General features: G+C 60.9%; 105 protein-coding genes, 4 tRNA genes, 2 rRNA genes and 1 other RNA gene (1 of these 112 only partly in view). 44 read left to right on the top strand and 68 right to left on the bottom strand.

What is annotated here, in order from left to right; translation table 11 throughout:
* Positions 1 to 233, top strand: partial view of a PTS sugar transporter subunit IIC gene (locus ABNP46_RS02520; RefSeq protein WP_349920855.1) — the 3' portion only. It extends 1063 nt beyond the left edge of the window; the window shows 233 of its 1296 coding nt (coding positions 1064-1296); its start codon lies beyond the left edge, outside the window; it ends in the stop codon at positions 231 to 233.
* 93 nt (positions 234 to 326) lie between these two features.
* Here the strand turns inward: ABNP46_RS02520 and ABNP46_RS02515 are convergent, their stop codons facing one another.
* Positions 327 to 1277, bottom strand: coding sequence for an AEC family transporter (locus tag ABNP46_RS02515; RefSeq protein WP_349920854.1), 951 nt, complete (start codon positions 1275 to 1277; stop codon positions 327 to 329).
* A 134-nt stretch (positions 1278 to 1411) separates the two neighbouring features.
* On the opposite strand from ABNP46_RS02515, the gene treR reads away from it, so the two are divergent.
* The 4 genes from treR (at position 1412) to ABNP46_RS02495 (ending at position 6357) form a co-directional block, all read left to right on the top strand.
* On the top strand, positions 1412 to 2359 hold the full coding sequence (gene treR, locus ABNP46_RS02510) for a trehalose operon repressor TreR (protein WP_349920853.1): 948 nt from the start codon (positions 1412 to 1414) through the stop codon (positions 2357 to 2359).
* A gap of 191 nt (positions 2360 to 2550) precedes the next feature.
* A complete protein-coding gene (treB, locus tag ABNP46_RS02505; RefSeq protein WP_349920852.1) occupies positions 2551 to 3981 on the top strand; it encodes a PTS trehalose transporter subunit IIBC in 1431 nt (476 codons plus the stop codon).
* 72 nt (positions 3982 to 4053) lie between these two features.
* On the top strand, positions 4054 to 5715 hold the full coding sequence (gene treC, locus ABNP46_RS02500; RefSeq protein ID WP_349920851.1) for an alpha,alpha-phosphotrehalase: 1662 nt from the start codon (positions 4054 to 4056) through the stop codon (positions 5713 to 5715).
* A gap of 12 nt (positions 5716 to 5727) precedes the next feature.
* A complete protein-coding gene (locus tag ABNP46_RS02495; RefSeq protein ID WP_349920850.1) occupies positions 5728 to 6357 on the top strand; it encodes a sugar O-acetyltransferase in 630 nt (209 codons plus the stop codon).
* 95 nt (positions 6358 to 6452) lie between these two features.
* Here ABNP46_RS02495 and ABNP46_RS02490 read toward each other — a convergent pair whose 3' ends face one another.
* Entirely contained in the window at positions 6453 to 6911 is a 459-nt protein-coding gene (locus tag ABNP46_RS02490) for an Lrp/AsnC family transcriptional regulator (protein ID WP_349920849.1), read from the bottom strand.
* A 105-nt stretch (positions 6912 to 7016) separates the two neighbouring features.
* Between ABNP46_RS02490 and ABNP46_RS02485 the strand changes: the two genes are divergently transcribed.
* A complete protein-coding gene (locus ABNP46_RS02485; protein ID WP_349920848.1) occupies positions 7017 to 7895 on the top strand; it encodes an EamA family transporter in 879 nt (292 codons plus the stop codon).
* A gap of 54 nt (positions 7896 to 7949) precedes the next feature.
* Here the strand turns inward: ABNP46_RS02485 and ABNP46_RS02480 are convergent, their stop codons facing one another.
* The 9 genes from ABNP46_RS02480 to plsY form a co-directional block, all read right to left on the bottom strand.
* On the bottom strand, positions 7950 to 8549 hold the full coding sequence (locus tag ABNP46_RS02480) for a Yip1 family protein (protein WP_349920847.1): 600 nt from the start codon (positions 8547 to 8549) through the stop codon (positions 7950 to 7952).
* A gap of 267 nt (positions 8550 to 8816) precedes the next feature.
* Positions 8817 to 10160 carry a potassium channel family protein gene (locus ABNP46_RS02475; RefSeq protein ID WP_349920846.1) on the bottom strand — a complete coding sequence of 448 codons (1344 nt, stop codon included), beginning with the start codon at positions 10158 to 10160 and terminating at the stop codon, positions 8817 to 8819.
* Between the two features lie 320 nt (positions 10161 to 10480).
* Positions 10481 to 11488, bottom strand: coding sequence for an OmpA family protein (locus ABNP46_RS02470; RefSeq protein WP_349920845.1), 1008 nt, complete (start codon positions 11486 to 11488; stop codon positions 10481 to 10483).
* Between the two features lie 268 nt (positions 11489 to 11756).
* Positions 11757 to 12089: a YegP family protein gene (locus ABNP46_RS02465; RefSeq protein ID WP_349920844.1), complete on the bottom strand. Its 333-nt coding sequence runs from the start codon at positions 12087 to 12089 to the stop codon at positions 11757 to 11759.
* Between the two features lie 121 nt (positions 12090 to 12210).
* Positions 12211 to 12286, bottom strand: a tRNA-Asn gene (locus tag ABNP46_RS02460).
* Positions 12287 to 12330: 44 nt separating this feature from the next.
* A tRNA-Phe gene (locus ABNP46_RS02455) sits at positions 12331 to 12406 on the bottom strand.
* A 3-nt stretch (positions 12407 to 12409) separates the two neighbouring features.
* A tRNA-Thr gene (locus ABNP46_RS02450) sits at positions 12410 to 12485 on the bottom strand.
* A 52-nt stretch (positions 12486 to 12537) separates the two neighbouring features.
* Positions 12538 to 12613 (bottom strand) — tRNA-Phe (locus ABNP46_RS02445).
* A 47-nt stretch (positions 12614 to 12660) separates the two neighbouring features.
* Positions 12661 to 13323, bottom strand: coding sequence for a glycerol-3-phosphate 1-O-acyltransferase PlsY (plsY, locus tag ABNP46_RS02440; RefSeq protein WP_349920843.1), 663 nt, complete (start codon positions 13321 to 13323; stop codon positions 12661 to 12663).
* Between the two features lie 159 nt (positions 13324 to 13482).
* Here plsY and folB point away from each other — a divergent pair, with 159 nt between their 5' ends.
* The 3 genes from folB (at position 13483) to ABNP46_RS02425 (ending at position 14997) form a co-directional block, all read left to right on the top strand.
* Positions 13483 to 13854 carry a dihydroneopterin aldolase gene (gene folB, locus ABNP46_RS02435; RefSeq protein WP_349920842.1) on the top strand — a complete coding sequence of 124 codons (372 nt, stop codon included), beginning with the start codon at positions 13483 to 13485 and terminating at the stop codon, positions 13852 to 13854.
* 25 nt (positions 13855 to 13879) lie between these two features.
* On the top strand, positions 13880 to 14389 hold the full coding sequence (gene folK, locus ABNP46_RS02430; RefSeq protein WP_349920841.1) for a 2-amino-4-hydroxy-6-hydroxymethyldihydropteridine diphosphokinase: 510 nt from the start codon (positions 13880 to 13882) through the stop codon (positions 14387 to 14389).
* A 119-nt stretch (positions 14390 to 14508) separates the two neighbouring features.
* Entirely contained in the window at positions 14509 to 14997 is a 489-nt protein-coding gene (locus ABNP46_RS02425) for a YbaK/EbsC family protein (RefSeq protein WP_349920840.1), read from the top strand.
* A 77-nt stretch (positions 14998 to 15074) separates the two neighbouring features.
* Here ABNP46_RS02425 and mdtD read toward each other — a convergent pair whose 3' ends face one another.
* From mdtD to ABNP46_RS02390, 7 genes are all read right to left on the bottom strand, one after another.
* On the bottom strand, positions 15075 to 16475 hold the full coding sequence (gene mdtD, locus ABNP46_RS02420; protein ID WP_349920839.1) for a multidrug transporter subunit MdtD: 1401 nt from the start codon (positions 16473 to 16475) through the stop codon (positions 15075 to 15077).
* 103 nt (positions 16476 to 16578) lie between these two features.
* Complete coding sequence (locus tag ABNP46_RS02415; RefSeq protein ID WP_349920838.1) at positions 16579 to 17706, bottom strand: CobW family GTP-binding protein; 1128 nt, start codon at positions 17704 to 17706, stop codon at positions 16579 to 16581.
* A gap of 123 nt (positions 17707 to 17829) precedes the next feature.
* A complete protein-coding gene (locus ABNP46_RS02410) occupies positions 17830 to 19224 on the bottom strand; it encodes a D-arabinono-1,4-lactone oxidase (RefSeq protein ID WP_349920837.1) in 1395 nt (464 codons plus the stop codon).
* Positions 19225 to 19336: 112 nt separating this feature from the next.
* A complete protein-coding gene (locus ABNP46_RS02405; RefSeq protein WP_349920836.1) occupies positions 19337 to 20911 on the bottom strand; it encodes an EAL domain-containing protein in 1575 nt (524 codons plus the stop codon).
* Positions 20912 to 20989: 78 nt separating this feature from the next.
* The gene (locus tag ABNP46_RS02400) at positions 20990 to 22540 is read right to left on the bottom strand and encodes an EAL domain-containing protein (RefSeq protein WP_349920835.1); all 1551 of its coding nucleotides are present in this window, start codon (positions 22538 to 22540) and stop codon (positions 20990 to 20992) included.
* 228 nt (positions 22541 to 22768) lie between these two features.
* Complete coding sequence (gene acnB, locus ABNP46_RS02395; RefSeq protein ID WP_349920834.1) at positions 22769 to 25366, bottom strand: bifunctional aconitate hydratase 2/2-methylisocitrate dehydratase; 2598 nt, start codon at positions 25364 to 25366, stop codon at positions 22769 to 22771.
* 230 nt (positions 25367 to 25596) lie between these two features.
* Positions 25597 to 27894: a patatin-like phospholipase family protein gene (locus tag ABNP46_RS02390; protein WP_349920833.1), complete on the bottom strand. Its 2298-nt coding sequence runs from the start codon at positions 27892 to 27894 to the stop codon at positions 25597 to 25599.
* A 260-nt stretch (positions 27895 to 28154) separates the two neighbouring features.
* Here ABNP46_RS02390 and ABNP46_RS02385 point away from each other — a divergent pair, with 260 nt between their 5' ends.
* Together ABNP46_RS02385 and ABNP46_RS02380 are read left to right on the top strand one after the other, a co-directional pair.
* Positions 28155 to 30065, top strand: coding sequence for a methyl-accepting chemotaxis protein (locus ABNP46_RS02385; protein WP_349920832.1), 1911 nt, complete (start codon positions 28155 to 28157; stop codon positions 30063 to 30065).
* Positions 30066 to 30188: 123 nt separating this feature from the next.
* Positions 30189 to 31835 carry a methyl-accepting chemotaxis protein gene (locus tag ABNP46_RS02380; RefSeq protein ID WP_349920831.1) on the top strand — a complete coding sequence of 549 codons (1647 nt, stop codon included), beginning with the start codon at positions 30189 to 30191 and terminating at the stop codon, positions 31833 to 31835.
* Positions 31836 to 31910: 75 nt separating this feature from the next.
* Here ABNP46_RS02380 and ABNP46_RS02375 read toward each other — a convergent pair whose 3' ends face one another.
* The 6 genes from ABNP46_RS02375 to ampD form a co-directional block, all read right to left on the bottom strand.
* The gene (locus ABNP46_RS02375; protein WP_349922342.1) at positions 31911 to 32867 is read right to left on the bottom strand and encodes a GGDEF domain-containing protein; all 957 of its coding nucleotides are present in this window, start codon (positions 32865 to 32867) and stop codon (positions 31911 to 31913) included.
* Between the two features lie 122 nt (positions 32868 to 32989).
* Positions 32990 to 34417, bottom strand: a complete 1428-nt coding sequence (lpdA, locus tag ABNP46_RS02370; RefSeq protein WP_349920830.1) for a dihydrolipoyl dehydrogenase — start codon at positions 34415 to 34417, stop codon at positions 32990 to 32992.
* Between the two features lie 148 nt (positions 34418 to 34565).
* Positions 34566 to 36470 carry a pyruvate dehydrogenase complex dihydrolipoyllysine-residue acetyltransferase gene (aceF, locus tag ABNP46_RS02365; RefSeq protein ID WP_349920829.1) on the bottom strand — a complete coding sequence of 635 codons (1905 nt, stop codon included), beginning with the start codon at positions 36468 to 36470 and terminating at the stop codon, positions 34566 to 34568.
* Between the two features lie 156 nt (positions 36471 to 36626).
* Positions 36627 to 39287 carry a pyruvate dehydrogenase (acetyl-transferring), homodimeric type gene (aceE, locus tag ABNP46_RS02360; protein ID WP_349920828.1) on the bottom strand — a complete coding sequence of 887 codons (2661 nt, stop codon included), beginning with the start codon at positions 39285 to 39287 and terminating at the stop codon, positions 36627 to 36629.
* A 78-nt stretch (positions 39288 to 39365) separates the two neighbouring features.
* Positions 39366 to 40130: a pyruvate dehydrogenase complex transcriptional repressor PdhR gene (gene pdhR / locus ABNP46_RS02355; protein ID WP_349920827.1), complete on the bottom strand. Its 765-nt coding sequence runs from the start codon at positions 40128 to 40130 to the stop codon at positions 39366 to 39368.
* Between the two features lie 272 nt (positions 40131 to 40402).
* The gene (gene ampD, locus ABNP46_RS02350) at positions 40403 to 40978 is read right to left on the bottom strand and encodes a 1,6-anhydro-N-acetylmuramyl-L-alanine amidase AmpD (protein WP_349920826.1); all 576 of its coding nucleotides are present in this window, start codon (positions 40976 to 40978) and stop codon (positions 40403 to 40405) included.
* A gap of 136 nt (positions 40979 to 41114) precedes the next feature.
* On the opposite strand from ampD, the gene ABNP46_RS02345 reads away from it, so the two are divergent.
* From ABNP46_RS02345 to yacG, 9 genes are all read left to right on the top strand, one after another.
* Complete coding sequence (locus ABNP46_RS02345; protein WP_349920825.1) at positions 41115 to 41585, top strand: retropepsin-like aspartic protease family protein; 471 nt, start codon at positions 41115 to 41117, stop codon at positions 41583 to 41585.
* Between the two features lie 3 nt (positions 41586 to 41588).
* Positions 41589 to 42446, top strand: coding sequence for a carboxylating nicotinate-nucleotide diphosphorylase (gene nadC / locus ABNP46_RS02340; RefSeq protein ID WP_349920824.1), 858 nt, complete (start codon positions 41589 to 41591; stop codon positions 42444 to 42446).
* 317 nt (positions 42447 to 42763) lie between these two features.
* On the top strand, positions 42764 to 43216 hold the full coding sequence (locus tag ABNP46_RS02335; protein ID WP_434476170.1) for a pilin: 453 nt from the start codon (positions 42764 to 42766) through the stop codon (positions 43214 to 43216).
* A 3-nt stretch (positions 43217 to 43219) separates the two neighbouring features.
* The gene (tapB, locus tag ABNP46_RS02330; protein ID WP_349920823.1) at positions 43220 to 44926 is read left to right on the top strand and encodes a PilB family type IVa pilus assembly ATPase TapB; all 1707 of its coding nucleotides are present in this window, start codon (positions 43220 to 43222) and stop codon (positions 44924 to 44926) included.
* Positions 44927 to 45048: 122 nt separating this feature from the next.
* Positions 45049 to 46290: a type II secretion system F family protein gene (locus ABNP46_RS02325; protein ID WP_349920822.1), complete on the top strand. Its 1242-nt coding sequence runs from the start codon at positions 45049 to 45051 to the stop codon at positions 46288 to 46290.
* Between the two features lie 82 nt (positions 46291 to 46372).
* Positions 46373 to 47245, top strand: coding sequence for a prepilin peptidase (locus ABNP46_RS02320; RefSeq protein ID WP_349920821.1), 873 nt, complete (start codon positions 46373 to 46375; stop codon positions 47243 to 47245).
* 18 nt (positions 47246 to 47263) lie between these two features.
* Entirely contained in the window at positions 47264 to 47878 is a 615-nt protein-coding gene (coaE, locus tag ABNP46_RS02315) for a dephospho-CoA kinase (protein WP_349920820.1), read from the top strand.
* Between the two features lie 37 nt (positions 47879 to 47915).
* The gene (zapD, locus tag ABNP46_RS02310) at positions 47916 to 48638 is read left to right on the top strand and encodes a cell division protein ZapD (RefSeq protein ID WP_349920819.1); all 723 of its coding nucleotides are present in this window, start codon (positions 47916 to 47918) and stop codon (positions 48636 to 48638) included.
* A gap of 12 nt (positions 48639 to 48650) precedes the next feature.
* Positions 48651 to 48845 (top strand): DNA gyrase inhibitor YacG, encoded by a 195-nt coding sequence (yacG, locus tag ABNP46_RS02305; RefSeq protein ID WP_349920818.1) that lies wholly within the window; start codon positions 48651 to 48653, stop codon positions 48843 to 48845.
* Between the two features lie 82 nt (positions 48846 to 48927).
* Here yacG and mutT read toward each other — a convergent pair whose 3' ends face one another.
* The 21 genes from mutT to rsmI form a co-directional block, all read right to left on the bottom strand.
* Positions 48928 to 49335 (bottom strand): 8-oxo-dGTP diphosphatase MutT, encoded by a 408-nt coding sequence (mutT, locus tag ABNP46_RS02300; protein ID WP_349920817.1) that lies wholly within the window; start codon positions 49333 to 49335, stop codon positions 48928 to 48930.
* Between the two features lie 8 nt (positions 49336 to 49343).
* Positions 49344 to 50528, bottom strand: coding sequence for a tetratricopeptide repeat protein (locus ABNP46_RS02295; protein WP_349920816.1), 1185 nt, complete (start codon positions 50526 to 50528; stop codon positions 49344 to 49346).
* A 72-nt stretch (positions 50529 to 50600) separates the two neighbouring features.
* On the bottom strand, positions 50601 to 53321 hold the full coding sequence (gene secA / locus ABNP46_RS02290) for a preprotein translocase subunit SecA (protein ID WP_349920815.1): 2721 nt from the start codon (positions 53319 to 53321) through the stop codon (positions 50601 to 50603).
* 57 nt (positions 53322 to 53378) lie between these two features.
* The gene (locus tag ABNP46_RS02285; protein ID WP_349920814.1) at positions 53379 to 54284 is read right to left on the bottom strand and encodes a M23 family metallopeptidase; all 906 of its coding nucleotides are present in this window, start codon (positions 54282 to 54284) and stop codon (positions 53379 to 53381) included.
* A gap of 140 nt (positions 54285 to 54424) precedes the next feature.
* Positions 54425 to 55348, bottom strand: coding sequence for a UDP-3-O-acyl-N-acetylglucosamine deacetylase (gene lpxC / locus ABNP46_RS02280; protein WP_349920813.1), 924 nt, complete (start codon positions 55346 to 55348; stop codon positions 54425 to 54427).
* 101 nt (positions 55349 to 55449) lie between these two features.
* A complete protein-coding gene (gene ftsZ / locus ABNP46_RS02275; protein WP_349920812.1) occupies positions 55450 to 56601 on the bottom strand; it encodes a cell division protein FtsZ in 1152 nt (383 codons plus the stop codon).
* Between the two features lie 40 nt (positions 56602 to 56641).
* Entirely contained in the window at positions 56642 to 57901 is a 1260-nt protein-coding gene (gene ftsA, locus ABNP46_RS02270) for a cell division protein FtsA (RefSeq protein WP_349920811.1), read from the bottom strand.
* Complete coding sequence (locus ABNP46_RS02265) at positions 57882 to 58634, bottom strand: cell division protein FtsQ/DivIB (RefSeq protein ID WP_349920810.1); 753 nt, start codon at positions 58632 to 58634, stop codon at positions 57882 to 57884. The genes ftsA and ABNP46_RS02265 overlap by 20 nt, the downstream gene beginning before the upstream one ends.
* Before the next feature lie 97 nt (positions 58635 to 58731).
* Positions 58732 to 60186, bottom strand: coding sequence for a UDP-N-acetylmuramate--L-alanine ligase (gene murC, locus ABNP46_RS02260; RefSeq protein WP_349920809.1), 1455 nt, complete (start codon positions 60184 to 60186; stop codon positions 58732 to 58734).
* Positions 60187 to 60278: 92 nt separating this feature from the next.
* The gene (gene murG, locus ABNP46_RS02255) at positions 60279 to 61349 is read right to left on the bottom strand and encodes an undecaprenyldiphospho-muramoylpentapeptide beta-N-acetylglucosaminyltransferase (RefSeq protein WP_349920808.1); all 1071 of its coding nucleotides are present in this window, start codon (positions 61347 to 61349) and stop codon (positions 60279 to 60281) included.
* A complete protein-coding gene (gene ftsW / locus ABNP46_RS02250) occupies positions 61346 to 62530 on the bottom strand; it encodes a cell division protein FtsW (RefSeq protein WP_349920807.1) in 1185 nt (394 codons plus the stop codon). The genes murG and ftsW overlap by 4 nt, the downstream gene beginning before the upstream one ends.
* Positions 62527 to 63810: a UDP-N-acetylmuramoyl-L-alanine--D-glutamate ligase gene (gene murD, locus ABNP46_RS02245; protein WP_349920806.1), complete on the bottom strand. Its 1284-nt coding sequence runs from the start codon at positions 63808 to 63810 to the stop codon at positions 62527 to 62529. Before murD ends, ftsW begins: the two co-directional genes overlap by 4 nt.
* A gap of 3 nt (positions 63811 to 63813) precedes the next feature.
* A complete protein-coding gene (mraY, locus tag ABNP46_RS02240; protein WP_349920805.1) occupies positions 63814 to 64896 on the bottom strand; it encodes a phospho-N-acetylmuramoyl-pentapeptide-transferase in 1083 nt (360 codons plus the stop codon).
* Positions 64890 to 66245: a UDP-N-acetylmuramoyl-tripeptide--D-alanyl-D-alanine ligase gene (locus ABNP46_RS02235; protein ID WP_349920804.1), complete on the bottom strand. Its 1356-nt coding sequence runs from the start codon at positions 66243 to 66245 to the stop codon at positions 64890 to 64892. Before ABNP46_RS02235 ends, mraY begins: the two co-directional genes overlap by 7 nt.
* Entirely contained in the window at positions 66242 to 67726 is a 1485-nt protein-coding gene (gene murE / locus ABNP46_RS02230) for a UDP-N-acetylmuramoyl-L-alanyl-D-glutamate--2,6-diaminopimelate ligase (RefSeq protein ID WP_349920803.1), read from the bottom strand. The genes ABNP46_RS02235 and murE overlap by 4 nt, the downstream gene beginning before the upstream one ends.
* Positions 67707 to 69473, bottom strand: a complete 1767-nt coding sequence (locus ABNP46_RS02225; RefSeq protein ID WP_349920802.1) for a penicillin-binding transpeptidase domain-containing protein — start codon at positions 69471 to 69473, stop codon at positions 67707 to 67709. Before ABNP46_RS02225 ends, murE begins: the two co-directional genes overlap by 20 nt.
* Entirely contained in the window at positions 69470 to 69784 is a 315-nt protein-coding gene (gene ftsL, locus ABNP46_RS02220; protein WP_349920801.1) for a cell division protein FtsL, read from the bottom strand. The genes ABNP46_RS02225 and ftsL overlap by 4 nt, the downstream gene beginning before the upstream one ends.
* A gap of 3 nt (positions 69785 to 69787) precedes the next feature.
* Positions 69788 to 70726 carry a 16S rRNA (cytosine(1402)-N(4))-methyltransferase RsmH gene (rsmH, locus tag ABNP46_RS02215; protein ID WP_349920800.1) on the bottom strand — a complete coding sequence of 313 codons (939 nt, stop codon included), beginning with the start codon at positions 70724 to 70726 and terminating at the stop codon, positions 69788 to 69790.
* Complete coding sequence (gene mraZ, locus ABNP46_RS02210) at positions 70727 to 71185, bottom strand: division/cell wall cluster transcriptional repressor MraZ (RefSeq protein ID WP_349920799.1); 459 nt, start codon at positions 71183 to 71185, stop codon at positions 70727 to 70729.
* Between the two features lie 461 nt (positions 71186 to 71646).
* Positions 71647 to 72032: RNase P RNA component class A (gene rnpB / locus ABNP46_RS02205), an RNA gene on the bottom strand.
* 165 nt (positions 72033 to 72197) lie between these two features.
* Entirely contained in the window at positions 72198 to 73031 is an 834-nt protein-coding gene (gene rsmI / locus ABNP46_RS02200) for a 16S rRNA (cytidine(1402)-2'-O)-methyltransferase (RefSeq protein WP_349920798.1), read from the bottom strand.
* A 79-nt stretch (positions 73032 to 73110) separates the two neighbouring features.
* Between rsmI and ABNP46_RS02195 the strand changes: the two genes are divergently transcribed.
* Genes ABNP46_RS02195 through dolP form a run of 4 tightly spaced genes read left to right on the top strand, consistent with a single transcriptional unit; the run spans position 73111 to position 76514 of the window.
* Entirely contained in the window at positions 73111 to 75018 is a 1908-nt protein-coding gene (locus ABNP46_RS02195; protein ID WP_349920797.1) for a penicillin-binding protein activator, read from the top strand.
* On the top strand, positions 74939 to 75331 hold the full coding sequence (locus tag ABNP46_RS02190; protein WP_349920796.1) for a YraN family protein: 393 nt from the start codon (positions 74939 to 74941) through the stop codon (positions 75329 to 75331). The genes ABNP46_RS02195 and ABNP46_RS02190 overlap by 80 nt, the downstream gene beginning before the upstream one ends.
* Positions 75332 to 75340: 9 nt before the next feature.
* Positions 75341 to 75931, top strand: a complete 591-nt coding sequence (locus ABNP46_RS02185) for a D-sedoheptulose-7-phosphate isomerase (protein ID WP_349920795.1) — start codon at positions 75341 to 75343, stop codon at positions 75929 to 75931.
* A gap of 4 nt (positions 75932 to 75935) precedes the next feature.
* Entirely contained in the window at positions 75936 to 76514 is a 579-nt protein-coding gene (dolP, locus tag ABNP46_RS02180; RefSeq protein WP_349920794.1) for a division/outer membrane stress-associated lipid-binding lipoprotein, read from the top strand.
* 49 nt (positions 76515 to 76563) lie between these two features.
* On the opposite strand, the gene ABNP46_RS02175 is transcribed toward dolP, so the two are convergent.
* From ABNP46_RS02175 to zapE, 8 genes are all read right to left on the bottom strand, one after another.
* On the bottom strand, positions 76564 to 76989 hold the full coding sequence (locus ABNP46_RS02175; RefSeq protein WP_349920793.1) for a ClpXP protease specificity-enhancing factor: 426 nt from the start codon (positions 76987 to 76989) through the stop codon (positions 76564 to 76566).
* Complete coding sequence (sspA, locus tag ABNP46_RS02170; RefSeq protein ID WP_349920792.1) at positions 76986 to 77615, bottom strand: stringent starvation protein SspA; 630 nt, start codon at positions 77613 to 77615, stop codon at positions 76986 to 76988. The genes ABNP46_RS02175 and sspA overlap by 4 nt, the downstream gene beginning before the upstream one ends.
* 87 nt (positions 77616 to 77702) lie before the next feature.
* Positions 77703 to 78437 carry a cytochrome c1 gene (locus ABNP46_RS02165; RefSeq protein WP_349920791.1) on the bottom strand — a complete coding sequence of 245 codons (735 nt, stop codon included), beginning with the start codon at positions 78435 to 78437 and terminating at the stop codon, positions 77703 to 77705.
* Complete coding sequence (locus ABNP46_RS02160; protein WP_349920790.1) at positions 78434 to 79651, bottom strand: cytochrome b; 1218 nt, start codon at positions 79649 to 79651, stop codon at positions 78434 to 78436. Before ABNP46_RS02160 ends, ABNP46_RS02165 begins: the two co-directional genes overlap by 4 nt.
* A 2-nt stretch (positions 79652 to 79653) precedes the next feature.
* Positions 79654 to 80244, bottom strand: a complete 591-nt coding sequence (gene petA / locus ABNP46_RS02155) for a ubiquinol-cytochrome c reductase iron-sulfur subunit (RefSeq protein ID WP_349920789.1) — start codon at positions 80242 to 80244, stop codon at positions 79654 to 79656.
* A gap of 300 nt (positions 80245 to 80544) precedes the next feature.
* Positions 80545 to 80937: a 30S ribosomal protein S9 gene (rpsI, locus tag ABNP46_RS02150; protein ID WP_005336286.1), complete on the bottom strand. Its 393-nt coding sequence runs from the start codon at positions 80935 to 80937 to the stop codon at positions 80545 to 80547.
* Positions 80938 to 80951: 14 nt separating this feature from the next.
* Complete coding sequence (gene rplM / locus ABNP46_RS02145; RefSeq protein WP_005336289.1) at positions 80952 to 81380, bottom strand: 50S ribosomal protein L13; 429 nt, start codon at positions 81378 to 81380, stop codon at positions 80952 to 80954.
* Positions 81381 to 81646: 266 nt separating this feature from the next.
* Positions 81647 to 82741, bottom strand: coding sequence for a cell division protein ZapE (gene zapE, locus ABNP46_RS02140; protein WP_349920788.1), 1095 nt, complete (start codon positions 82739 to 82741; stop codon positions 81647 to 81649).
* A 139-nt stretch (positions 82742 to 82880) separates the two neighbouring features.
* On the opposite strand from zapE, the gene ABNP46_RS02135 reads away from it, so the two are divergent.
* The 12 genes from ABNP46_RS02135 (at position 82881) to ABNP46_RS02080 (ending at position 93738) form a co-directional block, all read left to right on the top strand.
* Positions 82881 to 83261: a YhcB family protein gene (locus tag ABNP46_RS02135; protein ID WP_349920787.1), complete on the top strand. Its 381-nt coding sequence runs from the start codon at positions 82881 to 82883 to the stop codon at positions 83259 to 83261.
* Positions 83262 to 83342: 81 nt separating this feature from the next.
* On the top strand, positions 83343 to 84701 hold the full coding sequence (locus ABNP46_RS02130; RefSeq protein WP_349920786.1) for a Do family serine endopeptidase: 1359 nt from the start codon (positions 83343 to 83345) through the stop codon (positions 84699 to 84701).
* A gap of 89 nt (positions 84702 to 84790) precedes the next feature.
* Positions 84791 to 85912 carry an outer membrane-stress sensor serine endopeptidase DegS gene (gene degS, locus ABNP46_RS02125; protein ID WP_349920785.1) on the top strand — a complete coding sequence of 374 codons (1122 nt, stop codon included), beginning with the start codon at positions 84791 to 84793 and terminating at the stop codon, positions 85910 to 85912.
* Positions 85913 to 86219: 307 nt separating this feature from the next.
* Positions 86220 to 86576: a transcriptional regulator gene (locus ABNP46_RS02120; RefSeq protein ID WP_349920784.1), complete on the top strand. Its 357-nt coding sequence runs from the start codon at positions 86220 to 86222 to the stop codon at positions 86574 to 86576.
* A gap of 16 nt (positions 86577 to 86592) precedes the next feature.
* Complete coding sequence (locus ABNP46_RS02115) at positions 86593 to 86958, top strand: SFCGS family glycine-rich protein (RefSeq protein WP_349920783.1); 366 nt, start codon at positions 86593 to 86595, stop codon at positions 86956 to 86958.
* Positions 86958 to 87254 (top strand): DUF4312 family protein, encoded by a 297-nt coding sequence (locus tag ABNP46_RS02110; protein ID WP_349920782.1) that lies wholly within the window; start codon positions 86958 to 86960, stop codon positions 87252 to 87254. Before ABNP46_RS02115 ends, ABNP46_RS02110 begins: the two co-directional genes overlap by 1 nt.
* 21 nt (positions 87255 to 87275) lie before the next feature.
* Positions 87276 to 88052, top strand: a complete 777-nt coding sequence (locus tag ABNP46_RS02105) for a DUF4311 domain-containing protein (RefSeq protein ID WP_349920781.1) — start codon at positions 87276 to 87278, stop codon at positions 88050 to 88052.
* Positions 88053 to 88062: 10 nt separating this feature from the next.
* Positions 88063 to 88713 carry a DUF4310 family protein gene (locus ABNP46_RS02100; RefSeq protein WP_349920780.1) on the top strand — a complete coding sequence of 217 codons (651 nt, stop codon included), beginning with the start codon at positions 88063 to 88065 and terminating at the stop codon, positions 88711 to 88713.
* Positions 88714 to 88755: 42 nt separating this feature from the next.
* Positions 88756 to 89895 carry an amidohydrolase/deacetylase family metallohydrolase gene (locus tag ABNP46_RS02095; RefSeq protein ID WP_349920779.1) on the top strand — a complete coding sequence of 380 codons (1140 nt, stop codon included), beginning with the start codon at positions 88756 to 88758 and terminating at the stop codon, positions 89893 to 89895.
* Entirely contained in the window at positions 89879 to 90994 is a 1116-nt protein-coding gene (locus ABNP46_RS02090) for a DgaE family pyridoxal phosphate-dependent ammonia lyase (protein ID WP_349920778.1), read from the top strand. The genes ABNP46_RS02095 and ABNP46_RS02090 overlap by 17 nt, the downstream gene beginning before the upstream one ends.
* Positions 90994 to 91731 (top strand): 2-dehydro-3-deoxy-phosphogluconate aldolase, encoded by a 738-nt coding sequence (gene dagF / locus ABNP46_RS02085; protein ID WP_349920777.1) that lies wholly within the window; start codon positions 90994 to 90996, stop codon positions 91729 to 91731. The genes ABNP46_RS02090 and dagF overlap by 1 nt, the downstream gene beginning before the upstream one ends.
* A gap of 102 nt (positions 91732 to 91833) precedes the next feature.
* Complete coding sequence (locus ABNP46_RS02080; RefSeq protein WP_349920776.1) at positions 91834 to 93738, top strand: BglG family transcription antiterminator; 1905 nt, start codon at positions 91834 to 91836, stop codon at positions 93736 to 93738.
* An 11-nt stretch (positions 93739 to 93749) separates the two neighbouring features.
* On the opposite strand, the gene npr is transcribed toward ABNP46_RS02080, so the two are convergent.
* The 10 genes from npr to ABNP46_RS02030 form a co-directional block, all read right to left on the bottom strand.
* Positions 93750 to 94022 carry a PTS phosphocarrier protein NPr gene (gene npr, locus ABNP46_RS02075; RefSeq protein WP_349920775.1) on the bottom strand — a complete coding sequence of 91 codons (273 nt, stop codon included), beginning with the start codon at positions 94020 to 94022 and terminating at the stop codon, positions 93750 to 93752.
* Between the two features lie 20 nt (positions 94023 to 94042).
* A complete protein-coding gene (gene rapZ / locus ABNP46_RS02070) occupies positions 94043 to 94909 on the bottom strand; it encodes an RNase adapter RapZ (protein WP_349920774.1) in 867 nt (288 codons plus the stop codon).
* A 40-nt stretch (positions 94910 to 94949) separates the two neighbouring features.
* Positions 94950 to 95396, bottom strand: coding sequence for a PTS IIA-like nitrogen regulatory protein PtsN (gene ptsN, locus ABNP46_RS02065; protein ID WP_349920773.1), 447 nt, complete (start codon positions 95394 to 95396; stop codon positions 94950 to 94952).
* 2 nt (positions 95397 to 95398) lie between these two features.
* Positions 95399 to 95686 carry a ribosome hibernation promoting factor gene (gene hpf / locus ABNP46_RS02060; protein WP_042001473.1) on the bottom strand — a complete coding sequence of 96 codons (288 nt, stop codon included), beginning with the start codon at positions 95684 to 95686 and terminating at the stop codon, positions 95399 to 95401.
* A gap of 20 nt (positions 95687 to 95706) precedes the next feature.
* Positions 95707 to 97146: an RNA polymerase factor sigma-54 gene (locus ABNP46_RS02055; protein ID WP_349920772.1), complete on the bottom strand. Its 1440-nt coding sequence runs from the start codon at positions 97144 to 97146 to the stop codon at positions 95707 to 95709.
* Positions 97147 to 97212: 66 nt separating this feature from the next.
* Positions 97213 to 97938: an LPS export ABC transporter ATP-binding protein gene (lptB, locus tag ABNP46_RS02050; RefSeq protein ID WP_033132290.1), complete on the bottom strand. Its 726-nt coding sequence runs from the start codon at positions 97936 to 97938 to the stop codon at positions 97213 to 97215.
* A gap of 12 nt (positions 97939 to 97950) precedes the next feature.
* Positions 97951 to 98469 carry a lipopolysaccharide transport periplasmic protein LptA gene (lptA, locus tag ABNP46_RS02045; RefSeq protein ID WP_349922338.1) on the bottom strand — a complete coding sequence of 173 codons (519 nt, stop codon included), beginning with the start codon at positions 98467 to 98469 and terminating at the stop codon, positions 97951 to 97953.
* Positions 98456 to 99013 carry an LPS export ABC transporter periplasmic protein LptC gene (lptC, locus tag ABNP46_RS02040; protein WP_349920771.1) on the bottom strand — a complete coding sequence of 186 codons (558 nt, stop codon included), beginning with the start codon at positions 99011 to 99013 and terminating at the stop codon, positions 98456 to 98458. The genes lptA and lptC overlap by 14 nt, the downstream gene beginning before the upstream one ends.
* A complete protein-coding gene (kdsC, locus tag ABNP46_RS02035; RefSeq protein ID WP_349920770.1) occupies positions 99010 to 99564 on the bottom strand; it encodes a 3-deoxy-manno-octulosonate-8-phosphatase KdsC in 555 nt (184 codons plus the stop codon). Before kdsC ends, lptC begins: the two co-directional genes overlap by 4 nt.
* Positions 99564 to 100559, bottom strand: coding sequence for a KpsF/GutQ family sugar-phosphate isomerase (locus tag ABNP46_RS02030; protein WP_349920769.1), 996 nt, complete (start codon positions 100557 to 100559; stop codon positions 99564 to 99566). Before ABNP46_RS02030 ends, kdsC begins: the two co-directional genes overlap by 1 nt.
* A gap of 206 nt (positions 100560 to 100765) precedes the next feature.
* Between ABNP46_RS02030 and mlaF the strand changes: the two genes are divergently transcribed.
* Genes mlaF through murA form a run of 7 tightly spaced genes read left to right on the top strand, consistent with a single transcriptional unit; the run spans position 100766 to position 105295 of the window.
* Positions 100766 to 101566: a phospholipid ABC transporter ATP-binding protein MlaF gene (gene mlaF / locus ABNP46_RS02025; protein WP_349920768.1), complete on the top strand. Its 801-nt coding sequence runs from the start codon at positions 100766 to 100768 to the stop codon at positions 101564 to 101566.
* Positions 101566 to 102345 carry a lipid asymmetry maintenance ABC transporter permease subunit MlaE gene (mlaE, locus tag ABNP46_RS02020; protein ID WP_349920767.1) on the top strand — a complete coding sequence of 260 codons (780 nt, stop codon included), beginning with the start codon at positions 101566 to 101568 and terminating at the stop codon, positions 102343 to 102345. Before mlaF ends, mlaE begins: the two co-directional genes overlap by 1 nt.
* A gap of 7 nt (positions 102346 to 102352) precedes the next feature.
* A complete protein-coding gene (mlaD, locus tag ABNP46_RS02015) occupies positions 102353 to 102853 on the top strand; it encodes an outer membrane lipid asymmetry maintenance protein MlaD (protein WP_349920766.1) in 501 nt (166 codons plus the stop codon).
* 2 nt (positions 102854 to 102855) lie between these two features.
* Positions 102856 to 103494 (top strand): phospholipid-binding protein MlaC, encoded by a 639-nt coding sequence (gene mlaC / locus ABNP46_RS02010; RefSeq protein WP_349920765.1) that lies wholly within the window; start codon positions 102856 to 102858, stop codon positions 103492 to 103494.
* Positions 103491 to 103763 carry an STAS domain-containing protein gene (locus ABNP46_RS02005; protein ID WP_349920764.1) on the top strand — a complete coding sequence of 91 codons (273 nt, stop codon included), beginning with the start codon at positions 103491 to 103493 and terminating at the stop codon, positions 103761 to 103763. Before mlaC ends, ABNP46_RS02005 begins: the two co-directional genes overlap by 4 nt.
* The gene (gene ibaG, locus ABNP46_RS02000; protein WP_005306001.1) at positions 103763 to 104020 is read left to right on the top strand and encodes a BolA family iron metabolism protein IbaG; all 258 of its coding nucleotides are present in this window, start codon (positions 103763 to 103765) and stop codon (positions 104018 to 104020) included. The genes ABNP46_RS02005 and ibaG overlap by 1 nt, the downstream gene beginning before the upstream one ends.
* A gap of 18 nt (positions 104021 to 104038) precedes the next feature.
* Complete coding sequence (murA, locus tag ABNP46_RS01995) at positions 104039 to 105295, top strand: UDP-N-acetylglucosamine 1-carboxyvinyltransferase (protein ID WP_349920763.1); 1257 nt, start codon at positions 104039 to 104041, stop codon at positions 105293 to 105295.
* An 86-nt stretch (positions 105296 to 105381) separates the two neighbouring features.
* Here the strand turns inward: murA and pmbA are convergent, their stop codons facing one another.
* Positions 105382 to 106725 (bottom strand): metalloprotease PmbA, encoded by a 1344-nt coding sequence (gene pmbA / locus ABNP46_RS01990; RefSeq protein ID WP_349920762.1) that lies wholly within the window; start codon positions 106723 to 106725, stop codon positions 105382 to 105384.
* A 112-nt stretch (positions 106726 to 106837) separates the two neighbouring features.
* Here pmbA and yjgA point away from each other — a divergent pair, with 112 nt between their 5' ends.
* Positions 106838 to 107362, top strand: coding sequence for a ribosome biogenesis factor YjgA (gene yjgA / locus ABNP46_RS01985; RefSeq protein WP_349920761.1), 525 nt, complete (start codon positions 106838 to 106840; stop codon positions 107360 to 107362).
* 92 nt (positions 107363 to 107454) lie between these two features.
* Here the strand turns inward: yjgA and ABNP46_RS01980 are convergent, their stop codons facing one another.
* From ABNP46_RS01980 to ABNP46_RS01965, 4 genes are all read right to left on the bottom strand, one after another.
* Positions 107455 to 110538: a transglycosylase domain-containing protein gene (locus tag ABNP46_RS01980; RefSeq protein ID WP_349920760.1), complete on the bottom strand. Its 3084-nt coding sequence runs from the start codon at positions 110536 to 110538 to the stop codon at positions 107455 to 107457.
* A gap of 213 nt (positions 110539 to 110751) precedes the next feature.
* Positions 110752 to 111069: a PTS system regulator TmaR gene (gene tmaR / locus ABNP46_RS01975; protein ID WP_349920759.1), complete on the bottom strand. Its 318-nt coding sequence runs from the start codon at positions 111067 to 111069 to the stop codon at positions 110752 to 110754.
* A gap of 271 nt (positions 111070 to 111340) precedes the next feature.
* A 5S ribosomal RNA gene (rrf, locus tag ABNP46_RS01970) occupies positions 111341 to 111455 on the bottom strand.
* 119 nt (positions 111456 to 111574) lie between these two features.
* Positions 111575 to 114463 (bottom strand): 23S ribosomal RNA (locus ABNP46_RS01965).
* Positions 114464 to 114484 lie beyond the last annotated feature (21 nt).

Below are 114484 nucleotides of genomic sequence, written 5' to 3'. Positions count from 1 at the left end.
TCAACGCCGTGATCGCCTGGCAGCTGACCCAGTGGGGTTTCCTCGACAGGTTCATCGCCCTGCTGCCCTGGTCCATGCCCTCTCCCCTCGGCGCCGCCTGGGCGGCCAACGGCAGCTGGAACAACGGCCTGATGAGCCTGGTCTGCATCCTCAACAGTTATGTGCTCTACCGCCCCTTCTTCCTGGCCCACGAGAAGATGGTGCTGGAGCAGGAGCGCGAGCGGCTGGGATAAGAGGGTTGCCCGGTATATCAACGCAATCTCTGGCAAGGGCCGCCAAAGAGATCGGGGAATCAGAGCGAGCAATATGGGCGACCAGCTCGCCCCTTATCCCATCAATCCCAGGTAGTTCATCAGTGCCGCCCCCAGGCTGGTGCTGACCAGGGAGCCCAGGGTGGTGGTGGCAATGATGTTGGCGGCGAGTACGCTGTCGCCTCCCATGGCGCGGGTCATCACATAGCTGGCGGCCGCCGTCGGGGTGGAGCTGATGAGGAACAGGATGCCGAGGGCCTGGGGGCTGAAGCCGAGCGCCCAGGCCCCCAGCACCAGCAGCACGGGGATGCAGAACAGCCGGTTGGCGGTGGCCCAGCCGGTCAGGCCGGCCCCGCCACGCAGGGCTTTGAGATTGAGGCTGGCGCCAGTGCAGAGCAGGGCCAGCGGCAAGGTCATGTTGGCAAAATAGTTGCCGGTGCTGATCACCAGCTGGGGCAACTCGATGCCGAGCAGGCCGAAGGGCAGCGCCGAAACGATGGCGATGATCAGCGGGTTTTTGACTATCCCCTTGAGGATGGGCTTGATCCCCCGCCCGCCCCCCAGGCTGCGGGTGAGGGTGATGACGGCCAAAATGTTGTAGAGCACGGTCACCGCCCCCACCAGCAGGGCCGCGGCCCCTATCCCCTCCGGGCCGTAGGCGTTTTGCACATAGGCCAGCCCCATGATCCCCATGTTGCCGCGAAAACTGCCCTGCACGAAGATGCCTCTGAGCTTCTGCTCGCTGATGAAGCGGGACGCCAGCAGTTCGAGGATCAGGAAACCGGCGAGGGTTCCCAGCAGACCGTAAAGGATGAGCCAGGGGCTCGGCATGGTGGAGAAATCCGTGCGCACCATGCTGAGAAACAGCAGAGCAGGCAAGGTGACCTGAAACACCAGACGGGAGGCGGACTCGACGAAGCTGTCTGGCAGTAGTCCCAGGCGCTTGAGCCAGATGCCGAGTACCAGCACCATACAGATGGGGCCCGTGATGGAGAGGGAGAAGTGCAGACTTGCCAACAGATCCATGATGCGCGTCCTGTGCGTAGCGAGCGGCAGGCCGTCGCCGAAATGGAGAGGGGAGCGGCCATTCTAACGCCATGGGCTTGTATTCACAGGGGTTTGTCACAACAATACGGACAATTCCCTCCCGAGCACCCGATATGGAAAAGAAACTGACCATCCTCGACATCGCCCGCCTGTCGGGTGTCGGCAAGTCGACCGTCTCCCGAGTGCTCAATCAGGATCCCAAGGTGAAACCCCAGACCCGGGAGAAGGTGGAGCAGATCATCGCCCAGCACGGCTTCGTGCCGAGCAAATCGGCGCGCGCCATGCGCAGCCAGAGCCAGCAGGTGGTGGGCATCATTGTCTCCCGTCTCGATTCGAGCTCCGAGAATCAGGCGGTGCGCGGCATGCTGGAGACCCTCTACGCCCGTGGCTACGACGCCGTGTTGATGGAGAGCAAGTTCTCCCCTGACAAGGTGAGCGAACACCTGGCGGTGCTGGCGCGGCGCGGGGTGGACGGCATCATCCTGTTTGCCTTCAACGATCTCGACTACGACGCCATGACCCCGTACCGGGAGAAGCTGGTGCTGGTAGCGAGGGAATTTACAGGATTTTCCTCTGTCTGCTTCGACGATGCCGGCGCGGTGCGTACCATGCTGGCCCAGCTGACCCGGCGTGGCGCCCGCGACATCGCCTATCTCGGGGTGGACGTGTCGGATCTCACCACCGGCCAGCGCCGACTCGACGCCTATCTCGCCCACTGCCAGGAGCAGGGGTTGATGCCCCGCCATGCCCTCGGGGATCTCAGCCTGCAGAGCGGCTATCGGCTGGCGGCCGAGCTGCTCACTCCCAGCACCCAGGCCCTGGTCTGCGCCAGCGACACCCTCGCCATGGGGGCGGCCAAATACCTGCAGGAGCAGGGTCGGGGCGAGGTGCTGGTCACCGGCCTTGGCAACAACCCCCTGCTTGGTTTTCTGTTCCCCAACGCCCTCAGCCTGGATCTCGGCTACAAGGGAGCCGGCGAGCAGGCGGCCCGTCAACTGCTCGGCCAGATAGAGCAGGACCTGCCCCCCCAGGCCAGCATCGCCCCCAGCCGGTTGCCGTGACCCCCATCACGACCCATTGAGTGAAAATCACCCGTTTTGTGAGATCACCCACGAAATGGGAACGTTCCCATTTCTGCGAAAAGAAATTGGTAGCATGCTAAATAGGAACTATACCAAGAACGCTCGGGCCGGCAGATTGGCCCTACAGGGTGATGCATACCAAACTCAATGGAGTCACAGAGGGAAGACTCATGTCCAAGATCAACGCACAACATCTGGCCCAGCTCATCGACAAGATCGGCGGCAAGGAGAACATCGCCACCGTCAGCCATTGCCTGACCCGGCTGCGCTTCGTGCTCAATGACCCGGCCAAGGCCGATTCCAAGGCCATCGAGACCATACCGGCAGTGAAGGGCAGCTTCACCCAGGGTGGCCAGTTCCAGGTGGTCATCGGCAACGAGGTGGAGCAGTGGTACAAGGCGCTCACCGAGGAGATCGGCGTGAGCGGCGGCAGCAAAGACGCCGCCAAGCTGGCGGCACGCCAGAACATGAATCCGCTGGAGCGCGGCATCTCCCATCTGGCGGAGATCTTCGTCCCCCTCTTGCCCGCCATCATCACCGGCGGTCTGATCCTGGGCTTTCGCAACGTCATCGGCGACATCAAGATGTTCGATGACGGCACCCACACCCTCACCGAGATCAGCCAGTTCTGGGCCCAGGTCCACGCCTTCCTCTGGCTGCTGGGCGAGGCCATCTTCCACTTCCTGCCGGTCGGCGTCTGCTGGTCTGCAGTCAAGAAGATGGGCGGCTCCGAGATCCTCGGGATCGTGCTGGGGATCACCCTCGTCTCACCCCAACTGATGAACGCCTACGGCATCGGCCAGCAGACCCCGGAAGTGTGGGACTTCGGCCTCTTCGTCATCCAGAAGGTCGGCTACCAGGCCCAGGTCATCCCGGCCCTGCTGGCAGGGGTCTTCCTCGCCTGGGTTGAGACCAGCCTCAAGCGCATCATCCCGGCCTATCTCTATCTGGTCATCGTGCCCTTCATCTCCCTGCTGCTGGCGGTGATCGTCGCACATGCCCTGATCGGCCCCTTCGGTCGCTGGATTGGTGAAGGCGTCGGCTTCGCCGCCAAGGCCGCCATGACGGGCTCCTTCGCCCCCATCGGCGCGGCCCTGTTCGGCTTCCTCTATGCGCCCCTGGTCATCACAGGTATCCACCACACCACCAACGCGGTGGATCTGCAGCTGATGCAGAGCATGGGCGGTACCCCGATCTGGCCGCTGATCGCCCTCTCCAACATCGCCCAGGCTTCTGCGGTCGTCGGTATCATCCTGATCAGCCGCAAGGAGAACGAGCGCGAGATCTCGGTGCCTGCCGCCATCTCCGCCTACCTCGGGGTGACGGAACCAGCCATGTACGGCATCAACCTGAAATACAAGTTCCCCATGCTGTGCGCCATGGTGGGATCGAGCGCGGCCGCTCTCATCTGCGGCTTCGCCGGGGTGATGGCCAACGGCATCGGGGTCGGTGGCCTGCCGGGCATCCTCTCCATCCAGCCGCAATACTGGGGCATCTACGCCATCGCCATGCTGGTGGCCATCGTGGTCCCCGCCGTGCTGACCCTGCTGGTCTACAAGCGCCAACAGGCTGCTGGCAAGCTGGAACTGGCCGCAGCCTGATCCCAAATAGCAAAATACGAGGCGCAGCCCGGTGCAGCGCCTCGTCATACCAAGCAACACGAGAACCTGACCATGAGCCAGACACCCTGGTGGCAGAGCGCCACGATTTACCAGATCTACCCCAAGAGTTTTCAGGACAGCTGTGCCCGTGGCACCGGTGACCTCAAGGGGATCATGGCCCGCCTCGATTACCTCAAGACCCTCGGCGTCGACGCTCTCTGGCTAACCCCTGTCTACGTCTCCCCCCAGGTAGACAACGGCTACGACATCGCCGACTACCTCAATATCGATCCCGCCTACGGCACCATGGCGGACTTCGAAGCCCTGCTGGCGGCGGCCCACGAGCGCGACATCCGCATCGTCATGGACATCGTCGTCAACCACACCTCCACCGAGCACGCCTGGTTCAAGTCGGCACTGGGAAACAAGCAGAGCCCCTATCGCGACTACTACATCTGGAAAGATCCGGTGGGCGGCGGCGTACCGAACAACTGGATTTCCAAATTTGGCGGCAGCGCCTGGGAGCTTGATAGCGCCACCGGCCAGTACTACCTGCACCTGTTTGCCCGCGAGCAGGCGGACCTCAACTGGGAAAACCCGGCGGTGCGGGCTGAAGTGAAGAAGATCATCCACTTCTGGGCCGACAAAGGCATAGACGGCTTTCGCCTTGACGTCATCAACCTCATCTCCAAGGATCTGCGCTTCCCGAACGATGAACACGGCGATGGCCGCCGCTTCTACACCGACGGGCCGCGCATCCACGAATTCCTGCAGGATGTGAGCCGCGACGTGTTCGCCCCCGTGGGCGCCATGACGGTGGGGGAGATGTCCTCCACCTCCCTGGAGCACTGCCAGCGCTACGGCGCGCTGGATGGCTCCGAGCTCTCCATGGTGTTCAACTTCCACCACCTGAAAGTCGATTACCCGAACGGGGACAAGTGGACCAAGGCACCGTTCGATTTCCTCGAGCTCAAGCGCATCTTCAACCACTGGCAAAGCGGCATGCACGGCAAGGCCTGGTCGGCGCTGTTCTGGTGCAACCACGATCAGCCGCGCATCGTCTCCCGCTTCGGCGACGAAGGGGAGCATCGCGTGGTGGCCGCCAAGATGCTGGCCACCACCCTGCACGGCCTGCAAGGCACCCCCTACATCTATCAGGGGGAGGAGATCGGCATGACCAATCCGGGTTATGGCAGCATCGACGACTACCAGGATGTGGAGAGCCGCAACATCTTCGCCATCAAGCAGGCCGAGGGCATGAGCGAAGCCGAGATCCTCGCCATCCTGGGGGCCAAGTCGCGGGATAACGCCCGCACGCCCATGCAGTGGAGCGATGCCCCCAACGCCGGTTTCACCCAGGGCACGCCCTGGCTCAAGCCCGCCGCCAACTACCCGGCAATCAACGCAGAGGCCGCCCTGGCGGACGCCGATTCGGTGTTCTGGCACTACCGGGATCTCATCGCCCTGCGCAAGGCCCACCCCATCTTCACCCTGGGAGATTATCAGGAGCTGCTGCCGGGCCACCCGCGCCTCTGGGCCTACGCCCGTCACTGGCAAGGCAAGGCACTGCTGGTCGTGAGCAACTTCTATGGCGAAGCGGTCGACTTTGCCCTCCCCGGCGGCCTGCCGACCGGCAATGGGCAACGGCTCCTTGGCAACTACCCGGACAGCCCGGCACAGCCGCAATCCTGCACGCTGCGCCCCTATGAGTCAGTTATCTGGCTGATGGAATGATTGATGGAACATATGAATTCAAAAATCGCATTTGAGCCAAATAAAACACCACAAAAACGGAATCCAGAATGGCTGAAGATGGTGGCCGGCGAGGACTATGACGCTGCCGACCCCGATCTCAAGGCGGCGCGAGAGCGCTGCCGCAGCCTCTACCACAGGTTCAACACCCTCTGGCAGGAGAAGCCCGAGCAGGATGCCCTGCTCTGGGCCCTGCTCGGTGGTCGTGGCAAGGCGTGTGCCATCAACCCGCCCTTCTTCTGCGACTATGGCGCCAACATCTTCGTCGGCGAAAACTTCTACGCCAACGTCAATTGCACCATCCTGGATGTGTGCGAGGTGCATATCGGCGACAACGTGCTGCTGGCGCCCGGGGTGCAGATCTACACCGCCGCCCACCCCATTGCCGTCGTTCCCCGGGTGGCCGGGGTCGAGTTCGGCAAACCGGTGCGCATCGGCAACAACGTCTGGATAGGTGGCAGCACCGTCATCTGCCCCGGCGTCACCATAGGGGACAACAGCGTGATTGGCGCGGGTTCCGTGGTGACCAAGGACATTCCGGCGGGCGTGGTCGCGGTGGGCAACCCTTGCAAGGTGCTGCGTCCCATGACGGCGGAGGAGCTGGCGGGCGGGCAGCCCGGCTGAAAAAGAAGGGGCAGCTAGTACCTGCCCCTTCTTGTTTGCCTGCCGACCCCTTCGCGCGCCTTTGATTCCCTCAAGGCAACAACCCCCCCCCTTTCTCAGCCGGGCAGCAAGGCGCCGCAACGCTTGTGCTGCCCCATGACGACCAGGGTCTTGAAGCTGCGCACCTGCTCTCTGGCATGGAGCACCCGCCGGGTGAACTGCTCGTAACTCTGCATGTCCCGCGCGGCGACCTGCAGCACGAAGTCCTGTTCACCCGTCACGTACCAGAGATCCATCACCTCGGGTTCCCGCTGCAGGCTGGCGATCATCTCATCGACGATGCGGCCGTGATCCCGCTCCAGGGTCACCAGCACCAGCATGGTGATAGGCCAGCCCATGGTGGCCGGGGCCACCAGTGCCACCTCCCGTTCGATGAGGCCAGTCTCCCGCAGCTCCCGGACACGGCGGTAACAGGCAGGGGCGGAAAGACCGACCCTGTGGGCCAGCTCGGGAATGGGCAGACGGGCATCCTGCTGCAGCTCGGACAGGATGAGCAGATCAAATTTGTCGGTCACGGGGCTCAAGAGATAAAAATTATCATGTAAGGCCAGTATTAGACCGAAATTACGGCAGCCTCCAGATATATTTTCTTGCTTATACCCTACTCAGGTTTGAACAAGATGCAGCCAAACAGCCCCGCCCTCTCCTCCCTGCTGGCCGTCCTGCTCGCCATGCTGTCAATCACCCTGGGCGCCTCCCTGGCCAAGTCGCTGTTTCCCCTGCTGGGGGCCGCCGGCACCACATTATTCCGGCTGGGGTGTGCCGCCCTCCTTCTGTCTCTGGTGTTTCGTATCTGGCAAGCGCCCCTCGAGAGGCGCACCCTGCTGATGGCCATCCCTTACGGACTCTCGCTTGGGGCCATGAACCTGCTCTTCTACCTGGCCATTGAGCGCATCCCCCTCGGCGTGGCGCTGGCCATCGAGTTCATCGGCCCGTTGACGGTGGCGCTGCTCAACTCCCGCCACCGGGAAGACTTCATCTGGCTGGCACTGGCCATCGCCGGACTGCTGCTGCTCCTGCCCCTGCGGGCGGCCGAACAGGCCATCGATCCCCTGGGGGCCGCCCTGGCCCTCGGTGCCGGCGTGTTCTGGGGACTCTATATGCTGACCGGCAAGCGGGCAGGTGCCTTGCTGGGGCCCCAGGCGCCGGCTCTTGGCATGTGGGTGGGCACCCTGCTGGTGCTGCCCTTCGGCCTCGGCGGGGCGAGCGAGGCCAGCTTCACCCTCCCCCTGGTGTTGACCATAGCGGGGGTGGGGCTGCTCTCGAGTGCCATCCCCTACTCCCTCGAGATGTTCGCCCTGCGCCGGTTGCCGCTCAAGAGCTACGGCATCCTGACCAGTGGCGAACCAGCCATGGGCGCCCTGATGGGATTGTTGCTACTGGGGGAGCAACTGCCTCCGTCCCAGTGGCTGGGAATAGCCGCCATCATAGCCGCGTCGATGGGCACCACCTGGCATGGGGGACGACGACGCGCCAACCCGGTCAGAAAGGGTGAGTGATCCCCATGGAAAAGGCGCCATCAGGCGCCTTTTTTACGGTGATGCACACCTTGGCTAATGCATGAAGACGGGTCCGAAACCGGATCCCCAGAGGATGGCGGTGCTCGCCAGCACGCAGACCAGCAACACCAGCCCCACGGTGACCACAGAGCTCGCATAGATGAAGCCCTGCTCCTTGGTGATGTGCATCAGGATGGGAACCCCGATATAGAGCAGATAGACGGAGTAACTGAGGCCGATGAGACCGATGATCATCACGAACCAGAGATGGGGGAAGAAGGCGGAGAAGCCGACCATGAACAGGGGCGTCGAGGTATAGGCCGCAAGTTCGAGGGAGGTGGTGTAACTGGGATCGGCCCCGAAGGTGTGACCCATCCAGTGCACCAGGTAGGAGAGGGCGAAGACGCCGACGATGAGGGCGAGATACATGGCCACCGACAGCACGAAGGCGCTGTCCGCGGTCAGCCGGATGGGTTCGCCGACCCCGATGCTCCAGCCGATGTGGACGGCGGAATAGTAAGCGCAGACTGATGGGATAAGGGCCACGAGCAGGATGTGGGTCAGGCTGTTTCTGAAGCTGTCGTGCCGCTCGTCTATGGTATGCCATTCGGTGTGAGGATGGGCATACAATCCCCATAAGTGATTCAATATCATAGCGTTGTTCCTTATCTGCAGTGATGGTTGACTGATCCGTGCCGATCCTGCTCCTCTGTCTTGTTGTCGCTTGCATCCCCATTCGGCCAAGGCTGACCCCGGCCACGCACCTTAAATAAAGTCGCTCCCCATCCCCCCCGTCAAGCCAGCCACCGCCCCCAGAAACGACGAAGCCCGGCACTCAGGCCGGGCTGGACAATTAGGGGGGCGGGTTTCATCCCCGGGGCGTGGCAAAGAGCGCAGACCCGGGCATCCCCGACATGAGCCTCAATATTGCTTGGTTTTCGACGCGAAGCCCGCGAGGAAGAGACCGGTCAGGAACATGCCGCTGAACGCCTCTATGGCCGACAGCAGCTGGAGTGGCGACGAAGTCTGGGAGATGTCCCCGTAACCCAGGGTCACGAAGGTGACGATGCTGAAATAGAGCGAACGACCGAGGTGGCCGTGGGTGACGGACTCCGGCGCCAGGAAGTAGGTCAGGGTCGCCAGCAGGATCACCCCCATGGACATCAGCAGGCTGCGGATGGGCCGTTCCCCAAAACCCCAGGTGATGAAGCTGATGAACTTGGAGGCACATTTCAGATAGCAGAGCAGGGAGAGCATCCCTTTCTTAAGCGGGCCGCTGCGCAGCCAGCTGTCCTTGTAGAGCTCCTTCGGGCTCGCCAGGGATCGCATCTCGTGCAGCTTCTCCTGGTAGTAGCACTCTCCGGCATCGACCGTATCCCCCACGCTGGAGAAGAGCCGCTTGGCATTGCGGTACAGCTTGCTCGCCTCGCTGTGGTCGATCCGGCCATTCTCGTTGTAGCTGACCTGCACCTTGTCCAGATTGGTGTGCTCCATGGTGGCATCGAAGTTCTTGGCGCTGACGTTGAAGTTCTTCAGCACGGCCCGGGACGAGTGGAAACGGATCTCCTCGCACTCGATGGTAAAGTCCTGAAACACCCCGTCCTCCAGCGCCAGCTCCCGCTTCTTGGCCCAGGCCCTGTGGTCCCACAGCAGGGAATCGAACAGATCCAACCCTATGATGCCGCCGTTGACCCTGACCCCCTTGGCCGAGCAGTGCCACAGATAGACCTTGGAGTTGTTGACCGCACCATCCAGAGAGAGCTCGTCGAGACAGGTGAAGTCGAGCAGCCGTCCCGAGATGATGGGACTCTGCAGGGTGACGCCTCCGATATTGAGTAGACGATGCTCGCCAAGCACCTGCGCCTCCCCCTTGTTGTTCTCGGAGACCGACAGCAGGCTCTGCACCCGCTTCGCCTGATCCTTGCCATGCTTGCCGGCCAGCCACATGAGGTAGGGTTCGAAACGGGATTCGGAGCGGATGAGCCCGCTCTTGCGCAGGGACTCCAGCGCACTGGAGGCGGTCTCGTACAGACGGATCTTGTCGTCACTCATGTAGACGCAGAGGCTCTGTACACAGCGGGAGCTGATGAAGCGGGCAATGCCGATCTGGAAGATGACCGCCTTGTCTATCTTCTGCTCGCTCATCCAATCGTCAAAATGGGGCAACGAGGCCGTCAGCAGTTCCCAGATCAGGGGATAGTCATTCTCCCGGCGCCATTCGTTGAACTGCTCGGGAGAGAGCTGCCAAAGCTCGGTTGCGTTCATAGATTACCTCGATAGCAAATAGGGTCTGCCAGGCATTATCCGGAAGAGAGGGACAGGTACTGAAAGCCCTGGCCTACGTGACCGGCCTGATGCAAGGGGCGCCGTGGTCAACGTCCGTCTGGCCACCATACTAGGTGAGGAGCAAGAGGCAAGTCACTGATAGGAAATAAATAAGGGGCAGATGGCGACGACGTGCCGCCTTGGGCTGGCACTGAGCACCGCAGCCTCGAGCCAGGCGGTGCCAGATCGTCACCGTCGCGCAGACAAGCAAGAGGGGATGCCATGGCATCCCCTCTTCATATCACCCGGGCAGGATCAGCTTACTGCTGGACTTCCTGCACGCCGGAGACGCGCACTTCCACGCGGCGATCCGGGGAGAGGCAGGCGATCAGCTCATTGCCCTTGACGCCGTCACACTGGGTGCCGGTCACGGGGTCGGCTTCGCCATGGCCCTCGACGGAGATCTTGCTGGCCGGCAAGCCCTTGCTCACCAGGAAGTCGGCCACGCTGCGGGCGCGCTCTTCGGACAGCTTCTGGTTATACGCCTCGGAACCGACGCGATCGGAGTAACCCACGACGATGGCGCTGCCATCCTTGGGCTGGGATGCCGTGATCTGCTGATACAGACCGTTCAGGGCATCCACCCCTTCCGGTTTCAGATCTGCCTTGCCGAAGGCAAACAGCACATCAGAGCTCAGGGTGAAGTTCTTCTCGACGACTTCGGGGGCCGCGGCCTCTGCAACCACAGGAGCGGCCACCGGTGCGACATAGGAAGTACGGAACGGATGGTAGACGGCTTCCAGGGTCGTCACGCTCTGGTTGGACTTGTACTGCTCGCCAGTGTGGGTGGTCAGGTCTGCCACATCCCACATGTAGCGGTAGCGCGCCTGCAGATCCAGTGCATCGTTGACCTTGTAGGTCAGACCGGCACCGGCCAGCGGAGAGACGCGGGTATCGCTGGTGCCCAGACCGTCGGTATGGCCCCAGTAGGCGCCCGCTTCACCGAACAGGGAGAAGTTCTCGCCAAGGGGCAGACGCGCAATACCGGACAAGGTGGCACCTTGGCTCTCGTAACGGTTGCCATCGGTGTTGCCGCGGCCGGTGTACTGGTAGCCCAGCTCGGATCCGAAGTATTCGTTGAAGTTGTAACCGGCAAAGACGTTGGCCGCCGCGGCATCTTCTTCGCCCGTGTTGACGCCTTCAATCTTGTTCAGGCCGTTGAAGTGGGTCGCACCCACGCCGGCACCGAAATAGAAGTCATCGCTTGCGTGTGCAGTCGTCGCCGCCAGTGCCAATGCAATCCATACAGGTTTCAGTCTCAAAGTCATCACAACCTCATCTATCTTGGGTTACGGGCTTGTCACCCTTATTCTTACTGAGTGCCAATTGTACCGGCTGAACCTTGTACAGAAGCTTAAGCGGCGGGACGCTTTGCCAGATACGGCTTGCTAGTCATTCACATAACTCTTTTGTTTTCAGTCCATTGCATCAGCAAAACGGCGCCGGACTATCAGGATGTAAAAACAACGCTTTTCCGGCGAGCCAAACGAAAAAGAGCGCCGCAGCGCTCCTGGTTCACATCGAAAGGTGTCCGGATCAGAGGGTCAGATCCTTGATGGTCTGGGTCGGGCCATTGGTCTGGACCGACTGGATGCCATTTTGTGCCGACGCCTTGCTGGCATACATCTGGCTGGAGCCGATGACCTGATGGTTTTTGGCTTTCAGCGTGAAGTGATACTGACCATTGGCCGCCTCTTTCAGATCATATTGCCCCGCCTCCTGGGCATTGGTCTGGACCGAGGCGATACCGTTCTGGGCCGCCGCCTTGCTGGTATACATCTCGCTATTGAGGATCACCTGATCATTCCCCGCCTTGAGCACAAAGTAGAACTGGTCGTTCTTGGCCAGCTTCAGTTCATAGCTTCCCATCGTCTTCTCCTCGCCATCAGTGGGTGCGCCTATCAGGCTAGTCCGCTTTTCAGCGATGCTGATGACGGTGAGCGAAAAACATAAAAAAAGACCCTTGTCTTGCGACAAGGGTCTTTTGAATTGGCTCCTCCTACTGGACTTGAACCAGTGACATACGGATTAACAGTCCGCCGTTCTACCGACTGAACTAAGGAGGAATTGTACTTTGGAGCCCAGACATTGCTATCTCAGCGTCCTAACGTGGTGCCCAGAGACGGAATCGAACCGCCGACACGGGGATTTTCAATCCCCTGCTCTACCGACTGAGCTATCTGGGCAAATGGTGCCGGCTACCGGAATCGAACTGGTGACCTACTGATTACAAGTCAGTTGCTCTACCTACTGAGCTAAGCCGGCACACTTTAAACCATTGTGCATGAACAAATTTTTATTTCATGGCACCAAAATTTGGTGCCCAGAGACGGAATCGAACCGCCGACACGGGGATTTTCAATCCCCTGCTCTACCGACTGAGCTATCTGGGCGTGGGCGCTATTAAACGGATTTTACGGCAGGTGGTCAACGGGAAATTTCACTTTTTGTCTCGTTCGTCTCTTTTTTGCGCAGCATCATCCATTTCTGTCACTTCCGTAGCAGAAGCCGCCCTGCGGCGCCCCCAGAGGCGAGACTCCTCCCCTCTCAGCAAGCGGGTGATGTTCTCGTGATGGCGGATGAGAATGAGGCAGGAGAGCAGGGAGACCGGCAGGGTGTACTCGGGTTTGAGCAGGTAGGTAAAGAGCGGCGTCAGCAGCACGGTCACGATGGAGGCCAGGGAGGAATAGCCGCTCACCACCAGCACCAGCAACCAGGTCGCGATGGCCGCGCCCCCCATGGCAAAGCCGATGGGCAGCATGGTGCCGAGCGCGGTGGCGACCCCCTTGCCGCCGCGAAAATGGAAGAAGAGGGGATACATGTGGCCAAGGCAGGCCGCCACCCCGATGAAGCCGAGGTAGACCGGCTTTATTTCCAGATACCAGGCGAGGTAGACGGGGGCCATCCCCTTGAGTACATCCAGCAGCAGAACGATCAATGCTGCCAACCGACCACCGAGGCGCAGCACATTGGTTGCCCCCGGATTGTGGGAGCCGTGATCCCGGGGATCCGGCAATCCGGTGAAGCGGGAAACCAGCACGGCACTGGACAGTGAACCACCCAGGTAGGCCAGAATAATCATTAAAATCGTCAGGGCCGTCATCTTGGTCGTTTTTACCACGATATGAATGGGGTATGATGCGGGCCACATTCTCTGGCCTGGGCGCGTCGCCCAAACCGACCGTCAGCGGCAATCTGCTTGCCAGGCCAGCATCCCAGCGCTGTCTTCACAGCCCATCAAGAGTAAAGAAGAAGTACTGTCATGGACAAGGTGTTTATTCGCGGACTCGAGGTTTTGACCACCATAGGGGTCTATGAGTGGGAGAAGGGCATTCGCCAGAAGCTCAGCTTCGATCTCGAGATGGGGTTCGACAACCGCCCCGCCGCCGCAACCGACGATATCAAGCTGGCACTGGACTACGCCACCCTCTCCCGCAAGATCTGTGATCACGCCGCCAACACCGTCGTCGAACTGGTGGAGACCATGGCCGAACAGGTCGCCGCGCTGGTACTGGCCGACGCGCGCGTACAATGGGTCAAGGTCACCCTGACCAAGCCGACCGCCGTGCCCAATGCCGCCGGCGTCGGTGTCGAGATCCTGCGTCACCGCACGCCGGCCGCGAGTGCCCAGTGAGTCAGCCCGTCGGGAGGAAGCATCCATGACCCGCATCTTCATCAGTCTGGGCTCCAACATAGAGCGGGAGCGCCACATCCGGGCCGGGCTCGATGCCCTGCATGCCGAGTTTGGCGAACTCCAGGTCTCCCGGGTCTTTGAGAGTGCGGCGGTGGGCTTCAACGGCCGCCCCTTCTACAACCTGGTGGTGGGAGCCGAAACGGATCTCCCGCTGACAACCCTGTGCCAGCGACTGCGGGCCATGGAGTTTGCCCACGGCCGCGAGCCGGATGCCAAGAAGTTCGCCCCCCGCACCCTGGATCTCGATCTGTTGCTCTACGGGAGCCTGGTGTGTGAAGGGCCGGTCGAGCTGCCCCGCGCCGAGATCCTCACCAACGCCTTCGTGCTCTGGCCGCTGGCCGAGCTGGCCCCCGAGCTGCGCCATCCCCGTGATGGCCGCACCCTCGGTGAGCTGTGGCACGCCTACGACAAGGCCTCCCAGCAGCTCTGCCCCATCCCCTTCCAGTGGGAAGCCAGCGAGTTGCAACCCCATTGATCGACGAGGGCACCCAGGGTGCCCTCGTTGTTTATCCGTCCTCCCTTATCCGTCATAAGAAAGGATGATTGGGCTCGGGCCAGACCGGCTGGCACTATGACCCCAGACAGGAGACCCCCATGCCACTCGATACCATTCACGACTTCAACAGCCAGCTGCTGGCAGACCTTCCCCACCAGCGCTACCAGCACGAACCCATCCTGGACTACGCCACCGACGAGCGGGTCAAGGCCCGCCTCGGCTGGCAGGCCGAATTCAGCAAGACCCTGTTTCTCAAGTTCAAGGATGGCCGCTTCGCCCTGCTGCTGACCCACAGGGACGGACGGCTCGACAACAAGGCGGTTAAGGCTAGTCTGGGAGCCAAGCCCTCCATCTGTACGGCCGAGGAGATGCAGGCCGAGATCGGCTGCCTGCCGGGGGCGGTCTGCCCCTTCCTGCCCCGTGCCGACATCCCCCTGCTGGTTGACCCACTCCTGCTGACCCACGAGGCCTTCACCTGGACCCCGGGCCATCCGGAGCAGACCTTCCTGCTGGCCACCGAACATCTGGCCGAGATGCTGGCCCGGCTGCCCTGCCCGGTCAGCTATCTGTCCACCTCACAGGCCTGAGCCGCGCCGCTCTCCCCACCCGGATCAAGCACGGCAATGACCCTTTCTCCCCCGTCATCAGGGAGAAAGGCGTCGGCTCAGCCCCTTCTCTCCTGCTTGCCCAGCTGGGCGAAGATCAGCGCCGCCAGCATGGACATCAGGCCGATGCACAGATAGGTGAGGTGGAAGCCACCGAGCCAGAATTCGCTGTCCCCCGCCGGCCTGCCGGCAGAGAAGAGGCCGAGCAGGCTGGCGGCAATGGCCACCCCCAGGCTCATGGAGAGCTGCATCACCACCGACAGCAGGCCGTTGCCGCTGCTGGCATGTTCCGGACTCAGATCCTGCAGGGTGAGGGTGTTCATGGCGGAAAACTGCAACGAGTTGATGGCACCGAACACCGCCAGCCAGACCAGCAGTACCCCATGGGGCACCTGGTTGTCGATGAAGTAGAAGCTGGCGATCATCACCCCCAGCGCCAGGGTATTGCCGATCAGGATGCGGCGGTAACCGATGCGGGGAATGAGCTTGTTGACCAGCGTCTTGGTCAGGATGGCGCCGATCACGGTCGGGATCATGGTCATCCCCGCCTTGCTCGGCGAGAAGCCCAGCCCCAGTTGCAGGAAGAGCGGGGTGAGGAAGGGCATGGCACCGCTGCCGAGGCGGGCGAACAGGTTGCCCCAGATGCCGATGGCGAAGGTCGAGGTCTTGAACAGCGCCAGGCTGAACAGCGGCTGCTCGGCATTGGCGGCATAGAGCCAGTAGCTCGCCATGGCGGCGAGGCCGAACAAGACGGCAAACAGCGCCCAGCCGGTCGATATACTGTGCTCCCCTAGCCCTTGCAAACCGACAGATACCAACACCATACCGACGCTGAACAGCACAAACCCCTGCCAGTCAAACCTGGCCGTCTGCTGTTTCAGCTCCGGCATGAAGCTCCAGCTGGCGATGAAGCCGACCAGGCCCACCGGCAGGTTGATGAGGAACACCCAGTGCCAGCTCGCCACCTCCACCAGCCAGCCCCCCAGCGCCGGACCGATGAGGGGCCCGAGCAGACCGGGGATGGTGACAAACGACATCACTCGCAGCAGCTCGTGCTTGCTGTAGACCCGCAGCACGGCGAGCCGCCCGATGGGCATCAGCAACGCCCCGCCCACCCCTTGCAGCACCCTTGCTGCCACCAGCAGCGGCAGGGTGTTGGCCACGGCACAAGCCAGGGATCCCAGAGTAAACAGCAGGATGGCCGCCAGATAGACCCGGCGGGTACCGAAACGGTCGGCCAGCCAGCCGGAGGCGGGAATGAGCAGGGCCACCGTCAGCATGTAGGCGATGATCACCGACTGCATCTGCAGCGGGCTCTCTCCCAGAGCCGCCGCCATGCTGGGCAAGGCGGTATTGAGAATGGTGCCGTCCAGCGTCTGCATGAAAAAGCCGACCGCCGTCAGCAGGGGCAGCCACTTGCGTTGTGCCGGGGTAACCAGGTGCGAGTTGTCGTCGGGCATGGAGTCACCTCTTGTGGACCTGAACATCGTTGAACCGAAAATGGTTGGCCTGAAAATACGTTGCCTAAAAATAGACCCGCACGGCGGCGGGTCATATCAAAAACTACTGGTCGGGTGTCCCCAACATGGTTCTGAGCTGCTCTTCCAGGCTGGGCTCGGGGGCCTTGAGGGTATCGAGGAACAACTGCTCTATCCCGCCCTTGTCCCGGCTCTTGACGATGAACACCAAGCGGGACTGGGCCCGTCCCTCCGGCCACTCTCCCAGGCTCTGCAACGGATAGAGCTGGCCGTGCACGCCGTGGATCACCACGGGCTGGCTCTCTCCCTCCAGCAGCAATATGCCCTTGAGCCGCAGCAGGGCATCGCCATACTGCGCCTGTATCGCGTCGATGGCCGCCAGCAGGCGGGCAGGCTTCAAGGGCTCGCCGATGCGCAGGGAGAAACTCTCGATGTCACCATGGTCGAAATGGGTCGGTGCGGCCGTGCCCACTTTGGCGGCGAAGGGCTTCATTCTGGGCTGCATCGGGGAGGCCAGCCCCTGTTTCGGGGATTCGGTACGCAGCCAGGCGAGCAACTGGCGCACATCGCGCCCCGCCGCCTCGTTGTAGGCACCGAGCGTCTCCAGCACCCGCGGCGAGAGCACGCCGTTGCTGACCCGCTCGATGGGGGCTGCCGGATTGAGGGTCGCCAGCTGGGCTTCCACCCTGTCCAGCGTCTCGGCATCCACCAGATCCCCCTTGCTCACCACCAGCAAGTCCGCCAGCGCCACCTGCTTGACCGCCTCGTACTGGGCCGCCAACTGCTGCTCGATGTGGCCGGCATCCACCACGGTCACGGTGCCGTCGAAACGGTAACGCTGGGCGATGAAGCCCTCTTCCCTCAGGGTGAACAGCACGGGGGCCGGATCGGCAAGCCCTGTGGTCTCGATGATGAGCCGCTTGAAGGGTTTGATCTTGCGCTGAATGGCCTTCATAAAGAGCCCCTGCAGCGCCTCCACCAGGGAGCCCTGCACCGAGCAGCAGATGCAACCGGAATCGAGCAGCACCACCTGCTCGTCCACCTGTTGCACCAGATGATGATCCAGCCCCACGGAGCCGAATTCGTTGATAAGCACGGCGCACTCACCAAGCTCGGGCTGCTTCACCCAGTGATTGAGCAAGGTGGTCTTGCCGCTGCCAAGAAATCCGGTCAGCAGGGTGACGGGGATACGAGTGTCTTGCGGGTCAGTCATGTCAAATCCTTAAAACCTGTCGTCATGGGGCCTGAAAGGGTTATTGTTTCCCCTCATCCCCAACCCTTCTCCCGCCAGGGGAGAAGGGAGCAAAAATGCCTCTCCCTATCGAAGAGGCCGCCCTCAGCGGTTGGCAAACAGATCGCTGAGCCAGCGGTTCTCGAAGCGGCCATGGGGATCCAGTTCGGCCTTGAGGGCCAGGAAGTCGTGCCAGCGTGGCAGCAGGGCCGGAAAGTCGTAGAGATCCATCGCCAGATGCTTGCCAAAGTGCGGTGTTCCGCCGAGCGGCACCAGCAGTTGCTGCAGTTCGCGCATCTGCTCCATGGAGCCCCCGACAAAGGTGCCGTCCGCCGCCAGATAGACCAGGAACCCTATCCAGCACACCGACTTGCCATAGGCGGCGCTGAGCCAGGCCTCGGAGGGGCCGGTGCAGCGCAGGATGAAGGGATAGTGCAGCACGCCGGGGTTGGCCTCCTGCCAGGCCTGCAACAGGGTCAGCGCCTCCCCCATCCGCGCGAGGGGCACCGCCACCTCGCAGTTGATCTGGGGCGCCGGTATCCCCTTGCAGAGGATCTGGTAGACGTTGCCCACCAGATCCGAGGCATCCTTGAAGCGGCGCACCGTCTCGAAGTGCTCCCCGGCCCTGGCCTCGTCCTTGGTGTCCTTGGCCATCTTCTGCAAGGTGGCGTCGATGGTCGCGTTCATGCGCCCGTCCACATCCCCTTCCAGCAGCAGGGGCTCGCAGCCCCCGGCGCGGTAGCGGGCCACCTCCTCCTCGGAGGCGGGATCCACCAGCCAGATGTGGCTCTCGCCAGTCCAGGCGAACCACCAGCTCTTCACGAAGCTGTGTTCACGGTTGAGCCGCTCGTTGTGCTCCAGCAGGAAGGGGTAGTCGGTGGTGAACTTGGTGCAACGCATGATGCGGTTCGGCACCGTGTAGAGGGTCACATCCAGCAGGATGCCGAGCATCCCCATGCCCATGACGAAGGCGCCGAAGCGGGGATCGGTGCGATCCACCCGGATGATGTCGCCGCTCGCCAGCATGATGGTCAGGGCCGCCACCGCATCGCACAGGGCAGACTGGTGCAACCCCTGGCCGTGGGTGCCGGTGCTGAGCGCCCCGCCCAGGGTCTGGATGCCGATGACCCCCGGGGAGGCCGGCAGCATCCGCTCCATGGCGATGAGATCGGCATAGACGGTATCAAGCGGCGTGCCCGCCTGGTAGGTGACGGTATCCGCCGTGCTAGCGAGCTGGCCGCGCAGGTGGTACAGGTCCACCAGCAGCGCCTGCTTGCCCTCGGCATAGACGCTGTGGATGGGTTCAAACGACAGGCCGGAGCCGATCAGCCGCAGCTTGCGCTCCGGGTGCTCCCGCAGCAGCGCTTGCAGCTCGTCCCGGCTCTTGGGGCGCCACACCTGATCCAGGGCGCCAAGGGGGTTGGTCCTGGACCAGTTGAACAGCACCTCCCGATTGCCAATCGCCTTGATGCTGTGAAATGCCTGGAACCTGACCGTCATACCGCGCCTCATCTGACTTCGAAGTGAGCAGCAATTCTACCGAAAAGTGCTCGCCAAGGCATGAAAAACAAGCCCCTACAGTCGTGGATGAGAAAGGGTTGGCGCCAACGACTCAGGCCAGCAGCGGCGCGGAGGCGGACTCCACAACAGTGGCGGCCTGGCGCAGCTCCCCCTGAAACTGCGGCAACGGCACCGGCTGACCAAACAGATAACCCTGCAAGAAGGTCACCTTGCCCCTGAGGTAGTCCGCCTGCTGGCGGGTCTCGACGCCCTCCGCCACCAGCGACAGGCCGAGCCGCCGCCCCAGATCGATCACGTTGTCGACGATGTGCTTGGAGAGAGACTCCGTGCCTATCCTGCCAATGAACGACTTGTCGATCTTGAGGTAATCCACGTTGAACTGCTGCAGATAGACCAGGCTGGAGTGGCCGGTACCGAAGTCATCGATGGAGAGCCTGACCCCCATCTCGTTGAGTTGTCCAAACAGCGACAGGGTCTGGGGATCCGCCACCAGCAACTCCCGCTCGGTCAGCTCCAGCACCAGCACCACCTGACCCGGGGCGAAGTGGGCAAGAAAACGGCGGCACTCATCGAGCAGCGCCATGTCCCGGCAGTGGGCGGCACTGATGTTGAAACTGATATGAAAACCCTGGGGGAGCAGCGCCCGTTCGCTCCCCAGCACCCTGGCGACCTCTTCCATCAAGAGCGTCGTCATGGGCACGATCAGGCCGCTCACCTCCGCCTGGGGAATGAAGAGATCCGGGCGGATCAGGCCTGCCTCGGGGTGGCGCCAGCGCATCAGCACCTCGGCCCCCACGATGGCCTCGCTGTCCGTGGCGACCAGCGGCTGCAGGAAGGGTTCGAACTCCCGGGCCTTCAGGGCACGCGCCAACTCGTTGGCCGGTGAGCGGGGCCGCCCCAGCAGCCACCAGACACTCAGGGCGAAGGTGAGGCTGAGCCCGACCAGCAACCAGAGCCCGAACCAGTGCTGCTGTACCATGTCTCGCCAGCTGGGGGGCTGATTGTGCCCCGCGTAAATGGAGAAGGGATAAACCTCGGATCCCAGGATGACCTCCATCCGATCCGGCAGACCCGGGGCATGCCGGAAGAAGTGGCCCTGACGGTCGAGCCAGTGGGGCCCGACCCTGAGCATGATGGTCATGGTGGGATCGTTGAGTCCCAGCATGAAGTTGAGGTAATCCCCATCGATGACGCTCAGCACCGAGTGCTGGCCCGACTCGGCCCGCACCATCAGATAGGGGTGCCCCTGCCGCACCGGACTCACGTTGTTGAGCAGCAGAGTCCCGCTGGCAAACTCCCCCATCGAGTAGGATGAGCGATAAGGACCAAAGCGCGAGGAGCAATAGATGTCATCCCGCTTGGCCAGGTTGACCGAGCGCACGAAGGGCACCAGGGCGACCTGCTCTCGCAGGGCTGCCTGAACCGGACCGCAAGGCTTGCCCAGCAGCGGCAACACCTGCCGATTGGCGGCCTCTGCGTTATTTAGCATCGTTTCAAGCAGATTGACGGTATGAGACGCTGCCTCCACGGCTTTCTTTCGCAGATTGCTCTGGTAGTGGCAATACCCCCCCCAGCTGCCAAGCAGCATGGGCGTGGAGAAGACCAGCATGGCGAAGAGCAGACGCAGCCAAGGATGGGACGCATTGATTCTGGGACGATAAGGCATAGAAGGTCCAGTGCAAAATGGCCGACCAGTTTATCCCCCGACCCTGAACTCAGCCCTAACCGCGCAAAAAACGACCAGTCAGGCGACCTTCACCCTGGCCGGCAAGCTTTCACAAAACTGCTGCAGCGGCATGGGCATGCCAAACAGATAGCCCTGCAGATAGTCGACCCCTTTCCTGCGCAGATAATCGGCCTGCTCCAGGGTCTCCACCCCTTCCGCCACCAGCGACAGCCCCAGCCGGGAGCCGAGATCGATGACGTTGTCGACGATGTGCTCGGAAAGCGACTCAGTGCCGATCCGGCCGATGAAGGAGCGATCGATCTTGAGATAGTCCACCCGGAACTCTTGCAGGTATCGCAGGCTGGAGTGGCCAGTACCGAAGTCATCGATGGCGAGCCGGACTCCCATGTCATCCAGCTCCGTGAACAGGGCCAGCGTCTGGTCGTTGGCCACCAGCAGCTCCCGCTCGGTCAGTTCCAGCACCAGCACCACCCGGCCCGGGGAGAAGTGATCGAGAAAGGCGCGGCACTCCCTCACCAGGGTGCGATCCCGGCAATGGACGGCACTGATGTTGATGCCGATATGAAAGTCATCCGGCATCTCCCGTTGCCAGGCGCTCAGCTGCTCCGCGACCTGCTGCATCAGTTGCCGGGTCATGGGTACTATCATGCCGCTCTCCTCCGCCTGGGGGATGAAGAGGTCCGGGCGGATCAGACCCGAGACCGGATGCTGCCAGCGCATCAACACCTCGGCCCCCTTCAGGCGGCCATCGCCGCAACTCACCAGCGGCTGCAGGTAGGGCACGAACTCCCTGGCGCGCAGTGCACGCTTGAGATCCCCTTCCATCGAACCTGGCCGCCCCAGCAGCCACCATACCAGCAAGGCGATGGAGAAAGAGAAGCAGAGCAGCAGGCTGATAGTCAGATAACGAACCTGCCAGAGGCCGCGCCACACCGACGCGATATCCATGCCGGCATACATGGAGATGGGGTAGCGGCTGGAGGTGATGTCGGACGCCGCCAGGGTTGGCAATCTGGGGCTCCCCTCCATCAGGTCGCCCCTGTGGTTGAGCCACTCATCCCCCACCCGCAGCAAGATCTCTCCTTGCGACGGGGCGCTCAGGGTCAGCATGATCCTCAGATATTCCCGATCTATGGTGCTGAGCACATCCCCTTGGGTGGCCTGGCTGCGCACCGCCAACACCGGGTGCCTCGGCAGGATGCCATTGCCCGGCAGCAACCGCAGCACACCGTCACTGTAGCCACTGGCGTCATCCTGCCAACTGACGCTCCCCAGCAGGGAATTGCAGTAGATGTTGCCATCGGCGATGAGATTGGTGGTGCGCACGAAGGGAGCCAGCACCACCAGCTTGCGCATGGCGAACAGGGCCGTTTCGCAGGGGTGGTTGAGCAAGGGCAGCATGTTGCGATTGTGCTCCTCGGCATGATCCAGCATGACCTCCATCAGCTTCATCGCCCTGCTGGCCGCAAACTCTGACTGCTTGCTCAAGGTATTCAAATAGTTGGCATGTAGCTCCCAGAGCCCGAGCGTCACGGGCAGGGTGAAAACCAACAGGGCGCAGAGCAGGCGCCAGCAGGGCCGGGAGGCATCGAATCCAAACAGCTGCATAGATGAGGGTACCCATAAGAGAAACAGCAAACCCCGTCCCGATGAAAAACATGTGAGGGGCATCGATAAAAGGCTCCGCATCATATAGCGCCCTTCACGCGCCCCCTTGGCGCGAGATCATTTTTTGATCAGATGAAAGTAAAATGAAGCGCCGCCCACGGGACATAAAAAAACCCCGGCATGGGCCGGGGTTCTCATCTGATGACTCGCGCCCGTTGGCGCCAGCCCTTATACCGCTTGCTGCAGGATCACTTCATCGGCCTTCTTGGTGTAGGAGGCGATCTCGTTGAAGTTCAGGTAGCGATAGGTGTCCGCCGCGGTGGCGTCCAGGGACTTGGCGTACTGCAGGTACTCGTCCACGCTCGGGATCTTGCCGGTGATGGCGGCAACGGCAGCCAGCTCGGCAGAGGCCAGATAGACGTTGGCGCCCTTGCCCAGACGGTTCGGGAAGTTACGGGTGGAGGTGGAGACCACCGAGGCCCCTTCCGCAACCCGCGCCTGGTTGCCCATGCACAGGGAGCAGCCCGGGATCTCGATGCGGGCACCAACCCGGCCGAAGATGCCGTAATAACCCTCTTCGGTCAGCTGATCCTTGTCCATCTTGGTAGGCGGCGCTATCCACATGCGGGTCGGTAGCTCGCCCTGGTATTTCTCCAGCAGCTTGCCAGCGGCACGGAAGTGGCCGATGTTGGTCATGCAGGAACCGATGAACACCTCATCGATCTTGTCACCGGCGACCGTGCTCAGCAGACGGGCATCGTCCGGATCGTTCGGCGCACACAGGATGGGCTCCTTGATGGTGGCGAGATCGATCTCGATGATTTCGGCGTACTCGGCATCCTTGTCCGCTTCCATCAATACCGGGTTCGCCAGCCACTCTTCCATCCCCTTGATACGGCGGGTGATGGTGCGCACGTCGCCATAGCCTTCAGACAGCATCCATTTGAGCATCACGATGTTGGACTTCAGATACTCGATGATCGGCTCTTTATCCAGCTTGATGGTGCAACCGGCGGCGGAGCGCTCGGCGCTGGCATCGGCCAGTTCGAATGCCTGCTCCACCTTCAGGGTCGGCAGACCTTCGATCTCGAGGATGCGGCCGGAGAAGATGTTCTTCTTGCCCGCTTTCTCGACGGTCAGCAGACCGCGCTGGATGGCGGCGTAGGGAATGGCATGGACCAGATCCCGCAGGGTGATGCCAGGTTGCAGCTCACCCTTGAAACGCACCAGCACGGATTCCGGCATGTCCAGCGGCATCACGCCGGTGGCGGCGGCGAAGGCCACCAGGCCAGAACCCGCCGGGAAGGAGATCCCGATGGGGAAACGGGTGTGGGAGTCACCACCGGTACCCACGGTATCCGGCAGCAGCATGCGGTTCAGCCAGGAGTGGATGACGCCGTCACCCGGACGCAGGGAGACGCCGCCGCGGTTCATGATGAAGTCCGGCAGGGTGTGGTGGGTCTGCACGTCGATGGGCTTGGGATAGGCCGCGGTGTGGCAGAAGGACTGCATGGTCAGATCGGCGGAGAAGCCGAGGCAGGCCAGGTCTTTCAACTCATCGCGGGTCATCGGGCCCGTGGTGTCCTGGGAGCCGACCGTGGTCATCTTGGGCTCGCAGTAGGTGCCCGGACGGATGCCCTGCACGCCACACGCCTTGCCGACCATCTTCTGGGCCAGGGTGAAGCCCTTGCCGGTATCGGCCACCGGCTGCGGGCGACGGAACACGGTGGAGAACGGCAGACTCAGCGCTTCACGCGCCTTGTCGGTCAGGCCGCGGCCGATGATGAGCGGAATACGGCCACCGGCGCGCACTTCGTCGATCAGCACTTCGGTTTTCAGTTCGAACTGGGCCAGCACCTCGTCGGTGCCGTGACGCTTGATCTTGCCCTCATAGGGGAAGATGTCGATCACGTCGCCCATCTCCAGTTTGGAGACATCCACCTCGATGGGCAGGGCGCCGGCATCTTCCATGGTGTTGAAGAAGATGGGGGCGATCTTGCCGCCGAGGCAGACGCCACCGGCGCGCTTGTTCGGCACATGGGGGATGTCGTCACCCATGAACCAGAGCACGGAGTTGGTGGCGGACTTGCGGGAAGAACCCGTGCCGACCACGTCACCGACATAGGCCAGGGGGAAGCCGCTCTGCTTGAGTTCTTCGATGGCCTTGATGGGGCCGATGACGCCGTCCTTGTCCGGGGTGATGCCGGGGCGGGCGTTCTTCAACATGGCCAGGGCGTGCAGTGGAATGTCGGGACGGGACCAGGCATCCGGTGCCGGTGACAGGTCGTCGGTGTTGGTCTCGCCGGTCACCTTGAACACGGTGACGGTGATCTTCTCGGCCAGGGCCGGGCGATTGAGGAACCACTCGGCATCGGCCCAGGATTGCAGCACCTGCTTGGCGTGGGCGTTGCCCGCCTTGGCCTTCTCTTCCACGTCGTGGAAGGAGTCGAACATCAGCAGGGTGTGGGAGAGGCCCTTGGCAGCAAGAGGAGCCAGTGTGGCATCGTCCAGCAGATCGATCAGCGGCTGGATGTTGTAGCCGCCCTGCATGGTACCGAGCAGTTCGACCGCTTCGGCGGCGGTCAGGATCGGGGAGTGGGCCTCACCCTTGGCAATGGCGGTGAGGAAGCCGGCTTTCACATAGGCCGCTTCATCCACGCCCGGGGGAATGCGGGAGGCCAACAGCTCTTTCAGGAAATCTTGTTCACCGGCGGGCGGGTTCTTGAGAAGCTCAACCAGGGCGGCGACTTGCTCTGCATCCAGAGGCTTGGCGACTACGCCCTCGGCGGCACGTTCTGCGACGTGTTTACGGTATGTTTCAAGCACGACTAATTCCTCTTTGGTCTTTTTTTTGGGGCTCGCCCACGCTCGCGGCGATCGTCCTTGCGGGACACCCGTAGGGTGCCCCCCACTATATAAGTTTTAACGACTAATTAAAATCCAAAGCCTGTACGGTTATTCACCGGATCTACATAACCAACTAATGCCGTTCAATTTTTTTAAACACACAAAGCGTGCAGGCATGAAAATGTTAACAAAAAGGCATCATTACCCGTTTAATCGAAGGTAGTGCCCAATTGCAGGTAGAACATGTCATGCCCCCCCTCCGCCATGCCGTAACCGAGGAAGATGGGGCCGAGGAAGCTCTCCACCCCCACGTAGATGGAGCCAGCGGTGTAGGAGTTCTCTAGGCTGATCTTCTCGCCGCTATCCCAGACGTTACCTTGCTCGATGGATCCCCCGAGGAACAGCGGTGCCTTGAAGGCGCCGAAGTCGTTGTCCGACACCCGGTAGATATAGCGCAGACCCCCAAGCAGGCTGTAGCGCCCGCTCAGTTGGTAATGCTGGAAGCCGGACAACCGGAACAAGCCTCCCAGATCCTGCACATAAAGGGGCACCTCCTCCTTCGAGGTGGAACCGCCGCCTTCCAGCAACAGGTTGAGGCTGTGGCGGCCCCAGGACCAGGGTTTGATCAGCGCCAGATGGTAGTTGAGCCCCTCACCATGTTCAGTATCCTCACCGGTCTGCTCCAGCCGGACGTTGGTATATCCCCCCTTGAGATCCCAATAGATCCCCTCGTAGGGGAAGTAACGGCTGTCGAGGGTATCGTGTTCGAAACGCACATAGGGTCCCCAGGAGAGGGCATCGATGTCCGCATCCGCCAGGTTCTGGATATCGACGCCCCCAACCTGGCCCTCAAGGCCAAACGACAGCCGGCTCCAGGGTTGACGGTTCCAGCCGAGTGCCAGATCTACGCTGGTGAAGCTGTACTCCGAATCCAGATAGCGCAGCCCATATACATCCAAATCCTTCTGCTCGGTGAAGAAGACCCGCCGCGGGGTCTTGTCATAGGCCAGGCTCGCCTCGCCGTAGTAGGTCTGGGAGGGTTCCAGCGGTGTATAGAAGTCGGTCTTGAAGTGCTTGGCGGTGCCAAGAGACGCTTCCGTCAGCCACTCCCCACCCCAGTCATTGACGTTGGTGAGGGTGTAGGACATGCCGACGTTGTAGTTGGAATTGCTCTCGAAGTCATCGGAGAAACCGAGCTGGAAGTTGAGATATCCCGGCCCCCAGTTCTTCTCGCTGGCGTTGACCACCAGCACGTTCTCGCCACCCCGTTCTTCCACCTCATAGGTGATGCGATCGAAGGATTCCAGCGCGTAGAGACGGCGGATGCCGGCCTCCAGGCTGTCATAGGTCTGCACCTTGTCCGGCCGTACCTTCAACATGGCACGCACCGTATCGTCCGAGAGGCGGGACTTGTTGATGATCTCCACCTTGTCGATGTAGTAGGCCGGCTGGCCGCTGCGCTCGGCACGGCGACTCAGCTTCTGGTTGCGATACTCGGCATAGGCATCAGGGGAGAGAGAGAGCGTGTCCAGCTGACTGGAAGATTGCATCGCCACCGTCTCCCCAATCTTGATTCCCTCCGGCATACGGGCAAAATCGGCGATACCTATGTCGCCAAACTCCGGGCTCAGCAGCACATCCTTCGGTCCCAGCAGGGCTTTCTGCTTCTCTGTACCGACCTGGGTCATGTAGGTCGTGAGCTGGTCAATGATGGCCAGCCCGGATTTCAGCGATTCCCGGGTGCGCAGCTTGGCCCCGATATCCACCGCGATCACCACGTCGGCCCCCATGGCCTTGGCCACGTCCACCGGCATGTTGTTGACGGTACCGCCATCGGTCAGGATCCGACCTTCCCAATCCACGGGTTTGAGGGCGCCAGGGATGGACATGGAGGCCTGCATGGCCTTGGCCAGACTGCCGTGATCCAGCACGAAGGGGGTCACCGTCTCCATGTCGGTGGCCATGGCGCGATAGGGAATGGGCAGATTGTCGAAGCTCTTCTGCACCGGCAGGTTGGAGGTGGCGTGGCGCAACAGGCTGGCCATGGACTGGCCCTGGAAGAAGCCGTCGGGCAGCTGGGTCTGATCCCCGTTGATGCCGATGTCGGTGCGCAGCTGGTATTTCTCGCTCTGCTGCTTCTTGCGCAATGAGAGTTCGTTGCGGCCGACCTTGTCCTGATAGCCCTTGTTCCAGTCGATGGCGAGGGTCATTCGCTCCACCTCTTCGGCGCTGAGCCCCATGGCATACATGCCCGCCACATAGGCCCCCATGCTGGTCCCCACCACGATGTCGACCGGGATCCGCTTCTCCTCCAGCACCTTGAGCACCCCGATATGGGCCGCCCCCTTGGCACCGCCGCCACTGAGCACCAGCGCCACCTTTGGCCTCTCCCCCCTGGCGCCGCCATGTTGCTTGGCCGGGTCAGGGCTCTGGGCTGCCACCATGAGAGGGGCGGCAGTCAGCAAGAGCATTAGCAGGTGGGTCCATCCCAGAGGAAAGATGCGCATATGAGTGTCCATGGTTCCAGAGCGAGCCGAGTGAGCCGCTGGCTCACCGTCAGATGAGGAACTGTAACCGTAACTGACTGTGCTGGCGAGATTTCATCTGGCTGCGGTCGGTGGCAAACAGGCAAACCTGGCGCCAAACCAGTCCCGACCTGCTGTGAGCGCAAACGTTAATCGGCAATAAACGCCATCGACGACTCAAGGGGAGGTATTACCGGCCGCTAATATGTACTCACCCCAGATCCACACTCCCGAGTCACCCTATGTTTGCAAGCCTGACACTCAAGCAGAAAATTCTGGCCACCGTCATCCTGGCCGTGGCGCTCTCCTGTCTCCTGGTTGGCTATTTCAGCCAGCGCTCTGCCCAGCAGCTGATCGAGACCCGCATGTTCGAGCAGGAACTGCCGAACCTGACCCAGCGTATCGGCAAGGAGATCGAGAAAGATCTGACCTCGGTCGCCGGGGCCGCCAAGCAGCTGGCCAACGATCGCTTCGTGCTGGACTGGGTGGAGCGCGGCATGCCCAAGGAGCAGGAGCCCATCCTCATCGCGCAGTTGAAAGACATGACGGCACAATACGGCCTGGTCACCGCCTCTTTCGCCGACCGGCAGAGCGCCGCCTACTACAACCAGGATGGTTTCCTGCGCGTGCTGAACCATGAGCAGGACAACTGGTTCTACGACTACACCAAGAGCCCGCAGGATCTGATGCTCAGCATCTTCCGCGAGGCCAACGGCGAGGTGAAACTGTTCGTCAACTTCCAGCAACTGAACGGTCGCGGCCTGGCGGGGCTCGCCAAGTCCCTCGACAGCATGGTGAGCATGCTCGCCAACTTCCGCATCGGTGACAGCGGCTTCGTCTTCATGACCGACGGCAGCGGCAAGGTGAAACTGCACCCTGACGCGGCCCGCATCGATCGCGACAGCCTGACCCAGCTGGCCGGTCCCGATGCTGGCAGCCTGCTGACCAAGCAGCCCTTCTCCGCCACGCACGCCGAGGTGGATGGTCAGGCCGTGGTGCTCGCCACCAGCTATATCCCGCTGCTCGACTGGTATCTGGTGGCTCAGGTACCGGAGGCGGAAGTCTATGCCGAGCTGAACGAGGCGCGCCTGCACATCCTGCTGGTGAGCCTGGTCATCGCCGTCGGCATGGGGCTGCTCGGGGTGCTGCTGGCAGGCTCCGTCAGCCGTCCGCTCAACGAGCTGGCACGCCTGTTCCGGGCGCTCGGCAGCGGTGACGGCGATCTGACCCAGCGCCTCAAGGTGGAAGGTCGCGACGAGCTCGCCCAGGTCGCCACCGGTTTCAACAACTTCGTGGCCAAGATCCACGGCTCCATCGAACAGGTCGCCAACAACTCCCGCCAGCTGGCCCTCACCGCCAACGAAGTGGCCGCCAAGGCCCAGCTGACCCAGCACAACTGCACCGCCCAGCGGGATCGTACCGTACAGGTCGCCACCGCCATCCACGAGATGGGGGCAACCGTGGGCGAGATCGCCGGCAATGCCTCGCTGGCTGCCGACGTGGCCAAGCAGGCCAACGAACAGGCCGATGCGGGCGCCGTGGTAGTCGCCCAGGCCCGTCATGGCATCGTCGGATTGTCGGACGAGATCGAGCAGGTCGCCGGTGTCATCGAGTCTCTGGCCAGCCAGACCGACTCCATCGGCAGCATTCTCGACACCATTCGCAGCATCTCGGAGCAGACCAACCTGCTGGCCCTCAACGCCGCCATCGAGGCCGCCCGGGCCGGTGAGCAGGGCCGTGGTTTCGCCGTGGTCGCCGACGAGGTGCGCAATCTCGCCAGCCGCTCCGCCGCCTCCACCGCCGAGATCCAGACCATGATCAACAGCCTGCAGGAGCAGAGCGCCCGCGCCGTCAGCGCCATGGCCCAGGGCCGCAACCAGAGCCAGGCCGTGGTCAACCAGGCCGATGAGGCCAATGCGGCACTCGGCCAGATCACCGGTCACATCACCCAGATCAGCGACATGAACATCCAGGTCGCCACCGCCACCGAGGAGCAGTCCAGCGTGGTGGGCGAGATCAACCGCAACGTGGAGGACATCAACCAGCTGACCATGGAGACCGCCGACATCGCCCACCAGCTGACGGCGTCCAGCCGCAGCCTGCAGCAACTCTCCGGCGAGCTCGACAAGCTGGTCGGCAACTTCAGGTTGTGATCACCAAGGGCGCTGCGGCGCCCTTGTTTTACCGGGTCGGCATGGAGTGCCGGCCCGTTCATGACAACGATTGTCATGACAAGCCGCTAGATTAGCGACACAACAACGAACCAAGGAGTCAACATGCTGGCTGGCAAACTCACCATCAAAAACCAACTCATCCTGGCGGTCACCGTGCCTTGCCTCGCCCTGCTGCTGGTTGGCGCGGCCAGCCTGCGCAGCATGGGACACATCAAGCAACAGGCCGACGAGTTGTTCCAGAATACCGCGACCCCCATGCGGGCCATGGCGGAAGTGGCCTCCCGCATTCCACGCATGCGAGTCGGCATCGACATGATGCTGCTGCAAGACACCTCGCTGCGGGATGAGAAGGGAGTGCTGACCCGGGTCAAGGAGACCCGAGAGGAAGATATTCCCGAGATGCGTCAAGCCATGGAGCAGGCGGTCAATGCCCAGGTAGATCCCGCCGCCCGCGCCGAGGCGCAGACCCTGCTCGATCAGTTCACCGCCATGGAGCGCGACGAGCTGACCCCCATGCTGCAAGCGTTGTCGGACAACCGGATGGATGAGGCCCGCGCCCTCTATCGGGATCGCTACAGCCTGAGCTATGGGGTCATGCGCAAGGGGGCCAATGCCCTGCTCGACGGCCTGATCCAGCAGGCCCAGCAACGCAACGAGCTGAGCGAGCGCAGCTATGGCAGCGGTCGCAACCAGATGATCGCCATCATAGTCGCCGCCCTCGCCATCTCCCTGCTCGTCTCGGTCCTCATTCTGATCGGGCTGCGCAACCGTGTCTCCTTCTTGCAGCAGCATATCGGGGATGTGGCCCGCCACCTGGCACTGGACAGCAGCGCCAGCCTCAGCGGCAAGGACGAGCTGGCCGAGATAGGCCGCAGCTTCAACCAGTTTGTGGCCCGCATCCACGGTGCCATTGAACAGGTCGCCAACAACTCCCGCGAGGTCGCCGCCACCGCCAACGACCTCGCCGCCAAGGCCCAGCTGACCCAGCACAACTGCACCGCCCAGCGGGATCGTACCGTGCAGGTCGCCACCGCCATCCACGAGATGGGAGCCACGGTGACCGAGATCGCCGGTAACGCCTCGCTGGCCGCCGACGTGGCCAAGCAGGCCAACGAGCAGGCCGATGCGGGCGCCCTGGTGGTGGCTCAGGCCCGTCACGGCGTCGTCGGCCTCTCCACCGAGATCGAGCAGGTTGCCGGCGTCATCGAGTCCCTGGCCAGCCAGACCGACTCCATCGGCAGCATTCTCGACACCATTCGCAGCATCTCGGAGCAGACCAACCTGCTGGCTCTCAACGCCGCCATCGAGGCCGCCCGGGCCGGCGAGCAGGGCCGCGGCTTCGCCGTGGTCGCCGACGAGGTTCGCAACCTCGCCAGCCGCTCCGCCGCCTCCACCGCCGAGATCCAGACCATGATCAACAGCCTGCAGGAGCAGAGCGCCCGCGCCGTCAGCGCCATGGCCCAGGGCCGCAACCAGAGCCAGGCCGTGGTCAGCCAGGCCGACGAGGCCAATGCGGCGCTCGGCCAGATCACCGGTCACATCACCCAGATCAGCGACATGAACATCCAGGTCGCCACCGCCACCGAGGAGCAGTCCAGCGTGGTGGGTGAGCTCAATCGCAACGTGGAGGACATCAACCAGCTGACCATGGAGACCGCCGACATCGCCCACCAGCTGACGGCGTCCAGCCGCAGCCTGCAGCAGCTCGCCGGCGAGCTCGACAAGCTGGTCGGCAATTTCCGGCTGTAAGCTCGAGTGAAATGCAACAAGGGGACGCGATGCGTCCCCTTGTTGTTTGGCGGCAATCCAGAGGGCAGCGGCTCGTCAGCCCCCCTTCTTGCGGTCATACATCTGCTTGTCCGCCCGCTGCAACAGTGACTCGAGATCCGCCGGCTGGGCGGGATCATAATGGGCAACCCCGGTGGAACATTGCAGCCGGTAGGGCTTTCCAGCCTCCCGGTTGAACGTCGCCAGCGCCGCCTCGAAACGGGTCAATACCCGGGTCACCAGCTCGGGGCCTATGCCCGGCAGCAAGACCACGAACTCGTCCCCGCCGAGGCGGGCGAAGATATCCGCGTTGCGAAACACCCGGGAGAGCAGGAGCGCCATCTCGCGCAGGGCGTCGTCCCCCACCTCGTGCCCCAGGTTGTCGTTGATCTCCTTGAAACGATTGAGATCGAGAAACAAGAGGCTCGCCTCCCGTCCCTGTCGATGGGAGAGTTGCAGGCACTTCTGCCCCAGCATGATGAAGCCACGGCGATTGGTGATGCCGGTCAGCTCATCCAGAATAGCCAGCTGGATGGCGGCGAGTTCGTGCTCCACCATGCCGGCCAGATCGGTCAACAGCGACAGCTGACGCTCATCCAGCTGACGTGGCGTGCGATCGATGAGACAGAGGGTCCCCACCTTGTAGCCACCGGCGATATGCAGGGGACAACCGGCATAGAAACGGATATGGGGCGCCCCCAGCACCAGGGGGTTGTCGGCAAAACGCTCGTCCAGCGCCGCATCTTCCACGACGAAGACCCCCTCCCCCAGGATGGCATGACCACAGAAGGAGATATCCCGCTGGGTCTCCCGCGCCTCCAGGCCGCAACGGGACTTGAACCACTGCCGCTCCTCATCCACCAGGGAGATAAGCGAGATGGGCACCTCGAACATGTTGCGAGCCATTCGAGTAATGCGATCGAACCTCTCCTCGGCGGAAGTATCGAGAATGGCGAGGCGGCGCAGGCCATCAAGGCGTTGGCGTTCGTGTTCCGGGATGGGCGGGATCTGCATGGCGTTGTCGGTGGTTGATAGGCGAGGCCTCAGCATAGCAAATAGCCTCAAACAAATCTCTTTCAACCTTGAAAAACAAAAAAGCCGCTCCTGGGAGCGGCTCTTGTCGGGCAGGAAGAAGCTTATTTCTTCTTCTTGGCCTTGGCGTTCGGCAGGTCGGTGATGGAGCCTTCGAACACTTCGGCGGCCAGACCCACGGACTCGTGCAGAGTCGGGTGAGCGTGGATGGTCAGCGCGATGTCTTCGGCGTCGGCGCCCATCTCGATGGCCAGACCAATTTCACCCAGCAGTTCACCACCGTTGGTGCCCACGATGGCACCACCAATGACGCGGCCGCTCTCCTTGTCGAAGATCAGCTTGGTCATGCCGTCGGCGCAGTCGGAAGCGATGGCACGGCCGGAAGCAGCCCAGGGGAAGGTGGCGACTTCGAAGTTCAGGCCCTGTTGCTTGGCTTCCTTCTCGGTCAGACCGACCCAGGCCATCTCTGGCTCGGTGTAGGCAATGGACGGGATCACTTTCGGGTCGAAATAGTGCTTCTTGCCGGCGATGACTTCGGCCGCCACGTGGCCTTCGTGCACACCCTTGTGAGCCAGCATCGGCTGGCCGACGATGTCACCGATGGCGTGGATGTGAGCCACGTTGGTACGCAGCTGCTTGTCCACCTCGATGAAACCGCGCTCGGTCACGGTGACGCCAGCCTTCTCGGCATCCAGCATCTTGCCGTTCGGCACACGGCCCACGGCGACCAGCACGTTGTCGTAACGTACCGGCTCGGCCGGCGCGTGCTTGCCTTCGTAGGAGACGTACAGGCCGTCTTCACGGGCTTCAACGGCGGTGACCTTGGTCTCCAGCATGATGTTGAATTTCTTGGCAACGCGCTTGGTGTAGATCTTGACGATGTCTTTGTCCGCAGCCGGTACCAGCTGATCGGCAAACTCCACCACGTCGATCTCGGAACCCAGGGAGGAGTACACGGTACCCATCTCCAGGCCGATGATGCCGCCACCGATGACCAGCAGCTTGCCCGGTACGGTAGTCAGTTCCAGCGCATCGGTAGAGTCCCATACGCGCGGATCTTCATGGGGGATGAAGGGCAGCTTCACCGGGCGGGAACCCGCAGCGATGATGGCGTTGTCGAAGGTCACGGTCGTCTTGCCGTCGGCACCTTCCACTTCCAGGGTATTCGGGCCGGTGAACTTGCCGAAGCCGTTCACAACCTGCACCTTACGCATCTTGGCCATGCCGGCCAGACCGCCGGTCAGCTGGTTGATGACCTTCTCTTTCCACAGACGCACCTTGTCGATGTCGGTCTGCGGGGCACCAAAGACGATGCCGTGCTCGGCCAGCGCCTTGGCTTCTTCGATCACTTTGGCAACGTGCAGCAGCGCCTTGGACGGGATGCAGCCCACGTTCAGGCAGACGCCACCCAGGGTGGAGTAACGCTCGACGATAATGGTATCCAGACCCAGATCGGCGGCGCGGAAAGCAGCGGAATAACCGGCAGGGCCAGCACCCAGTACTACGACCTGGGTTTTGATTTCTTTACTCATCATGACCTCTTTGTCGTTCTTATATCCCCGGACAGCACAGTCTTATGCCAGACAAGGCGGCTGCAGCCGTGAAAAAAACGGGGCAAGTTTACAATCCTGTTAATGAAATGAGAAGCAGAAAGGGTGGGCTTTGGGCCCACCCTCTCACTTACAGGACCAGTCGACGAATGTCGGACAGCACACCACTCAGGGTGGTGATGAAGCGCGCACCGTCGGCACCGTCGATGACACGGTGGTCATAGCTCAGGGCCAGCGGCAACATCAGGCGCGGTTCAAACTCCTTGCCGTTCCACTTCGGTTTGAAGTCGGACTTGGAGACGCCCAGGATGGCCACTTCCGGCGCATTGACGATCGGGGTAAAGCTGGTACCACCGATGCCGCCAAGGCTGGAGATGGTGAAGCAACCACCCTGCATGTCGGCGGCGGTCAGCTTGCCGGCACGCGCCTTCTTGGAGATCTCCGCCAGATCGCGGGACAACTCGAAGATACCCTTCTTGTTGACGTCGCGAACCACCGGCACCACCAGGCCCCCCGGAGTGTCTACCGCCACACCGATGTGGATGTACTTCTTCATGATGAGCTTGGTGCCGTCTTCGGACAGGGCGCTGCAGAAGCGTGGATGCGCTTCCAGGGCCTTGGCGGCAGCCTTCAGGATGAACACCAGCGGGGTGATCTTCACGTCCAGCTTCTGCTTCTCGGCCAGGATGTTCTGCTCTTTGCGGAACGCTTCCAGCTCGGTGGTATCGGCTTCGTCGAACTGGGTGACGTGCGGGATCATGGCCCAGTTGCGATGCAGGGCAGGACCGGAGATCTTCTGGATCCGGGTCAGTTCCAGCTCTTCGACCGGACCGAACTTGCTGAAGTCCACCTTCGGCCACGGCAGAACGCTCATGCCGTTGCCAGTGCCTTGACCTGCAGCCGGTGCGGACTCGGCGCGCTTGACCGCATCCTTCACATAGGCCTGCACGTCTTCTTTGACGATGCGACCCTTGCGACCGGAGGCTTTCACCTTGGCCAGGTTGACGCCGAACTCACGGGCCAGACGGCGCACGGCCGGAGAGGCGTGGACGTAGGCATCGTTGGCAACGAAGTCAGAAGCGGCAGCAGGCGCGGCGGCCTGGGCAACCGGGGCAGCAGCCACAGGAGCGGCGGCAGCCGGTGCAGGAGCGGCAGCCTGGGCAACCGGCGCGGCAGCAGCAGGAGCGGCGCCAGCCACTTCGAATACCATGATCAGGGAACCGGTGGAGACCTTGTCACCCGCCTTCACCTTGATCTCTTTGACCACACCGGCGAACGGCGCAGGCACTTCCATGGAAGCCTTGTCACCTTCCACGGCGATCAGGGACTGGTCGGCTTCGACCTTGTCACCCACGGCGACCATGATCTCGGTGACTTCCACTTCGTCACCACCGATGTCCGGTACGTTGACCTCTTTGGCGGCGGCAACGGCAGGGGCAGCAGCCACGGGGGCGGCGGCCTGAACCGGTGCAGCGACGGCGGCAGGCGCGGCGCCAGCCACTTCGAATACCATCACCAGGGAACCGGTGGAGACCTTGGCGCCAGCGGCAACCTTGATCTCGACCACGCGGCCCGCGAACGGTGCCGGCACTTCCATGGAGGCCTTGTCACCTTCCACGGCGATGATGGACTGGTCGGCTTCGACCATGTCGCCCACGGCGACCATGATTTCAGTCACGTCCACTTCGTCGTCACCGATGTCCGGCACGTGCACGTCTTTGCGGGCAGCGGCAGCGGGTGCAGCGGCCGGGGCGGCGGCCGCAACCGGGGCAGCAGCCGGAGCCGGGGCAGCCGCGGCGGCGCCTTCGGCTTCGAAGATCATGATCTGGGAACCGGTGGCAACCTTGTCGCCCACCTTGATCAGGATCTCTTTGACGATACCGGCGGCAGGGGCCGGTACTTCCATGGAGGCTTTGTCACCTTCCACGGCGATCAGGGACTGGTCCAGTTCGACCTTGTCACCCACGGCGACCATGATTTCGGTCACTTCCACTTCATCGGCACCGATATCCGGCACCATAATCTGTTTGGACATTGTGCTTTATCCTCTTACGCGTCTGTCGCGTTAACCTATGCAAGGGCCCATTTGGCCTATAAACCACTACCAAACCGGGTAATTGCCATTGCTTCTACTGTCACCAAAACTGGCAAGAAGCCGCCCGGCGCAATGCCGGACGGCTCCTCCGTTCTCTTAGGCGTGCAGCGGGTTAACCTTGTCGGCATCGATGCCGTATTTCTTGATCGCGTCGGCCACGACCTGCTTGTCGATCTCGCCACGCTTGGCCAGTTCGGTCAGGGCAGCCACCACTACGTAGAACTCGTTCACTTCGAAGTGACGACGCAGGTTGGCACGGCTGTCGGAACGACCGTAACCATCGGTACCCAGTACACGGTAGTTCTCGGTCGGTACGAAGGCACGCACCTGATCGGCGAAGGACTTCATGTAGTCGGTCGCGGCGATGGTGGCGTCGGTGCCCAGCACCTGTGCGATGTAAGGTACACGCGCTTCGGCAGTCGGGTGCAGCATGTTCCAGCGATCCGCGTCCTGACCGTCACGGGCCAGTTCGTTGAAGGAGGTGACGCTGAACACGTCGGAACCCACGCCGTACTCGGTGGCCAGGATCTGGGCGGCGGTGCGCACGTGACCCAGGATGGAGCCACAACCCAGCAGCTGTACCTTGGCCTTGTTGCCGGCCACGGTTTCCAGCTTGTAGATACCCTTGCGGATGCCTTCCTCGGCGCCTTCCGGCATGGCCGGCATGGCATAGTTCTCGTTCAGGGTGGTGATGTAGTAGAAGACGTTCTCCGGCTTCTCACCGTACATGCGACGCAGACCGTCCTGCATGATCACTGCGACTTCATAGGCGTAGGACGGATCGTAGGAGATGCAGTTCGGGATGGTACCGGCCAGGATGTGGCTGTGACCATCTTCGTGCTGCAGACCTTCGCCGTTCAGGGTAGTACGACCGGAGGTCGCGCCCAGCAGGAAGCCACGGGCTTGCTGGTCACCGGCTGCCCACGCCATGTCGCCGATCCGCTGGAAGCCGAACATGGAGTAGTAGATGTAGAACGGGATCATCGGGCAGTCGTTGGTGCTGTAAGAGGTCGCAGCAGCCAGCCAGGAGGACATGGCGCCCAGCTCGTTGATGCCGTCTTGCAGAACCTGACCCTGCTTGTCTTCCTTGTAGTAGGAGACGATGTCACGGTCTTGCGGGGTGTACTGCTGACCATGCGGGCTGTAGATGCCGATCTGGCGGAACAGACCTTCCATCCCGAAGGTACGGGCTTCGTCAGCCAGGATCGGAACGATACGCTTGCCGATGGACTTGTCTTTGAGCAGCACGTTCAGGGAACGCACGAACGCCATGGTGGTGGAGATCTCGCGCGCCTGTTCACCCAGCAGCGGGCCGAAAGCGTCCAGTGCAGGGATGTCCAGCTTGGTGGTGCTCTCGCGCAGACGGGTCGGTACGTAGCCCTTCAGGGCGGTGCGACGGGCGTGCAGGTACTTGTGCTCTTCGGTACCCTCTTCGATCTTCAGGTACGGCAGCTTTTCCAGTTGCTCGTCGGTGACCGGCAGGTTGAAGCGATCACGCAGGTGACGAACGGAGCCCAGATCCATCTTCTTGACCTGGTGAGCGATGTTCTTGCCTTCGGCCGCTTCGCCCATGCCATAGCCCTTGATGGTCTTGGCCAGGATGACGGTCGGCTTGCCCTTGGTCGCTGCGGCCTTGGAGAAGGCGGCGAACAGTTTACGGGGGTCGTGACCACCGCGGTTCAGGGCGAAGATCTCCTCGTCAGTCATGTCTTTGACCAGCGCGGCGGTTTCCGGGTAACGGTTGAAGAAGTGCTCACGGACGTAAGCGCCATCGCGGGACTTCATGGTCTGATAGTCGCCGTCCACGGTCTCGTTCATCAGCTGGATCAGCTTGCCGGACGTGTCTTTCTTCAGCAGCTCATCCCACTTGCGACCCCAGATGACCTTGGTGACATCCCAGCCAGCGCCGGAGAACAGGCCTTCCAGCTCGTTGATGACCTTGCCGTTACCGACAACAGGGCCGTCCAGACGCTGCAGGTTGCAGTTGACCACGAATACCAGGTTGTCGAGCTTTTCGCGCACGGCAACGGTCAGGGCACCCTTGGCTTCCGGCTCGTCCATCTCACCGTCACCCAGGAAGGCGTAAACGGTCTGCTCGGAGCAATCCTTGATGCCACGGTCGGTCAGGTACTTCAGGAAGCGAGCCTGATAGATGGCGGCGATGGGGCCCAGACCCATGGAAACGGTCGGGAACTGCCAGAAGTCCGGCATCAGTTTCGGGTGCGGATAGGAAGGGATACCCTTGCCGTCCACTTCCTGACGGAAGTTGTCCAGCTGCTCTTCGGTCAGACGACCTTCGGCAAATGCACGGGCGTAGATGCCCGGGGAGATGTGACCCTGGAAGTAGACCAGATCGCCACCGTCCTTCTCGCTGCGAGCGCGGAAGAAGTGGTTGTAGCAGACTTCGTAGATGGTCGCGGAAGAGGCGAAGGAAGACATGTGACCACCGAGGTCCAGGTCTTTCTTGGAGGCACGCAGCACGATCATCATGGCATTCCAGCGGATGATGGCGCGGATGCGGCGTTCCATCTCCAGGTCGCCCGGGTAAGCCGGTTCGTCGCTGGCAGGAATGGTGTTGATGTAGTCGCGATTTGCCTTTTCAGCCACGTCCACACCGCTGATGCGGGCTTTCTCGGCCAGTTGTTCAAGGATGAACTGAGCGCGTTGCGGACCCTCTTCACGCAGCAGGGATTCCAGAGAGGCAAGCCACTCCAGCGTTTCTATCGGGTCCACATCGTTCTTCAGGATATCAGACATGGCTGGTTCCTATTTGTTGTGATTGCACGGCATTGCACGGCGAAGAGCGCAAGCATTCGACAATAAAGCCTTGTGGGATTAGTTTTCCTGCTGACGGATCCGACGCATGGATCGCTGGATCCGGCTGTCTTCCCTCTGCATATCCAACAAGGTGTCCTCGATAAAGGCCAGGTGCTCATGACAAGCAGCCCTGGCCCGCTCCGGAGCCCCCGACAGGATAGCCTCGATCAGTGACGCACGATGGCGACGGATCTTGGCGACCACTCCCGGACGGCGATTCAAAATCTCATTATTTCGTAAAATGTTCTGTTCGAGCATGGGGCCCATGGCCCGCAACAGGTGCAGCAGCACCACGTTGTGGGAGGCCTCGGCCACCGCCAGATAGAACTGGGTAACGGCAGCTGATTCAGCCACCAGCGACCCTTGCTGGCCCGCATCGATGATGGCGGCTTGCGCCAGGCGAATGCGTTCGAAATCGGCATCAGTTCCCCGCAACGCAGCATAGTAGGCACAGATGCCTTCCAGTGCGTGACGAAACTCCAGCAGGTCGTACTGGGCTTCCGGGTGCGTGCTGAGCAACTCGAACAGGGGATCGGCGATCCCCTTGCTCAAGGCATTCTGCACATAGGTGCCGCCCCCCTGGCGCCGATACAAGAGCCCTCTCGCTTCCAAACGCTGGATGGCTTCGCGCAGCGATGGGCGCGAAACCTGAAACTGGATGGCGAGTTCACGCTCGGGTGGCAATTTTTGCCCCGGCTGCAAACTGCCTTCCAGAATCATGCTTTCCAGCTCGGCGACGATGGCGTCGGCCAGTTTGGGCTGAGTAATCTTGATATAGGGCATGAGGCTACTTTGTTAAATTGGTATTACCAATTCTATGAATGGGGCGAAAATTAGCAGAGGGCTTGGGAAAAGTCCACCCGAAATATGATCTGCATCAAGATCTAAAGGCACCACTTTAGGGGTAAAGAAGAGGAATTATGACCTAGCTCAAAGAAAATGGTCAGACCAATATTTTCGGGGGGACTTGCAGATAACATTTAACCAACAGCATGAAAAATGGCTCACCTTGGTGGCAAGCCATTGATTTTAAAAACACAAACTAATGTTGCAAATCACTGTTCAAAATTGAGAAGTGACTTGTAACGATCCCATTCGAAACTCTCACCGGGATCGCTCTTGCGCCCTGGCGCGATGTCGCAATGACCCACGATCCGTTCAGCGGTAATTGACGGATAGTGCCGTGATATGGCCCTACTGAGTCCTGCCAGCACCTCGTACTGGGCATCGCTATAGGGAGCCTCGTCCGTCCCTTCCAGCTCGATGCCGATGGAAAAATCGTTGCAGGCCTCCCTCCCCTCCCAGCTCGACACCCCGGCGTGCCAGGCACGCGCACCAAACGGCACATACTGCACCAACTCGCCGTCACGCCGGATCAGGCAGTGGGCGGAGACCTTCAACTGATGGATATCGGCAAAATAGGGGTGAGCATCGGGATCCAGCTGGCCGAGGAAGAGATCGTCGATCCAGGGGCCCCCAAACTGCCCGGGGGGTAGGCTGATGCCATGCACCACCAGCAGGGAGATGTCATCCGGGCTGGCCCGCTCGTTGTGATGGGGTGAGGGCACCCGACGGGCCTGCTCGCACCAACCGTCGGCATCGATAGAGAAAAGGGCTTTGGGCTGCGTCATCGTCGGCTCATTCTGACTGAGAAAAGAGATCCCATGGCAACCCGCTCCCGTCGCCTGAAACGAGAAACAAGCCTCTGAATCCATGGATGAAATTGTGTTAGGCTCAGGCATCAACTCGCGCGATACCGGATCCTATATGCACCCGATGGCACGCCGGCTCTGGCTGCTGGCCTGGCTCTCCCTGCTGGGATTGCTGACCCTCTACTTCTACTCCAGCGCCAAGCCCACGGTGACCGCCAGCGGAGACCTGCTGCTCAAGGCCGATGCCAGCGGCCATTATCGTCTGGAGGGTGCCATCAACGGTCAGCCGGTGCAACTGCTGCTGGACACCGGTGCCACCCTGGTGACGATCCCGAGCCAGGTGGCCGAGCGCCTCGGCCTCATTCCCACCGGGCACAGCCGGGTCAAGACGGCCGCCGGTGAGATCCAGGTCCAGACTAGCCGGATCGAAAGCCTGGCGATGGGGCCGCTGACCTTGTACGATCTGACCGTCTTTATCAATCCGGCCACCGACGGGGAAGAGATCCTGGTGGGCATGAATGCCCTCGGCCGGCTGGAATTACGCCAAAAGGAGAGGCAGTTGCTTCTCAGACCCCTGCAGGAATAAGGCATGCTACAACAGGACATCAGCCGCGCCGTGCGCGCCGCGCTACTCGAAGACTTGGGCGATGCCCTCACCGCACTGGATCAACCGGATGCCAGCGCCGATATCACGGCCCAGCTGATCCCGACCGATCGCCTCTCCACCGCCCGGGTCATCACCCGTGAAGCCGGTGTCTTCTGCGGCCAGCCCTGGGTTGACGAGGTATTTGCCCAGCTCGGCGGCGAGGTCAGGGTGGAGTGGCTGGTGCAGGATGGCGAGAAGCTCTCCCCCAATCAGGAGCTGTTCCGCCTCCATGGCCCCGCCCGGATACTGCTGACCGGCGAGCGCAATGCGCTGAACTTCGTGCAGACCCTGAGTGGCGTCGCCACCCTCACCGCCCGCTATGTGGCCGAGCTGGAAGGCACCGATTGCCGCCTGCTCGATACCCGCAAGACGCTGCCGGGCCTGCGCAGTGCACAGAAATATGCCGTCACCTGCGGCGGTGGCAAGAACCATCGCATCGGGCTGTTCGATGCCTATCTCATCAAGGAGAACCACATCCTGGCCTGCGGGGGTATTCAGGAAGCCATCGCCCAGGCGCGTCACCTCAACCCGGGCAAACCGGTCGAAGTGGAGGTCGAATCGCTGGCCGAACTGGAGCTGGCTCTGGCGGCCCTGGCCGACATCGTGATGCTGGACAACTTCGACATCCCCATGATGAAAGCAGCGGTGACCCTGAACCAGGGCCGCGCCAAACTGGAGGTGTCCGGCAACGTCACTCTGGAGACCCTGGCCAGCTATGCCGCCACCGGCGTCGATTTCATCTCGGTCGGCGCCCTGACCAAGCATGTGAGAGCACTGGATCTCTCGATGCGCTTTGTCTGATCTCACCGGCAAAAACGCCATCTGACTGTACTGCCAGATATTACAGGACTCGAAACTTGCAAAAGGCGCCACAGGCGCCTTTTCTTTATGCAGGATCCCACGACATAAGGAGTGTGACATGGGCCCCCCCTGCCATTGAAAGAGTCATTAGAGGCTTTTTAATCTTTGATTTTTCTATATTTTTCACTAAACAGCAGGAAAATGGTTAACAAGGTGACAACCTCTGTTGCCAACTTTAAGCGCTCGGATAAGATACTGGCGTGTGGACAGAATTCCACCGGCACTTCTCAGGAACCATGGAAAAAAGGATATTTGACATGAACAGAGACATGAAGAAACAGTCGGGCTTCACCCTTATTGAATTGATGATAGTGGTCGCGATCGTCGCCATCCTGGCCGCTATCGCCCTGCCGGCGTATCAGACCTATACCAAGAAGGCGAAGTTCTCCGAAGTAGTCTCAGCAACAGGTGCTTTTAAAACTGCTGTCGAAGTATGTGCGCAAAGAGATGGGAGCTTAGCTAGCTGCTTCACTGCAGGTTCCAACGGTATCCCGGCAGCAGTTAGTGGATCATCCTCTGCAGATAGCTATGTCTCTGCCGTGAGTATTGGTGGTAGCAGTGCGGCTGTAAATATTACAGCTACGGGTAAAACCTCTACCTTTGCCTCCACAGAGAATACCTATATTCTGCAAGGAAGCTTCAACAATGGCCAAGTTATCTGGGCCCAAGCCGCTAGCGGCAGTACCTGCACCAGCACCGGTATTTGCTAACGCATGACCTCTAGCCCCAATAGCGGCCTGGCCACCAGCCTGGCCGCTTCTTCCCTCCTCAGTGAGCCAGACTCACAACGCTATCTGAGCCAGGCCAGGGCGCAGCGCAAACCCTTTGTGACCTTCCTGATTGAAAACGATATCCTCGACAGCAAGGCCCTCGCCGATTTCTGTGAACTGGAATATGGGGTACCTCTGCTGGATCTTGCCGCCTTCGACTTGGCCGAGATCCCGCAGAAATACCTCAATCAGAAGCTGATTGAGAAGCACCATGTGCTGCCCATCTACACCCAGGGCCACACCCTCTATATCGCCATGTCGGATCCGACCAATGTGTCGGCGCTGGAGGATTTCGGATTCAGCTTCGGGCTGCACACCGAGGCCCTGCTGGTCGAAGAGAGCAAGCTGACCACCGCCATCGCCAAGCTGATGGAGAGTGAGCAGGATGCCCTCGGCATGGATCATATCGATGAGGCCGAGATCTCCGAGCTCGAAGTCACCGATGAGAGCTCGCGGCTCGACGAGAGCGTCAACACCGCGGATGACGATGCCCCCATCGTCAAGTACATCAACAAGATCATGATGGATGCCATCAAGCGTGGCGCCTCGGATCTGCACTTCGAACCCTACGAAACCAAGTACCGGATCCGCTTTCGCATCGACGGCATACTGCACGAGATTGCCACCCCGCCGGTCAATCTGGCCAATCGCTTCGCCGCCCGCCTCAAGGTGATGGCGAGGCTCGATATCGCCGAGCGGCGGCTGCCCCAGGATGGCCGGATCAAGCTGAAACTGTCCCGCAGCAAGTCCATGGACATGCGGGTCAACACCCTGCCGACCATGTGGGGCGAGAAGATCGTCATCCGCTTGCTGGACTCGTCGGCGGCGCGCCTCAACATCGATCAACTCGGTTTCGACGACAGACAGAAAGCCCAATACCTGAACGCCCTCTCCAAGCCCCAGGGTATGATCCTGGTGACCGGCCCCACCGGCTCGGGCAAGACGGTCTCCCTCTATACTGGCCTCAACATTCTCAACACGCTGGAGGTCAATATCTCCACCGCCGAGGATCCGGTGGAGATCAACCTGCCGGGGGTCAATCAGGTGCAGATCAATCCCAAGGCGGGTCTCACCTTCGCCAGCGCTCTGCGCTCCTTCCTGCGCCAGGATCCTGACATCGTCATGGTGGGGGAGATCCGGGATCTGGAAACCGCCGAGATAGCCATCAAGGCCTCCCAGACCGGCCACCTGGTGCTCTCGACCCTGCACACCAACTCGGCGGCCGAGACGCTGACCCGGATGATGAACATGGGGGTGCCCGCCTTCAATATCGCCTCCTCGGTGACCCTCATCATGGCCCAACGCCTGGCTCGCAAGCTGTGTGAACACTGCAAGGCGCCAGAGGTGATCCCCGAGAACGAGCTGCTGGAGCTCGGTTTCAGCCAACAACAGTTGATCGCGGGGCTGCGGTTGTTCAAACCCGTGGGCTGCAAGGAGTGTTCGGGGGGTTACAGAGGGCGGGTCGGCATCTATGAGATCATGCTGATGTCCGACAATATCGCCAGGCTCATCATGCAGGGGGCCAACTCCTTGCAGATTGCCGCCATTGCCCAGAAAGAGGGGATGCGCAATCTGAGAACCTCGGGCCTTGAGAAGGCGCGGTTGGGCGTCACCAGCCTGGCTGAAATAAACAGAATAACCACAAACTAGCGTGGCGTTTTAAAACCACTTATTTCAAGAATCATGAGCTGGTCAGAATTAAAATCTGACAGCACGATACGCCGGACAGAGGATCCGCTCCGGCTACCGCCGCCCAATTGCAGGATGCAGTGATGGCCACATTAGCGCAAAGACAGAACACCCCGAAAAAAGTCTTCTCCTTCCGCTGGCACGGGGTCAATCGCAAGGGGCTGAAAGTCTCTGGCGAATTGCAGGCCGACAGCATCAACACCGTCAAAATCGAGCTGCGCAAGCAGGGCGTCAACGTCACCAAGGTCAGCAAGCAGAGTCAGGGGTTGTTTTCCAAGGGCGGCGCCAAGATCAAGCCCATGGACATCGCCGTCATCTCCCGCCAGATCACCACCATGCTTTCCGCCGGCGTGCCCCTGGTGCAGAGTCTGCAGATCATCGCTCGCGGCCATGAAAAAGCCGCCGTGCGCGAACTGATAGGCCAGATTGCCGCCGATGTGGAGACCGGTACCCCCATGTCCGAGGCGCTGCGTCGCCATCCTCGTCACTTCGATGATCTCTATTGCGATCTGGTGGAAGCGGGGGAGCACTCCGGCGCGCTGGAGACCATCTACGACCGGATCGCCACCTACCGGGAGAAGAGCGAAGCACTCAAGTCCAAGATCAAGAAGGCGATGTTCTACCCGACCATGGTCATCCTGGTGGCCATCGTAGTGACCTCCATCCTGCTGCTGTTCGTCATTCCCCAGTTCGAAGACATCTTCAAGAGCTTCGGGGCCGAGCTCCCCGCCTTCACCCGTTTCGTCATCGCCATCTCCCGCTTCATGCAGGATTGGTGGTATTTGATCTTCGGCGGCATCGGCCTCGCCATCTTCTTGTACGTGCGGGCCTGGCGCAGCTCCCAGAAGGTGCGCGACAACACGGACAAATTCGTGCTCAGCATCCCCATCGTGGGATCCATCCTGCACAAGGCGGCCATGGCGCGCTTCGCCCGCACGCTCTCCACCACCTTCTCCGCCGGTATCCCCCTGGTGGATGCCCTGGTCTCCTCTGCCGGCGCCTCCGGCAACTATGTCTATCGCACCGCCATCATGGCTATTCGCAACGAAGTGGTGGCGGGCATGCAGATCAACGTCGCCATGCGCACCGTCGACCTCTTCCCCGACATGGTGATCCAGATGGTGATGATCGGTGAGGAGTCCGGCGCCATCGATGACATGCTCTCCAAGGTGGCGACCATCTTCGAGCAGGAGGTGGATGACATGGTCGACGGTCTCACCAGTCTGCTCGAACCCCTCATCATGGTGGTGCTCGGGGTGCTGGTCGGCGGCATGGTGGTCGCCATGTATCTGCCCATCTTCAAACTGGGCTCTGTGATACACTAGCCCCTGCGCGCGAGTGACCGGCCGGAGCGCGGCTAGTCAGGCCCGGTCATTCGCAGCCCCTTTCCAACAAACGCGGTTGATTATGGCCTCTCTCATCGAACTGGCTCAGGCGCTGCCCTGGCTCTATTTTTCCCTGATCTTCCTCTTTTCCCTGATGATCGGCAGCTTCCTCAATGTGGTCATCCATCGCCTGCCCATCATGCTGGAGCGCGACTGGCAGGCCGAATACCGCAGCTACTTCGACAGCGAACCCGCAGCAGCTTCTGTTCCCCCCTACAACCTGATGGTGCCACGCTCCTGCTGCCCTCATTGCGGTCATGCCATCACGGCCATCGAGAACATTCCCCTGCTGAGCTGGCTCTGGCTCAAGGGGCGCTGCCGCAGCTGTCAGGCGCCGATCTCGGTGCGTTATCCCCTGGTCGAACTGCTGACGGCCCTGTTGTCCGTGGTGGTTGCGGCGACCCTCACTCCGGGCTGGGGCACCCTGGCCGCCCTGGTGCTGACCTGGACCCTGATTGCACTCACCTTCATCGATCTGGACAAGATGCTGCTGCCGGATCAGCTCACCCTGCCGCTCTTGTGGGCCGGCCTGCTGTTCAACCTGCTGGGGGGATTCGTCTCGCTGGGAGACGCGGTGGTGGGCGCCATGGTGGGCTACCTGGTGCTCTGGAGCCTCTACTGGGCCTTCAAGCTGCTCACCGGCAAGGAGGGCATGGGGTATGGCGACTTCAAGCTGCTGGCAGCCCTCGGCGCCTGGCTCGGCTGGCAAGCCTTGCCCATCGTGCTGCTGCTCTCCTCCCTGGTCGGTGCCATCATCGGCATCGGGCTCATCGCGCTGCGCAAACACCATCAGGCCAATCCCATCCCCTTTGGCCCCTATCTCGCCATCGCGAGCTGGGCAGCGCTGCTGTGGGGAGATAGCATCACCCGCTGGTACCTGGACTGGGTGCTCTGACGAAACGAGGTTAAAGCAATGTATGTGGTAGCGATTACCGGCGGCATTGGCAGCGGCAAGACCACTGTCGCCAACCAGTTTGCAGCGCTCGGCATCGATGTGATCGACGCCGATGTGATTGCCCGTGACGTCGTGAAGCCCGGCACCCCGGCGCTGGCGGCCATCGCCGAGCATTTTGGCGCCGCTATGCTAGGGGAAGACGGGACGCTGGACAGACGCGCCTTGCGTGACCGCATCTTCAACCACACAGAAGAGAAGCAGTGGTTGAACGCACTGCTTCACCCGCTCATTCGCAGCGAGATGTTGCGCCAGTGCGCCGCTGCCAGTTCCCCCTACTGCCTGCTGGTGGTGCCTCTGCTGGTCGAAAACAAGCTCACCAGCCTCGCCAACCGGGTGCTAGTGATCGACGTGGATGAAGAGACCCAGATAGTGCGTACCTGTCGCCGGGATGGCGTCAGCCGGGAACAGGCGCAGGCCATACTGGCGGCTCAGGCCAGCCGGGCAGAGCGCCTCGCGGCAGCAGATGACGTGCTGGACAACCAGAATGGGTCGAGTGAGACCATTTCTGCGCGGATTTTCGCGCTGCACCAAACATATCTGGTGTTTGCCTCTCAACAAGCCCACCAACACTGAGTACACTAGGCCGGTTTATGGCTGGCCAGGATTAGGCATGATTTACGACTTCCCCCTCAATGAAAAAAGCCGGACCTATCTTCGTCTGGAGTCCCTGTTTTCCCAGATCCGCGACAATCTGGAGAGTGACCAGCCTTGGGCACACATCGCCTTCTTCAAGGGGTTGTTCGATCTGCAGGAGTTGCTGGAGCGCGGTGATCTGCGCGCCGATCTCATCAAGGATCTGGAACGTCTCGGCCAGCGGCTGAGCCACTGGGCCAGCCTGCCGGATGTGGACCTCGAGCAAGTCCAGCGGATGCAGCAGGAGAGCACCCAGCTCTCCCGCAGCCTGCTGCACTCCCCTCGCCCCGGCGCCCGTCTGAAGGAAGATCGCCTGCTCGGCTCCATCCGCCAGCGCTTCTCCATTCCCGGCGGCCTGTGCGCCTTCGACGTGCCCCAGTTGCATCACTGGCTGGCGACCCCCGCCGTCACCCGCCACCAGCAGATGCAGCAATGGCTCAGCGACATCAACCTGTTGATGAACGCCATCACGCTCTTGCTGCGCCTGTGGCGGGAATCCGGCAACTTCAGCGATCAGGTCGCCACCAACGGCTTCTTCCAGGACACCGCTGAGGGCGCCGAGCTCATCCGCATCCGTCTGCCAGGCGGCCAGCCCGCCTACCCGACCCTGAGCGGCCACAAGAACCGCTTCGCCCTGCGCTTCCTGCCCACCGCCGAGCAACAGATAGGCGACGTGCCTTTCCAGCTCGCCTGCTGCTGAGGAGAAAACGACATGGTCACCAAGGTAAAATGCCCCACCTGCCAGGGCGAGGTTGAATGGACTCCCGAGAGCCTGTTTCGCCCCTTCTGCAGCAAGCGTTGCCAGCTGATCGACCTCGGTGAATGGGCCGATGAAGAGAAACGCATTCCCGGCGAGATCGATCCCGAGCTGTTGCCCTACCCCGAGGAAGGGGAGCAGTGGCAATAAGCCAGAGATGAAAAAGGGCCCGATGGGCCCTTTTTCATGATGTTGACGGTGGCCCCCCTGCCGGGCTGCACACCCTCATGCTTTATTGAGCGAGCTGTTGCTGCAACCGGGCAACGATAGGGCCGTTGGCATCGGGGAACTGGTACTCATGCAGGGCGGCCAGCGGCACCCAGCGGCACTCCTGCCCCTCCTTGCCGAACGGTTCTCCATGGAAGCGGGTCACCTTCCAGATATCCAGCAGCACCTGCTTGTCCGGATAGTCGTGATGCAGCTCCATGAAAGGGCTGCAGTCCTGCACCCGGATGCCAATCTCTTCCCACAGCTCCCTGTCCAGCGCGGTGAGCAGGTCTTCCCCTGATTCGACCTTGCCCCCCGGGAACTCCCAGCGATCGCCCTGGTGGCGGTCTGAGGAGCGTTTGGCGAGGAAGATATCCCCCTTCTCATTTTCGATGACGCCGACCGCCACCCAGATCCGTTTCTTCGCTTCCATTTTCGTCCTCAACGTAAAGATGACAATCTGGCCATCCAGGGTGTCAGGCGGCTGGCCTGCCGTGCCCCCTGGGCCATGAAGATATCCTGCCCCACGTGCTCGTTGCCCGCGGGTGAAGGCAAGGGCCAGGGCTCGGCTCCTTGCGGCGTGAAGCAGCGATCGTGGATCAGGCTGCTCACGCGCAGACAGGGCCACACACAGTCGCGCAGGAACCACTGATCGATGTTCGGCGTCTCCATGTTGCCCGACTGGTAAGTCGCGAGCATCGGCGCCAGAGAGGGCAGCACGCCGGCCACCCCGCCCCACATGCCCGCCAGCACCAGATCGGTGTGGCTCCACCAGTCACGCATGATATGGAACCAGTGCCCCGATGCAAGCCAGGCATCGACCGCTACGCGCTCCCTGGCATTCAGCACGGAGTCCGCATCACGGATGAGAAAACGCCCGACCCCGGGATCGTTGGCCACCTGGAAGCGCCAGCAGAGCCGCTCGCGCAGAGACTGGCCGGCGGGCTGCATCATCACCTCGGCACCGTGTTCTCGCAGACAATCCAGCAGCTCCGCCGGCACGCTCTCATCCACATAGAAGCGCACCCGCCAGCCCGGATAGAGGTAGGCAGCCGCTAGCACGTTGTCGAGCGCGCCCCTCAGATAGCGGGGCGCCTTGCCCCACAGCGAAAAGGCGATGACGCTCTGTCGCTCTCCCTGCGATGCCAGCCAGGCATCCGGGCCCATGGCGGGGAGAGACCAGCCCGCAGGCAAGGGACCTCTCGCCTCGTCTTTCAGCGTCAGCGCCTGGGTGCCCGCCACGGCCGCCTCGTCGTGACGGCCGAGCTTGGCGAGGCAGCTACAGAGCCCATCCTGCGCCAGATAATCCCCCGGCTCACGCTTTGCCAGCAGCTCAAGATGCACCAGAGCCCGCTCATACTGGTTGGCTCGGGAGAGGCAGACGCAGAGATTGCGCAGCACCTCGATGTCATCGGGGGCGCTCTTGTGAGCCTGCTCCAGCACCTGGGCAGCGGATGCGGGATCGCCGCACAGGAAGAGGTAGTAGGCAAACTGCAACTGCAGGGGGACGGGTTTGCTCTGCTGTGCATTGAGCCGTACCAGCACCTGTTGCACCGCCTGTTGGCGATCTCCTTGCGACCAGCTGGCATGAGCCGCTTTGCACCAGCCCGTTGGAACCTTGCTCATCATCCCTCTCCTTGTGCTGTCCCCTGAAATGAATGCACCGCCCGAAGGCGGTGCATGGATCATCACGGGAGCTTAGGTCAACTGACCGTGGCAGTGTTTGTATTTCTTGCCGGAGCCGCAGGGGCAAGGGTCGTTGCGCCCTACCTTCTGCTCGTCCCGCACGAAGGTGACCGGCGCCGCTTCGCCCTGGCTCTCCTCGTCCGCCAGCTGGTTCTCGGCGGCCGCATGGGTGTAAGTGCGGGGAGCGGCTTCCGCCTGCTGGCGCTGCTGCTCTTCCATCGCTTCCACGTCGCGCTCCTGGACCTGTACTCGGCTCAGGATGCTGACCACGTCGCGCTTGAGGGTTTCCAGCATCTGGGTGAACAGATCGAAGGATTCGCGCTTGTACTCCTGCTTGGGGTTCTTCTGGGCATAGCCGCGCAGATGGATGCCCTGACGCAGGTGATCCATGGCCGCCAGATGCTCCTTCCAGAGGCCATCCAGAGTCTGCAGCATCACCGCCTTCTCGAAGTTGCGCAGCACCTCCTTGCCGACCAGCTCCTCCTTGTGGGCGTAGAGCTTGGTGGCTTCTTCCAGGATGCGCTCGCGCAGCTTCTCTTCGTACAGCTTGTCATCTTCCGCCAGCCACTGCTGCAGCGGCAGATCCAGGGCGAAGTCGGATTTCAGGCGCGTTTCCAGGCCCGGCACGTCCCACATCTCTTCCAGGGACTGGGGCGGGATGTACTCGTCGATGATGGCGCCGTAGACGTCGTCACGGATGACATGGATGGTTTCTGAGATATCGTTGGTATCCAGCAGTTCATTACGCTGCTCATAAACCACTTTACGTTGATCATTGGCTACGTCATCGAACTCCAGCAGGTTTTTACGGATGTCGAAGTTGCGACCTTCCACCTTGCGCTGGGCATTCTCGATGGCCTTGGTCACCCAGGGATGCTCGATGGCCTCGCCCTCTTCCATGCCCAGCTTCTTCATCATGCCGGTCACGCGATCGGAGGCGAAGATCCGCATCAGGGTATCTTCCATGGAGAGGTAGAAGCGGGAGGAACCCGGGTCACCCTGACGACCGGAACGGCCGCGCAGTTGGTTGTCGATACGACGGGATTCGTGACGCTCGGTACCGATGATGTGCAGGCCGCCGGCGGCCAGCACGGCGTCGTGACGCACCTGCCAGGCTTCCTTGATGGCGCGAACCTGTTCCTCGGTCGGATTCTCCAGCGCGGCGATCTCCGCCTGCCAGTTGCCACCGAGCACGATGTCGGTACCACGACCGGCCATGTTGGTGGCGATGGTGACGGCACCGGTCTGGCCCGCCTGGGCGACGATCTCCGCCTCCATGGCGTGGAACTTGGCGTTCAACACCTTGTGGGGAATGTTCTCCTTGGTCAGGATGCCGGACAGCAGCTCGGAGTTCTCGATGGAGACGGTACCCACCAACACCGGCTGGCCCCGCTCCACGCAACCGCGGATGTCTTCGATGATGGCGGCGTACTTCTCTTGTGCCGTGAGATAGACCAGATCGCCCATGTCCTTGCGAACCATCGGCTTGTTGGTCGGGATGACCACGGTATCCAGACCATAGATCTGCTGGAATTCAAAGGCTTCGGTATCGGCCGTCCCGGTCATGCCCGCCAGCTTGTCGTACAGACGGAAGTAGTTCTGGAAGGTGATGGAGGCCAGGGTCTGGTTCTCGTTCTGGATCTTGACCCCTTCCTTCGCCTCGACCGCCTGGTGCAGACCATCGGACCAGCGGCGACCCGGCATGGTACGGCCGGTGTGTTCATCGACGATGACGATCTCGTCCTTCTGGACGATGTAGTCGACGTTGCGCTCGAACAGGGTGTGGGCACGCAGACCGGCGTTGACGTGGTGCAGCAGGCTGATGTTGGTGGCGGAGAACAGGGAGTCGTCTTCCGCCAGCAGCCCCTCTTTCTTGAGCAGCTCTTCCACGAAGATCTGGCCGTTCTCGGTCAGCAGGGCCTGACGGTTCTTCTCGTCCACGGTGTAGTGGCCGTCGCCGGTGTACTCTTCAGAGTCTTCCTTGTCCTGCTTGACCAGCAGCGGGATCAGCTTGTTGATCTGGATGTACATGGCGGAGCTGTCTTCCGCCGGGCCGGAGATGATGAGCGGGGTCCGGGCTTCGTCGATGAGCACGGAATCCACCTCATCCACCAGCGCGTAGTTGAGCGGACGCTGCACGCGCTGCTCCGGCGAGAATGCCATGTTGTCGCGCAGGTAATCGAAACCGAATTCGTTGTTGGTACCGTAAGTGATGTCGGCGGCGTAGGCGTCACGCTTCTGGGACGCATCCATGCCGGGCACGTTGCAATCGACCGTCATGCCGAGGAAGGTGAACAGCGGGCGGTTTGCCTCGGCGTCACGCTTGGCCAGGTAGTCGTTCACCGTCACCACGTGCACGCCGCGACCGGACAGGGCGTTCAGGTACGCCGGCAGGGTCGCGGTCAGGGTCTTGCCCTCACCGGTCTTCATTTCGGCGATGCGGTTGGAGTTGAGCACCATGCCGCCGATCAGCTGGACGTCGAAGTGACGCATGCCGAACACCCGGCGGGAGGCTTCACGCACGGTGGCGAACGCTTCCGGCAACAGCTGCTCCAGCGTCTCACCCTGCTCCAGACGCTGACGGTACTCGGCCGTCTTGGCCTGCAGTTCCTGATCGGACAGTGCCTCGAACTGAGGCTCCATCGCATTGATCTGTTTTACAATTTTGCGCAAAGCCTTGAGCGTTCTGTCGTTCCGGCTGCCGATAATCTTGGTGAGCAGTGTGCTAATCATGGGTACCAACTATTTTGGTTATATAAGCGTTCCGTCACTGGAACCTGAAGAAAAAACCTAACCCCGTCTGGCGTTCAGAAAGCGTGCGGGGTTGACCTGACGACCATCTTTCAACACTTCGTAATGCAAATGCACCCCGGTCGCACGACCGGTGCGGCCCATCAGGGCTATCTTCTGGCCTTCATCGACCAGGGTACCCACCTCCACCAACAGCTTGGAGTTGTGGGCATAACGGGTGACCAGACCATTGCCATGGTCGATCTCCACCATGTTGCCAAATTCCGGGTGACGTCCCGCCCAGCTGACGATCCCCTTGCCGGTCGCCAGAATGGGGGTGCCGGGTTTGCCCCGGAAATCCACGCCCTTGTGCATCTTGGCGCGACCGTTGAACGGATCGACCCGGCCACCAAAGCCCGAGGAGATCCAGACCCGCTCCTGCTTGACCGGCGAGCCGGAAATAAAACCGGCATCGGTGATATGGTGATTCATGATGAAAGATTCAAGTACCGAGAGCTGTTCTTCACGGCTGCTAAGCTGGCGATTGAGGTGTGCCATAGAATCTTGCAGCTCGTTGAGGCTGACTTCCAGATCCGCATCATAGGAGGGGCCCCCCATGGGTGGCAGCTCCTTGAAGTTGAACTCCTCGGGATCCAGGTCTGCCTTCTCGGTCAGGCGCTCGCCGAGGGCATTGAGGCGACCCAGCTGCCCCTGCATGGTGCCCACCTGGGCGGCCAGCATGGCAAGCTGTTCACGGGCTTCATCAGCCCCTTGGGTCGATTTTTGTTGTTGCGCGAGGACCAGCGCCACTTCCAGCGCTTCCATCTTCTGGTGCCAGCTCTGCCAGAGCCAGCCACCGCCCATTGCCAACAGGGAGAAGAGAATACCGCCGACCCAGGCCAGACGTTGTTTGGGTAAGTGCACCTTGCGGCGCTGCTTGCCGTGGAGGATCAGGGTAATGCTCATAGAAACTTGTCTGCTCGGTCAGGTGAGGCCAGAGGCCCGCACGGGTAATAAAACCGGGAGATAATCGGTATTAAGGAGTGGAATACACAAATGACAGGACGTCGGTGCGGAGAGGTGACCGACGTCCTGTTGCACAGCTATCAGGCCAGAACCAGACCGTTGTCGTAGTAAGCGATAGGCGCTTTCTCGCCCTCACCCTCGAAGGTCACCAGTTCCCAGGCCTCCTGCTTGGCCAGCAAGGCACGCAGCAGTTTGTTGTTCAGGGCATGGCCCGTCTTGTAGGCACGGAATTCACCGATGATGCTGCGGTTGCACATGTACAGGTCACCGATCGCATCCAGCATCTTGTGCTTCACGAATTCGTCTTCGTAGCGCAGGCCATCTTCGTTCAGTACCCGATAGTCATCCAGCACCACGGCGTTTTCCAGGCTTCCGCCCAGCGCCAGGTTCTGGGAACGCAGATACTCGATGTCACGCATGAAGCCGAAGGTACGGGCACGGCTGATCTCTTTCACGAAGGAGCTGCCGGAGAAGTCCAGCACGCAACGCTGGTTGCGGCCTTCAAACACCGGATGCTGGAAATCGATCTCGAGATCCATCTTGAAGCCGTTGCGATAGGGGTGGAACTCCGCCCACTTGTCGCCGTCTTCAACCCGGACGCTCTGCTTGATCCGCACGAACTGCTTGGGTGCATTCTGTTCACGAATACCCACTTCCTGCAGCAGGTAGATGAACGGATGTGCGCTGCCATCCATCACCGGGATCTCGGGTGCGTCAACCTCCACATAGAGGTTGTCGATCCCCATCCCGGCCAGGGCGGCAGACAGATGTTCGATAGTCGACACACGAACACCGGCTTCGTTCACCAGAGCGGTACAAAGCACGGTATCACGTACCTGATCGGCGTTGGCTGGCAGCTCTACCACAGGATTCAGATCGGTACGCAAGTAAACGATCCCTGTGTTGACAGGCGCCGGACGGAACGTCATTGTGACTTTCCGGCCCGAATGCAGGCCCACACCGGTGGCCTGGACACTCGTTTTCAAGGTTCTTTGTCTAATCATGGGTGTATCCGCTTAACAGCTCAAATTCCTGACCAGATGGTCGTTGCCGGGCCATCATAGCACAATCCTTAAACAACAAACAAACCAGAGCCATCAGAGGCTTAGTCAGCTTGCTTGCGCAGGAACGCAGGAATGTCGAGATAATCCGGCTCACGGCGAGCTTGCGGCTCGGCGTTCACCACCTTGGCCGGGGCTTCTTCCATCACGCGGCCTTGCATCATGTCGCTCACCAGCGGCTGACGCACCGGGCGCTCTTGCACCTGGCTGCTCTTGACCAGGGTGATGTCCGGCTTGCGCTCGGCACCGATACCGGTAGCCACCACGGTCACACGCAGTTCGTCGTGCATTTCCGGGTCGATAACGGTACCCACGACCACGGTCGCGTTCTCGGAGGCGAAGGCCTTGACGGCGTTACCCACGGTCTCGAACTCTTCGATGGTCATGTCCATACCGGCGGTGATGTTGACCAGGATGCCACGGGCACCGGCCAGATCCACGTCTTCCAGCAGCGGGCTGGAGATGGCTTTCTCGGCCGCTTCTTCGGCACGGTCATCACCGGAGGCGGAACCGGTACCCATCATGGCGGTACCCATCTCGCGCATCACGGTACGCACGTCCGCGAAGTCGACGTTGATGAGGCCCGGGCGAGTGATCAGCTCGGCAATGCCCTGCACCGCACCCAGCAGCACGTCGTTGGCCGCCTTGAAGGCGTCCAGCAGGGAGATGCCACGACCCAGCACCTTCAGCAACTTGTCGTTGGGGATGGTGATCAGGGAGTCGACGTTCTTGGACAGCTCTTCGATACCGTGAGCGGCGAAGCCCATCCGCTTCTTCCCTTCGAAGGAGAACGGCTTGGTCACGACAGCCACTGTCAGGATACCCATCTCGCGGGCGACTTCGGCCACGATGGGGGCAGCCCCGGTACCGGTACCACCGCCCATGCCGGCGGCGATGAACACCATGTCGGAACCGGTCAGCAGCTCACGCAGCGCTTCCCTGTCTTCCATGGCGGCGTCGCGGCCGACTTCCGGGTTGGCGCCAGCGCCCAGACCCTTGGTGATGCCACCACCGATCTGCAGCGTGGTGTTGGCACTGGAGTTGCGCAGGGCCTGGGCGTCGGTGTTGACGGTAATGAACTCAACACCCTCGATGTTTTGACGAACCATGTGCTCGACTGCGTTGCCGCCGCCGCCACCCACACCTATCACCTTGATGACGGCTTCGTCAGTGTGGCTATCCATAAATTCAAACATGTTGTCTCTCCGCTTTATTTGCTGACTGACGCAAAATCTCTTAGAACTCGCCACGCAACCAGTTGCTGACCCGTTTGACCAGCCCACCTACGCTTGCCTTGGCGGCATATTCCTTGTTATTGCCGGTGGATTGATTGGTCCGGCCGTATTGCAGCAACCCGACCGCGGTCGAATACACTGGCGCCTGCACGTAATCGCTCAATCCACGTATGTTCATGGGCTCACCCACCCGGACCTGGCTCTGGAAGATCTGCTCCGCACACTCCACGATGCCTTCGATCTGGGCTGCGCCACCGGTCAGTACCACACCGGCCGCCAGCTGATGCTTGACCCCTTGAGCCTTCAACTCACTCTGCACCCGCACCAGCTCATCATTCACCATGGAGAGCAACTCGGTGTAACGGGGTTCAATCACTTCAGCCAGTGTCTGCCGCTGCAGGCTGCGCGCCGGACGGCCGCCGACACTGGGGACTTCAATATTGTCTTCCTTGCTGACCAGACGGCCGAGGGCGCAACCGTAACGCACCTTGATCGCTTCCGCATCCAGCGGCGGCGTGCCAAAGGCGTAGGCGATGTCGCTGGTAACCGTGCTGCCAGCGTACGGGATCACCTTGGTGTGACGCAGGGCGCCGCCGGTAAACAGCGACATGTCCATGGTGCCACCGCCGATGTCCACCACGCAGACACCCAGCTCCTTCTCGTCCTCGGTCAGCACCGCATAGCTGGACGCCAGGGCGGAGAAGATCAGCTGATCCACCCGCAGACCCACCTTCTCGACACACTTCTCGATGTTGCGCGCCATGTCATTGTGGCAGGTGATCAGGTGCACCTTGGCCGCCATCCGCACGCCGGACAGGCCGACCGGATTCTTGATCCCTTCCTGATAGTCGATGGCAAACTCCTGGGGCAGCACGTGCAGCACCCGCAGCTCATCGGACAGTCGCACCGACTTGGCGGTGTGGATGACGTTGTCCACGTCCTCCTGGGTCACCTCCTCGTCGGAGATGGGCACCATGCCGGTCTCGTTGCGACAATCGATGTGCTTGCCTGACAGACCCAGATAGACGGAGCTTATCTGGCAGTCGGCCATCATTTCTGCCTCTTCCACCGCACGGCGCAGGGACTTGACCACGGAGTCGAGATCGTTGACCCCGCCCTTCTCCATCCCGCGTGAGGCGTGGCTGCCCATGCCGATGACATTGAGCTCACCATCAGGCAGCACTTCGCCAACCAGTACCGCCACCTTGGTCGTGCCGATATCCAGTCCGACAATCAAATTTCTATCTGCGGTGTTGGTCATTCACTTTCTCTTCGCTTTTCTTCCAGCCAACTGCCATTCCGGTGTCGTATCGAAGGTCCACGTAAGCAACCCGCTCACGGGGTTCGATGACCGGGAAGGCATCGATAAACCGCTGCAGACGAAGCGCGATATCCGAGCGCCCCACAAACAGCTGAATGTTGCCATCCAGGGTCAGTTCCCAGGCATGGCGGGGGGTCAGATTCACCCCCATCAACTTGTATCCCCTGGCCGCCAGCAAGGTCTCGTACTGATGGCTGGCTTCCAGCACCTTGGCGGCCTGATCATCGGGCCCGGACAACTGCATCAGCGGCTTTTTCACCCTGTCCGGGGCACTGAACACCTCACCCTTGGTGTTGACGAAGCGGTTGCCATTCCAGCGGGCCGCCACATCCTGTTCGGTGAGGTAGACCTTGATCTTGTTCGGCCACTTCTTGCGGACCGACACCTGGGCCACCCAGGGCAGCGCGTTCAAACGCGCCTGCAATTCGTTCACATCCAGCTCGAAGAAATTGCGCAACTGGGCACCATCCAGCACGGCATTGCGCAGCTCATCGGCTTTCAAATATTCGTGTTGCCCCTGTAGCAACAGCTCGCTCATGGGCAACCGACTGGCATCCGTCAGCCAGTCTTTAACATCCAGCGCAGTCTGGTAGAGCCCCCACATGACCAGGATGAAAAATCCCACCCCGGCGATGAAGCCCCCCTTGGTGCGCCCTTGTGCCCTTGCCTCCACCCGATCGATCCCCGTTTAACGCGCCATGTCGGCCACTTGCAGACCGGTTCGCCATTATATAGGCGCCGGCTTGGCGGTCAAAATACTCATTGGGCCCTCAGGCACCGGATTTCATGCTATCCACGCTCAATTTCATCTCGCCGAGACGACGGGCCAGCGCCCCGACGTTCCCTGCCCCCTGGGTCAGCACCAGATCCCCCTCGCCGATGAGGTCCGCCAGCACCGCCGGGACATCGTCCGGCGTTGCGACAAAGATGGGTTCCATCGCGCCTCGGGAGCGGATGGTGCGGCACAAGGCACGGCCATCGGCACCGGGAATCGGCTCCTCACCGGCGGCATAGACCTCCAGCATCACCAGTACATCCACCTTGGAGAGCACGTCGGCGAAATCTTCGTAGAGATCCCGGGTACGGCTGTAACGGTGGGGCTGGAATACCATCACCAGACGCTTCTCGGGCCAGCCGGCACGGGCGGCGTTGATGGTCACCTTGACCTCGCTCGGGTGGTGACCGTAGTCGTCCACCAGCATGGCCTTGCCACGGCCGGTCTCGAACTCGCCATATTGCTGGAAGCGGCGACCCACCCCTTCGAACTTGGACAGGGCCTGGATGATGGCGTCGTCGCCGATGCCGTCTTCAGTCGCGACCGCAATGGCGGCGGCGGCGTTGAGGGCATTGTGCACCCCGGGCAGGTTCAGGGTGACCAGCAGTTCACCGGCATCCTTGCGGCGCACCCGGAAGCGGCTGCGGTTGCTGGTCTGCTCGAAGTCCAGCACCTGCACATCCGCGTCGTCAGACAGGCCATAGGTCAGGGTCGGACGGGCGATCTCCGGCAGCAGGCTGCGGATCACGGGGTCATCCACGCAGACCACCGCCAGGCCGTAGAACGGCAGGTTGTGCAGGAAGTCGATGAAGGTCGCCTTCAACCTGGAGAAGTCGCCGCCATAGGTGTCCATGTGATCCGCTTCGATGTTGGTCACGATGGAGACCATGGGCTGCAGATGCAGGAAGGAAGCGTCACTCTCGTCCGCCTCGGCGATGAGGTAGCGGCTGCTGCCTAGGCGCGCATTGGTGCCGGCACTGTTGAGCAGGCCACCGATGACGAAGGTCGGATCCCGGTCCGCCTCGGCATAGATGCTCGCCACCAGACTGGTGGTGGTGGTCTTGCCGTGGGTACCGGCGATGGCGATGCCGTGACGGAAGCGCATCAGCTCTGCCAGCATCTCGGCGCGGCGCACCACGGGGATGCGCAATTCACGGGCGGCCAGCAGCTCAGGGTTGTCCTGCTTGATGGCAGTGGAGACCACGACCACGCTCGCCTCGTTGACGTGTTCGGCACTGTGACCCACGAAGATGTGGGCACCGAGGGAAGCCAGGCGCTCGGTCACGGCATTGCGCGCCAGATCGGAGCCGGAGATCTGATATCCCTCGTTGGCAAGCACTTCGGCGATCCCGCCCATACCGGCACCACCTATGCCGATAAAGTGGATGCGACGCACGCGGCGCATTTCGGGGATCACGGTACGCAGTTTTGCCAGTTCAACCTTGGTCATAATCTTCTCTCTTTAGTCCACCGTGCAGCCGCGCGGCGACATCAACATTCTCGGGATAAGACGGCACGGCGTTGCGGGTGCCATCTTGATCATCATTTCTGGGTCGCAAGCCGTTTACACTCATCGGCAACCCGTTCGGCGGCATCGGTGATGGCGACGCGACGGGCGGCTTGCGCCATGTTCAGCAAGGTTTCTCTGCGCCCGGCGAGCCAGGAGAGACGGGCGGCCAGGGAGGCCGGCGTCAGCTCGGATTGGGGCAGAAACTCCGCGGCGCCGCCATCCACCAGGGTCAGGGCGTTGCGAGTCTGGTGATCGTCCACCGCGTGGGGCAGCGGCACGAAGATGGCGGCGAGCCCAGCGGCCGCCACTTCGGAGACCGTCAGCGCCCCCGCCCGGCACACCACCAGATCGGCCCAGGCGTAGGCATCCGCCATGTCCTTGATAAATTCGCTCACTTCGGCTTCGACGCCGTGCTGGGCATAAGCCGTGGCGACGCTGTCCTGGTTGCCCTTGCCGGTCTGATGGCGCACCGCGATGGGTACGCCGGCGGCGGCGACGGCGGGCGGCACCTGCTCATTGAGCACCTTGGCCCCCAGACTGCCACCGACGATCAGCAGCCGCAGGGGGTCGGCCGCACTGCGCAGCACGGGATCCGGCAGCGCCACCACTTCGGGGCGCACCGGATTGCCGACCACGGCGGTGCGGGCATTGGGAGCAAAGGCGCCGGGGAAGGCCATCAGCACCCGCTTGGCGATGCGGGCCAGCAGCTTGTTGGTCATGCCGGCCGCCGCATTCTGCTCGTGCAGCAACAGCGGGATACCGGCGATCCAGGCGGCGACGCCACCGGGACCCGAGGCGAAGCCCCCCATGCCGAGCACCACATCGGGTTTGATGGTCTTGAGCACGCGGCGGGCCTGCAGCACGGATTTGACGATGCGGTAGGGCGCGGCCAGCAGACGTTTGATGCCGTTGCCACGCACCCCCTGGATGTCGATGAAGGAGATGGGGTAACCGTGGGCGGGCACCAGTTCGGCCTCCATGCGGTCGGCGGTGCCGAGCCAGTGAACGGTCCAACCCTGGGCCTTGAGGCGATCGGCCACGGCCAGACCCGGGAAGACGTGTCCCCCGGTCCCACCCGCCATCACCAGCAACGTCTTGCTCACGAAACCTCCCGCACGCGCGCCTGGGCACTGGCCTGGCGCAACTCGAAATCGATACGAATCAACATGCTCACCGCCACCATCATGATGATGAGACTGGAGCCACCATAACTGACCAGGGGCAGGGTCAGCCCCTTGGTGGGCATCATGCCGCTGGCCGCCCCCACGTTGACGAAGGTCTGGAAGCTGAACCAGATGCCGATGCCGATGGCCAGATAGCCTTCATACAACCGCTCGGCCACCAGCGCCTGATGGCCCAGCTTGAGGGCCTTGATCGCCAGCGCGAAGATGAGGAAGAGTGCACCCAGCACCCCCACGTAACCGAGCTCTTCACCGAGGATCGCGAACACGAAGTCGGTGTGTGCCTCCGGCAGGTATTCCATCTTCTGGATGGAGTTGCCGAGCCCCTCGCCAAACCAGCTGCCACGGCCGAATGCCATCAGGGACTGGGTCAGCTGATAGCCGCTGCCGAAGGGATCGGCCCAGGGATCGAGGAAGGAGGTCACCCGCCGCATCCGGTAAGGCTCGGCGATGATCAGGGTCACCACGGCACTCACCCCCACCAAGATGAGGCCGATGAACTGCACCAGCCGTGCCCCCGCGAGGAACAACATGCCAAGGGAGGTCACGAACATCACCACCACGGAGCCAAGATCCGGCTGGGCCAGCAGCAGAATGGCCACCACGAACAGCACAGCCATGGGTTTCATGAAGCCGATGAAGCGCTCACGGACCTCGCTCTGACGACGCACCAGATAGCCAGCCAGATAGACGAAGAGCGCCAGCTTGCCAAACTCGGCCGGCTGCAGGTTGAAGGGACCGAGCGGCAACCAGCGCACGGAACCGTTGACGCTGCGCCCCACCAGCAGTACCAGCACCAGCATGACGATGGCGAGCAGCAGCATGGGGCCGTTGTACTGCTGCCAGCGCGCCATGGGCACCTGCAGCACGAACCAGGAGATGCCGAGCGCCATCACCAGGAAGAGGCCATGGCGTTTGACGAACATGAAGGGATCGTTGTTGATGGCGATCCCTTCCGGAATGGAGGCCGACGCGACGATCACCAGACCCACGGACATCAGCGCCAGGGCCAGCACCACCAGTTGCCGATCGAAGAGACCGGCGGGGCGCGCCGGTAACAACAGGCGTTGCAGGAAGCCGGCGACAACGCGCAGGGCATTCATAGGGCCAGCACCAGCTCGGTGAAGCGATCGCCGCGCGCTTCGAAGGACTTGAACTGATCCAGGCTGGCGCAGGCCGGGGCCAGCAGCACCCAGTCGCCTGGGCGAGCATCGGCGGCGGCCTTGGCGATGGCGGCGTCGAGATCTGCCACTCGCTCGGTCTGCTCACCCAAGGCGAGCAGTACGTCAGCATCCTGCCCGAAGCAGTACATGTGGTCGATTTGACTGCCGAGGAGCGCTTGAACAGGTCCAAAATCCTGCCCCTTGCCCTGACCACCGGCCAGCAGCAAGAGACGGCCCTTGACCGACTCACGAACCCCGGCCACGGCGGCCAGCGTCGCCCCGACGTTGGTTGCCTTGGAGTCGTTGATCCAGCGCACCCCGTTCACCTCACGCACGAAGCGGGCGCGGTGAGGCAGCCCTTCGAAGCGGCGCAGCACCCGCAGCTGTGGCTCGCGGGGGATCCCGACCGCGTCGCACAGGGCCATGGCGGCCAGGGCGTTGGCCTGGTTGTGGGCACCGACGATCTTCATCTCGTCCACCGCCAGCAGCGGCTCGCCGTGCAGGGTCAGCCAGAAGCGACCATCCAGCTCGCAGCGGCCGTAACCGTTGCAATCCAGCCCGAAGCTTTGCCACACCTGACCCACATCGGGCTGGGTCTGGGCATCGTCACGGTTGATCAGAATGTGTTGGGAGTGTTGATGGATCTCCTGCTTGGCGGCCCGGTAGTCGGCCATGCCCGCGTAGCGATCCATGTGATCTTCGGAGAGATTGAGCACCACGGAGGCGGCGGCGCGCAGGCTGTGGGTGGTCTCGAGCTGGAAGCTGGAGAGCTCCAGCACGCAGAGATCCATCGGCTGCTTGAGCAGATCCAGCGCCGGGGTGCCGATGTTGCCACCGACGCCCACCTTGAGACCGGCCTCGGCGATCATCTCCCCCACCAGGGTGGTGACCGTGCTCTTGCCGTTGGACCCCGTGATGGCGATGACCGGCACCTGGGTCTCGCGCACGAACAGCTCGATGTCGCCGACGATGCGTACCCCGAACTCGGCAGCCGCCTTCAGCTCGGGGGTCGACAGCGCGATACCCGGGCTCGCCACTATCATGTGGGCCTGCTTGAGACGATCCCCATCCAGCCCCTGGATGAGCTCCACCCCGGCGGGCAGTTGATCCTTGCCGGGAGGATTGGCACGGGTGTCCATCACCAGCGGCGTGATGCCTCGGCCGAGGAAGTAATCGACGCAGGAGAGTCCGGTTTTGCCGAGTCCGATGATGATGACCATGGCTTATCTCACCTTCAGGGTGGCGAGACCGAGCAGCACCAGCATGAGGGTGATGATCCAGAAGCGCACGATGACGCGCGGCTCCGGCCAGCCCTTCTTCTCATAGTGGTGATGGATCGGTGCCATGCGGAAGATGCGCACGCCGCGCAGCTTGTAGGAACCCACCTGCAGGATCACCGAGACGGTCTCCATCACGAAGACGCCCCCCATGATCACCAGCAGGAACTCCTGACGCACCAGTACGGCGATGGTGCCGAGCGCCCCGCCGAGGGCCAGGGAACCCACGTCCCCCATGAAGACCTGCGCCGGATAGGTGTTGAACCAGAGGAAGCCCAGACCCGCCCCGACGATGGCGGTACAGACGATCACCAGCTCAGAGGTATAGGGCACATAGGGAATGTGCAGATAGTTCGCGAAGTTGACGTTGCCGGTCGCCCAGGCGATGAGGGCAAAGCCCCCCGCCACCATCACGGTCGGCATGATGGCGAGCCCATCCAGGCCATCGGTCAGGTTGACCGCGTTGGAGGTGCCGACGATGACGAAATAGGTCAGCACGATGAACATCAGGCCAAGTTGCGGCATCACATCCTTGAGGAAGGGCACCACCAGCTGGGTCTGACCGTCGTGGGTGGCCGTGGCGTAGAGGAAGACCGCCACGGCCAGCGCCACCGCCGACTGCCAGAAATACTTCCAGCGGGCAATCAGGCCATCGGTGTTCTTGCGCACCACCTTGAGGTAGTCATCGGCGAAGCCGATGGCACCGTAGGCGCCGAGCACGAACAGCACCAGCCAGACATAGGGATTGTCGAGGCGGCACCAGAGCAGCACCGAGGTGAAGATGGCGGCAATGATCATCAGGCCCCCCATGGTCGGGGTGCCCTTCTTGCTGAGGTGAGACTCGGGGCCGTCGTTGCGGATCACCTGGCCAAACTTCATGATCTGTAGGCGGCGGATGAGGCGTGGCCCCATCCAGAGCGCTACCACCAGGCCGGTGATGATCGACAGGATGGCGCGAAACGTCAGGTAGGAGAAGACGTTAAAGAAGGTGAAGTGCGGGGTCAGCAGTTCCGCCAGCCAGACTAGCATGTGGCTGACTCCTGATGGTCGGTGACCATCTTGACGATATCTTCCATGCGGGAGCCTCTGGCGCCCTTGACCAAAATCGAGATTTCCGGGTGTGTATTTATCATTTGCGCAAGCACTTCAAACAACGACGCCTTGTTATCGAAATGTCGGCCAGCCGCAGCATCTGCGGTGTGGCGACTCTGTTCCCCTACCGTCAGCACGGCATCGAGGCCGCGCTCGCGGGCGTGGCGTCCAACCCGGGCGTGCTGCGCGGCGGACTCCTCACCCAACTCCTTCATGTCACCGAACACCAGCACCTTGTAGCCACCCATGGCGGTCAGGGCGTCGATGCCAGCCAGCACGGATTCCACGCTGGCGTTGTAGGTGTCATCCACCAGGGTGAGGCCACCCCAGCGCTGGACGCAGAAGCGCCCCTTGACCGGTGCCATCTGCTCCAGGCCCGCCTTGACCGAGGCCAACGACGCGCCGAGCGCGAGACAACCGGCGGTCGCCGCCAGGGCATTGGCCACGTTGTGGCGGCCCGGCAGGGCCAGGGTCAGACTGATTTCACCGTTCGGAGTCACCAGGGTGCACTCGGCGCAGCCATCGGCATTGAAGCCGATGTCGCGGGCGTGGAACGGCTGGCTCTGATCCTCGATGGAGAAGGCGCACTGAATGCCCTTCGCCTGCCACTTCGGCCAGAATTCGTTGTCGGCATTGACGATGGCGCTGCCGCCCTCCCCCAGACCCTCGAAGATCTCGCTCTTGGCGTGGAATACCCCTTCCAGGGAGCCGAAACCCTCCAGATGAGCGGCCGCCACGTTGTTGATGATGGCGGCATCAGGCTTGGCAAGCGAGGTGGTCCAGGCAATCTCGCCCGGGTGATTGGCCCCGAGCTCCATCACCGCGAACCTGTGTTGCGGCTCGAGGCGCAGCAGGGTGAGCGGGACGCCTACCTCGTTGTTGAAGTTGCCGGCAGTGGCCAGCACTTCCCCTTCGTGACGCAGGATGGCGGTCGCCATCTCCTTGACCGTGGTCTTGCCGCAGCTGCCGGTGATGGCCAGCACTTTCGGGTGGATGCGCTCGCGCACCAACCTGCCCAGACGCCCCAGCCCCTTGAGGCTGTCGGCCACGATCAGCTGAGGCACCGCCAGTGGCAGCTCCCGCTCCACCAGCAGCGCAGAGGCACCGGCCGCGACCGCCTGATCGCAGAAATCGTGGGCATCGAAACGCTCGCCACGCAGGGCGACGAAGAGCGCGCCAGCACCCAGGGTGCGGGTATCCGTGCTGACCGCCGTGATCTCGGCGTCACCGCCGATCAGACGGGCATCGAGCGCCTGCGCCAGTTCGGCAAGCCTGAGGGTCATCATGTGAATGACTCCAATAATGTGTGCAAGGCGGCGGCGACGGTTTCCCGATCGCTGTAATGCCGCTTGTCAGTGCCAATAATCTGATAATCCTCATGGCCCTTACCGGCCACCAGGATGATGTCCTGCTTGCTCGCCTGCGCCAGCGCCAGGCCGATCGCCTTGACCCTGTCGTGCTCGATCTGCACTGAGGCGGGATCGCGAAAACCCGCCACCATGTCCGCCATGATCTGGGCCGGCTCCTCGGTACGGGGATTGTCGTCGGTCAGGATCACGCGATCCGCATACTGCTCTGCCATGGCGGCCATCATGGGACGCTTGCCGCGATCCCGGTCGCCGCCACAACCCACCAGACACCAGAGCTCGCCTTCGCAGTGCACCCGCAGGGCCTGCAAGGCTTTTTCCAGCGCATCCGGGGTATGGGCATAATCGACCACGGCCAGCGGCGCATCGCCACCGCCGAAACACTCCATGCGACCGGTCACCGGCTGCAGCCTGGGGGCACTATCCAGCAAGGCGTCGAAATCGTAGCCGAGCACCAGCATCACACCCATGGCCGCCAGCACATTGCTGACGTTGAAGCGGCCGAGCAAGGGGGCGGATAATACACCATTCCCCCAGCTGGAGTTAATCTGTGTGTGAAAACCTTGTTGGTGAAATTGGGGATCCTGCGCCGTCAACTGTCGCCCGGAATGATGGGCGATGGGGCCATTCACCCCGAAGGCCACCGCCTTGGGGTAACGGGACAACCAGCTGCGACCCAATTCGTCATCAGCATTGATGACTGCACAAGGCTCATTCACCAGCTTGATCAGCTCTTCCTTGGCCGCGCCATAGGCTTCCATGGTGCCGTGATAATCCAGATGATCCCGGCTCAGGTTGGTGAAGGCTGCCGCCGCAAAGTGCAGGGCCGCCACGCGATGCTGCACCAGACCGTGGCTGGAGACCTCCATCGCCACCAGGTCAGCCCCCTCTTGCTGCAAGGCATCCAGAGTGGCTTGCACCTCCACCGCGCTGCCGGTGGTGTTCGGCGCCTCCACCAGCTTGCCGAACAGACCGTTGCCTATGGTACCCATCACCCCGGCCTTGCCCCCCAGCAGGGTGCGCCAATTCGCGACCAGCAGGGCCGTGGTGCTCTTGCCGTTGGTGCCGGTGATGCCAACCAGTTGCAATCTGTCGCTGGGCTGCTGATAGAAATGACCGGCCAGCTCGGAGAGCCTGGCGGGCAAATCGGGGATCCCGTAGCAGGGAACGGAGAGCACGGGCGGGACGAATTCACCGTCCTCCTCAAACAGCACGGCGGCGGCTCCCCGAGCCACCGCCTGTTCGATAAAGCCTCTGCCATCCATCTGGTGACCGCGCACGGCCACGAACAGCGAACCGGGCCCGACGCGCCGACTGTCCAGCTGGATGTCGGTGAGGGGGAGCGCCGGGGCGTGAATGCCGAAGGGGCGCAGCAGTTGATCAAGTGCGCGGGGCAGCATTGGGAGCCTCCATACGGGCAAGCTTGGCGGGAACGGCAGGAGAAATCCCGTCGGGACGAATGTTGAAGAGTTGCAGCACGCCGCCCATGGCCTCGGCGAAGGGCGGGGTAGCCACGGCGCCGCCGTAGTAGGCAGTGCCCTTGGGCTCGTTGATCACTACGACCATGACGAAGCGGGGGTTGCTGGCGGGGGCGAAACCGGCGAACCAGGCCATGTAGTCCTTGCCATAGCCACCGGCGACGGCGACCTTGGCGGTACCACTCTTGCCGCCGACCCGGTAGCCGGGGATCTTGGCCTTGGGAATGGCGTTGTCGACCACGTACTCCAGCGCCTGCAACATGGCGGTGGCGTTGTTGTGATCGATGACCTGCTCCCCCTTGGGAGGCGTGGTCACCTTGATGATGGAGAGCGGCACCCGCTTGCCCTTGTTGGCCAGGGTCGCGTAGGCGGAAGCCAGCTGCAGCGGGGTGACCCGCAGGCCATAGCCAAAGGAGAGGGTCGCCCGCTCGATATCGGACCAGCGACGACGCTGGGGCAGCATGCCACTGCTTTCCCCCATCAGACCGCTGCCGGTATCCATGCCAAAGCCCACCATGCTGAGAGTGTTGATCATCTCCTGGGCCGGCATGCGCAGGGCGATGCGCGACATGCCGATGTTGGAGGAGTAGCGCAGGATGTCGTACAGGTTGGTCGCCTTGTGAATACTCACATCGCGGATCTGCTTGGCCCCGATGAACAGGGGGCCGCCCTGAATGGTGTCTTTCCAGCTGGTCACGCCCGCCTGGAGCGCACTCAGCAGGATCAGGGGCTTGATGGTGGAGCCCGGCTCATAGGTATCGGTCACCACCCGGTTGCGCACCCGGAAGCTCTGGTACTGGCCACGATTGTTCGGGTTGTAGGAGGGGGTGTTGACCATGGCGAGTACTTCGCCGGTCTTAACGTCCAGCATCACCATGGAGCCGGAGGTCGCCTTGTTCTCGTCGGTGGCGCGTTTGAGCGCCCGGTAGGCCAGCGCCTGTACCCGCTGATCGATGCTCAGTTGCAGATCGTTGGAGTTCTTGCCCTCCTTGACCAGACCGAGCCGCTCGATGACGCGGCCCTGACGGTCCTTGCGTACCCGCATCTCACCCGGGGTCGCAGTCAGCCACTCGTTGTAGCTGCGCTCTATCCCCTCGATCCCGCTGCCATCGATATTGGTCACCCCCACCAGATGGGAGCTTATCTCGCCGGTCGGATAGAAGCGGCGGGACTCGGGGCGCAGATAGATGCCACCGAGCTTGAGCCCCTTGATGTATTCCGCCACCGCCGGCGTCACCTGCCGCTGCAGATAGACGAAACGCTTGCTCGGGTTGGAGATGCGATGCTTGAGGGTATTGATGTCGAGCTTGAGCACGGCGGAGAGCGCCAGCCAGGCGCGTTCGTTATGGATAGCACCGGTCTCGTGTACCGTCTTGGGATCCGCCCAGACGGCCTCGACCGGCACCGATACCGCCAGCTGCTCACCGTTGCGATCCGTGATCATGCCACGCACCGCCTGGGTGGAGGTGGTGCGCAATGAACGCATGTCCCCTTCCTGGCGCAGCCGATCGGGATCGATCACCTGGATCCAGGCAAGACGCAGGATCAGACCCGCAAAGGCGATGCCGATGAAAAAGACCAGCGTGCGAAAGCGCCACGGGTAGAGTGACGGTGCTTTGGCCTTGGCTTTCTCTTTTGCCGGTGCCCGGGTGGCAGCCTTGCGTTTCATGGTTGAGTTATTACCTTCTCGGTGGTCACCAGGGGGCGAGCCATCTGCAATTTATCCATGGCCAGGCTCGCCACTCTGGAGTGCTCGGCCAGAGTGCCCTGCTCCAGCAGCAGGTGCCGCCACTCGATGTTGAGCCTGTCCTCTTCCGCCATCAGGTCATTCTGCTTGGCGGTCAGACCCCGGGTCATGTTGGTCACCAGGATCACCGCGAAGGCAGTGACCAGCACGGCGACAGCCAGCAGGACCTGCAGCTTGTGGCGCCAGAGATCTCCGATGATCTCCTTGGCCAGATGAACGCGCACCTCGCTCATGACTCAATCCGCCAGACGCTGGGCCACCCGCAGCACTGAGCTGCGGGCGCGGGTGTTTTCGGTGACTTCATGATCGGAAGGCTTGAGCGCCTTGCCGATCGACTTCAATTTGCGGCCACCCGCCAGCTGAGCCTCGGTCAACGGGATGCCGTGCGGTACCTCGGGGCCCTTCTCGTGTTTGCGGATGAAGTGCTTGACCAGCCGGTCTTCCAGAGAGTGGAAGCTGATGACGGAGAGACGCCCTTCCGGAGCCAGTACCTGCAGGGCACCGTTCAGCGCAGTCTCGATCTCATCCAGCTCGCTGTTGATATAGATGCGGATGGCCTGGAAGCTGCGGGTCGCGGCGTGCTTGCCCTTCTCCTTGCTCGGATTGACCCGGGCAATCATCTCCGCCAGCTGGCGGGTACGTACATAGGGCTCGGTCACCCGGTCATGGACGATGGCGCGGGCGATCTTCTTGGCAAAACGCTCTTCACCGAAGGTCTTCAACACCCAGGCGATGTCATCCACGTCGGCGCGGGCCAGCCACTCGGCCGCGCTCTGGCCGGAGGTGGGGTCCATGCGCATGTCCAGCGGGCCATCTTTCATGAAGCTGAAGCCGCGCTCGGCATCGTCGAGTTGGGGGGAGGAAACACCGAGATCCAGCAGGAAGCCGTCGACCTTGCCCAGCAGACCGCGCTCATTCAGATAAGCGGTGATGCCGGAGAAGGGGCCGTGCACGATCTCGAAACGGGGATCCTGGATCTTGGCTGCCTCGGCAATGGCCTGGGGATCCCGATCGATGGCGATGAGTCGGCCATTGGGGCCGAGCTTTTCAAGAATGAGACGAGAGTGACCACCCCGGCCAAAAGTACCGTCGACATAGACGCCGTCCGGCTTGATGGCCAGCCCTTCGACGGCTTCGTGCAACAGCACAGTGATGTGTTCAGCGGCTTGGGTCATTTATAAAGAGAAATCCTGTAGTCGTGGTGAACTCGCCCAATCGTCCTCGGGCAGGCCCTGGATATCGTCATTGATCTGTTGCTGCCAGCGGGCTTCGTCCCACAGCTCAAACTTGTTGAGCTGGCCCACCAGCATGATTTTCTTGTCCAGCCCGGCGTGATTGCGCAGCGGCTGGCTCAGCAGCAGACGGCCATTGCCGTCCAGTTCGCACTCGATGGCGTTGCCGAGCAGCAGGCGCTGCAGGCGGCGCTCCGCGGGGTTGGTGCTGGAAAGCGTCTTGAGCTTGCGCTCGATCTCTTCCCATTCATTCAGGGGATAAAGCAGCAGACAGGGGTGTGCGATGTCGATGGTGCAGACCAGCTGGCCGTCGCATTCGTCGCGCAGCCAGTCTCGATATTTGGTCGGAATCGCCAGTCGCCCTTTGCTGTCCAGGCTGATGGCGTGAGCGCCACGCAACAAATGTCAGTCCCCGAAGGTGAGTTTAAGGAGGCAAATCGCCCGATAAAACCACTTTGATCCACTTTTCTCCACCATGAAGTTTAAGGACGAGCAGAGGGCTTTTCAAGCAAGGATCTCGGGCATGGGGAACATATTGACGTAGCTGTGGGGCACAGCCGATTAAATGAATTGATTTTCCAAGAGTTATCGTGAGGCAGCCAGGAGGCGATTAATTAGAAAAAATTAAAAAATATCACGAAGATGAGTAATGGCGCGGTTCGAATACGCATTCAAGTCACCATTGTCTGCATAATGTTTCTATTAGCCATCACTATTTAAGGTGACGGCCAAATAGCGCAATACCTTTCCTACAAGACTGAGGTTTTCCCCTACAGCAAAAATGACCTACTCCCACAACGGTCATATTTCCTCACCCTGATGAAAAGAGCCTTGCGATCGCTCGCAAGGCTCTTTGTCGAATAGGTCGGAGTCGGCCTGTAAGCCGGGTTCTGTTCCGGGTTGCCCCGGTAGCAATCATTCCTCTAGGCCAGCAATCGCTCGCTGACTCAAGCAACCTACCCGCCCCCAACGCGGGCCGCGCCAATAGGGGCCTATTTGGTCTTGCTTCGGGTGGAGTTTACCGTGCCACGAACTGTTGCCAGTCGCGCGGTGCGCTCTTACCGCACCCTTTCACCCTTACCTGATCCCTTGCGGGCCATCGGCGGTTTGCTCTCTGTTGCACTGGTCGTAGGCTCACGCCCCCCAGGCGTTACCTGGCACCCTGCCCTATGAAGCCCGGACTTTCCTCCCCTCCGCCCGTCTGTCCCGAGGGACACAACGACGAAGCAGCGATTGCCCAGCCAACTCCGGGCGCGGATTATAGCCTTGTCCCGCGTCCCGGGTAAACCCGCAATTGCGCTTTCCACCGCGAGGCGGGGTTGGAAAGCCGTCAAAGGCAGCGATTCTGCCTATAAAATGAGGAATTTACGGAGTTTCACACCATGAGTATTGAAAGCGCAGTGACTCGTGCTACCTAGTGGTGCTCCAGACCGTATTTATAGAGCGCGTTCTTTTTCACGCCGTGGATCTCGGCGGTGAGCGCGGCCGCTTTTTTCAGCGGCAGCTCCGCCACCAGCAGTCCCAGGGTACGGATCGCCTCCGCAGGCAACTCCTCATCCACCTTGCTGGCACCGGCCACCACCAGCACGATCTCGCCGCGGCAACGGTTCTCGTCCTCGCCGAGCCACACCAGCATCTCGGAGGCTGGCAAGCCATGGATGGACTCGAAGGTCTTGGTCAGTTCGCGGCACACCACCACCTGACGTTCTCCCAGGATGCGGGCGATGGCCTCCACCGTCTCCTGCACCCGGCGCGGGGATTCGTAGAACACCAGAGAGCGGGTGTCTTCGATGACGGCCTGCAGCCTGTCGTCCCGCCCCTTGGCCTTGGCCGGCAGGAATCCCTCGAAGGCGAAGCGGTCGGTGGGCAGACCGGCGGCAGAGAGGGCCGTGATGGCGGCACAGGGGCCCGGCAGCGGAACCACCTTGACCCCGGCCTCGCGACAGCGGGTGACCAAGTGATAACCAGGGTCGCTGATGAGCGGGGTGCCGGCATCGGAGACCAGGGCCACGCTCTTGCCCTCCTTGATGCGGGCGATGAGCACATCGGCTTTTTGCTGCTCGTTGTGATCATGCAGGGCGAAGGTCGACACCGAGATCTGGTAGTGGTTGAGCAGGATACCGGTGTGACGGGTATCCTCGGCGGCCACCAGATCGACACTGCGTAGAATGTCCAATGCACGCTGGGTGATATCCGCCAGATTGCCGATCGGGGTGGGGACTATATACAGGGTTGGGATGTCACTCATGGGATCTCCGAGCGTCCCGACAATTGTGTCGCCATATTGGCCCGTTTACACTATGGAGAACTTCAACACTGGTCGGGGAATGAACTTGAACCGGGTTACAAAGCAGCTAAGTGTATCACGACTCTTCGGCATCCTACTCGCGGCGCTCTTGCTCGCCGCCTGTGCGTCGGAGCCCAATTCATCCACCGGCCAGCCCGGCATGCCGTCGGCCTTCTCGGATCTGACCAAGAATGCCCAGTGGTATCTGGAGCAGGTGGATCCTGCCAAGCCGGCAGAAGCCTTCACCTGGCAGGTGATGGCGGCGCGCAGCTATCTGGCCCTCGGCCAGGCCAAGCCCGCCTCGGCGCTCTACCAGCAACTGCAAAAGCAGGCCCAGAGCGATGAGCAGAAGGCCCAGCTGCAACTGCTGCAGGCTCACCTGCTGCTGGCCCAGGGCAACGCCAACCAGGCGCTGATCCTGCTGGAAGGCAAGCCCGATGTGGCGCTGGATGCAGACACCCAGAAGGACTGGTATCGCCAGCGGGTGGTGCTGCAGCTCGACATCAACAACAAGTTTGGTGCCGCCAAGTCACTGATCCTGCTGGAGCCCTATCTCGCCAAGAATGAGCTGGCGACCAATCACCAGCAGATCTGGTCCCTGCTCAAGAGCATGACCCCCTCCACCCTGCAGGCGCTGGAAGAGGCGCCAGCTCCTGACGTGACCACCGGCTGGCTGCGACTAGCGGCGCTGGTCAACGAGTTTGGTGCTCAGCCCGGCCAGCTCTCCCGCCAGCTGGCGGGTTGGAAGCAAAGCTTCCCGAACCATCCGGCCCAGAGCGACATGCCCGCCGGCCTCGGCGATCTCGCCACCACCAACGTGGGCTCGCTGCAGCAGGTCGCCGTCTTCCTGCCGCTGTCCGGCAATCTGGAAGCCCAGGGCGCCGCCATTCGCAACGGCATGCTGATGTCCTACAAGGAGAATCAGGGTCAGTTCACCCTGAACTTCTACGACACCCAGGGCAAGGCGATGGGGGCTCTCTACCAGCAGGCGGTCCAGGAAGGGGCGAACATGATCATCGGTCCCCTGCTCAAGGACAGGGTCGAGGAGCTGCTCAAGGCCAACCCGACCGTGCCCGTGTTGGCGCTGAACGAGCTGGACAAGCCCATCGTCAATGACAACACCTACTACTTCTCCCTCTCCGCCGCCGCCGATGCGGGTCAGGCCGCCCAGTACCTCTATGCGCAGGGTTACCGCAAGCCCCTGCTGATCGCGGCTCAGGGTCGTATCGGTTACAGCAGCATCAAGGCGTTCGAACAGTCCTGGGCCGGTCTGAGCCAGGAGAAACCCGTGGTCGCCACCTTCGGGGCGCGCAACGAGGTGCAAGGCATGGTCAAGAACGCCCTGAGCGGCCGCTCTACCGCCCGTGCCGGGGAAATCGTCCAGCTGTCCGATGCCGCGCCGCGCAGCATCGATGCCGTATACGTGGTGGCCAACAGCCTGGAAACCCGGATGATCAAACCCTACGTGGACATCTCGGTCGACCCCATGGGCAGCCTGCCCATCTACAGCAGTGCCCGCGGTTATGACAGCGGCGCCACCGAGGTCGCCTCCGAGCTCAACGGCATGCACATCTCCGACATGCCGCTGCTGCTGGGTGGTTATGAGCCGCAGCGCGAGCAGATCGCCGTGCTCTGGCCACAAACCCAGGGCGACCTGCTGCGCCTGTTTGCCCTTGGTTACGATGCGGTCAGCCTGGCAGGCAACCTGCCACAGATGCGCAAGGTCAACGCCATGCAGCAGCCGGGCATGAGTGGTCAACTGAGCGTGGATCCTCAAGGCAACGTGGTGCGCATGCTGGACTGGGCCATCTATCAGAATGGCAAGCTGGTGAGCGACAGCGCCGTGCCCCAGATAGAGGAAAGTTCCCATGAAGGGTCTACTGGCACGAATGAACCGGCAGTGGCAGAACCTGTTCCCGTCACCGACGAGCAAGGGTCAGCACTTTGAGCACCTAGCGGAGCGCTGGTTGCAGGCCCAGGGCCTGCAACCCGTGACCCGCAACTACCGCTGCCGGGGTGGCGAGATCGATCTCATCATGCACCAGGGTGATACCCTGGTGTTTGTCGAGGTCAGGTACCGTGAGAGTGCCAGCCATGGCGGTGCCGCCGGCTCGGTCACCCGGCGCAAACAGCACAAGATCGTGCTGGCCGCACGCCACTATTTCAAGCAACATGCCATCAACGAGGCCAGCCAGGCCTGCCGATTCGATGTGATCGCGTTCGAGGGCGACCAGCCACACTGGATCCGGAACGCATTTTAAGAGGACCCCATGACTGATCCCATCAAAGAGAATTACACCGAGAGCATCCAGACCAAGATAGCCGCTGCCGAGGCACTGCCGGAGGCTATCCATACCGCAGCCCAGATGCTGACCATCTGTCTGCTCAATGGCCACAAGGTGATGGCATGCGGCAATGGCCCTTCCGCTGCCCTGGCCCAGCTGTTCATCTCCGAGCTGGTCAACTGCTACGAGACCGAGCGCCCCTCCCTGCCCGGCATGGCCCTGACCCCGGACATGGCGACCATCAGCGCCATCGCCACCGATCACGGCTTCGAAGAGGTCTACTCCAAGCAGATCCGGGCCCTGGGTCAGCCGGGAGATATCCTGGTGGTCATCACGACCACGGGGAACAGCCGCAACCTGATCAAGGCGGCGGAAGCGGCCCTCTCCCGCGACATGACCATCATAGTGCTCGGTGGTGGTGACGGCGGCGAGATTGCTGGCCTGCTCGGTCCCAACGACGTGGAAATCCGGGTGCCCTCAGCCCGCCGCCCCCGCATTCTGGAGGTGAACCTGTTGACCCTGCACTGTCTCTGTGATCTCATCGACCAGACGCTTTTCCCGCAACAGGAGGATTGAAACGATGAACAAGAAGATATTGGTGCTTGGCCTGCTGACTACCTCCCTGCTGCTGCAAGGCTGCGCCGCCGTCGTGGTGGGAGGCGCTGCCGGGGCCACCAAGGCGTCCGGCGATCGCCGTACCCTGGGCGCTCAGTGGGACGATCAGACCATAGAACTGAAAGCGGCCAATCTGCTGGCGGACAACAAGCAACTGAGCGCAGCCAGCAAGATCAGCGTCTACAGCAACAATGGCCGCGTGCTGTTGGTCGGCCAGACCCCTTCCGACGCCTACAAGCAGGAAGCGGGCAAGATAGTGGGTCGAATCGAAGGGGTTCGCCACGTCTACAACGAGCTGCGCCTCGGCAAGCCGGTGAGCATAGGGGTGCGCAGCAACGATACCTGGATCACCTCCAAGGTCAGAGCCGACATGCTGGGCACCAAGGGCTTTGACAGCACCAAGGTCAAGGTGGTAACCGAGAATAGCGAGGTCTTCCTCATCGGTCTGGTGACCCGTCAGGAAGGAGAGCAGGCGGTGGAGATCGCCCGCCACGTTAGCGGTGTGAAGCAGGTGATCAAGGCCTTCGAATTTGCCCAGAACTGATCTCCCGGCAAACAGCCATAAAAAAACGCAGCCAACTGGCTGCGTTTTTTCATTTGATGACCTTGAGGGTCGGGCGACCACTGGGACGCGGCGGTTCCGGCTCCGGTTCTGCCGGCGCTTCGGCCTGTTCCAGCCAGAGATCATAACCCGGCTCCGGCGGGAACAAGGTCCCCACGCCGTTCTCCCGGGCATGGATGGCCAGGATCGCCGCCATGGGGATGTAGACCTGCTGCGACACGCCGCCGAAGCGGGCGCTGAAGCTGACGGCATCATTATCCATGTGGAACTGACCCACGGCCCGTGGCGCTATGTTCAGGACGATTTGACCATCCTGAACGAACTGCATCGGCACCATCACATGGGGAATATTGGCATTGACCACCAGATGGGGGGTCAGATCGTTATCCAGCAGCCAGTCGAAGAACGCCCGTAGCAGGTACGGGCGACTGGGAGTCATGGTAGGTTCCGTACTCATATGCTGGCACGGATCTCGCGCTCGGCCTCGGTCAGGGAGGCCTGGAAGGATTCACGCTCGAACAGACGAACCATGTAGGCCTTCAGCTCTTTGGCACCACGACCGGTGAAGTCGATACCCAGGCTCGGCAGACGCCACAGCAGCGGGGCCATGTAGCAGTCGACCAGACCGAACTCTTCGCTCATGAAATAGGGCATCTCACCGAAGATGGGGGCGATGGCCAGCAGGTTGTCCCGCAGCTCGGCACGCGCGGCGTCGGCATCGGTACCCGCCATGATCTTATCGGCCAGGGAGTACCAGTCCAGCTCGATGCGGTGCATCATCAGGCGGCTGTTACCACGCGCCACCGGGTAGACCGGCATCAGCGGCGGGTGCGGGAAGCGCTCGTCCAGATACTCCATGATGATGCGCGAGGTGTACAACGCCAGTTCGCGATCCACCAGGGTCGGCACACTGTTGTACGGGTTCAGCTCGGCCAGCTCGTCCGGCAGGTTGCTTGGGTCAACCTGGCAGATATCCACGCTCACCCCCTTCTCCGCCAGGACAATGCGCACCTGATGGCTGAACATATCGTTGGCACCGGAAAACAGCGTCATTACCGAACGCTTATTGGCAGCTACAGCCATTGAACCCTCCCGTCATTAAAAAGCAGAAACGGCAATGAAGGTGTTTTATCTCCATTGCCGTGCGTCATATTACCCTGATCTGGTCGCTTAGTGAACGTCGCGCCAGAATTCCTTCTTCAACAGCACAGTGAAGATGAAGAAGATAGCGATGAAACCGAGTACCCAGAAGCCCATGCGTTCGCGCTCCTGCTGTACCGGCTCAGCCGAGTAGACCAAGAAGTTTACCAGATCCAGTACCGTCTGATCATATTCTTCGTTATTCATTTCACCGTTGCCGTCAGATTTGATGCTGACGACTTGCTGAACCGGCTGCCCGTCTACCTCGTGAGTACCGAATTCGGCTCTGGGCGTTCCTTGCAGCGGCTCCAGCACATGGGGCATGCCCACGGACGGGAAGACCGCATTGTTCACCCCGAATGGACGGGTTTCATCCACGTAAAAGGAGCGCAGATAGGTGTAGATCCAGTCCGCACCGCGCACCCGGGCAACAAGGGTCAGATCCGGCGGTGGTGCCCCGAACCAGCGTGCCGCATCCTTCTCGGACATGGCACTCTTCATCAGATCGCCAATCTTGGCGCCGGTGAAGATGAGGTTCTCCCGCATCAGATCTTCCGGAATGCCGATATCGGCAGCCACCCGGTTGTAACGTTGATACTGGGTCGAGTGGCAACCAGCGCAGTAGTTCATGAAGGTGGCGGCCCCGCGCTGCAAGGACGCCTTGTCACCCAGGTCGTAATCGGCCTTGTCGAGCGGGAAACCACTGCCGGCCGCCAGTGCCAGACTTGGCAACAGGGCAAGTACCGCAAAAATTATTCTTTTCATTTGAATGTCACCCTCTCCGGCAGCGGCTTGGTGCTCTCATTCTTGCTGTAGAAGAACAACAGGACGAAGAATCCGAAATACCCCAGCGAACAGATCTGCGCGACCAGCGTCAGGGTCGGCGTCGACGGCAGCACCCCCAAGACCCCCAGAATGATGAAGCAGACCACGAACTGGGCGATGTTCAACTTGTGCAGGGTGCTGCGATAGCGCACCGAGCGCACCTTGCAGCGATCCAGCCAGGGCAGCAGGAACAGCACGACGATGGAGAGGCCCATCATGATGACCCCCAGCAGCTTGTCCGGCACCGCCCGCAAGATGGCGTAGAAGGGGGTGAAATACCAGACGGGCGCAATGTGCTCCGGCGTCTTCAGACCGTTTGCCACTTCGAAGTTCGGCTTCTCGAGGAAGTAGCCCCACATGTCCGGCTTGAAGAAGATGATGGCGCAGAACAGAAACAGGAAGCCTGCCACCCCGATCATGTCCTTGACGGTGAAGTACGGGTGGAATGCCACCGCATCCAGAGGCCAGCCCTTCTCGTCCTTGTGCTTCTTGATGTCGATGCCGTCCGGGTTGTTGGAACCCACTTCGTGCAGCGCCAGTATGTGCATGGCCACCAGCATCACCAGCACCAGCGGCAGGGCGATGACGTGCAGTGCGAAGAAGCGGTTCAGGGTGGCACCCGAGATGACGTAGTCCCCCCGGATCCACAGGGTCAGATCGTCACCGATGACCGGGATGGCGCCAAACAGCGAGATGATGACCTGGGCCCCCCAGAACGACATCTGTCCCCAGGGCAGCAGATAGCCCATGAAGGCTTCCGCCATCAGCACCAGGAAGATCAACATGCCGAAGATCCACAGCAGCTCGCGCGGCTTCTGATATGAGCCGTAGATCATGCCGCGGAACATGTGCAGATAGACCACCACGAAGAAAGCGGAGGCACCGGTGGAGTGCATGTAACGCAGCAACCAGCCGTAGTCCACATCCCGCATGATGTACTCCACCGAGGCGAAGGCACCTTCGGCGGAAGGGTTGTAGTTCATGGTCAGCCAGATACCGGTGATGATCTGGTTGACCAGCACCAGCATGGCCAGCGAGCCGAAGAAGTACCAGAAGTTCAGGTTCTTGGGCGCGGGATACTTGGCCATGTGATCGTTGTACATGGCGGTGAGCGGGAAACGATCGTCGATCCAGCCCATGAGTTTGGTCAACATGATCAGGCCTCCTTGCCATCAGCACCCACCAGAATGGTGGTGTCGCTGAGGAATTGATATGGCGGAATAACCAGATTCAATGGCGCGGGAACGCCCTGGAATACCCGGCCGGCCATGTCAAACTTGGAGCCATGACAGGGGCAGAAGAAGCCGGAAGTCACCCCCTGAACCTGTTCACCGAAACTGTCCGGCAGGTAAGAAGGAGAGCAGCCGAGGTGGGTGCAAATGCCGACCGCGACGAAGATCTCGGGTTTGATGGATCGATAGCCGTTGTGGGCGTAATCCGGCTGCTGTGGTTCATCGGAGGCGGGGTCACGCAGCTTGTCGTCATGTGCCGCCAGGGCGTCCAGCGTCTGCTTGGTACGCTTCACGACCCAGACCGGCTTGCCACGCCACTCCACACGGATGAGCTGGCCCGGTTCCAACTTGCTGATATCGACTTCAACCGGAGCCCCTGCCGCTTTGGCTTTGGCACTCGGATTCCATGATTTTATAAACGGCACTGCGGTAAAAGCAGCTCCTACACCGCCAACGGCAACCGTTGACCAGGTAAGAAATCTGCGGCGGCCGGTATCAACTGGCACATTGCTCATCCAAAAACTCTCCCATGTGGACTCCGCTCATTCTTATTAGTGTCCCGTTTCCCTTTCGCCTTCCCCATGACAACTGCGGCGGAAGCGGAGTGGCAATTGACACAGAAAGACCATGGGAAATTTTAAAGAAAAGATAACAATTTGACAAGAAAGAGAGTCGATGGGTAAAAACAATAAATACACATTTTTTTGTCTTTTGTGACGCATGGTTAGCAATAACGTGCGGAATATTACCAATAAAAAAAGCCTGGCGATTGCCAGGCTTTTTTGACACTCGTGAGAGTGCGTACCAAAAGCGAATTAACGCTTGGAGTACTGCGGACGCTTACGCGCTTTGTGCAGACCGACTTTCTTACGCTCAACCTTACGGGCATCGCGAGTAACAAAGCCTGCTTTACGCAGTTCGGAACGCAGGGTCTCGTCGTACTGCATCAGAGCACGAGTGATACCGTGGCGGATCGCACCAGCTTGACCGGAGATGCCACCACCGTTAACGGTGATGTACAGATCCAGTTTCTCGGTCATCTCAACCAGTTCCAGCGGCTGACGAACTACCATGCGGGCAGTCGGACGACCGAAGTATTGCTCCAGGGAGCGCTGGTTGATTACGATTTTACCGCTACCCGCTTTGATGAAGACGCGAGCAGTGGAGCTTTTGCGACGGCCGGTACCGTAGTATTGATTTTCTGCCATGTTGCCAGTTCCCGTTAGATATCCAGTACTTGAGGTTGCTGAGCAGCATGAGCGTGCTCTGCGCCTGCGTAAACTTTCAGCTTACGGAACATGGCACGACCCAGCGGGCCCTTCGGCAGCATGCCCTTGACGGCAGCTTCGATTACCATTTCCGGCTTACGCTGAATCAGCTTGTCGAAGCTGATGGACTTGATACCACCCGGGAAACCGGAGTGAGCATGGTACATTTTGTCGGTAAATTTCTTACCGGTTACGTGTACCTTCTCGGCGTTTACAACGATGATGTAATCACCGGTGTCAACGTGCGGAGTGTATTCCGCTTTGTGCTTACCGCGCAGACGAGCAGCGATCTCGGTGGCGATACGACCCAGAGTTTTACCTTCTGCGTCCACAATGTACCAGTCACGTTTTACGGTTTCTGGCTTGGCAACGAAAGTTTTCATTAAGTTAAACCCAATTACCTGTTACAGACCCAATTGCTTATGGGGGCTCTCCCACAAACAACAAACGATGGCCTACCTGTACCCCTTCGAATACAAGTAAAGCTTAAAGTGTTGCTGTCTTATCGACAGCTGTAACGTGGGCCGGGCGATTATAAGTGAAGTTGCCTTAAATATCACCTGCTAATTTCACTGCCATGAAGCTAGCAAATGTCGCCCGGCCCTACCTGCCGCAGATGCCCATCCGACTGGCAGGCGCAGTATTGTGACTAAGGAAGGTGCACTCTGGCAAGGTATTCGTGCGATTGCATCTCCTGGAGCCGTGAAAGGCAGCGCTTGAATTCGAAATTCAGCAGGCCGTCTCCGTAGAGTTCAACCATGGGTACCGCTGCCGACAAGATGAGCTTGACGTGCCGCTCGTAGAACTCGTCCACCATGGCGATGAAGCGGCGGGCGGCATCATCCGTCCCCGTGCCCATGGGCTGCACATTGGCCAGCAAGACGGTGTGAAATTCCCGGGCCAGCTCGATGTAATCCCCCTGGGAGCGTGGAGTACAGCAGAGCTGCTCAAACTCCATGTAGAGCACTCCTTCCCCTTTCCCCAGCGCGCTCAGCTGACGATGATTGACTTCAAGAGGGGCTGGGATCGCCTGAGGCAACCCCGTCAACTGGCTGAAGTAGCGTTCCAGATTGCTTTTGGCTTCTTCATCCAGGGGGAAATGATAGATCTCGGCCTGCTCCAGGGTCCGCAGGCGATAGTCCACCCCTCCGTCCACATTGAGGATCTCGCAGTGCCGCTCGATGAGCGCGATGGCGGGCAGGAAACGCGCCCGCTGCAAGCCGTTGCGATAGAGATCCTTGGGTGGAATGTTGGACGTCGCCACCAGCACGACGCCGTGGCCGAACAGTTCCTGGAACAGGGTGCCCAGCAGCATGGCATCGGTGATGTCGGAGACGAAAAACTCGTCGAAGCAGATGACATCCACCTCGTCCGCCAGCCTGCTGGCGATGAGCTTGAGGGGATCGGCCTGGCCGGTCAGCCCCTTGAGTTCGGCATGGATGCGGTGCATGAAGCGGTGGAAGTGAATGCGCAGCTTGCGTGTGCCCGGCAGGCTTTCGAAGAAAGTATCCATCAACCAGGTCTTGCCTCTGCCCACTCCACCCCACATATAGAGTCCAAGGACGGGAGCCGGTGGCCTGGTTTTTTGCAGCCAGCTGAACAGGCCACGGGATCTGGTCGGAGTCGGGCTGGCGCACAAATCCTGATAGAGTCGTTCCAGCCGGGTCACGGCCATCGCCTGGGCCGGGTCGGCCAAAAAGCCGGGACGCTGCAAATCCTGCTGGTATTTTTGCTGCGGGGTCATCCTGTCAACCGTCTCCAAGTCCCTGAATGAAGGACAAAATAGTATCACGCCCTCGGGGTGCGCGGTATAGTGCCATCGAGGCACAGCGGCCATGTCGGTCGCCTCAACACTCATCGATTTAGCTGTAAAAGGAGCATCTATGACTCTGTTAAACGGGATCCTGCTGGCGGTAGCCGCCCTGATCATCGGCGTTCTGGTCGGTCGTTTTACTGTCCGCAGCCGCGATGCCGGGCGCCTGGAGCAGGAGCTGAAAAAGGCCCACAAGGAGCTGGAAAGCTACCAGGGTCAGATCAACACCCACTTCGCCGACAGCGCAGCCCTGATGGAACAGCTGGCCGATCAATACCAGACCCTCTATCGCCACATGGCCGAGCAGAGCAAGTTCCTGGCCAAGGTACAGGAGCCGCTGTTCCGCGAGTCAGAGGCCGAAGAGGTGAAGGATGAATCAGCCAATGAGCAGCCGGGTCTGCCGCCCCGTGACTATGCGGGCGCCTCGGGTCTGCTCAAGCAATCCAGCTAGCCCCTGGTGGAACTTATTACGCCTTATCGTGGTCAGACCTTGACGATTGCACTGCAACTTTTTCTGGGAGCTGTTTCTCATATGCGTAAATCTCTTTCTGTATTCAGTGTATTAGCCCTCAGTGTCGGTATCGCCCTGTCTGCGGCGCCAGCGCAAGCTGCCCTGCCCCTGCTGGCGAACAACCAGGAGATGCCGAGCCTGGCCCCCGTCCTCGAGCAGGTCACCCCTGCCGTGGTCAACATCTCCGTCTCTGGCAAAAAGATCACTCGCCAGCGCCTGCCCGAACAATTCCGCTTCTTCTTCGGCCCCAACATGCCTGACGAGCAGGTGAGCGAGCAGCCCTTCCAGGCGCTCGGCTCCGGCGTCATCATCGATGCGAAGAAAGGCTATGTGATCACTAACGCCCACGTGGTTCATGAGGCGGACGAGATCAAGGTCAATCTGAAGGACGGCCGTGAATATGCCGCCAAGAAGATAGGCGAAGACAAGCAGTCCGACATCGCCCTGCTGCAAATCAAGGCCGATGACCTGGTACAAATTAAGTTTGCCGATTCCGACGACCTGCGGGTCGGTGACTATGCGCTCGCCATCGGCAACCCGTTCGGCCTGGGCCAGACCGTCACCTCCGGCATCGTCAGTGCCCTCGGTCGCAGCGGCCTCAACATCGAAAACCTGGAAAACTTCATCCAGACCGATGCGGCCATCAACTCCGGCAACTCAGGCGGTGCCCTGCTCAACCTACGTGGCGAGCTGATCGGCATCAACACCGCCATTCTGGGACCGAACGGCGGCAACATCGGTATCGGCTTCGCCATCCCGTCCAACATGGTGCGGGACCTGTCGGAGCAGATCGTCAAGTACGGTGAGGTCCGTCGTGGCCAACTGGGGATCACGGGTACCGAGCTGACCTCTGATATCGCCAAGTCCTTCGGTTACAACAAGAAGGATGGTGCCTTCGTCAACCAGGTCATGCCCGACTCCGCGGCGGCCAAGGCCGGCATCAAGGCAGGGGATATCATCGTCAGCATCGATGGCAAGGCCATCCGCTCCTTCGGTGAGCTGCGTGCCAAGATAGCCACCATGGGGGCCGACAAGCAGGTGGCGCTCGGCCTTATCCGTGATGGCAAGGAGCAGACCGTCAAGGTCACCCTGAAGAAGGCCGATGACAGCGAGATCCTCGCCAGTGCCCTGCACCCGGCACTCGAAGGCGCCAAGCTCAGCACCACCTCAGAGCCGGTGACCGGCGTGGCCGTCTCCGATATCGATCCGCGCTCCCCTGCCGCCGCCTCCGGCCTGCAGAAGGGCGACATCATCATCGGGGTCAACCGCCTGCGCATCAACAGCCTGGGTGAACTGACCAAGGCGCTGAAGGACAAGCCGGAAGTGCTGGCGCTGAACATCCAGCGTGGCGACTCCTCCCTCTATTTGGTGATCCGTTAAGCCCCTCACACCCGCGGCAACTGCCGCGGGTGATTTTTATCCACCGATAATGTTATTCTCTGCGCGCAGCCTGTACGGATGAGAATGACATGAAAATCCCACCTTTGATCAGCTACTTGGGCAAGTCTGTCGGCTTCGGCCTCACCGTCGCTGCACTCCTGTTGTTGCTGTTCCCCAATTTCCGTGGCGGAGCCCAGCTACCCGGCCTCATCACCAATGCCCGCGAGCTGAGTTTCTCCTACGCCGCTCACCGTGCCGGCCCCGCCGTCGTCAACATCTACACCCGCAGCTTTGCCGGCAACCGTGGTGAAAAGGCGGAGCTGCGACCACAGGGTCTGGGCTCCGGGGTCATCATGAGCGCCCGCGGCCACGTGCTGACCAACTATCACGTCATCGCAGACGCGGATCAGATCATCGTCGCGCTGCAGGATGGCCGGGTGTTCAGTGCCGAGCTGGTCGGCTCCGACAAGCTGACCGATCTGGCGGTGCTCTACATCGAATCGGACAACCTGCCGGTGATCCCGCAAGATCCCGACCGCCTGCCGGATGTGGGGGACGTGGTGCTCGCCATCGGCAACCCCTACAACGTCGGACAGACCATCACTCAGGGCATCATCAGCGCCACCGGCCGCATCGGCCTCTCCAGCATGGGGCCGGACAGCAATGGCCGGCAGGATCTGCTGCAGACCGACGCCGCCATCAACGAAGGCAACTCCGGTGGAGCCCTGGTCAACGGCCGCGGCGACCTGGTGGGCATCAATACTGCCGCCTATCACCTCAACGGCAATCAGGAGAGTTACGGCATCAGCTTCGCCATCCCCTACAAGCTGGCCAAGCGCATCATGGATGAGCTCATCGCCAACGGCCGGGTCATCCGCGGCTACCTCGGCATCTCCAGTGTCGAGATCAACCCCATAGTCGCGCGCATGATGAACCTGGGCGATCTGCAGGGTCTGGTGGTGGAGAGCCTGGACCCCACGGGGCCCGCCAGCAAGGCCGGCCTCAAGCGCGGTGACGTGCTGCTCAAGGTCAATGGCGAAGCCATCAGCGGGGTAAGGGCCGTCATGGACAAGATCGTCGAGAGCCGCCCCGGCACCAAGCTGCGCATCTCCGTCATCCGCAATGGCAAACCGCTGGATGTGGATGTCATCATCGAGGAGGACGTGCGCTACCAGAACCTGCCGGCCAGCAGCGCCACTTCCACCAGTTAAGCCACCATTTGGTTACCGACAGGGCCCGATGGCCCTGTTTTCATGTCTGCCCCCCTTCCCTTTGCGTGAGACGACTCACAGTTCCACACCTCGCCCACGGCCAGGTTTCGGCCGCCAAAGTGCGGCACGGATCACACTCATAGCGCCTGGAGTTCCCCTTTTGACGCCCCTGAGCCACAGAAATGGCCATTTTGGGTCTGCTTTCCAGCCGGATTTCCAGTTCGAATCGGAAAAAAGCTGCCTCCTCCATACTGCTTTGCCCCCTTAGGGTAGGGTCATTCCTTCTGCCAGCCTTGGAGAGCAGACCTTGAAGACCCAGACTGACCACACCCTGACCCCGGATAGCCCGGACCTGTTGCGCAAGACAGACCTGACTCTGGCCCGCATTTATCCCCTGCTGGCCGAACAGGGCATTCTCCCCAACGAGGTGCAAAAACAGATGCTCGCCTCCCATGTCAAAGCCATGGTGTGGCGCTCCTACAGCGGTGAATCCCTGCCGGAGGTCGATCTCAGCCTGTTTGACGAGATCTCCCCCCTGTCCCTGCGACTGGCCGAACAGGTCGTCGCCTGGCTGGACAAGCTGGCCTACGAAGAGGCCCATCTCTTGTCCGTCCATTTCGAAGTGGCCAAAGAAAATGAACTCAGTTCAGTCCTGAACCCTTAATCAAGGAGATACCTGTATGTCAGCCATCAAACTCGTGATTGGAGATCGTCTCGGCAAGGGCCAGAAAGTGGGGGCCGGCGCCGAAGCCGCCGGTGCCAGCGTCACCGTCATCCCCGGCATGGCCGCCGACATGAAGCTCGGTGATGTGATGAACAAGGAGCAGGCGGATCTCGGCATCTCCTTCTGCGGCAGCGGCGGAGCCGGTGCTATCACGGCCCAGACCAAGTACGGCTACAAGTGCCGCTACGGCATGCGATCCATCGAAGAGGGCGTCACCGCCATCAACGAAGGCTGCGTGGTGCTGGGCTTCGGCTTCATGGACAAGGAAGAGCTGGGCCAGAAGCTGGTCGAGGCCTTCGCCAAGAAGCACGGTCGCGCCTGATGAAAGAACACTTCACCACCCAGGTCATCGTCAATGGCAAGGGGGCGACACGCCAGCAGGCGTTCGCCGCCGCCCTCAGCCAGGTGCAACCCACGCTGCTCAAGGGCAGCCAGCACGTCATGCTGCGGCTCGAACCGGTCGAGGTTCAGGTGCTCAAGGCCGAGGAGTCGGTCCGGGTGGAGAAGTTTCTGTTCTTCTTCCTGCCGCGCCAGCGTCGTGAGTTCCGCGTCCAGCTGGAGATCGCCGTCAAGGTCACCAGCCTGGACGTGGACAAGGTGGATTTCAGCCTGGTTTAACCCACAAAAAGGACATGTTGGATGTTTCTAATCATTCTTTTCAAATCATTGATCATCGGCGGCCTGGTGGGCGTCGGTGTGGGGGCCGGTGCGGCACGGATGTTCCATGCACCGACCGTGCAGGGCATGGGGGCCTTCCGTACCCTGGGCGAGCTCAACTCCTGTGAGGGAGACCCGGCGTCACACTTCTCCTTCGGTCTTGGCTTCTTCTTCAACGCCTGGGCCTCAACCGTTGCGGCAGGCGCCTTCACCCAGGACGTGGATCACCGCATCCTGCCGAACTGGGGCGCTGCGGCCCTGATGATCAAGAACCGGGATCTCGCCACCACCTTGCACGATCCCAAGAAGATGGCCATCGCCTGCGGCATCATCGGCGCCATCGTCGTCGCCTTCTTGAACAGCACCGCCGCCGCCGTCCCCGCCGCCTTGCAGGTCACCGCCGTCAAGGTACTGGTGCCTGCCGCCAACCTGCTGGTCAACACCGTCATGCCGGTGATCTTCTGGCTGGCCGCCATCGAGGCGGGCAAGAAGTCCGGCTTCTGGGCCACCATCTTCGGCGGTCTGGCCCAGCTCATCATGGGCAACGCCGTTCCCGGTCTGGTACTCGGCATCCTCATCGGCAAGGGGGTGGAAGAGAGCGGCTGGAACCATGTCACCAAGGTGATGATGGCGGCCATCGTACTGCTGTTCGTGCTGAGCGGATTCTTCCGTGGCTTCGATATGAAACTGATCGAGTCCTTCCACCTCGGGGTCCCCCTGTGGCTGGACAATGTCCACAACCTGATGAGCGGAAAATAAGGACTATCCCATGGATGAGAAATTGAGAAACAACTTCTGGTATGCCGACTGGTCCTTCCCCATCTTCGTCGGTTTGCTGTCAGCCGGGGTCTTTGCCGGGACCCACATGTTCTATCTGTACGGGGTCGGTGCCTTCAACGAAGTGGCTTTCGTCGCCATGCTGAAGGCCGGGATGGACACGGGTGCCTACGGCGCGGTCGCGGCCTTTGGTGCCAGCTTCCTGTTCGCCCGCATCATCGAAGGCTCCCTGGTGGGAATACTGGACATCGGCGGTGCCATCCAGACCGGCGTCGGCCTGGGGGTTCCCGCCCTGCTGCTGGGTGCCGGCATCGTCTACCCGGTGGAGAACTTCACCGCCTCCCTGGTCACCGGCATGGGGATTGGCCTGGCCATCGGTTACGTGATCATCCTGGCCCGCAAGTTCACCATCAATCAGAGCAACTCCACCTATGGGGCGGATGTGATGATGGGGGCTGGCAACAGCTCGGGGCGCTTCCTCGGTCCCTTGATCATTCTCTCCGCCATGGGTGCCTCCATCCCCATCGGCCTGGGATCCCTGCTGGGTGCTCTGCTGTTCTACATCTGGAACAAGCCCATCACTGGCGGCGCCATCCTGGGTGCCATGCTGCTCGGGACCTTCTTCCCGGTAGCCCTTGCATAAACACTGGCCGCCCTGCGGGGCGGCACGCTAGAGGCCAGCACCATGTATGACTTCATCATCAGAGCGGGACGCCAGGGAAACGGCGAGCTCATCGACATCGCCATTCTGGACGGCAAGATAGCGGCCATGGGCTCTCTCCCTGCCACGGCCGAGGCAAGAGAGACGCTGGATCTGGCCGGTAATACCTATGTGAGTGCAGGCTGGATCGATGGCCACACCCACTGCTACCCCGCTTCCCCCATCTATCACGATGAACCGGACAAGGTGGGCGTGGAATCCGGCGTGACCACCGTCATCGATGCGGGCAGCACCGGGGCCGACGATGTGGATGCCTTCCAGCAGTTGGCGGCCGGCTGCAAGACCCGGGTCCATGCCCTGCTCAACATCTCCCGCATCGGCCTGTTGCGCCAGAACGAGCTGGCCAATCCCGCCGATATCGACCCTGTACTCGCCAAGGCCGCCATTCGCCGCCACCCCTCCTTCATCGTCGGCATCAAGGCCCGCATGAGTGGCAGCGTGGTGGGTGAGAATGGCCTGCAACCCCTGCGCATCGCCAAGCAGATCCAGCGCGACAACGGCGATCTGCCGCTGATGGTGCACGTGGGCAATACGCCACCGGATCTGGACGAGATCGTCGCCCTGCTGGGTGAGGGCGATCTGCTGACCCATTGCTTCAACGGCAAACCAAATCGCATCCTGACCCCGGCCGGTGAGCTGCGTCAGGCGGTACGCGACGCCATGCTGCGAGGCCTGCGCCTCGACATCGGCCATGGCGGCGCCAGCTTCAGCTTCGAAGTGGCTGAACACGCCATCCGTCAGGGGATCCTGCCCCACACCATCAGCTCGGACATCTATTGCAAGAATCGCATCAAGGGCCCCGTCTACAGCCTGGCCCACGTGATGTCGAAGTTTTTCGTCATCGGCATGAGCCTGGAGCAGGTGCTCGCCTGTGTCACCCATCAGGCCGCCGATGCCCTGCGTCTGCCTGGCAAGGGGCGGCTCGAGGTAGGCGCCGATGCCGACCTGACCCTGTTTGATCTGGCCAAATGCCAGACTCTGTTCACGGATACCGAGGCGCAATCGCGCAGCGGCGACCTGCAACTGCTTCCCCTCGCCGTCCTGGTCGGCGGCAACCTGGTTCTGACTCACTATGGGAAATCACACCATGCCTTCTGTTTATGAGAAATATCAGCTCAAACCGGTGATCAACGCCTCCGGGCGCATGACCATACTCGGTGTCTCCACGCCGGAGCAGGAGGTGGTCGACGCCGTCAATTTTGGCCTCGGCCACTACTTCGAGGTCAAGGATCTGGTCAACAAGACCGGGGCCTATCTCGCCGCCCTGCTGGGGGTCGAGGATGCGGTCGTGGTCTCCTGCGCCAGTGCCGGCATCGCCCAGTCAGTCGCCGCCGTGATCGTGCGCGGTGATGCCTACCGCCTTGAACAACTGCATGCCCATGCCCACGATGTGCCGAGCGAAATCGTGCTGCCCAAGGGGCACAACGTGAACTTCGGCGCGCCGGTCGGCACCATGATCAATCTGGGGGGCGGCAAGGTGGTGGAGGCCGGCTACGCCAACGAGTGTTCGGCCGCCCAGCTGGCCGCCGCCATCAATCCGCAGACGGCCGCCATCCTCTACATCAAGTCCCACCACTGCGTGCAGAAGAGCATTCTGTCGGTGGCCGAGGCCGCGGATGTCGCCAAGGCCCACCAGCTGCCGCTGATCGTCGATGCGGCGGCAGAAGAGGATCTGCGCCTCTACTACCAGCAGGGCGCCGATCTGGTCATCTACAGCGGAGCTAAAGCCATCGAGGGGCCCACCAGCGGTCTGGTGCTCGGCAAGGCCCAGTATGTGGCATGGGTCAAACAGCAGGCGAATGGCATCGGCCGTGCCATGAAGGTTGGCAAGGAAGGGATCCTCGGCCTGACTCACGCCATCGAACGTTATCTGGAGAAAGAAAAGGAGAGCGGCGCCGCCATGGTCGCCAAGATGGCTCCCTTCATCGAACGCCTCAACCAGCTGTCCGGCGTCACCGCCAAGGTGGTATGGGACAGCGCGGGACGTGACATCGCCCGTACCGATATTGCCTTCGACCACGAACGCCTCGGCATGACCACGGTCCAAGTGGTGGCCCGCTTGCAACAGGGCAATCCCGCCATCTATTGCCGGGGCTACAAGGCCAACGAGGGCCATATCGAGATCGATGTGCGCAGCGTCAGCCCGGCCCAGCTCGATCAGATCCATCACGCCATCGCCCAGTTAACCCAGGAGAATCACTGATGTCCCTTATTCCCAATTACTACCGTGACCGGATCTGCCTCAATGTGCTGGCAGGCTCCAAGCAGAATGCCGTCGATGTCTATGAGGCGGCCGAGGGCCACGTGCTGGTTGGCGTGCTCTCCAAGAACTACCCGGACGTGCCTGCCGCCGTCGCCGACATGAAAGAGTATGCCGCGCTCATCGACAACGCTCTCTCCATCGGACTGGGCGCCGGGGATCCCCGCCAGTCCGCCATGGTCGCCGAGCTGGCCGGCCTGCTGCAGCCCCAGCATGTCAACCAGGTCTTCACCGGGGTCGGTGCCAGCCGGGCGCGACTTGGCCAGTCCCAAAGCCTGGTCAACGGCCTTGTCTCCCCCACTGGCACTCCTGGCATGGTCAAGATCTCCACCGGTCCCCTCAGCGCCAGTCAGGCCGACGCCATCGTCCCCGTCGATACCGCCATCGCCATGCTCAAGGACATGGGGGGCAGCTCGGTCAAGTTCTTCCCCATGGGAGGGCTCAAGAGCCGGGATGAATATCAGGCAGTGGCCGAGGCTTGCGCCCGCCACGGCTTCTGGCTGGAACCGACCGGCGGCATCGATCTGGACAACTTCGAAGAGATAGTCCAAATCGCACTGACCGCCGGGGTCGACAAGGTGATCCCCCACGTCTACAGCTCCATCATCGACGAGGCAGGCCAGACCCGCCCGGCCGACGTGCGCACCCTGCTCGATACGGTGAAACGCCTGCTACCCTGACCTGACAGTGGCACCGGTCCAACCTCTGGCCGGTGCCTGGCTTGTTGATGATTCAATTGTTAACATCCTTCTCTTCCCCCGCGATCGGAGTCTCCTTCCCCCATGACCAAGCTGCCCCACCCCAGACTCCATCAGTTGCTGACCCAGCTCCACGCCGAGGCCTTGCCGCAGGAGGAGCTGGCCCGTCGCCTCAATGTCTCCACCCGCACGGTACGCACCGACGTGGCGACCCTGAACGAGCTGATCGCCACCCATGGCGCCCACCTCATCCACCAGCGCGGCAGCGGCTATCAACTCAAGATTTACAATCAGGGGCTGTTTGACGAACTGCTGGCGGCCCAGGAGCAGGAGGCCAGCCTGCCCCGCACCAGCCGGGAGCGGGTGCTGCATCTGCAGTTGCTGCTGCTCACCGCCGAGCAGGGGATCAAGCTCGACGAGCTGGCAGATACCTGGTATCTGAGCCGGGCCGCGCTACAGGGAGACATGGCGGAAGTGAGGGAGCGGCTGATCCATTTCGGCCTGAACATCGACAGCAAGCCCCGTCTCGGCATGCGCATTCAAGGGGAAGAGACCGCCATCCGGGCCTGCCTCACCCAGTTGCTCTATCGGGAACAGAGCCGCAACAGCCCCTTGCAGGGCTTGCTGCCCAACCTTTGTCCCAGCAAGACTTTGGAAGTCATCGGCAACCGGATCCATGCCCAGCTGGGTCGCCATCAGCTCAGGCTGGCCGACGAAAGCCTGCAGCAGCTCACTATCTACTGCGCCGTGGCCCTGCTCCGCCAGGCGGCGGGTCATGAGCTGCTGACCTTCAGCAGCGAGGATCTGACCGCCCCCCTCACCGCCGTGGCTCGCGACATCTATGATGAGCTGCCCACATTGACCGCACCGGGAGAGCCGGAGCTGCTGTGTCTCGCCATCCAGATCCAGGCTCGTCTCATCGCCGATACCCCGCAGCTCAGCCCGACCATGACGGCCGAAAGTGCCCACCTGGTGGCGCACCTGCTGGATTACATCCACGAACACTATCCCTATGACTTGCGCCACGACGACCAGTTGCACGCCGACCTGCTTACCCACATCAGCGCCATGTTGCTGCGGATCAAATACCAGATAGGCACCGACAACCCGCTGGCGGATCACATCAAGCAGTACTATCCCCTCGCCTATGACATCACCCTCGCCGCCATCTCCGAGTGGATCAGGCAGACGCCCTATCATCTGACCCATCACGAGATAGGCTACCTGGTGATCCATATCGGCGTCGGACTGGAGCGCCACTATGACATCGGCTATAGCCGTCCCCCCCAGGCGTTACTGCTGTGCGATGCCGGCAATGCCACCTTCCGGGTACTGGAGGCGCGGATCAAGCGGGAATACCCCCAGTTGCAACTGACCAGTCTGGAATCCGTACGGGACTACGAGGGGCTCTCGCGGATCGAGCAGGATTTCGTGATAAGCACGGTCAAGGTGAGCGAGAAGAATGTGCCCGTGGTGCAGGTGGCCCCCTTCCCGGCCCAATATCAGTTGGAGCAGCTCGGCAAGCTGGTACTGGTCGATCGCACCCGCCCCTACCTGCTCGACAAGTACTTTGACGCCGACCATTTCATGGTGATCGATGAACCCATCAGCCAGTCAGCCCTGTTCACACGGGTCTGCGATCAGCTGGAAAGGGAAGAGCAGGTGGAAACGGGGTTCAGGGGATCCTTGCAGGAGCGGGAGCGTATCGTCTCCACCATGCTGGGAGACGGCATAGCCCTGCCCCACTCCCTCGGCCTGCTGGCCAGGCGCACCCTGGTCTATACGGTGCTGGCCCCCCAGGGCATCGACTGGGGCAATGGCGAGACGGCCACCCTCATCTTCCTGCTGGCCATCGCCAAGGCGGACTATGAGGAGGCCATGGGCCTCTACGATCTCTTCCTGGCCCTGATGAACGAAAAAGCCAGCAAGAATTTGCTGGCCTGTCGCAGTTTCGCCGGTTTCAAGGCACTGGCTCGCACCGGCGCCTAGTCAGAGGGCGCCTACTCTTCGTTGAAGCCCGAGGTGAACAGCGCCACCACCGCGGCCAGGGCTTCCGTCTCCTCCGGTCCTTCCACCTGCACTTCTACCTGTTTGCCCTGGGCGGAGTCCAGCATCAGCAGGCCGATCACGCTGTCCGCGTCGGCCTCGACCCCGTCCTCGTTGCGCAGCAGGACATGGGCATCGAAGCCCTGTACCAGTTCGAACAGCATCATGGCCGGTCTGGCATGAATACCCAGCTTGTTTTTGACTTCTACCGAGGCGGAAACGGTCATCTGTGCATCCTTCTGAGCTGTCAGACCTGCGCCGAGCGCTTGTCCAGGGTGCGGTGGCGGATCTGCACGTTCTTGCCGAGCAGGCGAAACGCGCTCGCCAACCGTTCGGCGATGAACACCGAGCGATGCTGGCCACCGGTGCAGCCGATACCCACGGTCACATAGCTGCGATTGTTGCGTTCCAGATGGGGCAACCAGGTGCCCAGCATGTTCTCGATCTGCTGGATGAACAGCATGACGTCCGTCTGGCTGGAGAGGTAGTTCGCCACAGGTTCATCCCGGCCGGTGAAAGGCTTGAGTTCGGGGATCCAGTGGGGATTTGGCAGGAAACGGGCATCGAACACGAAGTCTGCATCCTTGGGGATGCCGTACTTGAAGCCGAATGATTCAAACACCAGCACCAGCTCGTTCTCTTTCTTGCCGAGCACCCGGGTTTTGATGAGCTCGCTGAGATCGTGAATGCTGAGGTTGGTGGTGTCGATGCGCAGGTCGGCACTGGAAGAGAGGGGCGCCAGCAGGTGGGTCTCCTCCCGGATGGCCTCGTCCAGCGACAGCTTGTTGCGAGAGAGGGGGTGCAACCGGCGACTCTCGCCATAGCGTTTGAGCAGGGTAGTGTTGTCGGCGTCGAAGAAGAAGCTGGAGAATTCCACCCGCCCCTCGCTGCGTACCTGGGCCAGCAGATTCTCCAGCCGATCCTGCTCGGTGGGCAGGTTGCGCACGTCGATGCTGACCGCCAGCTTGTCATACTGGCTCTCCACCGAGACGATCAACTGGGGCAACAGATTGACCGGCAGATTGTCTACGCAGTAATACCCCAGATCTTCCAGCACCCGCAGGGCTACCGTCTTGCCGGAGCCCGAGCGACCGCTTACCACGATTAATTGCATCTTGTCCCCCCACGCCAACCTGGCTGTGCCTTGTCCGGCATCAGGCCGAGGTCATGATCTGATAGAGTTCTTCGTCACTGGTCGCCTGGCGCAACTGGCGGCAGACGGCCTTGTCACCCAACTTGGATGCCATCAGGGAAAGGGTCTTGAGATGCTGCTTGCACTCGCTTTCCGGCACCAGCAATGCAAAGAGCAGGTCAACCGGTTGATTGTCAATCGAGTCGAAAGGGATGGGTTCGGAGAAGGTCATCAGCACAGCCGTCGGCGCAAAGGCATCGTCAATGCGGCCATGCGGAATGGCAATACCGGCACCGATCCCGGTACTGCCCATTTTTTCCCGCGCCAGCAGGCTTTCAAACAACACCTGACGGGAGGTGCCGAGGCGCTCTGCGGCCAGTTCACTGATGATCTCGAGAGCGCGTTTCTTGCTGGTACAGGGGACCGCACTCTTGGTGCAGTCCCGACTCAGTATGTGTTCAAGTTGCATAGTTATTTTTGATTTAATTTATCTTTGTGCTTGATGATCTGTCTGTCCAGTTTATCAAGCAGGGTATCAATCGCAGCATACATGTCGGCATGCTCCGAGTTGGCGAACACCTCACCGCCGCTGACATGCAGCTTGGCTTCGGCAATCTGGTTCAGTTTTTCGACGCTCAACACCACATGGACGTTGTTGATATGGTCAAAGTGACGCTCGAGTTTGGCAAATTTGTTGTTCACATAATCACGCAGAGCTTCGGTAATCTCGACATGGTGTCCGGTCAGGTTAATTTGCATAACGTCTTCCTTTTGTTTGCCTAAACCAGGCGTTTGCGCTGATTGGATGGCGGGATCAACAAGGATTCACGGTACTTTGCGATCGTGCGTCTCGCCACCATAATACCCTGTTCGGCCAGCAAATCCGCGATCTTGCTATCACTAAGCGGCTTGGCGGGGTTTTCCGCCGTCACCAGCTTCTTGATCAAGGCGCGAATAGCGGTCGATGAGCACTCTCCTCCTCCTTCCGTATTCACGTGACTGGAGAAAAAAAACTTCAGTTCAAAGATGCCACGGGGCGTATGCATGTACTTCTGGGTCGTCACCCGCGAGATGGTCGATTCATGCATCTCCACCGCCTCGGCGATGTCATTGAGCACCATGGGTTTCATGGCTTCTTCCCCGTATTCGAAGAAGCCCTGCTGCTGCTCGACGATGCAGCTGGCCACCTTGAGCAGGGTGTCGTTACGACTCTCCAGACTCTTGATGAACCACTTCGCCTCCTGCAGGTGGGAGCGGATGAACTGGGTATCCGTGCTGCTGCGCGCGTTGCGGGCCATGGCCGCATAGGTCTCGTTGACGCGAATGCGCGGCGCCGAATCCGGGTTGAGCTCCACCACCCACTTGCTGCCTTTCTTGACCACGGACACATCCGGGATCACGTATTGGGATTCGCTCTGGATGACGCCGTTGCCGGGTCTGGGTTCCAGCTGCTGGATAAGGTCCAGCACCTCCTTGAGGTCGCTCTCCTTGAGCCGGGTCTTGCGCGCCAGGGTGCGATAGTCACGATTGCCAAGCAGATCCATGTGCTCGCTGATCACTTCCCGTGCCTCGTTGAGCCAGGGCAGATCGGAGGGATACTGGCCAAGCTGGATCAGCAGGCACTCCTGCACGGAGCGGGCGGCGATGCCGAGCGGATCGAAATGCTGCACCCGCTTGAGCACGGCCTCGACCTCATCCAGTTCCACTTCTACCTCGTCACTGCTGACTGCAGCCTGAATATCCTCGAGAGAAACCGTCAGATAACCGGATTCGTCGATGGCATCGATGATGGCGAGGGCGATGGCGGCATCCAGATCGCTGAACGGCGTCAGCCGCATCTGCCACAACAGATAGTCCTGCAGGTTCTCGGTGGTTTCCCCCTGATAGACGCTCTCCTCTCCATCGTGGATGGGGCCGGCGCTCTGGGCCGTCCCGGCGGAGTAGACCTCGTCCCAGGTGGTATCGACGGGCAGCTCGTCCGGCATCTTGTCCTGCGCCATGGCGTCACTGGAATCCAGCTGACTGGCATCGGCCACTTCGACCGGACTGGTTTCCTGCGCCTCGCTCTCCTCTTGCTCCAGCAAGGGGTTGTTGTCGAGCGCTTGCTGAATTTCCTGCTGGAGTTCCAGCGTGGAAAGCTGGAGCAGACGAATCGCTTGTTGTAATTGTGGCGTCATGGTCAGGGACTGACCGAGACGCAACTGTAATGTCGGCTTCATCTACGTCGGGATATCCTTATGTTCAGCGAGGCAGTCACCTAACAAAAATGAGGGAATGCCCCCTTACTATAGACTGAATTGATCGCCCAAATAGACGCGCTTGACCTGCTCATCGGCGAGGATATCCACCGGTGCGCCCTCGGCAATCATCTTGCCGTGGCTGACAATATAGGCCTTCTCACACACATCCAGGGTCTCGCGAACGTTGTGATCGGTGATCAGCACACCCAGCCCACGTTCCTTCAGATGCTGGATGATCTTTTTGATATCGATGACAGAAATGGGATCAACCCCTGCAAAAGGCTCATCCAGCAGAATAAATCTCGGCTCTGCCGCCAGCGCCCGGGCGATCTCGACCCGGCGGCGCTCCCCCCCTGACAGGCTCTGACCCAGGCTGTCACGGATGTGGGTGATGTTGAACTCTTCCAGCAGTTGCTCGACCTTGTCCTCCCGCTCCTCGCTGCTCAGTCCCTTGCGGGTCTGCATGACCCCCATCAGGTTGTCGAACACCGACAGACGGCGGAAGATGGAGGCTTCCTGAGGCAGGTAACCGATGCCGTTGCGCGCACGGATGTGCATGGGCTGCAGGCTGATATCCTGATCGTCGATGGTGATGAGCCCGGCATCCCGCTGCACCAGCCCCACTATCATGTAGAAGGAGGTGGTCTTGCCAGCTCCGTTCGGGCCAAGCAGCCCCACGATCTGGCCGGTGCCCACTTCCAGGCTGACGTCACTGACCACCATGCGACGCTTGTAGCTCTTCTGCAAGCCCACTGCTTTTAACACTGCCATGACTGTTGTTTCCTACTTCTTCTGTTCGGCGGGCTTGTCGAAATTCTCGACCTGATCCGGCAGGAACACCGTCTTGACGCGCTGGGTCGGCCCCTTGCTCTCGGCGATCATCTTCTGTTTGACGATGTCGTAGCGGATGAGGTCGCCATTGACCTGGCTGTCTTCCTGCTTGAGCTGGCCGTTGCCGGTGATGGTCACCAGACGGTTCTTCAGCTCGTAACGGATGCTGTTGCCATGGGCGTTGACCGGCTTGCCGTTGTCCAGGATCTGGAAGAAGGTGGCCGGGCTGCCATAGGCGGTCATCACCTCGGCACCCTTCTCGCCGGAGCGGATCACCACCACCTTGTCGGCCTTAATCTTGATGGTGCCCTGGGTGATGATGACGTCTTCGCTGAAGGTGACACGGTTGTCCTGCATCTCGGCCACCTGCTTGACCGCGTCCACATAGACCTTTTCGGTGAAGTCGGACTCTTTGGCGTTGGCCGCGCCGCACAGCAGCAGGGCCACGAGGACCAGATTAGCGTTTTTCATTGAAATAAATGGCATGGCCTTTATCCAGTAATTCGAAATATTTACGTTCCAGGTGACCCTTGAGGCCTACGCCCTCGGTCTGGAATTCCTGGCCCTGAATGCGGATGTGCTGGTTGCTTCTCACGTCCTGAGTCACCATGTCCATCTCCAGATACTGGGTATCCATGCTGGAGATGAAGGAGGTCGGCAACAGGCCATCCAGATGCACCTTGTCCCGCAGGATCACGTTGTCATCGGTATTGAGTACGCCGGTCTCCGCCGTCACCTTCCACTCGGCCTCACCCTTGTCGTCGTACAGGTAGATGACCGGCTTGTTGAAGGTCGCCTGCTCGAGGATCTGGAAATACTCGGCAAACTCCGACTCCAGCCGCTCGGTCCGCTTGCCCTGCTCGTCAAAGCGGGTGGTGACCAGATTCCTGGCGGTGAAATCGGGCTGATAATTCTCTACCTTGGTGGTGGAATCCGGGGCCAAGTCGATGTCACCCAGCTGCCAGGCAGCCAATGCCGCCAGGAAAAGCAGGAAGAACAGAATAGTCTGCTTCATCGCGACGCCTCGGGCAACTCATCGGCGAGCCCCTGGGCTTGCAGGATCAGATCGCACACCTCCCGCACCGCCCCGACGCCCCCCCCCAGCCGGGTGACCAGGTCGGCACAGGCCAATACCCGCGGGTGAGCATCTGCCACTGCGATGCCGAGGCCGCAGGCCTGCATCACCGGCAGATCGATGGTGTCATCCCCCATATAGGCCGCCTGGGAGGCATCGAGCCCCAGCTTGGCCAGCAGGGCCTCGAAATGGGGCAGCTTCTGATCCGCCCCCTGCACCAGGTGCTGCACCCCCAGGCTCTTCATCCGATCGCTGACGATGCGGGAATTGCGCCCGGTGATGATGGCAATCTCCAGCCCGGCATTGAGCAGGGCACGCATGCCTGCCCCGTCCCGGGTGCAGAAGGTCTTCAGCTCTTCGCCGTTATTTCCCATGTAGATGAAGCCGTTGGAGAGCACCCCGTCCACATCGCACACCAGCAGGCGGATCTGCGCCGCCTTCTCGAACTGGCTGCGCGTCACCGGACCATAGAGGGTCGGTACATCTTGCATCAAATCACCCCGGCTTTCAGCAGGTCGTGCATGTTGAAGGCACCCAGCGGCCGCCGCTCCCCATCCACCACCAGCAATCCGTTAATCTTTCTGGTTTCCATCAGCTTGACGGCCTCGGCCGCCATCATCTCTGGCCCTACGGTAACACAGTTGACCGTCATCACCTTGGCGATAGAGGTGTGATGGATGTCCACCTGCAAATCCAGGATCCGGCGCAGGTCGCCATCGGTGAAGAGACCGGCCAGCTGGCCCAGCTCATCCACCACCGCCGTCATGCCGAGCCCCTTGCGGCTCACTTCCAGCAGGGCCTGGCTGATGGTGGCATCGATCCCGACCTTGGGCAACAGCTCGCCACCGTGCATCAGATCGCCGACCCGCAGCAGCAGCCGCTTGCCGAGGGAACCGCCCGGATGAGACAGCGCGAAGTCGTCGGCGGTGAAGCCGCGGGCCTCCAGCAAGGCCACCGCCAGGGCATCTCCCATCACCAGGGTCGCCGTGGTGCTGGACGTGGGGGCCAGACCGAGGGGGCAGGCCTCCTGCTCGACCCGGATGCACAGGTGCACGTTGGCTTCCTTGGCCATGGTCGAGGCCGGGTTGCCGGTCATGCAGATGAGCGGGATGCCGCGACGCTTGAGTACCGGCAGCAGGGCCAGGATCTCGTCACTCTCGCCGGAGTTGGAGATGGCGATGATGAGATCCCCGGCGGAGATCATCCCGAGATCGCCGTGGCTGGCCTCACCCGGGTGCAGGAAGAAGGCGGGCGTGCCCGTGCTGGCCAGGGTCGCGGCTATCTTGTTGCCCACATGGCCCGACTTGCCCATGCCGGTGACCACTATCTTGCCGCCGCAGCGCAGCACCATCTCGCACGCCTTCACGAAGTGCTCGTCGAGGTACTGGTAGAGTCCATCAATCGCTTGTTTTTCAATGTCCAGCACCGCACGGGCACTGCGACGAAAATCGAACAGTTCAGACACTTTTTCAGACTTTACAGACATAAAGGCACGGCTCCGGACCGAAATTTGCTGCGGGATTATAAAAAAGTCTGCCGAGATAAGCGAATCGGATGCGGGGTACCCACTTGCTGACGCACCTTGTTACATAAAACTGTCGCGTTTTTGGGGCGGATCTGCGCTCAATAGTTGTTCCTTGATGTTGCTTAGACCTAGACTAGCCCATAAAATTCGCTCTTCTTTTATACCGGATGGACAATTGTTTGAACAATGACCTGATCACCATCTCCGACCTGACTTTCAGCCACGGAGACAGGCTGCTGTATGACGGGATCAATCTGACCATTCCCCGTGGCAAGGTCACCGCCGTCATGGGGCCGAGCGGCATCGGCAAGACCACCTTGCTGCGGCTGATCGGTGGCCAGTTGAAACCGGAATCGGGTCATATCCTGTTTGACGGGGAGGACATCCCCACCCTCTCCCGCTCCCGTCTCTACGAGGTGCGCAAGCGGATGAGCATGTTGTTCCAGAGTGGCGCCCTGTTCACCGGCATGACGGTGTTCGACAACGTGGCGTTTCCATTGCGGGAGCATTCCGGCCTGCCGGAGGAGCTGATCCACACCATCGTCATGATGAAGCTGCAGGCGGTGGGACTGCGTGGCGCCGCCAAACTGATGCCTTCCGAGCTTTCCGGTGGCATGGCCCGTCGCGCCGCCCTGGCCCGTGCCATCGCCCTGGATCCGGATCTCATCATGTATGACGAGCCCTTCGTGGGTCAGGATCCCATCACCATGGCGGTGCTGGTCAAGCTGATCAAGGAGCTGAACAATGCCCTCGGCATCACCTCCGTCATCGTCACCCACGACGTGAAAGAGGTGCTCGGTATCGCTGACTACGCCTATATCATCGCCAACCGCAAGGTGGTGGCGCACGGCACCCCGGCGCAGCTGCGCGAGGAACGCAATCCCGAGGTCGAGCAGTTCCTGCGTGGATTGCCTGACGGTCCTGTCCCGTTTCATTTTCCGGCAGGCGACCTGCTACAGGATCTGTGATGTTGATAAGCCAAGTAAGCAAGTTGGGCCGGGTCGGTGTGCACTTCATCAGCGCCATCGGCCGTGCGACTATCATGCTGTTTCATGCCCTGGCCGGTCGCCCCCAGCCACGCAAGCACTTCCCGCTGCTGATCCAGCAGCTCTATGTGGTGGGGGTGCAGTCCGTCGCCATCATTTTGGTGTCCGGCCTCTTCATCGGCATGGTGCTCTCGTTGCAGGGCTATAACGTATTGAAGGATTTCGGCGCCGAACAGAGTCTGGGGCCCCTGGTCTCTCTCTCGCTGCTGCGGGAACTCGGCCCCGTGGTCACCGCCCTGCTGTTTGCCGGTCGGGCCGGCTCCGCCCTGACTGCCGAGATCGGCCTGATGAAGGCTACCGAACAGCTCTCGAGCCTCGAGATGATGGCAGTGGATCCCCTGCGCCGGGTGGTGGCCCCCCGTTTCTGGGCCGGGGTCATCAGCATGCCGTTGCTGGCCTTCATGTTCAGCCTGATCGGCATCTTCGGTGGCAAACTGGTCGGGGTCGACTTGCTGGGGGTGGACGAGGGCAGTTTCTGGTCCGCCATGCAGGCATCCGTCGACTGGCAGGATGACATCATGCAGGGGGCCATCAAGAGCGTGATCTTCGCGTTGGTCGTCACCTGGATTGCGCTTTTCAATGGCTATGATGCCAAGCCGACCTCGGCCGGGATCAGTCAGGCGACCACCCGAACCGTGGTCCACTCATCCCTGGCCGTGCTCGGTCTGGATTTTATACTCACCGCAGTCATGTTTGGATAAGGTAAAGATGAAGTTCAGCAAAGTAGAATTCCTGGTTGGCGCCTTCATGCTGGCTGGCATCGCAGCCATTCTGGCATTGGCCCTGCAAGTGGCGGGTTTGAGTTTCAAACCGGAAGGAGAGACCTATACCCTGCGCGCCCATTTCGATAATATCGGCGGCCTGAAAGTACGCTCGCCGGTCAAGGTCGGCGGTGTCGTCGTCGGCCGGGTCAGCAGCATCGAGCTGGATGCCAAGACCCAGGTGCCCGTCGTCTCCCTGCTGATGCAAAAAGAGGCCGGTGAGTTTGCCGATACCAGCACCCTCTCCATCCTGACTTCCGGCCTGCTCGGCGAGCAGTACATCGGCCTGGCACCGGGGTTCAGCGATGAAGACATGGGCACCAGCATGCTCAAGGATGGCGACATGATCGCAGACACCAAATCAGCCATAGTGCTGGAAGATCTGATTGGCAAATTCCTCTACAGCCAGTCGTCTCCGGCCACCAATCCGCCTGCAAGCAAGGAGTAACCATGTTCAAGAAGATCGCCCTGTTGCTGGGCCTGATGACCAGCATGCTGTTTTCCGTGACCACTCAGGCCGCAGGGGCCAATGCCACGGATCCTTACGCCCTGGTGGATCAAGCCGCCAAGCAGACCTTTGCCCGTCTCAAGGCCGATCAGGCTCAGATCAAGAGCAACCCGGACCACCTGAGGGTCATCATCCGCGAGGAGCTGCTGCCCTACGTGGACAACCGCTTCGCCGCCTACAAGGTGCTCGGCAACCAGATCAAGGAGACCACTCCGGCCCAGCGTGATGCCTTCGTCGAGGTGTTCACCGAATACATGGTGAGTTCCTACGCCGATGCCCTCGCCCACTTCGACAAGCAGACCGTCAAGGTGCAGCCGGGCAAGGCCGTGGGTGACAGCAACATCACCGCCGTCAACGTCAGCGTGACCGAGGCCGGCAAGCCGGATATCTTCCTCGAGTTCAAGCTGCGCAAGAACAACAAGACCGGCGAGTGGAAGGCCTTTGACATGGTCGCCGAAGGGATCAGCCTGCTCTCTGCCAAGCAGAACGAGCTCGGTGGCCTCATTCGCCAGAACGGCATCGATGCGGTGATCGCCCAGTTGCGCGAACACAACGCCAAGCCGCTGGTCATCAAGTCATGACGCTCGCGGGCGAGCTGCAGGCCCCACAGGTGATTGCCCTGTGGCAGCGCCGTGCCGAGTGGTGGCAGGAAGATACGCTCGCCCTCGACGAGATCACCACCCTGGACTCCGCCGGACTCGCGCTCCTGGTCAAATGGGCCAAGGCCGTGCTGGCCCGGGGTGCTACACCGACACTGGTGGGCGCCTCCGACGATTTCTTTACCTTGGCCAACCTGTACGGGGTGGCCAATTTGTTTCAATCAACCCCGCTCACAACTGAGGACGCATAATGCAAGTCTCTGAAATTGAAGCGATACTCCTTGAGGCCTTGCCATTGTCCGAAGTCCATGTCAAAGGGGACGGTAGTCACTATCAGGTGATCGCCGTCGGTGACATGTTTGACGGCATGAGCCGGGTCAAGAAGCAGCAGGCCATCTATGCCCCGCTGATGGACAAGATCGCCAGCAACGCCATCCACGCTCTCTCCATCAAGGCTTTTACCGATGCCGAATGGAAACGCGAACGTAAATTCCTATTGCCCTCCTGATTTGGTAACGAAGTAAAAATGGACAAATTCAAGATCACCGGCCCCTGCACCCTTTCCGGTGAAGTGACCATCTCCGGCGCCAAGAACGCCGCCCTGCCGATCCTGTTCGCCACCCTGCTGTGTGATGAGGAGATCCAGCTCTCCAACGTACCGCGCCTCAAAGACGTGGGCACCACCCTCAAGCTGCTGGAGATGCTGGGTGCCAGCACCAAGGTCAACGGCAACGTGACCGTGCTGACCGGTGCCGTGAACAACCACGTCGCTCCCTACGAGCTGGTGAAGACCATGCGCGCCTCCATCCTGGCGCTGGGTCCGCTGGCGGCCCGCTTCGGGGCGGCCGATGTCTCCCTGCCCGGTGGCTGCGCCATCGGTGCCCGTCCGGTCAATCTGCACGTCCACGGCCTGGAGCTGATGGGCGCCAAGATCGCCATCGAGGATGGTTATATCAAGGCCCGCGTCGATGGTCGCCTCAAGGGTGCCCATATCCTGATGGACATGATCTCCGTCACCGGCACCGAGAACCTGATGATGGCCGCCACCCTGGCAGATGGCCGCACCGTGATCGAGAACGCCGCCCGTGAACCGGAAGTCGTGGATCTGGCCAACTTCCTCAACGCGCTCGGAGCTAACATTCAGGGCGCGGGTACCGACACCCTGACCATCGACGGGGTCGAGCGTCTGCACGGCGGCAGCTACAGCGTGCAGCCCGATCGTATCGAAACCGGTACCTTCCTGGTGGGCGCCGCCGTCACCGGTGGCAAGATCACCTGCCGCAAGACGGATCCTGCCCTGCTGGAAGCCGTCCTGGTCAAACTGGAAGAGGCAGGCGCCCTGATCGAGAAAGGCGAAGACTGGATCAGCCTGGATATGATCGGCCGTACCCTCAAGCCGGTCACCATCAAGACGGCCCCCTACCCGGCCTTCCCGACCGACATGCAGGCCCAGTTCACCGTGCTGAACGCGGTCGCCAAGGGCACCGGCATGGTCACCGAGACCATCTTCGAGAACCGCTTCATGCATGTGCCGGAACTGGTGCGTATGGGCGCCGACATCGAGCTGCAGGGCAATGTCGCCATCTGCCGCGACACCGAGCAGCTCAAGGGTGCCCAGGTGATGGCCACCGATCTGCGCGCCTCCGCCAGCCTGGTACTGGCCGGCTTCGTCGCAGAAGGCACCACCATGGTCGAGCGCATCTATCACATCGACCGTGGCTATGAAGACATCGAGCACAAGCTGCAAGGCCTGAGTGGTCGCATCGAGCGCATCAAGGAGTAAGCTCGACTCCTGGCTCGGAACATAGAAAAGGCCCCCTCACAAGAGGGGGCCTTTTTCATCGCATCGGCTTGGGGCTGAAAGGGAGATCAGTGGCCCGCCAGCTTCATCTGCTCGACCAGCACGGAGCCGGTTCGCAGGCTGGAGCGCTCATCCACGTCGGTCCCCACCGCCACCATGGAGCGGAACATATCGGCCAGATTGCCGGCGATGGTGATCTCTTCTACCGGATAGGCTATCTCACCATTTTCCACCCAGAAACCGGCGGCTCCGCGGGAGTAGTCACCGTTGACGATATTGACGCCCTGCCCCATCAGCTCGGTCACCAGCAGGCCGGTGCCCATCTCCCTGAGCATGCCCTGGAAGTCCTGCCCCGTGTTCGACACCTGCCAGTTGTGGATGCCACCGGCATGGCCCGTGGTGGTCAGCCCCAGCTTGCGGGCCGAGTAGGAGGTGAGCAGCCAGCTCATCAGGCGGCCGTCACGGACGATGTCCATGTCTGTGGTACGCACCCCCTCCCCGTCGAACGGCGTGCTAGCCAAGCCTCCCAGCAGATGCGGGAACTCCTGGATGTTGAGCCACTGTGGCAGCACCTGCTCACCGAGCTTGTCCAGCAGGAAGCTCGACTTGCGATAGAGGTTGCCGCCGCTGATGGCCATCACCAGATGGCCCCAGAGGCCGGCGGCGGTATCGGGGTGGAACAGCACGGGCGCCTGACGGGTGCTGATCTTGCGGGCACCGAGGCGAGAGAGGGTGCGCTCCACCGCCTCGTCGGCGATGCGCTGGGGGCTCCAGAGCCCCTCCAGGGTACGACTGGAGGAGTAGCCGTAGTCCCGCTGCATGTCGCCATCCTGCTCGCCGATCAACACGCAGCTCAGGGAGTTGCGGGACGCCGCATAGCCTTTGACGAAACCGTGGCTGTTGCCATAGACCTTGACCCCCAGATGGCTGGAGAAGCTGCCACCGTCGGAGTGTTTGATGCGGGCATCGCGCCCCAGCGCCAGCCGCTCGCACTCGATGGCCAGCTCTATGCCCTGTTGCGGATCCAGCAAGGTCGGATGGCACAGTTGCAGATCCGGGGCGTCCCAGGCCAGCAGTTCCGCATCGGCGAGGCCGGCACAGTCATCGGGGGAGGTGTGACGGGCAATCTCCATCGCCGCCTCGACGGCGGCACGAATGGCGGCCTTGCCGAGATCCGTGGTGGACGAAGAGCCCTTGCAGCCATCCCGATAGACAGCGATACCGAGCGCTCCATCCTTGTTGAATTCGATGCTTTCCAGCTCGCAGCCCCGGGTATTCACCGACAGACCGGTCTGCTTGCTGATGGATACTTCGGCAAGCCCGGCACCCAGCCCTTTGGCGATCTCCAGTGCCTCGGCCACCACGGCCTCAAGGTGGGCTTGATCCTGGCGAATTTGATCTAGCTGGTCCATAACTCACATCTGTATGAAGAAAGGAAAGGGGCTAAGCATATCAGACCCCTGCGCCCAGCGGGAGAAGCTGGTAACATATCCACCAACGTGAATGACAGGAATCAAGAGACCGATGAGTCAGTATCAAGACGACAACGAACTGGACGATTGGGGTCCCAGCAAGAGCCAGCTCAAGCGCGATGCCGAAGCGTTGCAGAAGATGGGGGAAGAGATCGTCTCCCTGAGCCACAGCGAGCTGGAGAAGCTCCCGCTGGACGAAGAACTGGCAGAAGCCGTCGAACTGGGTCGCAAACTCAAACCCAAGAAGGATGAATCCTTCCGCCGCCACCTGCAGTTCATCGGCCGACTGATGCGCAGCCGGGACATCGAGCCCATCGCCGAGGCGCTCACCATCATCAAGATGCGTCACTCTACCGTGAATGCCCGCCTGCACCGGCTGGAACAGTGGCGCGAGCGGCTGATCAACGAGGGAGACAGTGCCCTCAACGAGCTGATGGCCCAGTTCCACGATCTGGATCGCCAGAAGCTTCGCCAGCTTATCCGCACCGCCAACAAGGAGCGGGAGCTGAACAAGCCGCCGGTGGCCTTCCGCGAGATGTACCAGTACCTGCGCGGCGAGATCGAAGATCAGCTGTGAGTGATGACTCATCTGCGCCGACCCGGAGTCGTCGCCGACTGATAAAAAACGGGGCCAAGCTGGCCCCGTTCTTTATCTTCTGAATGCAGGCATCAGCTGCCAGCCATACACTGGGTATGGGTCCCTGGCTGCAGATAGGGCATCAGCAGCGGTGCCATCCCCTTGAGCACCTGCACCGGCAGCGCCGAGGTGAAGCGGAACTTGTCGGACTGGCTGCCCGGCACGTAGGCCGTCAGGGTGCCGAAGTGATCGCCACCGATGTAGAACACGAAGGTGGCAGTACGGTTACGGGCCAGGGAGCTGGTCACGTTGCCATAGCGGCCCACCGTTTCTATCCGGTTATCCCCGGTTCCCGTCTTGCCCCCCATCGGCAGTATGGTGCCGTCTGGCAGGGCAAAGGCGCCGGCGATGCGTCGTGCCGTGCCCCCTTCAACGACTTTCGACAGGGCATTGCGCAGGGCATTCGCCACCTCGGGCGCCATCACCCGGGTACCCTGCACGTTGGCCGGTTCGAACACGGTGGCAAAGGGGGTATCCTTGGCAAACGACAGGTACTCGATGCGTTGGGTCGGTGCCCTCAGCCCGCCATTCTGGATGATCCCCATAAGCTCGGCCAGGGCCGCCGGTCGGTCACCCGAGCTGCCGAGGGCAGTCGCCAGCGACGGCACCAGATGATCGAACGGATAACCCAGCCTGGCCCAGCGTTGATGAATGTCGAGGAAAGCCTCGACCTCCAGCATGGTACGGATCCGGGTATCCCGGGCGCTGCGATGGCGGGTCTTGAACAGCCAGCTGTAGACCTCCTGGCGTTCGTCGCGACTGGCCGCCACCGCGTCGGCAAAGGTCGCCTTGTCGAACTCCTTGAGGTAGGAGAGCAGCCACAGTTCCAGCGGGTGTACCCGCGCGATATAGCCCTGATCCGGCAGTGAATACTTACCTGGCCCATAGCTGGTATAGAGCTGTTCTATCCGTTTGTCCGTCAATTTCTCCCGCGGCAGTCGCTTGGCAAGGAAGGCCGCAAAGTCTGTCTGGGAGGCTTCCGGCATTAGATAGCGATGGACGGCTGCGAGACGCACCGCGCTGGGCTTCAGACCATCCAGGAAGGTATCGAGCCGCTCATCGGGAGTCTTGCCCTGATACTTGCGCCAGAAGCGCAGCAGATAGGTCTGCCCTTCCTTGTCGGCGAACCGTGCAAGGTATTCGGTACGACGCGGATCCTTGTCATCCTTGAGCAACTGGGCGCGATTGCCTTCCTTGTAGAGGCTGTAGCGCACTATGTCTCGCATCAACCGCACGAAGGGCAGGTTGATGGACTCGCGCAGCGCATCCCGGATGGGGGGAATCCGGCCGTTGTCCTCCTTGCGGAAGTTGTTGAAGGTGTGCATGCCACCGCCGGTGAAGAAGCCTTCATAGGGGCTGGCGGAGTATTTGCGATCCAGCGCCGCCTCCAGCATGACAGGCAGACTCTTGTCCTTGGCGGTCATCAGATAGCCGATGGCCCAGCGGCTGATGTTGTCCTGATTGGAGACTTCTATCTTGCGCAGGTTCTCCGCCGGCATCTCCCCATAGCCGTCGTGCAGCTCGGTGACGATTTCCAGATAGGTGGTCAGCACCCGCAGCTTGGCGGTGGAGCCCAGTTCCAGCTTGCTGCCTTCGTTGATGTCGAACGGCTGATCCGTGTTGTCGGTCTGCACCCGCACCTTGACCCCTTCCGGCGTTTTTTCAAACAGGGTGAAGCTGTACTTCACGTCCCCCGTCTTCTCCGGCGAGAGCAAACGCTCACCAAACAGACCGACCTGAGACGCGAAAGTGGGATCGGCCAGCTGTTGCAGGTAGCGGGAGATCTCGTTTTGCAGCGGCATGTTGAGAGTGGTATCTGCGGTCAGATCCATGCGATCCAGATCGTAGAGCTGTACCCCGAGTTGACGGCTGAGACGGGTACGCGCTACCTGCAGCCCCTTGTTGTTGTTGACCCGCGTGATCGCCGGTGCCAGCAGGAAGTCCCGGAATCCCAGCTTGGCCTTGAGTGCCGATTCCATCAGCGCAGGCGTAATCATCCCCTCCTGCACAAACAGACGCAGGTAGCTATCCGTCAGGGTCGACAGCGCCTCTCGTCCTTGTGCCAGATAGTAAGAAGGGCGGCGGTGAGCAATCATCAGTGAGACGACCTGGCGCAGTGCCAACCCCTGTTCGGTCAGGGTGGCATCCTGATTGCGCTCAGGATCCAGCAGTCTATTGACTTCATCTACATTGGCGCCAAACCAGACCCAGAGCCCGTCCCCCAGACCATGAACCTCGCCGTAGCCCGGCGCAGCGGACAGCGGTACCGAGTTGAGATAAGCCCAGGCGACCAGCTTGCGTGCCTCCAGGGTCTCCGGGCCCAGCCGGTAGGCACGGACGCTCGCAGAGACCATCTGGCGGATCTTCTCGGTCGGGGAAAGGGTCAGCCCATCCGGGGAGTGGCGATACTTCTCGACCTGGGTCGCCAGCGTACTGCCACCGGCTGATTGATCCTGCATGTCCAGCGCCTTGCCGACTTGTGACAGGGCGGCCTTGCCGAAGCGGGGCCAGTCTACCGCCGGGTTGGCCAGCGGCTGCTCATTGCTCAGCAGATCCCGGTTCTCGATGAACAGCAGCGACTGGATCACCAGCGGCGGGATCGAGTTGAAGTCCGGGTAGTAGTGGGTCGGGTACTTGTACTGATAGAAAGGCTCGGCACGACAGTCGTGCAGCGTCAATCCGGCCTGCACCTTCTCGGTATAGGGGACGAAGAAGCCATGGCTGGCATAGTTGTTGAGCTCATCGGAGAAACGGACCTGCTCAGATACCTGATAGCCACGCTGGATGAGCCGCTCCTGGATCATCGGCATCAACACATAGCCGAGCCGCTTGTCGAAGGGGCCGTCATCCGGGAAGATAATCTGCTTGCTGGGACCGGCTTCAAGCTGATAGGTCAGCTTGGCGGCGTAATGAGAGATCTCCTGCGATTGCAGGCGAGAAGTCTTCATCTCATAGCCTACCAAGGCGATGACGACCGCCAGGCACAGCAAGAAGATGAAGCAGAACAGCCAACGCCACCAGGAACGGCGTTTACGCTTTTGTTGCCCGTCCGCATGCGGTACGGATGAATCCCGAGATGCCACTGTCTTCAAATCCGTCTGTTTTGATGCGCCCATATCAGCCCCACCATGGTTGCGCAATTTATTGTATTTCATTCAAGCTTAGTCGTTTCAAGTCAAGGGCTTGAAAACTATTGACCGCTTTGAAGAGATGTTAACAGGGCGATTATGAAAATGGGAGTCGATTGTTTCGGTATGCAGAGAGATCCGAGCTGATGCCCAGATGCAAAACACCGGCTACAAGCCGGTGTTTCGAGAAGGTAAAAACTCTTACTTGCTGGAGCTCATGCCCTTGAGTCTGGTGCTCAGCTCTTTGCGCTCCTTGGAGAGCTCGGCATTCTTGATGATGTGATCATCAACCCGCTCTTCATAATCGGCACGCATGTTGGCGATGATGGCTTGGACATCATCGATGCTCATCCCCGGTTTGATATAGTCACTCAGGTTGTCGAGCAGCAGTACACGTTTCTGGTTGTCACGGATCTTCTTCTCGTTGTCGACGATCTCGCGCTTGAGCTTGTTCTGGCGACGGGACATACGCACATATTCCAACACATCGTTGAAGCTAGACTTGTTTACTTGTTCCATATCGATACCACTGACTGAAGGTGAATGAAAACGGGTCGGGTCGAACTGCACCAGAAGGAAGATGAAAGCATGGTACGGACAGCCCTGAATGCCCCTTACTCTACCGAGTTATGGTGCAGATACAACCCCATCCAGTCCCGCTCGGTACGGTTGTGAGAAAGAAATCAGCAATCCAGCCAGACAGGAGCGGTGAGCAGAAGTGAGAGGGACAGGCATAAATTTCAGTCAATAAAAAAGCCCGCTCAGATGAGCGGGCTTCTTCAAATTAGGTGCCTGGCAGTGTCCTACTCTCGCATGGCGAATGCCACACTACCATCGGCGCTACCGCGTTTCACTTCTGAGTTCGGCATGGGATCAGGTGGTTCCACGGCGCTATGGCCGCCAGGCAAATTCTTAATCTAGAAAGCTGACGTGAATAACGATGTCGCTCTTGGCTCGTCGCTATCACTGAATTTGAGTAGTTCATGCACTTGCTACAAGGCCCAGAACACTTCTTGGGTGTTGTATGGTTAAGCCTCACGGGTAATTAGTATGGGTTAGCTCAACACGTCGCCGCGCTTACACACCCCACCTATCAACGTTGTGGTCTCCAACGGCCCTTTAGGACCCTCAAGGGGTCAGGGATGACTCATCTCAGGGCTCGCTTCCCGCTTAGATGCTTTCAGCGGTTATCGATTCCGAACTTAGCTACCGGGCAGTGCCACTGGCGTGACAACCCGAACACCAGAGGTTCGTTCACTCCGGTCCTCTCGTACTAGGAGCAACTCCCTTCAATCATCCAACGCCCACGGCAGATAGGGACCGAACTGTCTCACGACGTTCTGAACCCAGCTCGCGTACCACTTTAAATGGCGAACAGCCATACCCTTGGGACCGACTTCAGCCCCAGGATGTGATGAGCCGACATCGAGGTGCCAAACACCGCCGTCGATATGAACTCTTGGGCGGTATCAGCCTGTTATCCCCGGAGTACCTTTTATCCGTTGAGCGATGGCCCTTCCATTCAGAACCACCGGATCACTATGACCTACTTTCGTACCTGCTCGACCTGTCCGTCTCGCAGTTAAGCTGGCTTATGCCATTGCACTAACCTCCTGATGTCCGACCAGGATTAGCCAACCTTCGTGCTCCTCCGTTACTCTTTGGGAGGAGACCGCCCCAGTCAAACTACCCACCAGGCACTGTCCGCGAGCCCGATTCAGGGCCCTGCGTTAGAACATCAAACATACAAGGGTGGTATTTCAAGGACGGCTCCACGACAACTGGCGTCATCGCTTCAAAGCCTCCCACCTATCCTACACATGTAGGTTCAATGTTCAGTGCCAAGCTGTAGTAAAGGTTCACGGGGTCTTTCCGTCTAGCCGCGGGTACACCGCATCTTCACGGCGAATTCGATTTCACTGAGTCTCGGGTGGAGACAGCATGGCCATGGTTACACCATTCGTGCAGGTCGGAACTTACCCGACAAGGAATTTCGCTACCTTAGGACCGTTATAGTTACGGCCGCCGTTTACCGGGGCTTCGATCAAGAGCTTCGCTTGCGCTAACCCCATCAATTAACCTTCCGGCACCGGGCAGGTGTCACACCCTATACGTCCACTTTCGTGTTTGCAGAGTGCTGTGTTTTTGATAAACAGTCCCAGCCATCTGGTCACTGCGACTCCCGACAGCTCCATCCGCAAGGGACTTCACCATCAAGAGCGAACCTTCTCCCGAAGTTACGGTTCTATTTTGCCTAGTTCCTTCACCCGAGTTCTCTCAAGCGCCTTGGTATTCTCTACCCGACCACCTGTGTCGGTTTGGGGTACGATGACTTGTAATCTGAAGCTTAGAGGCTTTTCCTGGAAGCAGGGCATCAATGGCTTCCGCACCGTAGTGCGTTCGTCTCGTGTCTCAGTGTTGTGTCTCCGGATTTGCCTAGAAACACCACCTACGCACTTTCACCAGGACAACCGTCGCCTGGCCCACCTAGCCTTCTCCGTCCCCCCATCGCAATTACAAGTCGTGCAGGAATATTAACCTGCTTCCCATCGATTACGCCTTTCGGCCTCACCTTAGGGGTCGACTCACCCTGCCCCGATTAACGTTGGACAGGAACCCTTGGTCTTCCGGCGAGGAGGCTTTTCACCCCCTTTATCGTTACTTACGTCAGCATTCGCACTTCTGATATCTCCAGCATACCTCTCGATACACCTTCGCAGACTTACAGAACGCTCCCCTACCACTCACGCTTAGCGTGAATCCGCGGCTTCGGTGCCTGGTTTGAGCCCCGTTACATCTTCCGCGCAGGCCGACTCGACTAGTGAGCTATTACGCTTTCTTTAAATGATGGCTGCTTCTAAGCCAACATCCTAGCTGTCTGAGCCTTCCCACATCGTTTCCCACTTAACCAGAACTTTGGGACCTTAGCCGGCGGTCTGGGTTGTTTCCCTCTTCACGACGGACGTTAGCACCCGCCGTGTGTCTCCCGGATATTACTTACTGGTATTCGGAGTTTGCATGGGGTTGGTAAGTCGGGATGACCCCCTAGCCCAAACAGTGCTCTACCCCCAGTAGTATTCGTCCGAGGCGCTACCTAAATAGCTTTCGGGGAGAACCAGCTATCTCCGAGTTTGATTGGCCTTTCACCCCCAGCCACAGGTCATCCCCTAACTTTGCAACGTTAGTGGGTTCGGTCCTCCAGTTGATGTTACTCAACCTTCAACCTGCCCATGGCTAGATCACCCGGTTTCGGGTCTACACCTTGCAACTAGACGCCCAGTTAAGACTCGGTTTCCCTACGGCTCCCCTATACGGTTAACCTCGCTACAAAATGTAAGTCGCTGACCCATTATACAAAAGGTACGCAGTCACCCCGAAGGGCTCCCACTGCTTGTACGTACACGGTTTCAGGTTCTATTTCACTCCCCTCACAGGGGTTCTTTTCGCCTTTCCCTCACGGTACTGGTTCACTATCGGTCAGTCAGGAGTATTTAGCCTTGGAGGATGGTCCCCCCATGTTCAGACAGGATGTCACGTGTCCCGCCCTACTCGATTTCACATCAAGGTTGTTTTCGTGTACGGGGCTATCACCCTGTATCGCCGGCCTTTCCAGGACCGTTCCACTAACTTCCAAGATGCTTAAGGGCTAATCCCCGTTCGCTCGCCGCTACTGAGGGAATCTCGGTTGATTTCTTTTCCTCGGGGTACTTAGATGTTTCAGTTCTCCCGGTTCGCCTCCGTTAGCTATGTATTCACTAACGGATACCCAGCTTATGCTGGGTGGGTTTCCCCATTCGGAAATCTGTGAGTAATAGCGTCTCTTACCGACTTCTCACAGCTTATCGCAGGTTAGTACGTCCTTCATCGCCTCTGACTGCCAAGGCATCCACCATGTACGCTTAGTCACTTAACCATACAACCCCAAGAAGTGTCG

Source organism: Aeromonas veronii, assembly GCF_040215105.1.
In the GTDB taxonomy this organism is placed as follows: Bacteria; Pseudomonadota; Gammaproteobacteria; order Enterobacterales; family Aeromonadaceae; genus Aeromonas; species Aeromonas veronii_G.
Note: the sequence above shows the minus strand (reverse complement) of the source record. Positions and strands in the feature narration are given on the sequence as shown.

Excerpts from the sequence above, each read along its gene's own strand:
- ABNP46_RS02515 (WP_349920854.1), bottom strand. The coding sequence starts at position 1,277 with ATGGATCTGTTGGCAAGTCTGCACTTCTCCCTCTCCATCACGGGCCCC.
- treR (WP_349920853.1), top strand. The coding sequence starts at position 1,412 with ATGGAAAAGAAACTGACCATCCTCGACATCGCCCGCCTGTCGGGTGTC.
- treB (WP_349920852.1), top strand. The coding sequence starts at position 2,551 with ATGTCCAAGATCAACGCACAACATCTGGCCCAGCTCATCGACAAGATC.
- treC (WP_349920851.1), top strand. The coding sequence starts at position 4,054 with ATGAGCCAGACACCCTGGTGGCAGAGCGCCACGATTTACCAGATCTAC.
- ABNP46_RS02495 (WP_349920850.1), top strand. The coding sequence starts at position 5,728 with ATGAATTCAAAAATCGCATTTGAGCCAAATAAAACACCACAAAAACGG.
- ABNP46_RS02485 (WP_349920848.1), top strand. The coding sequence starts at position 7,017 with ATGCAGCCAAACAGCCCCGCCCTCTCCTCCCTGCTGGCCGTCCTGCTC.
- ABNP46_RS02480 (WP_349920847.1), bottom strand. The coding sequence starts at position 8,549 with ATGATATTGAATCACTTATGGGGATTGTATGCCCATCCTCACACCGAA.
- ABNP46_RS02475 (WP_349920846.1), bottom strand. The coding sequence starts at position 10,160 with ATGAACGCAACCGAGCTTTGGCAGCTCTCTCCCGAGCAGTTCAACGAA.
- ABNP46_RS02470 (WP_349920845.1), bottom strand. The coding sequence starts at position 11,488 with ATGACTTTGAGACTGAAACCTGTATGGATTGCATTGGCACTGGCGGCG.
- ABNP46_RS02465 (WP_349920844.1), bottom strand. The coding sequence starts at position 12,089 with ATGGGAAGCTATGAACTGAAGCTGGCCAAGAACGACCAGTTCTACTTT.
- plsY (WP_349920843.1), bottom strand. The coding sequence starts at position 13,323 with ATGACGGCCCTGACGATTTTAATGATTATTCTGGCCTACCTGGGTGGT.
- folB (WP_349920842.1), top strand. The coding sequence starts at position 13,483 with ATGGACAAGGTGTTTATTCGCGGACTCGAGGTTTTGACCACCATAGGG.
- folK (WP_349920841.1), top strand. The coding sequence starts at position 13,880 with ATGACCCGCATCTTCATCAGTCTGGGCTCCAACATAGAGCGGGAGCGC.
- ABNP46_RS02425 (WP_349920840.1), top strand. The coding sequence starts at position 14,509 with ATGCCACTCGATACCATTCACGACTTCAACAGCCAGCTGCTGGCAGAC.
- mdtD (WP_349920839.1), bottom strand. The coding sequence starts at position 16,475 with ATGCCCGACGACAACTCGCACCTGGTTACCCCGGCACAACGCAAGTGG.
- ABNP46_RS02415 (WP_349920838.1), bottom strand. The coding sequence starts at position 17,706 with ATGACTGACCCGCAAGACACTCGTATCCCCGTCACCCTGCTGACCGGA.
- ABNP46_RS02410 (WP_349920837.1), bottom strand. The coding sequence starts at position 19,224 with ATGACGGTCAGGTTCCAGGCATTTCACAGCATCAAGGCGATTGGCAAT.
- ABNP46_RS02405 (WP_349920836.1), bottom strand. The coding sequence starts at position 20,911 with ATGCCTTATCGTCCCAGAATCAATGCGTCCCATCCTTGGCTGCGTCTG.
- ABNP46_RS02400 (WP_349920835.1), bottom strand. The coding sequence starts at position 22,540 with ATGCAGCTGTTTGGATTCGATGCCTCCCGGCCCTGCTGGCGCCTGCTC.
- ABNP46_RS02390 (WP_349920833.1), bottom strand. The coding sequence starts at position 27,894 with ATGCGCATCTTTCCTCTGGGATGGACCCACCTGCTAATGCTCTTGCTG.
- ABNP46_RS02385 (WP_349920832.1), top strand. The coding sequence starts at position 28,155 with ATGTTTGCAAGCCTGACACTCAAGCAGAAAATTCTGGCCACCGTCATC.
- ABNP46_RS02380 (WP_349920831.1), top strand. The coding sequence starts at position 30,189 with ATGCTGGCTGGCAAACTCACCATCAAAAACCAACTCATCCTGGCGGTC.
- ABNP46_RS02375 (WP_349922342.1), bottom strand. The coding sequence starts at position 32,867 with ATGCAGATCCCGCCCATCCCGGAACACGAACGCCAACGCCTTGATGGC.
- lpdA (WP_349920830.1), bottom strand. The coding sequence starts at position 34,417 with ATGAGTAAAGAAATCAAAACCCAGGTCGTAGTACTGGGTGCTGGCCCT.
- aceF (WP_349920829.1), bottom strand. The coding sequence starts at position 36,470 with ATGTCCAAACAGATTATGGTGCCGGATATCGGTGCCGATGAAGTGGAA.
- aceE (WP_349920828.1), bottom strand. The coding sequence starts at position 39,287 with ATGTCTGATATCCTGAAGAACGATGTGGACCCGATAGAAACGCTGGAG.
- pdhR (WP_349920827.1), bottom strand. The coding sequence starts at position 40,130 with ATGCCCTATATCAAGATTACTCAGCCCAAACTGGCCGACGCCATCGTC.
- ampD (WP_349920826.1), bottom strand. The coding sequence starts at position 40,978 with ATGACGCAGCCCAAAGCCCTTTTCTCTATCGATGCCGACGGTTGGTGC.
- ABNP46_RS02345 (WP_349920825.1), top strand. The coding sequence starts at position 41,115 with ATGCACCCGATGGCACGCCGGCTCTGGCTGCTGGCCTGGCTCTCCCTG.
- nadC (WP_349920824.1), top strand. The coding sequence starts at position 41,589 with ATGCTACAACAGGACATCAGCCGCGCCGTGCGCGCCGCGCTACTCGAA.
- ABNP46_RS02335 (WP_434476170.1), top strand. The coding sequence starts at position 42,764 with ATGAACAGAGACATGAAGAAACAGTCGGGCTTCACCCTTATTGAATTG.
- tapB (WP_349920823.1), top strand. The coding sequence starts at position 43,220 with ATGACCTCTAGCCCCAATAGCGGCCTGGCCACCAGCCTGGCCGCTTCT.
- ABNP46_RS02325 (WP_349920822.1), top strand. The coding sequence starts at position 45,049 with ATGGCCACATTAGCGCAAAGACAGAACACCCCGAAAAAAGTCTTCTCC.
- ABNP46_RS02320 (WP_349920821.1), top strand. The coding sequence starts at position 46,373 with ATGGCCTCTCTCATCGAACTGGCTCAGGCGCTGCCCTGGCTCTATTTT.
- coaE (WP_349920820.1), top strand. The coding sequence starts at position 47,264 with ATGTATGTGGTAGCGATTACCGGCGGCATTGGCAGCGGCAAGACCACT.
- zapD (WP_349920819.1), top strand. The coding sequence starts at position 47,916 with ATGATTTACGACTTCCCCCTCAATGAAAAAAGCCGGACCTATCTTCGT.
- yacG (WP_349920818.1), top strand. The coding sequence starts at position 48,651 with ATGGTCACCAAGGTAAAATGCCCCACCTGCCAGGGCGAGGTTGAATGG.
- mutT (WP_349920817.1), bottom strand. The coding sequence starts at position 49,335 with ATGGAAGCGAAGAAACGGATCTGGGTGGCGGTCGGCGTCATCGAAAAT.
- ABNP46_RS02295 (WP_349920816.1), bottom strand. The coding sequence starts at position 50,528 with ATGAGCAAGGTTCCAACGGGCTGGTGCAAAGCGGCTCATGCCAGCTGG.
- secA (WP_349920815.1), bottom strand. The coding sequence starts at position 53,321 with ATGATTAGCACACTGCTCACCAAGATTATCGGCAGCCGGAACGACAGA.
- ABNP46_RS02285 (WP_349920814.1), bottom strand. The coding sequence starts at position 54,284 with ATGAGCATTACCCTGATCCTCCACGGCAAGCAGCGCCGCAAGGTGCAC.
- lpxC (WP_349920813.1), bottom strand. The coding sequence starts at position 55,348 with ATGATTAGACAAAGAACCTTGAAAACGAGTGTCCAGGCCACCGGTGTG.
- ftsZ (WP_349920812.1), bottom strand. The coding sequence starts at position 56,601 with ATGTTTGAATTTATGGATAGCCACACTGACGAAGCCGTCATCAAGGTG.
- ftsA (WP_349920811.1), bottom strand. The coding sequence starts at position 57,901 with ATGACCAACACCGCAGATAGAAATTTGATTGTCGGACTGGATATCGGC.
- murC (WP_349920809.1), bottom strand. The coding sequence starts at position 60,186 with ATGACCAAGGTTGAACTGGCAAAACTGCGTACCGTGATCCCCGAAATG.
- ftsW (WP_349920807.1), bottom strand. The coding sequence starts at position 62,530 with ATGAATGCCCTGCGCGTTGTCGCCGGCTTCCTGCAACGCCTGTTGTTA.
- murD (WP_349920806.1), bottom strand. The coding sequence starts at position 63,810 with ATGGTCATCATCATCGGACTCGGCAAAACCGGACTCTCCTGCGTCGAT.
- mraY (WP_349920805.1), bottom strand. The coding sequence starts at position 64,896 with ATGCTAGTCTGGCTGGCGGAACTGCTGACCCCGCACTTCACCTTCTTT.
- ABNP46_RS02235 (WP_349920804.1), bottom strand. The coding sequence starts at position 66,245 with ATGATGACCCTCAGGCTTGCCGAACTGGCGCAGGCGCTCGATGCCCGT.
- murE (WP_349920803.1), bottom strand. The coding sequence starts at position 67,726 with ATGCTGCCCCGCGCACTTGATCAACTGCTGCGCCCCTTCGGCATTCAC.
- ABNP46_RS02225 (WP_349920802.1), bottom strand. The coding sequence starts at position 69,473 with ATGAAACGCAAGGCTGCCACCCGGGCACCGGCAAAAGAGAAAGCCAAG.
- ftsL (WP_349920801.1), bottom strand. The coding sequence starts at position 69,784 with ATGAGCGAGGTGCGCGTTCATCTGGCCAAGGAGATCATCGGAGATCTC.
- rsmH (WP_349920800.1), bottom strand. The coding sequence starts at position 70,726 with ATGACCCAAGCCGCTGAACACATCACTGTGCTGTTGCACGAAGCCGTC.
- rsmI (WP_349920798.1), bottom strand. The coding sequence starts at position 73,031 with ATGAGTGACATCCCAACCCTGTATATAGTCCCCACCCCGATCGGCAAT.
- ABNP46_RS02195 (WP_349920797.1), top strand. The coding sequence starts at position 73,111 with ATGAACTTGAACCGGGTTACAAAGCAGCTAAGTGTATCACGACTCTTC.
- ABNP46_RS02190 (WP_349920796.1), top strand. The coding sequence starts at position 74,939 with ATGAAGGGTCTACTGGCACGAATGAACCGGCAGTGGCAGAACCTGTTC.
- ABNP46_RS02185 (WP_349920795.1), top strand. The coding sequence starts at position 75,341 with ATGACTGATCCCATCAAAGAGAATTACACCGAGAGCATCCAGACCAAG.
- dolP (WP_349920794.1), top strand. The coding sequence starts at position 75,936 with ATGAACAAGAAGATATTGGTGCTTGGCCTGCTGACTACCTCCCTGCTG.
- ABNP46_RS02175 (WP_349920793.1), bottom strand. The coding sequence starts at position 76,989 with ATGAGTACGGAACCTACCATGACTCCCAGTCGCCCGTACCTGCTACGG.
- sspA (WP_349920792.1), bottom strand. The coding sequence starts at position 77,615 with ATGGCTGTAGCTGCCAATAAGCGTTCGGTAATGACGCTGTTTTCCGGT.
- ABNP46_RS02165 (WP_349920791.1), bottom strand. The coding sequence starts at position 78,437 with ATGAAAAGAATAATTTTTGCGGTACTTGCCCTGTTGCCAAGTCTGGCA.
- ABNP46_RS02160 (WP_349920790.1), bottom strand. The coding sequence starts at position 79,651 with ATGTTGACCAAACTCATGGGCTGGATCGACGATCGTTTCCCGCTCACC.
- petA (WP_349920789.1), bottom strand. The coding sequence starts at position 80,244 with ATGAGCAATGTGCCAGTTGATACCGGCCGCCGCAGATTTCTTACCTGG.
- rpsI (WP_005336286.1), bottom strand. The coding sequence starts at position 80,937 with ATGGCAGAAAATCAATACTACGGTACCGGCCGTCGCAAAAGCTCCACT.
- rplM (WP_005336289.1), bottom strand. The coding sequence starts at position 81,380 with ATGAAAACTTTCGTTGCCAAGCCAGAAACCGTAAAACGTGACTGGTAC.
- zapE (WP_349920788.1), bottom strand. The coding sequence starts at position 82,741 with ATGACCCCGCAGCAAAAATACCAGCAGGATTTGCAGCGTCCCGGCTTT.
- ABNP46_RS02135 (WP_349920787.1), top strand. The coding sequence starts at position 82,881 with ATGACTCTGTTAAACGGGATCCTGCTGGCGGTAGCCGCCCTGATCATC.
- ABNP46_RS02130 (WP_349920786.1), top strand. The coding sequence starts at position 83,343 with ATGCGTAAATCTCTTTCTGTATTCAGTGTATTAGCCCTCAGTGTCGGT.
- degS (WP_349920785.1), top strand. The coding sequence starts at position 84,791 with ATGAAAATCCCACCTTTGATCAGCTACTTGGGCAAGTCTGTCGGCTTC.
- ABNP46_RS02115 (WP_349920783.1), top strand. The coding sequence starts at position 86,593 with ATGTCAGCCATCAAACTCGTGATTGGAGATCGTCTCGGCAAGGGCCAG.
- ABNP46_RS02110 (WP_349920782.1), top strand. The coding sequence starts at position 86,958 with ATGAAAGAACACTTCACCACCCAGGTCATCGTCAATGGCAAGGGGGCG.
- ABNP46_RS02105 (WP_349920781.1), top strand. The coding sequence starts at position 87,276 with ATGTTTCTAATCATTCTTTTCAAATCATTGATCATCGGCGGCCTGGTG.
- ABNP46_RS02100 (WP_349920780.1), top strand. The coding sequence starts at position 88,063 with ATGGATGAGAAATTGAGAAACAACTTCTGGTATGCCGACTGGTCCTTC.
- ABNP46_RS02095 (WP_349920779.1), top strand. The coding sequence starts at position 88,756 with ATGTATGACTTCATCATCAGAGCGGGACGCCAGGGAAACGGCGAGCTC.
- ABNP46_RS02090 (WP_349920778.1), top strand. The coding sequence starts at position 89,879 with ATGCCTTCTGTTTATGAGAAATATCAGCTCAAACCGGTGATCAACGCC.
- dagF (WP_349920777.1), top strand. The coding sequence starts at position 90,994 with ATGTCCCTTATTCCCAATTACTACCGTGACCGGATCTGCCTCAATGTG.
- ABNP46_RS02080 (WP_349920776.1), top strand. The coding sequence starts at position 91,834 with ATGACCAAGCTGCCCCACCCCAGACTCCATCAGTTGCTGACCCAGCTC.
- npr (WP_349920775.1), bottom strand. The coding sequence starts at position 94,022 with ATGACCGTTTCCGCCTCGGTAGAAGTCAAAAACAAGCTGGGTATTCAT.
- rapZ (WP_349920774.1), bottom strand. The coding sequence starts at position 94,909 with ATGCAATTAATCGTGGTAAGCGGTCGCTCGGGCTCCGGCAAGACGGTA.
- ptsN (WP_349920773.1), bottom strand. The coding sequence starts at position 95,396 with ATGCAACTTGAACACATACTGAGTCGGGACTGCACCAAGAGTGCGGTC.
- hpf (WP_042001473.1), bottom strand. The coding sequence starts at position 95,686 with ATGCAAATTAACCTGACCGGACACCATGTCGAGATTACCGAAGCTCTG.
- ABNP46_RS02055 (WP_349920772.1), bottom strand. The coding sequence starts at position 97,146 with ATGAAGCCGACATTACAGTTGCGTCTCGGTCAGTCCCTGACCATGACG.
- lptB (WP_033132290.1), bottom strand. The coding sequence starts at position 97,938 with ATGGCAGTGTTAAAAGCAGTGGGCTTGCAGAAGAGCTACAAGCGTCGC.
- lptA (WP_349922338.1), bottom strand. The coding sequence starts at position 98,469 with ATGAAAAACGCTAATCTGGTCCTCGTGGCCCTGCTGCTGTGCGGCGCG.
- lptC (WP_349920771.1), bottom strand. The coding sequence starts at position 99,013 with ATGAAGCAGACTATTCTGTTCTTCCTGCTTTTCCTGGCGGCATTGGCT.
- kdsC (WP_349920770.1), bottom strand. The coding sequence starts at position 99,564 with ATGCAAGATGTACCGACCCTCTATGGTCCGGTGACGCGCAGCCAGTTC.
- ABNP46_RS02030 (WP_349920769.1), bottom strand. The coding sequence starts at position 100,559 with ATGTCTGTAAAGTCTGAAAAAGTGTCTGAACTGTTCGATTTTCGTCGC.
- mlaF (WP_349920768.1), top strand. The coding sequence starts at position 100,766 with ATGGACAATTGTTTGAACAATGACCTGATCACCATCTCCGACCTGACT.
- mlaE (WP_349920767.1), top strand. The coding sequence starts at position 101,566 with ATGTTGATAAGCCAAGTAAGCAAGTTGGGCCGGGTCGGTGTGCACTTC.
- mlaD (WP_349920766.1), top strand. The coding sequence starts at position 102,353 with ATGAAGTTCAGCAAAGTAGAATTCCTGGTTGGCGCCTTCATGCTGGCT.
- mlaC (WP_349920765.1), top strand. The coding sequence starts at position 102,856 with ATGTTCAAGAAGATCGCCCTGTTGCTGGGCCTGATGACCAGCATGCTG.
- ABNP46_RS02005 (WP_349920764.1), top strand. The coding sequence starts at position 103,491 with ATGACGCTCGCGGGCGAGCTGCAGGCCCCACAGGTGATTGCCCTGTGG.
- ibaG (WP_005306001.1), top strand. The coding sequence starts at position 103,763 with ATGCAAGTCTCTGAAATTGAAGCGATACTCCTTGAGGCCTTGCCATTG.
- murA (WP_349920763.1), top strand. The coding sequence starts at position 104,039 with ATGGACAAATTCAAGATCACCGGCCCCTGCACCCTTTCCGGTGAAGTG.
- pmbA (WP_349920762.1), bottom strand. The coding sequence starts at position 106,725 with ATGGACCAGCTAGATCAAATTCGCCAGGATCAAGCCCACCTTGAGGCC.
- yjgA (WP_349920761.1), top strand. The coding sequence starts at position 106,838 with ATGAGTCAGTATCAAGACGACAACGAACTGGACGATTGGGGTCCCAGC.
- ABNP46_RS01980 (WP_349920760.1), bottom strand. The coding sequence starts at position 110,538 with ATGGGCGCATCAAAACAGACGGATTTGAAGACAGTGGCATCTCGGGAT.
- tmaR (WP_349920759.1), bottom strand. The coding sequence starts at position 111,069 with ATGGAACAAGTAAACAAGTCTAGCTTCAACGATGTGTTGGAATATGTG.